74 protein-coding genes and 1 tRNA gene are annotated in these 81,461 nt (G+C 72.0%); 36 read left to right on the forward strand and 39 right to left on the reverse strand.

Annotation, left to right across the window (positions count from 1 at the left end; all coding sequences use genetic code 11):
- Positions 1 to 127: 127 nt before the first annotated feature.
- On the reverse strand, positions 128 to 2,719 hold the full coding sequence (gene clpB / locus AB3X52_RS11055) for an ATP-dependent chaperone ClpB (protein ID WP_367994126.1): 2,592 nt from the start codon (positions 2,717 to 2,719) through the stop codon (positions 128 to 130).
- Between the two features lie 219 nt (positions 2,720 to 2,938).
- Here clpB and AB3X52_RS11060 point away from each other — a divergent pair, with 219 nt between their 5' ends.
- Positions 2,939 to 3,250, forward strand: a complete 312-nt coding sequence (locus AB3X52_RS11060) for a GNAT family N-acetyltransferase (protein WP_367994127.1) — start codon at positions 2,939 to 2,941, stop codon at positions 3,248 to 3,250.
- 33 nt (positions 3,251 to 3,283) lie between these two features.
- Here the strand turns inward: AB3X52_RS11060 and AB3X52_RS11065 are convergent, their stop codons facing one another.
- From AB3X52_RS11065 to lepB, 5 genes are all read right to left on the reverse strand, one after another.
- Positions 3,284 to 4,162 (reverse strand): Abi-alpha family protein, encoded by an 879-nt coding sequence (locus tag AB3X52_RS11065; RefSeq protein WP_367994128.1) that lies wholly within the window; start codon positions 4,160 to 4,162, stop codon positions 3,284 to 3,286.
- A complete protein-coding gene (locus AB3X52_RS11070) occupies positions 4,159 to 5,466 on the reverse strand; it encodes a DUF445 domain-containing protein (RefSeq protein WP_367994129.1) in 1,308 nt (435 codons plus the stop codon). The genes AB3X52_RS11065 and AB3X52_RS11070 overlap by 4 nt, the downstream gene beginning before the upstream one ends.
- Positions 5,467 to 5,556: 90 nt before the next feature.
- Complete coding sequence (locus AB3X52_RS11075) at positions 5,557 to 6,519, reverse strand: Abi-alpha family protein (RefSeq protein ID WP_367994130.1); 963 nt, start codon at positions 6,517 to 6,519, stop codon at positions 5,557 to 5,559.
- Positions 6,519 to 7,793 carry a DUF445 domain-containing protein gene (locus AB3X52_RS11080; RefSeq protein WP_367994131.1) on the reverse strand — a complete coding sequence of 425 codons (1,275 nt, stop codon included), beginning with the start codon at positions 7,791 to 7,793 and terminating at the stop codon, positions 6,519 to 6,521. The genes AB3X52_RS11075 and AB3X52_RS11080 overlap by 1 nt, the downstream gene beginning before the upstream one ends.
- A gap of 160 nt (positions 7,794 to 7,953) precedes the next feature.
- Positions 7,954 to 8,598, reverse strand: coding sequence for a signal peptidase I (gene lepB / locus AB3X52_RS11085; RefSeq protein ID WP_367994132.1), 645 nt, complete (start codon positions 8,596 to 8,598; stop codon positions 7,954 to 7,956).
- Positions 8,599 to 8,892: 294 nt separating this feature from the next.
- On the opposite strand from lepB, the gene AB3X52_RS11090 reads away from it, so the two are divergent.
- The 7 genes from AB3X52_RS11090 to AB3X52_RS11120 all read left to right on the forward strand — a co-directional run bounded on the left by AB3X52_RS11090 (position 8,893) and on the right by AB3X52_RS11120 (position 13,851).
- Positions 8,893 to 9,516: a hypothetical protein gene (locus AB3X52_RS11090; RefSeq protein WP_367994133.1), complete on the forward strand. Its 624-nt coding sequence runs from the start codon at positions 8,893 to 8,895 to the stop codon at positions 9,514 to 9,516.
- A gap of 92 nt (positions 9,517 to 9,608) precedes the next feature.
- On the forward strand, positions 9,609 to 10,166 hold the full coding sequence (locus AB3X52_RS11095; RefSeq protein WP_367994134.1) for a DUF6114 domain-containing protein: 558 nt from the start codon (positions 9,609 to 9,611) through the stop codon (positions 10,164 to 10,166).
- Between the two features lie 59 nt (positions 10,167 to 10,225).
- On the forward strand, positions 10,226 to 11,167 hold the full coding sequence (locus tag AB3X52_RS11100; RefSeq protein WP_367994135.1) for a DUF6230 family protein: 942 nt from the start codon (positions 10,226 to 10,228) through the stop codon (positions 11,165 to 11,167).
- A gap of 11 nt (positions 11,168 to 11,178) precedes the next feature.
- Positions 11,179 to 11,643, forward strand: a complete 465-nt coding sequence (locus tag AB3X52_RS11105) for a DUF6114 domain-containing protein (RefSeq protein WP_367994136.1) — start codon at positions 11,179 to 11,181, stop codon at positions 11,641 to 11,643.
- A gap of 2 nt (positions 11,644 to 11,645) precedes the next feature.
- The gene (locus AB3X52_RS11110; RefSeq protein WP_367994137.1) at positions 11,646 to 12,494 is read left to right on the forward strand and encodes a hypothetical protein; all 849 of its coding nucleotides are present in this window, start codon (positions 11,646 to 11,648) and stop codon (positions 12,492 to 12,494) included.
- The gene (locus AB3X52_RS11115; RefSeq protein WP_367994138.1) at positions 12,491 to 13,225 is read left to right on the forward strand and encodes a DUF6230 family protein; all 735 of its coding nucleotides are present in this window, start codon (positions 12,491 to 12,493) and stop codon (positions 13,223 to 13,225) included. Before AB3X52_RS11110 ends, AB3X52_RS11115 begins: the two co-directional genes overlap by 4 nt.
- Positions 13,226 to 13,227: 2 nt before the next feature.
- Positions 13,228 to 13,851 carry a hypothetical protein gene (locus AB3X52_RS11120; RefSeq protein ID WP_367994139.1) on the forward strand — a complete coding sequence of 208 codons (624 nt, stop codon included), beginning with the start codon at positions 13,228 to 13,230 and terminating at the stop codon, positions 13,849 to 13,851.
- Positions 13,852 to 14,020: 169 nt separating this feature from the next.
- On the opposite strand, the gene AB3X52_RS11125 is transcribed toward AB3X52_RS11120, so the two are convergent.
- The 6 genes from AB3X52_RS11125 to AB3X52_RS11150 all read right to left on the reverse strand — a co-directional run bounded on the left by AB3X52_RS11125 (position 14,021) and on the right by AB3X52_RS11150 (position 19,938).
- Positions 14,021 to 14,473 (reverse strand): heat shock protein transcriptional repressor HspR, encoded by a 453-nt coding sequence (locus AB3X52_RS11125; RefSeq protein ID WP_367994140.1) that lies wholly within the window; start codon positions 14,471 to 14,473, stop codon positions 14,021 to 14,023.
- A 2-nt stretch (positions 14,474 to 14,475) separates the two neighbouring features.
- The gene (gene dnaJ, locus AB3X52_RS11130; RefSeq protein WP_367994141.1) at positions 14,476 to 15,666 is read right to left on the reverse strand and encodes a molecular chaperone DnaJ; all 1,191 of its coding nucleotides are present in this window, start codon (positions 15,664 to 15,666) and stop codon (positions 14,476 to 14,478) included.
- Positions 15,667 to 15,765: 99 nt separating this feature from the next.
- Positions 15,766 to 16,386, reverse strand: coding sequence for a nucleotide exchange factor GrpE (grpE, locus tag AB3X52_RS11135; RefSeq protein ID WP_367994142.1), 621 nt, complete (start codon positions 16,384 to 16,386; stop codon positions 15,766 to 15,768).
- A complete protein-coding gene (gene dnaK, locus AB3X52_RS11140; RefSeq protein WP_367994143.1) occupies positions 16,383 to 18,233 on the reverse strand; it encodes a molecular chaperone DnaK in 1,851 nt (616 codons plus the stop codon). The genes grpE and dnaK overlap by 4 nt, the downstream gene beginning before the upstream one ends.
- 232 nt (positions 18,234 to 18,465) lie before the next feature.
- The gene (locus tag AB3X52_RS11145; protein WP_367994144.1) at positions 18,466 to 19,404 is read right to left on the reverse strand and encodes an NADP-dependent oxidoreductase; all 939 of its coding nucleotides are present in this window, start codon (positions 19,402 to 19,404) and stop codon (positions 18,466 to 18,468) included.
- Between the two features lie 69 nt (positions 19,405 to 19,473).
- Entirely contained in the window at positions 19,474 to 19,938 is a 465-nt protein-coding gene (locus AB3X52_RS11150; protein WP_367994145.1) for an NUDIX hydrolase, read from the reverse strand.
- A 49-nt stretch (positions 19,939 to 19,987) separates the two neighbouring features.
- Here AB3X52_RS11150 and AB3X52_RS11155 point away from each other — a divergent pair, with 49 nt between their 5' ends.
- Positions 19,988 to 20,836, forward strand: coding sequence for an aldo/keto reductase (locus AB3X52_RS11155; protein WP_367994146.1), 849 nt, complete (start codon positions 19,988 to 19,990; stop codon positions 20,834 to 20,836).
- 152 nt (positions 20,837 to 20,988) lie between these two features.
- On the opposite strand, the gene AB3X52_RS11160 is transcribed toward AB3X52_RS11155, so the two are convergent.
- The 10 genes from AB3X52_RS11160 to AB3X52_RS11205 all read right to left on the reverse strand — a co-directional run bounded on the left by AB3X52_RS11160 (position 20,989) and on the right by AB3X52_RS11205 (position 32,951).
- Positions 20,989 to 21,564, reverse strand: coding sequence for a hypothetical protein (locus AB3X52_RS11160; RefSeq protein ID WP_367994147.1), 576 nt, complete (start codon positions 21,562 to 21,564; stop codon positions 20,989 to 20,991).
- A gap of 245 nt (positions 21,565 to 21,809) precedes the next feature.
- Positions 21,810 to 23,306 (reverse strand): MFS transporter, encoded by a 1,497-nt coding sequence (locus tag AB3X52_RS11165; protein WP_367994148.1) that lies wholly within the window; start codon positions 23,304 to 23,306, stop codon positions 21,810 to 21,812.
- Between the two features lie 81 nt (positions 23,307 to 23,387).
- A complete protein-coding gene (locus AB3X52_RS11170; protein ID WP_367994149.1) occupies positions 23,388 to 24,284 on the reverse strand; it encodes a ferredoxin family protein in 897 nt (298 codons plus the stop codon).
- Between the two features lie 2 nt (positions 24,285 to 24,286).
- Positions 24,287 to 25,303, reverse strand: coding sequence for a cupin domain-containing protein (locus AB3X52_RS11175; RefSeq protein ID WP_367994150.1), 1,017 nt, complete (start codon positions 25,301 to 25,303; stop codon positions 24,287 to 24,289).
- 101 nt (positions 25,304 to 25,404) lie between these two features.
- Positions 25,405 to 25,794 carry a hypothetical protein gene (locus AB3X52_RS11180; protein ID WP_367994151.1) on the reverse strand — a complete coding sequence of 130 codons (390 nt, stop codon included), beginning with the start codon at positions 25,792 to 25,794 and terminating at the stop codon, positions 25,405 to 25,407.
- A gap of 121 nt (positions 25,795 to 25,915) precedes the next feature.
- A complete protein-coding gene (locus AB3X52_RS11185; protein WP_367994152.1) occupies positions 25,916 to 28,852 on the reverse strand; it encodes a helix-turn-helix transcriptional regulator in 2,937 nt (978 codons plus the stop codon).
- A gap of 68 nt (positions 28,853 to 28,920) precedes the next feature.
- Positions 28,921 to 29,097 carry a hypothetical protein gene (locus tag AB3X52_RS11190; protein ID WP_367994153.1) on the reverse strand — a complete coding sequence of 59 codons (177 nt, stop codon included), beginning with the start codon at positions 29,095 to 29,097 and terminating at the stop codon, positions 28,921 to 28,923.
- Positions 29,098 to 29,137: 40 nt separating this feature from the next.
- Positions 29,138 to 30,322: an imidazolonepropionase gene (gene hutI, locus AB3X52_RS11195; RefSeq protein WP_367994154.1), complete on the reverse strand. Its 1,185-nt coding sequence runs from the start codon at positions 30,320 to 30,322 to the stop codon at positions 29,138 to 29,140.
- A complete protein-coding gene (locus tag AB3X52_RS11200; RefSeq protein ID WP_367994155.1) occupies positions 30,319 to 31,758 on the reverse strand; it encodes a formimidoylglutamate deiminase in 1,440 nt (479 codons plus the stop codon). Before AB3X52_RS11200 ends, hutI begins: the two co-directional genes overlap by 4 nt.
- On the reverse strand, positions 31,755 to 32,951 hold the full coding sequence (locus tag AB3X52_RS11205) for an allantoate amidohydrolase (RefSeq protein ID WP_367994156.1): 1,197 nt from the start codon (positions 32,949 to 32,951) through the stop codon (positions 31,755 to 31,757). The genes AB3X52_RS11200 and AB3X52_RS11205 overlap by 4 nt, the downstream gene beginning before the upstream one ends.
- A gap of 154 nt (positions 32,952 to 33,105) precedes the next feature.
- Here AB3X52_RS11205 and AB3X52_RS11210 point away from each other — a divergent pair, with 154 nt between their 5' ends.
- The 6 genes from AB3X52_RS11210 (at position 33,106) to AB3X52_RS11235 (ending at position 38,429) form a co-directional block, all read left to right on the forward strand.
- A complete protein-coding gene (locus AB3X52_RS11210; RefSeq protein ID WP_367994157.1) occupies positions 33,106 to 33,558 on the forward strand; it encodes an Lrp/AsnC family transcriptional regulator in 453 nt (150 codons plus the stop codon).
- A 152-nt stretch (positions 33,559 to 33,710) separates the two neighbouring features.
- The gene (locus tag AB3X52_RS11215) at positions 33,711 to 34,310 is read left to right on the forward strand and encodes a nitroreductase family protein (RefSeq protein ID WP_367994158.1); all 600 of its coding nucleotides are present in this window, start codon (positions 33,711 to 33,713) and stop codon (positions 34,308 to 34,310) included.
- A gap of 46 nt (positions 34,311 to 34,356) precedes the next feature.
- Entirely contained in the window at positions 34,357 to 35,694 is a 1,338-nt protein-coding gene (locus AB3X52_RS11220; RefSeq protein ID WP_367994159.1) for a M20/M25/M40 family metallo-hydrolase, read from the forward strand.
- 26 nt (positions 35,695 to 35,720) lie between these two features.
- Entirely contained in the window at positions 35,721 to 36,308 is a 588-nt protein-coding gene (locus AB3X52_RS11225; RefSeq protein ID WP_367994160.1) for a DnaJ family domain-containing protein, read from the forward strand.
- A gap of 146 nt (positions 36,309 to 36,454) precedes the next feature.
- Positions 36,455 to 37,558 carry an HpcH/HpaI aldolase/citrate lyase family protein gene (locus AB3X52_RS11230; protein ID WP_367994161.1) on the forward strand — a complete coding sequence of 368 codons (1,104 nt, stop codon included), beginning with the start codon at positions 36,455 to 36,457 and terminating at the stop codon, positions 37,556 to 37,558.
- A 1-nt stretch (position 37,559) separates the two neighbouring features.
- On the forward strand, positions 37,560 to 38,429 hold the full coding sequence (locus AB3X52_RS11235) for an HpcH/HpaI aldolase/citrate lyase family protein (RefSeq protein WP_367994162.1): 870 nt from the start codon (positions 37,560 to 37,562) through the stop codon (positions 38,427 to 38,429).
- 78 nt (positions 38,430 to 38,507) lie between these two features.
- Here AB3X52_RS11235 and AB3X52_RS11240 read toward each other — a convergent pair whose 3' ends face one another.
- Both AB3X52_RS11240 and AB3X52_RS11245 read right to left on the reverse strand, forming a co-directional pair.
- Positions 38,508 to 39,518, reverse strand: coding sequence for a M48 family metallopeptidase (locus AB3X52_RS11240; protein ID WP_367994163.1), 1,011 nt, complete (start codon positions 39,516 to 39,518; stop codon positions 38,508 to 38,510).
- A gap of 109 nt (positions 39,519 to 39,627) precedes the next feature.
- The gene (locus AB3X52_RS11245; RefSeq protein ID WP_367994164.1) at positions 39,628 to 41,439 is read right to left on the reverse strand and encodes a bifunctional sugar phosphate isomerase/epimerase/4-hydroxyphenylpyruvate dioxygenase family protein; all 1,812 of its coding nucleotides are present in this window, start codon (positions 41,437 to 41,439) and stop codon (positions 39,628 to 39,630) included.
- A 93-nt stretch (positions 41,440 to 41,532) separates the two neighbouring features.
- On the opposite strand from AB3X52_RS11245, the gene AB3X52_RS11250 reads away from it, so the two are divergent.
- The 7 genes from AB3X52_RS11250 (at position 41,533) to AB3X52_RS11280 (ending at position 48,161) form a co-directional block, all read left to right on the forward strand.
- The gene (locus AB3X52_RS11250; RefSeq protein ID WP_367994165.1) at positions 41,533 to 42,174 is read left to right on the forward strand and encodes a TetR/AcrR family transcriptional regulator; all 642 of its coding nucleotides are present in this window, start codon (positions 41,533 to 41,535) and stop codon (positions 42,172 to 42,174) included.
- A gap of 160 nt (positions 42,175 to 42,334) precedes the next feature.
- Positions 42,335 to 43,204 (forward strand): shikimate dehydrogenase, encoded by an 870-nt coding sequence (locus AB3X52_RS11255; RefSeq protein ID WP_367994166.1) that lies wholly within the window; start codon positions 42,335 to 42,337, stop codon positions 43,202 to 43,204.
- Positions 43,205 to 43,313: 109 nt separating this feature from the next.
- Positions 43,314 to 44,678, forward strand: coding sequence for an MFS transporter (locus AB3X52_RS11260; protein WP_367994167.1), 1,365 nt, complete (start codon positions 43,314 to 43,316; stop codon positions 44,676 to 44,678).
- A 125-nt stretch (positions 44,679 to 44,803) separates the two neighbouring features.
- Positions 44,804 to 45,238, forward strand: coding sequence for a MarR family winged helix-turn-helix transcriptional regulator (locus tag AB3X52_RS11265; protein ID WP_367994168.1), 435 nt, complete (start codon positions 44,804 to 44,806; stop codon positions 45,236 to 45,238).
- Positions 45,239 to 45,805: an isochorismatase family protein gene (locus AB3X52_RS11270; protein WP_367994169.1), complete on the forward strand. Its 567-nt coding sequence runs from the start codon at positions 45,239 to 45,241 to the stop codon at positions 45,803 to 45,805.
- On the forward strand, positions 45,802 to 47,199 hold the full coding sequence (locus tag AB3X52_RS11275) for an MFS transporter (protein ID WP_367994170.1): 1,398 nt from the start codon (positions 45,802 to 45,804) through the stop codon (positions 47,197 to 47,199). Before AB3X52_RS11270 ends, AB3X52_RS11275 begins: the two co-directional genes overlap by 4 nt.
- A 122-nt stretch (positions 47,200 to 47,321) precedes the next feature.
- Complete coding sequence (locus AB3X52_RS11280; RefSeq protein WP_367994171.1) at positions 47,322 to 48,161, forward strand: hypothetical protein; 840 nt, start codon at positions 47,322 to 47,324, stop codon at positions 48,159 to 48,161.
- 207 nt (positions 48,162 to 48,368) lie between these two features.
- Here AB3X52_RS11280 and hutU read toward each other — a convergent pair whose 3' ends face one another.
- Together hutU and hutH are read right to left on the reverse strand one after the other, a co-directional pair.
- Complete coding sequence (gene hutU / locus AB3X52_RS11285; RefSeq protein WP_367994172.1) at positions 48,369 to 50,057, reverse strand: urocanate hydratase; 1,689 nt, start codon at positions 50,055 to 50,057, stop codon at positions 48,369 to 48,371.
- A 20-nt stretch (positions 50,058 to 50,077) separates the two neighbouring features.
- The gene (hutH, locus tag AB3X52_RS11290) at positions 50,078 to 51,679 is read right to left on the reverse strand and encodes a histidine ammonia-lyase (protein ID WP_367994173.1); all 1,602 of its coding nucleotides are present in this window, start codon (positions 51,677 to 51,679) and stop codon (positions 50,078 to 50,080) included.
- 299 nt (positions 51,680 to 51,978) lie between these two features.
- Between hutH and AB3X52_RS11295 the strand changes: the two genes are divergently transcribed.
- The 3 genes from AB3X52_RS11295 to AB3X52_RS11305 all read left to right on the forward strand — a co-directional run bounded on the left by AB3X52_RS11295 (position 51,979) and on the right by AB3X52_RS11305 (position 58,490).
- A complete protein-coding gene (locus AB3X52_RS11295) occupies positions 51,979 to 53,265 on the forward strand; it encodes a choice-of-anchor P family protein (RefSeq protein ID WP_367994174.1) in 1,287 nt (428 codons plus the stop codon).
- A gap of 98 nt (positions 53,266 to 53,363) precedes the next feature.
- Entirely contained in the window at positions 53,364 to 54,563 is a 1,200-nt protein-coding gene (locus tag AB3X52_RS11300) for an MFS transporter (protein WP_367994175.1), read from the forward strand.
- 186 nt (positions 54,564 to 54,749) lie between these two features.
- Complete coding sequence (locus AB3X52_RS11305) at positions 54,750 to 58,490, forward strand: heterodisulfide reductase-related iron-sulfur binding cluster (protein ID WP_367994176.1); 3,741 nt, start codon at positions 54,750 to 54,752, stop codon at positions 58,488 to 58,490.
- 470 nt (positions 58,491 to 58,960) lie between these two features.
- Here AB3X52_RS11305 and AB3X52_RS11310 read toward each other — a convergent pair whose 3' ends face one another.
- Positions 58,961 to 59,236 (reverse strand): hypothetical protein, encoded by a 276-nt coding sequence (locus tag AB3X52_RS11310; RefSeq protein ID WP_367994177.1) that lies wholly within the window; start codon positions 59,234 to 59,236, stop codon positions 58,961 to 58,963.
- Positions 59,237 to 59,248: 12 nt separating this feature from the next.
- Positions 59,249 to 61,000 carry a sodium:solute symporter family protein gene (locus tag AB3X52_RS11315; protein ID WP_437440548.1) on the reverse strand — a complete coding sequence of 584 codons (1,752 nt, stop codon included), beginning with the start codon at positions 60,998 to 61,000 and terminating at the stop codon, positions 59,249 to 59,251.
- A 170-nt stretch (positions 61,001 to 61,170) separates the two neighbouring features.
- Between AB3X52_RS11315 and AB3X52_RS11320 the strand changes: the two genes are divergently transcribed.
- The 3 genes from AB3X52_RS11320 (at position 61,171) to AB3X52_RS11330 (ending at position 62,788) form a co-directional block, all read left to right on the forward strand.
- Positions 61,171 to 61,722, forward strand: coding sequence for a pilus assembly protein HicB (locus AB3X52_RS11320; RefSeq protein WP_367994178.1), 552 nt, complete (start codon positions 61,171 to 61,173; stop codon positions 61,720 to 61,722).
- Between the two features lie 73 nt (positions 61,723 to 61,795).
- The gene (locus tag AB3X52_RS11325) at positions 61,796 to 62,620 is read left to right on the forward strand and encodes a DUF4097 family beta strand repeat-containing protein (protein WP_367994179.1); all 825 of its coding nucleotides are present in this window, start codon (positions 61,796 to 61,798) and stop codon (positions 62,618 to 62,620) included.
- 9 nt (positions 62,621 to 62,629) lie between these two features.
- Positions 62,630 to 62,788: a hypothetical protein gene (locus AB3X52_RS11330; RefSeq protein ID WP_367994180.1), complete on the forward strand. Its 159-nt coding sequence runs from the start codon at positions 62,630 to 62,632 to the stop codon at positions 62,786 to 62,788.
- A 122-nt stretch (positions 62,789 to 62,910) separates the two neighbouring features.
- Here the strand turns inward: AB3X52_RS11330 and AB3X52_RS11335 are convergent, their stop codons facing one another.
- From AB3X52_RS11335 to dcd, 6 genes are all read right to left on the reverse strand, one after another.
- Entirely contained in the window at positions 62,911 to 63,822 is a 912-nt protein-coding gene (locus AB3X52_RS11335) for a siderophore-interacting protein (protein WP_367994181.1), read from the reverse strand.
- A 1-nt stretch (position 63,823) separates the two neighbouring features.
- Positions 63,824 to 64,669: an ABC transporter ATP-binding protein gene (locus AB3X52_RS11340; RefSeq protein ID WP_367994183.1), complete on the reverse strand. Its 846-nt coding sequence runs from the start codon at positions 64,667 to 64,669 to the stop codon at positions 63,824 to 63,826.
- Positions 64,666 to 65,724 (reverse strand): FecCD family ABC transporter permease, encoded by a 1,059-nt coding sequence (locus tag AB3X52_RS11345; protein WP_367994184.1) that lies wholly within the window; start codon positions 65,722 to 65,724, stop codon positions 64,666 to 64,668. Before AB3X52_RS11345 ends, AB3X52_RS11340 begins: the two co-directional genes overlap by 4 nt.
- A gap of 61 nt (positions 65,725 to 65,785) precedes the next feature.
- Positions 65,786 to 66,829 (reverse strand): FecCD family ABC transporter permease, encoded by a 1,044-nt coding sequence (locus tag AB3X52_RS11350; protein WP_367994185.1) that lies wholly within the window; start codon positions 66,827 to 66,829, stop codon positions 65,786 to 65,788.
- Positions 66,826 to 67,878: an iron-siderophore ABC transporter substrate-binding protein gene (locus tag AB3X52_RS11355; RefSeq protein WP_367994186.1), complete on the reverse strand. Its 1,053-nt coding sequence runs from the start codon at positions 67,876 to 67,878 to the stop codon at positions 66,826 to 66,828. The genes AB3X52_RS11350 and AB3X52_RS11355 overlap by 4 nt, the downstream gene beginning before the upstream one ends.
- 198 nt (positions 67,879 to 68,076) lie before the next feature.
- Positions 68,077 to 68,652 carry a dCTP deaminase gene (dcd, locus tag AB3X52_RS11360; RefSeq protein WP_367994187.1) on the reverse strand — a complete coding sequence of 192 codons (576 nt, stop codon included), beginning with the start codon at positions 68,650 to 68,652 and terminating at the stop codon, positions 68,077 to 68,079.
- 55 nt (positions 68,653 to 68,707) lie between these two features.
- Here dcd and AB3X52_RS11365 point away from each other — a divergent pair, with 55 nt between their 5' ends.
- The 3 genes from AB3X52_RS11365 (at position 68,708) to AB3X52_RS11375 (ending at position 70,336) form a co-directional block, all read left to right on the forward strand.
- Positions 68,708 to 69,508, forward strand: coding sequence for an SGNH/GDSL hydrolase family protein (locus tag AB3X52_RS11365; RefSeq protein ID WP_367994188.1), 801 nt, complete (start codon positions 68,708 to 68,710; stop codon positions 69,506 to 69,508).
- Positions 69,509 to 69,547: 39 nt separating this feature from the next.
- A tRNA-Gly gene (locus tag AB3X52_RS11370) sits at positions 69,548 to 69,620 on the forward strand.
- 74 nt (positions 69,621 to 69,694) lie between these two features.
- Positions 69,695 to 70,336, forward strand: a complete 642-nt coding sequence (locus AB3X52_RS11375) for a DUF2461 domain-containing protein (RefSeq protein WP_367994189.1) — start codon at positions 69,695 to 69,697, stop codon at positions 70,334 to 70,336.
- Between the two features lie 45 nt (positions 70,337 to 70,381).
- Here AB3X52_RS11375 and AB3X52_RS11380 read toward each other — a convergent pair whose 3' ends face one another.
- Complete coding sequence (locus AB3X52_RS11380; protein ID WP_367994190.1) at positions 70,382 to 71,050, reverse strand: hypothetical protein; 669 nt, start codon at positions 71,048 to 71,050, stop codon at positions 70,382 to 70,384.
- A 276-nt stretch (positions 71,051 to 71,326) separates the two neighbouring features.
- Between AB3X52_RS11380 and AB3X52_RS11385 the strand changes: the two genes are divergently transcribed.
- Together AB3X52_RS11385 and AB3X52_RS11390 are read left to right on the forward strand one after the other, a co-directional pair.
- Positions 71,327 to 73,195 carry an acyl-CoA dehydrogenase gene (locus AB3X52_RS11385; RefSeq protein ID WP_367994191.1) on the forward strand — a complete coding sequence of 623 codons (1,869 nt, stop codon included), beginning with the start codon at positions 71,327 to 71,329 and terminating at the stop codon, positions 73,193 to 73,195.
- Between the two features lie 115 nt (positions 73,196 to 73,310).
- Entirely contained in the window at positions 73,311 to 73,574 is a 264-nt protein-coding gene (locus tag AB3X52_RS11390; RefSeq protein ID WP_367994192.1) for a DUF6458 family protein, read from the forward strand.
- 34 nt (positions 73,575 to 73,608) lie between these two features.
- On the opposite strand, the gene AB3X52_RS11395 is transcribed toward AB3X52_RS11390, so the two are convergent.
- Positions 73,609 to 74,487, reverse strand: a complete 879-nt coding sequence (locus AB3X52_RS11395) for a LysR family transcriptional regulator ArgP (RefSeq protein WP_367994193.1) — start codon at positions 74,485 to 74,487, stop codon at positions 73,609 to 73,611.
- 80 nt (positions 74,488 to 74,567) lie between these two features.
- Between AB3X52_RS11395 and AB3X52_RS11400 the strand changes: the two genes are divergently transcribed.
- Entirely contained in the window at positions 74,568 to 75,182 is a 615-nt protein-coding gene (locus AB3X52_RS11400; RefSeq protein WP_367994194.1) for a LysE/ArgO family amino acid transporter, read from the forward strand.
- A 24-nt stretch (positions 75,183 to 75,206) separates the two neighbouring features.
- Here AB3X52_RS11400 and AB3X52_RS11405 read toward each other — a convergent pair whose 3' ends face one another.
- From AB3X52_RS11405 to AB3X52_RS11415, 3 genes are all read right to left on the reverse strand, one after another.
- Complete coding sequence (locus tag AB3X52_RS11405) at positions 75,207 to 76,616, reverse strand: MFS transporter (protein ID WP_367994195.1); 1,410 nt, start codon at positions 76,614 to 76,616, stop codon at positions 75,207 to 75,209.
- A 52-nt stretch (positions 76,617 to 76,668) separates the two neighbouring features.
- Positions 76,669 to 77,460 (reverse strand): 3-hydroxybutyrate dehydrogenase, encoded by a 792-nt coding sequence (locus AB3X52_RS11410; protein WP_367994196.1) that lies wholly within the window; start codon positions 77,458 to 77,460, stop codon positions 76,669 to 76,671.
- Positions 77,461 to 77,548: 88 nt separating this feature from the next.
- The gene (locus AB3X52_RS11415; RefSeq protein WP_367994197.1) at positions 77,549 to 79,501 is read right to left on the reverse strand and encodes a helix-turn-helix domain-containing protein; all 1,953 of its coding nucleotides are present in this window, start codon (positions 79,499 to 79,501) and stop codon (positions 77,549 to 77,551) included.
- 87 nt (positions 79,502 to 79,588) lie between these two features.
- Between AB3X52_RS11415 and AB3X52_RS11420 the strand changes: the two genes are divergently transcribed.
- Positions 79,589 to 80,410, forward strand: a complete 822-nt coding sequence (locus AB3X52_RS11420; RefSeq protein WP_367994198.1) for a maleylpyruvate isomerase family mycothiol-dependent enzyme — start codon at positions 79,589 to 79,591, stop codon at positions 80,408 to 80,410.
- Positions 80,407 to 81,342: an oxidoreductase gene (locus tag AB3X52_RS11425; RefSeq protein ID WP_367994199.1), complete on the forward strand. Its 936-nt coding sequence runs from the start codon at positions 80,407 to 80,409 to the stop codon at positions 81,340 to 81,342. The genes AB3X52_RS11420 and AB3X52_RS11425 overlap by 4 nt, the downstream gene beginning before the upstream one ends.
- Positions 81,343 to 81,461 lie beyond the last annotated feature (119 nt).

Below are 81,461 nucleotides of genomic sequence, written 5' to 3' on the forward strand. Positions count from 1 at the left end.
GAAGCTGTCGGCGAGCAGCGTCATCGTAGTGTAGAAGCTCAACTGAGCGAGGTACCAGTAGCCGTCAGCCCTCGACCTGGTCGGCGTACCTGCACGCCGACCCGGCCGACCATTCACGCAGACGCGGTCAGGCGGTGAGGACCAGCCCGTCGCCGCCCTTGTCGACGACGACCGTGCCGCCGTCGCTGATCTCGCCACCGATCAGCATCCGCGCGAGCGGGTCGCCGATGGAGGTCTGGATCAGCCGGCGCAGCGGACGGGCGCCGTACGCCGGGTCGTAGCCGGTCTCGGCGAGCCATTCCTTCGCCGCGGGGGTGACGTCGATCGTGATGCGGCGTACGGCGAGCCGCTTCTCGAGCAGGCCGAGCTGGATGTCGACGATCCTGGTCAGGTCGGCGAGCGAGAGCGCGTCGAACATGACGATCTCGTCGAGCCGGTTGAGGAACTCCGGCTTGAAGCTCGACCGGACGACCGCCATGACGTTCTCGCGCTTCGTGTGCTCGTCCATCAGGGGGTCGACGAGGAAGTTCGAGCCGAGGTTGGAGGTCAGGATCAGGATCGTGTTGCGGAAGTCGACGGTCCGGCCCTGGCCGTCGGTCAGCCGGCCGTCGTCGAGGACCTGCAGCAGGATGTCGAAGACCTCGGGGTGGGCCTTCTCGACCTCGTCGAGGAGGACCACCGAGTAGGGCCGGCGGCGGACCGCCTCGGTCAGCTGGCCACCCTCGTCGTACCCCACGTAGCCCGGAGGGGCCCCGACGAGGCGTGCGACGGAGTGCTTCTCGGCGTACTCCGACATGTCGATCCGGACGATCGCCCGCTCGTCGTCGAAGAGGAAGTCCGCGAGCGACTTGGCCAGCTCGGTCTTGCCCGTCCCGGTCGGACCGAGGAAGAGGAACGACCCGGTCGGCCGGTTGGGGTCGGCGATGCCGGCCCGGGAGCGGCGTACGGCATCGGAGACAGCCGTGACCGCGTCGGCCTGCCCGATCAGGCGCTCGCCGATGACGGTCTCCATCTCGAGCAGCTTGGCGGTCTCGCCCTGCAGCATCTTGCCGGTCGGGATGCCGGTCCAGGCCTCGACGACCTCGGCGATCTGCTCCGGTCCGACCTCCTCGCCGACCAGCTTCTCGACCGCGTCACCGCTCTCGGAGACCTTGGCGGCCGCCTCGATCTGCTCCTCGAGCGCGGGGATGCGACCGTAGAGGATCTCCGAGGCCCCGGCGAGGTTGCCCTCACGGGTCAGCCGGTCGGCCTCGATGCGGAGCGCGTCGAGCTGCTTGCGCAGCTCGCCCTCACCCTCGAGGGAGGCCTTCTCCTGCTCCCACCGGGCCTCGAGACCCCGCAGCTCCTCCTCCTTGTCGGCGAGCTCCTTCTTGAGCGCCGCGAGCCGCTCCCTGGTGGCCTCGTCGGTCTCCTTCTCGAGCGCGAACTCCTCCATCTTGAGCCGGTCGACCTGGCGGCGGAGCTGGTCGATCTCCTCCGGGGACGACTCGATCTCCATCCGCAGCCGCGAGGCGGCCTCGTCGATGAGGTCGATCGCCTTGTCGGGCAGCTGGCGACCGGTGATGTAGCGGTCGGAGAGGCTCGCCGCGGCCACGAGCGCGGCGTCGGTGATGCGGACACCGTGGTGGGCCTCGTACTTCTCCTGGATGCCGCGCAGGATCTGGATGGTGTCCTCGACCGACGGCTCGCCGACGAAGACCTGCTGGAAGCGGCGCTCCAGCGCCGGGTCCTTCTCGATCCGCTCGCGGTACTCGTCGAGCGTGGTCGCGCCGATCATGTGCAGCTCGCCGCGGGCGAGCATCGGCTTGAGCATGTTGCCCGCGTCCATGGCGGAGTCGCCCCCGGCGCCCGCGCCGACGACGGTGTGGAGCTCGTCGATGAAGGTGATGACCTGGCCCTCGGCCGCCTTGATCTCCTCGAGAACGGCCTTGAGCCGCTCCTCGAACTGGCCGCGGTACTGCGCGCCGGCGACCATGCCGGCCAGGTCGAGGCTGAGCACGCGGCGGCCCTTGAGGGAGTCCGGGACGTCGCCGGCGACGATGCGCTGGGCGAGGCCCTCGACGACGGCGGTCTTGCCGACGCCGGGCTCGCCGATGAGGACGGGGTTGTTCTTCGTACGCCGGCTGAGCACCTGGATCACCCGGCGGATCTCCTGGTCGCGGCCGATGACCGGGTCGAGCTTGCCCTCCTCCGCGGCCTTGGTGAGATCGACGGAGTACTTGTCGAGTGCCTCGTAGGTCGACTCGGCGTCCTGGCTCGTCACCCGGCGGTTGCCGCGGACGGCGGTCAGGCTCTCGCGCAGCCCCTTCTCGGTGAGGCCGGCGTCCGTGAGGACCTTCTGCGCGCTGGACTCGACGGTCGCCAGGCTGATCAGCAGGTGCTCCGTCGCGGCATAGTCGTCCTTGAGGGACGTGGCGAGGGTGAGAGCACCGGCGAGGACGCGCGTCAGCGCCGCCGACGCGGCGGGCTGCTGGACGGTCGAGCCGGTGGCGCGCGGGAGCGCGTCCTGCACCGCGACCGCCCGGCCGGTCAGCTCGTCGGGGTCGACGCCGGAGCGGGCCACCATCGAGCGGGCGGTCCCGTCCTGCTGCTGCAGCAGCGCGACGAGCAGGTGGATCGGCTCGGTCGTGGTGTTGCCGGCCGTGGTGGCCGCGAGCTGGGCAGCCTCGATCGCCTCGCGACTGCGGTTGGTGAACTTGTCGGCCGAGAACTGGCTCATAGGTGGCTACTCCTGAGGAAGAACGTCCGCGAGTGAAGTGTGCTCGCTGTCGATCTCAACGCGCCAGAAGTTGAGTCTGTTCCGCTCAACTTTGGGAATTTTCGAGGTGTCCCACCACTCCGTCGCACGACGGCCCGCGGTCGCCCGCTCGGGGCGCGCACCCGGAGCCGCCACCGAGCCTTCTTGACGAAGCGGCGCCCGGGCAGCAGAGTCGCGCCCATGAGCGAGGTCTCGGTCGTCGACGACCAGGAGAAGCACCGTTTCGAGGGCTGGGTGGGAAGTGAGTTGGCCGGATTCGCGGACTACCAACTGACCGACGAGCTCATCGTCTTCACCCACACCGAGGTGGACGAGGCCTACGAGGGCCAGGGCGTCGGCTCTGCCATCGCCGGTCACGCGCTTGCCGCCGTCCGTGACGACGGCTCCCGCAAGGTGCTGCCGCTATGCCCCTTCATCTCGGGCTACATCTCGCGCCACCGCGAGTTCGTGCCGCTGGTCTACGGCGCCCCACCGTCGACCGCGAAGGACTGACCGCGACCGGCGTCCTGCGACCGGCTCACCTGTTCACCCCTCGCGCGGCTCGACCTGGCTGGGCGCGTCATGCTCGGGGAAGTCGGCCGTGGCGACCTCCTCCGGCTCGATGAGGGTCATCCGGCAGAACCCCTCCCCGAACGGCGTGAGGTGGACCGACCTGCGCACGACCTTGGCGAACTTCACCGAGTGGAGCGCGGCGAGCACGTCGGGCTGAGCCTCGAGGACCTGATAGTCCTCCGGGTCGCGCAGCGGCTCCCGCGACAGCCAGATCAGGCCGAGGCGGAACAGGTTGTTGAGGTAGGCCGGGACGCGCTCGGGATAGCGCACCCCGGCGCGGGCGCCGATCATCGACAGTCCCGGCGCGACCAGCTGGCTGTTGACCAGCCCGGCCGGTCCGCCCGTGCGGATGTCGACGCTGGGCTGAGGGCCGCCCTGGAGGAGGAGCAGCAGGATCCGCGCCTCGTCCGGCGCCAGGTCGTCGAGGATCCGGGCGTACGCCGGATGCCCCTGCTCCTCGCTCCAGACGTCCCGAGAGCGCTCGAGGAGTGCGGCGCCGCGCTCACGCAGCGTCGCCGGCGATGCCTCGCGCACGGAGGGTGAGCGCTGTGCCGCGCCCCGCGGGTCGCTCGCCTCCGGCACGTCGATCGTCGCCGGCGTACCGGTCACGAGGGAGCGGGCGACGTCCGAGACGATCTCCACGGCGCCGACCGCCTCACGCGCGAGCTCGGCCCGGGCGTCGGGGTCGACGACGGCACGCGCGACCTTGAGGCTCGTGCGCAGGGAGGTACGCATCCCCCAGCCGGTGGTCTGCCACGCCGCGCCGGCGGCCACCCGCGCGAGCCCGGGCAGCGCCTCGACCGCCGGCGCCATCTGGGGGACAAGCCCCGGCCCGTCGTCGTCGGTCCTCAAGATCCGGGCGGGAACAGCAGCAAGTGCAGAAAGCCGCCGGCCAAACCCATGATCGCGCCGTGGGCGTAGAGCATCCACTCGTCCTCCTTGATCGCGGCCCGCATCATCTCAACGAAGTCGGCGGGCGGGAGTTCCTTGGTGCGCCGCGCGACCAGACGCTGGATGCGATCCGCCTGCTGCTTGCTGAACTGCGGGTCCTGGAAAGGCACGAGCGTACGGTCCGCGGCCTCCTCGGCCACCGAACGGCTGATCCGGTCGAAGCGCTCGGGGCCCAGCACGACCCGCACGGCGCCACGGTAGGGACCGGCGGCCCGGTCGACGGCCGGCTCGAGCGCGGTGGTGAGCAGCCGCCGGGTGGCGTCGCCGCGCGGCCCACTGAGGAGGAAGTCGCCGATCCGCTCGAGGGTGATGACGTCGGAGGCGATGATGTCGGCATACACCTCGGCGGCCTGGGCCTGGCGGCGCGGGAAGAGGCCGTGCACCTTCACCCCGAGGATGCGCTTGGGCGCGGGCGGCTCGAAGATCAGCCACATGCCGAGGAGGTTGGTCACCCAGCCGACCACGACGCCCATGACCGGGAGGAGCCAGGCCTGTTGGAGGATGGAGTCGACGACCGCGACCGGCACGCCGAGCAGGAACCCGAAGACGAATCCGAACGCGACCATGAGGTTCAGCTCGCGTTGGCCGAAGTCGCGGAAGATCTTGACGACGACGTCGGGGTTCTTCCGGAAGTGCTCGATGACCATGAGCTTGGGGTCGAGCAGCTGGTCGATGTGGGTGCCGATGTCGGTGGTGACCTGACCGACGATCGCGGGCAGCTGCTCCTGCACGCGTACGACGATGGCGTACCGCACCGACAACGGCAGGTCCCGCCACAGCCGCGGGTGCTCACGCGTCATGATCTCGTCGACCAGGGCCGGCACCTCGGGCCGGAAGACCTCGACGATGTGCTCGGCGATCTGCTCGGGCTGGAGCTGTTGATAGAACTCCCCCGGCGTCCCGAGCTTCGCGATCGCCTTGTCGACCGCGATCGAGCCCATCTTGGCGGCGCGTGCCGGGATGATCCCCTGCCAGCCGAGTCCGCCCTGCGCGATGCCGGGGACCTCCTGGAGCTTGCGCGGCAGGATCGACGCGAGCTCCCGCAGGCCCGGCACCCGGGCGCCACGGAAGCGCAGTGGGTAGAAGAGCATGTAGAGGCCGGACCAGTTGATCAGCCACCCGATGACCCCGGTGAACACCGGCACCGTCAGGAGGTGGAACCAGTTGACCCCTGCTGCCCAGTCACGTAGCCACTCAGGCCACACAGATACCCCTCTTCGCTCAGCCCTCCCCGGCCGACCCGGCAGAGACTAGCCGGAGGAGACGACCCTCACACCTCGTGTCCATCGTGACCGTCAGTCGTCGGGCCCCTCCGTGGCGGCCGCGTCCGGCGGCGCCTCGTGGGTCGGCAGGTCGGCGAGCTCGTCGGCGTCGGCGAAGCAGACTCGGGCGAAGTCCTGACCGAACGGGGTCAGGTGGATGCTGCGGCGGATGATCCGGGCCGAGCGCACCGAGTGGACGGCGTCCAGCACGTCGGGCTGGGCCTCGACGACCTGGTAGCGAAGCAGCTCCGCGACCGGCTCGGGCGACTGCCAGACAAGGCCGAGCCGGGTCAGGTTGTTGAGGTACTGCGGCACCGAGTCGGGGTAGCGCACGCTGGCCCGTGGCCCGATCATCGTCAGCCCGCGCGCGACGGCGCGGGCGCCGGTGAGCCGCCCGATGGCGCCACCCTCGCGGACGTCGACGCTCGGCTGCGGGCCGTCCCGCAGCAGCAGCACGAGCAGTCGCGCCTCGTCGGGCGCGAGATCACGCAGGATGGCGGCGTACGCCGGGTGCCGGCTGTCGTCGTCCCACACGTCGCGCGAGCGGCGCAGCAGCTGCTCGCCGTACCTCCGCAGCTTGTCGCTCTCGGACTCGCCGCCGGGGCGGGTGCCGCGGCTCTGGAGCGAGGTCTGCGCGGCCTCGAGCGCCGGCAGGCCCCACCGCTCCACCGCCTCGGAGATCGGCCCACCCTTGGCGACCGACCGCGCGAGCTCGGTGAGCTGGCCCGCGACCGCCCCGAGGTCGTCGCTGAGCCTGGCCGCCTCGCCGGGATCCACCACGGCGCGCGCGACGCGGCCCCAGGTCCGTGCGTAGGCCGCGATGCCCCAGCCGGCGGTGTGGGCGACCGTGACGGCGCTGATCCGGAGCAGGCCCGGCAGCGCCTGCAGCGTCGAGCCGACCGCGCCCGGAGCGGGCGCGGGATCGGGGACGGCGCGGAGCTCGGCGCGCTCGTCGGTGGCCGGCGCGCCACCGGTGTTGATGTGGGCGAGCGACATCAGCCGACCCCGAAGATCCAGAGGTGGAGCAGTCCGCCCGCGAAGCCCATGATCGCGCCGTGGGCGTAGAGCAGCCACTCGTCCTCCTTGATCGCGGCCCGCATCATCTCGACGAACATCGGCGCAGGCAGGGCCCGGCACCGCTCAGCGATCAGGGTACGGATGTGCTGCGACTGGCGCTCGCTGAACGCGGCGTCCTTGAGCGGCGTCAGCGTGTAGTCGACGGCGTGCTCGGCCACCGAGGCGCGGATCGAGTCGAACTTGCGGACGCCGACGGCGACGCGAACCGCGCCGTGGGCCGGCCCGATCGCAGCGTCGACGGCCGGCTGGAGCGCCTCGGCGAGCATCTGCCGGGTGCGGTCGCCCGAGGGGCCGTTGAGCAGGTGGTCGCCGATCCGCTCGAGCGTGATGACGTCCATGGCGATGTGCTTGCCGTAGACGTCGGAGGCCTCCCACTGGCGCCGCGCGAAGAGCGCCTGGATCGTGAACGGCCCGATCCGGACGGGGTTCGGAGGGCTGAAGATCAGCCACATGCCGAGCAGGTTGGTGACCCAGCCGACCGCGATGCCCATGATCGGCAGCAGCCACCACTGGCCGAAGAGCGCGTCGACGAACGCGACCGGGATCCCCAGCAGGAAGCCGAAGACGAAGCCGAAGACCACCATCATCCGCAGCTCGCGCGCACCGAAGTCCTTGAAGATCCGCACGACGATGTCGGGGTTCTTCTCGAAGTTGTCGATGACCATGATCTTCGGGTCGAGGAGCTGGTCGATGTGGTTGCCGATCTCCGCCGTCACCGCGCGTACGACGACGGGCAGTTGGCCCTGCACCCGCTCGATCACCGTGGCACGGAGCGGGCGCGGCAGGTCCCGCCAGAAGCGCGGGTGCTCGCGCCACATGATCTCGTCGACGAGCAGCGGGATCTCGGGCTTGAAGACGTCGACGATGTGCTCGGCGATCACGTCCGGCTCGAGCTGCTCGTAGAACTCGCGCGCCGTCGCCATCTTCGACAGCGCCCGGTCGACCGCGATGCTCCCCATCTTCGCCGCTCGCGCCGGCACGATCCCCTGCCAGCCGAGGCCGCCGCGCAGGATGCCCGGCACCTCCTGCAGCTTGCGCGGCAGCGAGCCGGCCACCTCCTTCAGGCCCGGTACCCGGAACCCGTGGAAGTGGATGGGTGCGAACAGCATCCACAGCCCGGTCCAGTTGATCAGCCAGCCGATGACCGCCGTGAAGACGGGCACCGACCAGAAATGGAGCCAGTTGATCTCCAACGCCCCACGTCCCTCCCAAGACGCCGCGTGCAGTGGCCGCGATGTGATCGCGGCCACTCTCCCTCGGCGGTCAGGGTAGACGTCGTTTGACAGTTTGGGGAGATTTGTCGAGGAACTTCTCTACCAGCGAGTAGCGGATTGCCGGACCGGCCCGGATGGGCTACTTCGCGTGCGCGAGGGTGGCCGGGTCGTCGAGGTGACCGAACCGGCCGAACGGCTGGATGCGGAAGGAGAGCTTGGCCTTGATGCTCTCCTCCGACACGAAGCCGAAGACCCGGGAGTCGGTCGAGCCGCCCCAGTTGTCGCCGATCAGCCAGTAGGACCCGTCGGGCACCGTCTGCCACCGCTTCGCCCTCACGTTGTGGAGGCGGTAGACGCCGTTGTCGCCGCAGCACCCGCCCTGCTTCGCACCGACCTGCCCCGACCAGGCCGGGTTATCGACGACGTACGTCGTCGTGGTGCCGGCGGGGCGGAGGTAGACGACCGGCTTCGCGCCGCCGGCGATGGCGACCCGGTCGCCCGGCAGGCCGATGACGCGCTTGACGATGTCCTTGCCGCCGGTGACGCCGGGGCTGGCCGGCTCGACCGCCTCGACGACGTCGAACCGGGCGATGTCGTGACGGTGGAGCAGGTCGACCTCGAGCCGGTCGCCGTCGTGCAGGGTCGGCTCCATGCTGTGGCCGCTCACCCGCACCGAGAACGCGAGGGAGACGATCACCACCAGGATCGCGAGGAAGAAGACCACCAGCGCGACGACGCCGACCACCATCGCGGCCGAGCCCGTCTCGTCCCTCCGCCGCGCCATCGGCGCATGCCTGCCTGTCACCACGACCCGCTCCCCGTTCGTCCGCAGACCGCCCGACGGCAGCCGCCCCACCCCCGTCCTCCGCGGGGCCGGCGGAACTCTAACCCGCGCCGCAACGAGTCACGACGCGGATCGTTATGGACAAATCGCAAGAAATTGTCCATTGATACTTGACGGTAACCTGTGACGCGAGACACAGTGACGCATGCCGCCGGGGGTATCAGGGTCCGGCAGCATTCCACGCCCGTTGAGGGACGGGCGTCTCACGAGGGAGCATTCATGAAGGAAAAGGGAATGGGTCGCACGCGCCTCGGGCGCTTCGCGGCCATCACCGTCCCGGCCGCTGTGGTCAGCGCCGGGCTCGGTGTCGCCATCGTGCAGGGCATGGTCTCGGCGACCATCGCGTCGGCCGATGACTTCAGCCTGAGCGCCAGCTCGATCTCTGCGTCCGGCCTGGCGGTGCGTCCCGGCTTCGCCGGCGCAGGTGCGTCGACGGATGACTCGAAGAGCAGCGTCGTCGCGGAGGTCTCCGGGGCGAAGGCGCCCGACCTCGGCCTCGAGCTCACCAAGTCGCTGCCCGTCTTGGGGAGCCTCGACCTGAACGTCTGCCTGGCCTCCGGCTCGACCAACTTCGATCTCGGGAGCGTCACGCTCAACGCCGCGGACCTGAACGCGACCGGCGCGGACTCCGCGATCGCGGACGTCAAGGTCGGCACCACCCAGTCCGCCGCAGGCATGACGGCCGACAGCGACACCGGATATGACGCCGACGGCTTCGCCCTGACCGGTGGCGCCGCGACGCTCAACGGGCTCAACGCGGCGGCCTACTCCGCGACCCTGCCTGACGGCCTCTCCGGCCTTTCCGGCCTGGGGATCCACACCGCCTTCGGCGCCAAGGGCTCGGCCCAGGCCTGCTGATCGCCCGCGGGTCCGCCCGCACCTCGTGTCCGGGCCGGTGATCCGGCCCGGACACGGCACCGCTCGACCTTTCGGATCCTGGAGGGGGACCCGTGACCAACCCGCTCACCACCGACAACACCGTGCTCGGCTCAGCCGCCGAGACCGACGCGGACGGCACGGCCGAGGCGCAGGGCGCCCCGCGGCCCGGCTTCCTGACCCGCGCCCGCCGGGGCCTACGCCGCTGGCGACGCTCGCGTCCGTTCTGGGGCGGCCTCGTGCTGATCGCGGGCGGCTACTTCGTCATGGACCCGATCCTGGGCGGCTCGTGGAAGTTCTTCGTCCAGACCGGCGTCAGCGCCTTCGTCCCGGCGCTGCTCGGCGGCGTGATGATCGCCGCCGCCGTGACCGCGATCGTCAAGCCGGCCCAGCGCCACTTCCCGGCGATCATCGCGATGATGTGCTCCGTCGCGTCGCTGCCGCTGGCCAACCTCGGCGGCTGGATCATCGGGATGCTGCTCGGGATCGTCGGCTCCGGCCTGGTCTTCGCGTGGACCCCCTACTCCGACAAGCAGCTCGCCAAGCTCGCCGACAAGGCCGAGCGCAAGCAGCAGCGCAAGGACGCCCGAGCGGCCCTGCGCACCGGCAAGCAGACCGCCACGGCGGCCTGACCTGCCACCGGGGCCGCAGGAGGGTGCGGCCCCCGTTCTTCGAGGGAGCAGAGCAGCACATGAAGCACACCAGGCGCCGCTTCGAGCGGCGCGAACGCGCATGGGGTCAGTCGTCATGGGGTCGGCTGATGTGGGCCAGGGCGACCCGAGCGGCCCAGCGGCGGACGCTCGACGCCGTCGATGCCGCCACGTCGCGGTCGCAGCAGATGATGGACAGCGCCACTGCGACCCGACGTGGCACCCGCCGCCGCGCCATCCCGATGATGGCCGGTGGCCTGGCCGCGCTCGCAGGGATGTACTCCCTCGTCAGCGCCAACGTGCTCGCGGTCAACTTCACGACCATGAACACCGCGATGCAGGTCAACACGAACTACATCACCGGCCTGTCGGGCGCGGGCTACCTCGACACCCAGACGAAGCAGGACGGCTCCGCCGGCGTGGCCGAGATCGGCTTCAAGACCGCGAAGCTCAGCGGGCTGTGCGCACTGGCCGACCAGCAGATGCTCGGTGTCGACTACACCGTGATGATCATGGCGGGCGCGCCGGTCGCCGACCCGCTCGCGACGCCCGGCGACAGCAACGTCACCACCGACGGCGCCGGCAACGCGATCAACCTCAAGGGCGGCGACGGTGCCGACGCGGGCGACCTGGCCGACAACCAGACGATCCCCAACGTCACCGCCTCCAACCTCTTCCTCTCGGCGGCGGGCCTGACCGGCTACGGCAACAAGATCTCCGGCCTCTACCTCGGCGAGAACGCCACCGCGGTCAAGAACCACGCCGGGTTCGACTCCTCGGTGACCGACCCGATCTTCGGCGGCACCGCGACCGCCGGCGCCTTCGGCCTGGAGGCGGACCACCTCAACGTGTCGGGCACGAGCGCGTCGTCGTACGGCATCAACCTGCAGGGCCAGATCACGCTGCCGCGCCTCAAGATCAAGGTGCTCAGCGGCACGGCCTCCAGCAACCGCTCCGCCTGCGACACCCAGGCCACCTCATGAGCGCCGGGCTGATGACGGAGACGACCCCGTCCCGCGTACGCCGCCTGGCCGGCGCCACCCGACGCGGGCTCGGCGGGGCCCGGACGTGGTTCCGCGCGTGGCGGCGTACCCGCCCCTTCTGGGGCGGGCTGCTGGCGATCGCCGGCGGCGCGTGGATCCTGCGGATGATGACCTTCAAGCTGGTCTTCCTCGTCGCCAGCGGCTGGGGCAACGCCTCCGGCTACGTGCTCGGCGGGGGGATGGTGCTCTTCGGCCTCGTCTCCTGGTTCGCCCCGCTCTACCGCGCGCTGTCCGGTCTGGCGGTCGTCGGCATCGCGCTCTACGCCTTCGTCGCCGCCAACCTCGGGGGCTATCTCGTCGGCACGCTCCTCGGCATCATCGGGGGCTCGATGATCTGGGCGTGGGGTGAGAAGAAACCGAGCCGCCGCGAGCGCCGCATGCTCGCCGGTGGTGGCGACTCCGCCGTGGAGGAGTAAGCATGGCCCTCCTCCACGCTCCGCGCCGCGGCGCGCAGCGGATGGTCGTGCTGGCCGCGGTCCTGCTCTTCGGCTGCGTGATGCTCGTCGGGCCCGGCGGCTCGGGCGAGCAGCAGGCGAAGGCGGCCGCCCCGAACTTCCCCTTCGCCTGCGGTGCCAGCGACGCCAACCGGCAGACCTTCGCCCTCTCCACGGGCTCGGGGACCAGCACCAGCGGCTCGATCACGCCGTGCCTCTCCGGGAGCGAGCTCGAGCTGACCCTCGGCAGCGGCAGCGCGAACGTCGCCTCGATCCAGGGGATGACGAAGGTGCAGAGCTCTGCCGTCACGGTCAAGGACGCGAACGGCACGGCGATCTCCAACATCTGGCACATCGCGTTCAAGAACTTCACCGTGACCAGCGACAGCGCAGGGACGGTCCTGAAGACGATCGCCGGCACGGCCGCCGCGGGCAGCCAGGGCGCCTACACCCTGACGCTCACGCCGGGTGGCAGCCCACGGCCGGTCTTCGGGGCCGGCTCCGACGTCATCACCGACATGTGGGTCACCGGCGACAGCGTGGTCAAGATCGACCTGTCGGGCTGGTCGATCCTGGCGGGCACCGCCTGCGGCCTCGCCGGCGGGAGCGGCCCGACCCTGCTCAACCCGAGCACGCCGTGCACGGTCACCGTCGCCAACCTCGGGGGCGACCTCATCGCCCTGCTGGCGGCGATCGGCGCGGACACCTACAACCTCAAGCAGGTCGACCTGAAGTTCTACTACCTCGTCACCCACAACAGCAGCGGCGGCGTTCCGAGCGGTGACGCGCTGCAGTTCCCCAACACGACAGTGGCGGTGAGCCCGAACCCATGACGACATCCGTGGCGACCAGGACGAGCCCGGCACCCGAGCCGCGGAACGGCACCCGGTGGGGCCGCGCCGGCATGCTTGCGACCGTGGCCGCGGCCGCCGTCGTGGGGATAGCGACGCTGGTCGACCAGCACGTCCTCGCCCTCTATCTCGACATCGACTCCGAGGCCTCCCCCGCCTCCTTCAACACCACCGCACTGGTGGGCCAGGACGTCGGGTTCGGGATGGTCCCGACGAGCGTGAACGGCACGCAGAAGTCGGTCCTGCGCGCCGGCTTCGCCTCGGCGACCCTCGACGGCTTCTGCCTCTCGCAGACGCAGAGCCTCGGCGCCCTCGGCTCCTTCACCCTGAAGGTCACCGCCGGCAACGGCACCTCGGCGACCGACATCTCCGCGAGCAACGCCAGCTTCGACCTGGTCAACTTCACGGCGGCCGACGCCGGCATTGTGCTCTCCGGTCAGGACCAGATCGGTCTTGCGACCTCCGACATCACGACCACCAAGACCGGCACATCCTACGACAGTAACCCCCTCGGTGGCCCGGAGACGAGCTACGGCAAGGGCTGGATCGGCATCGATGCCAGCAAGGGGAGCTTCACCAAGCTCAAGGGCAAGCTCTACAGCGCGCGGGTGCTCGGCAACATCAGCCTGCCGCGCCTGAGCATCAAGGCGTTCTCCGGCACGAGCGGCGACGCGTCGGCCTGCGACGCCGCCACGACGGCGTACCAGAACTAGCCATGCCCACCCCACCCCTCCGGCCCGGGCACGTCTCGCTGCGACGGTTCCTTGCGCTCGTCGTCCCGGGCGCGCTCGCCGCACTGCTCTTGGTTCCGGCGATCGTGCTCGGCTGGGTGTCGGTGACCATCGCAGCGGCACGGCCGATCGCGATCTCGGCGAGCCACGGCACGGCGCGGTCGCTGGTGCTCGGTACGTCGACGGACCAGGCCGTCACGGGCACCAGCCTGCCGGGTGAGAACGCCAGGGCGGCCGCGGTCGTCAACGTGACCTCCACCGAGCTGGACGACCTCTGCCTCCTCCCCCGCTTCGAGCTGCCGCTCCTCGGTCGCGTCATCGGACTGCGCCTGAGCACCTCCGACCCGGTGCACCTCGGGAGGATCACCCTGGCCGCCTCCGAGGGGGCCGCCGCGGGTCTGGACCTTCCCGAGACCGTCGTCGGCACGGCCTCGCTCGGTGGCAGCCAGGTGCCCGGCGTCGGCACGGGCGGCTTCGTCGTGCAGAGCAGCGGCGGCGAGGTGGACTTCGACGGTCTCGACATGCCGACGCTCGGGCTCGTCCTCAACGACGGACTGCGCCTCGACACCCTCAGCCTGCGGGCCGGGGTCGGCGACCAGCACTGCTGAGACGGGAGAGCCCCGGCGCGGCCGTCTCGGTTTCGACCGCGCCGGGGCGGGCCCGGGATGTTGAGAGCGCTCTTGGGGGTGGCTCGGACGTCGCGGGACGCCCTCACTATCCGCCGACCCGGACCGCGACGCACCAGAGGTCGAAAGAGAGTTTGCCGACGGCCACCGATCAGCGGCCTCGGCGCCAGACCACCACGGCCTGCCCGGGGTCGGGCTGCCGGAGAGCCGGCAGCCTGCTCTGCGGCGTACGCCGGGCGTCGGCGCTCGCGGCGGCAGCCTGGCGCAGGGCCTCACGGGTCGCCGCGAGCTCGCGCTGGAGCTCGTCGTTGCGGGCCTGCAGGGCGGCGACGCGGTTCTCGAGGTCGAGGATGCGGCGTACGCCCTCGATGCCGATGCCGGACGCGGTCAGCTCCGAGATGGAACGGAGCAGCTCGATGTCGCGGTGGGAATAGCGGCGGCCGCCGCCGCCCGTGCGGCCGGGGGTGATGAGCCCCATCCGCTCGTAGGTCCGCAGGGTCTGCGGGTGGAGCCCGGTGAGCTCCGCGGCGACGCTGATGACATACACAGCAGCGTCGGGACCGGGGTTGTAGGACCCCGCTCCCGACGGCTTCCGCGCGGCCATGCTCAGACCTCCGCCTGCTCGAAGAGGTTGCTGCGCAGCGGCTTGTGGGCGGTCGCGTCGCGGTAGGCCTCGACCGCCTGGCGGGCCGCGTCGTCGAGGTGGGCCGGGACCTGGACCTCGACGGTCGCGAGCAGGTCACCGACGGTGCCGTCGGAGCGGCGGGCACCCTTGCCGCGGACCCGGAAGGTCCGGCCGTTGGGAGTGCCGGCCGGGATCCGCAGCGTCACCGGAGCACCGGTCAGCGTCGGGATCTTCACCTCCGCGCCGAGCGCCAGCTCGTCGAAGGCGACGGGGACGTCGATGGTCAGGTTGTCGTCCTTGCGCCCGAAGACGCGGTGAGGCGTGACCCGCACCGTGACGTAGAGGTCGCCGTTGGGTCCGCCGTGCTCACCTGCGGCGCCCTTGCCCTTGAGCCGGATCCGCTGGCCGTCCTTGACGCCCGCGGGGATCCGCGCCGAGATGGTGCGCGCCGACGTCCCGCGACCGGTGCCGTGGCAGGTCGGGCAGGGCTCGTCGTAGATCAGCTGACGGCCACCGCAGCGCGGGCAGGTCTCGTTCATCGAGAAGCCGCCGCCGACCGACTGCACGACATAGCCCGCGCCCTCGCACTCCGGGCAGACCCGCGGCTTGGTGCCGGGCTTGCCGCCCGTGCCGTTGCAGTCCGGGCAGGCCGCGTCGCTGGTGAGGCGCAGCGAGATCGTGACGCCCTCGAGGGACTCGGTGAAGCCGATCGTGGCCGACGACTCGACGTCGGCGCCCTTGGTGGGGCGAGGGCGGGAGGTGGTACGACGCCCGCCGAAGCCTCCTCCGAAGAGGTCGCCGAACATGTCGCCGAAGCCCCCACCAGCACTGCCGCCGGCACCGCCGGCGTTGCCGAACAGGTCCTCGAAGTTGTAGCCACGTCCACCGGTGGTCGACCCGGCCCGGGGGAAGCCTCCACCCGCGTAGAGGTCGCGGACCTCGTCGTACTTCTTCCGCTTCTCGGAGTCCCCGACGACGTCGTAGGCCTCGGCGACCCGCTTGAACTTCTCGTGCTTCGCGGTGTCGTCGGGGTTGGAGTCGGGGTGGTTGGCGCGCGCCAGCTTGCGGTAGGCCTTCTTGATCTCGTCGGCCGTCGCGTCCTTCTTCACACCCAGCTCGGCGTAGAAGTCCTTGTTCACCCAGTCGGCCCGGATGCCGTCCTGGTCAGCCATGCGTGCGCCTCCCTTCTGTCTTCATCATTCCTCACCGATTCGCCTCGACAGGCTCGGCGCGTGGGCGCCGAGCCTGTCGAGGCCTTGTCTCGGTTCCCGTCACTCCGGGTCGACGACCAGCACCTGAGCGGCCCGGACGACCCGGTCGCCGATGCGGTAGCCGGCCTTGGCCAACACCTTGATGGTCGTCTCCTTGACCTCCGGGTCGGTGCCCATGTGGCTGAGCGCCTCGTGGAGGGTCGGGTCGAACGCCTCGCCGGGCTCGCCGAAGCGGGTCAGGCCGAGGTTGGCGACGATCCGCTCGAGCTGGTCGGCGACGGCCTTGAAGCCGCCTTCGACCTCGCCGTGCTCGCGTGCCCGGTCGATCGTGTCGAGCACGTCGATGATCGGGCTGAGCACCTTGAACGTCGCGTTCTGGCTGATCAGCTCGCGGTCCCGGTCGACCCGGCGCTTGTAGTTGACATACTCCGCCTGGAGACGCTGGAGGTCGGTCGTCAGCTCGGCGACCTTCTGCTGCGCGTCGGCCAGCGGGTCGCCCTCGGCCTCCACAGACTCCACCGACTCCTCGGGCTCACCGGTCCCCGCCGACTGCGGCGGCGCGGCCGTGCCCTCCGGCTCCGTGTCGGCCTGGGTGTCCGGTCGGCTGTCGGCCCGGGCCCCGGCCGAGGCCGCCGGGGCGGTCTCCTCGGCCGGGGTCTCGGTCGGACGCTCCTCGGTCACTTGCTCTCACCGTCGCCGGGCTCGTCGACGATCTCGGCGTCGACGACGTCGTCGTCGGCCTCACCGGTCGCGCCGGCCGAGCCACCCGCCGCAGACTGCTCCGCGTCGGCAGCGGCGTACATCGCGGCACCCATCTTCTGGCTGGACTCGCCGAGCTTGGTGATGGCGCCCTTGAGCGCGTCAGCGTCGGTGTCGTCCTTGCCGAGCAGCTCCTTGAGGGCGTCGAGGTCGGTCTGGACCTCGGTCTTGACGTCCTCCGGGATCTTCTCGCCGTTGTCGGTGAGGAACTTCTCGGTGGTGTAGACGAGGGTGTCGGCCTGGTTGCGGACCTCGACGGCCTCGCGACGCTTGGCGTCCTCCTCGGCGTACTGCTCCGCGTCACGGACCATCCGGTCGATCTCCTCCTTGGAGAGGGCCGAGCCGCCGGAGATGGTCATGGACTGCTCACGGCCGGAGGCCTGGTCCTTGGCGGAGACGTGGACGATGCCGTTGGCGTCGATGTCGAAGGTGACCTCGATCTTCGGCACGCCGCGCGGCGCCGGCGGGAGGCCGGTCAGCTCGAAGTTGCCGAGCGGCTGGTTCTCCGACCACATCGGGCGCTCGCCCTGGGCCACCTTGATCTCGACCGACGGCTGGTTGTCGTCCGCGGTCGTGAAGATCTCGGACCGCTTCGTCGGGATGGTGGTGTTGCGCTCGATCAGGGTGGTGAAGACACCGCCCTTGGTCTCGATGCCGAGGCTCAGCGGCGTGACGTCGAGCAGGAGGACGTCCTTGACCTCGCCCTTGAGGACACCGGCCTGCAGCGCGGCGCCGACGGCCACGACCTCGTCGGGGTTGACGCCCTTGTTGGGCTCCTTGCCGCCGAGCAGCTCCTTGACCAGGTCGGTCACGGCCGGCATCCGGGTCGAGCCACCGACGAGCACGACGTGGTCGATGTCGGCGACCTTGACCCCGGCGTCCTTGAGCACGTTCTGGAACGGCGTCTTGGTGCGCTCGAGCAGGTCGGCGGTGATCCGCTGGAACTCCGACCGCGACAGGCGCTCCTCGAAGTGGAGGGGGCCGTTCTCACCGTGGGTGATGTAGGGCAGGTGGATCGTCGTCTCGCTGCTGGAGGAGAGCTCGATCTTCGCCTTCTCCGCGGCCTCCTGGAGGCGCTGGGCGGCGATCTTGTCGGCGGCGAGGTCGACGCCGTTGGCGTCCTTGAACTTCTTCACCATCCACTCGACGATCCGGTTGTCCCAGTCGTCGCCACCGAGGTGGTTGTCACCGGAGGTCGCCTTGACCTCGACGACGCCCTCACCGATCTCGAGCAGGGAGACGTCGAACGTGCCACCACCGAGGTCGAAGACGAGGATGGTCTGGTCGTCGCCCTTGTCGAGGCCGTACGCCAGCGCGGCGGCGGTCGGCTCGTTGACGATGCGCGCCACGTTGAGACCCGCGATCTCGCCGGCCTCCTTCGTGGCCTGGCGCTGGGCGTCGGAGAAGTACGCCGGGACCGTGATCACCGCGTCGGTGACCGGCTCACCGAGGTAGGCCTCCGCGTCGCGCTTGAGCTTCTGGAGCACGAAGGCGCTGATCTGCTGGGGGGTGAACTTCTTGTCATCGATCTCGACGGTCCAGTCGGTGCCCATGTGGCGCTTGACCGACCGGATGGTCCGGTCGACGTTGGTGACCGCCTGACGCTTGGCCACCTCGCCGACGAGCACCTCGCCGGACTTGCTGAAGGCCACGACGGACGGGGTCGTACGCGCACCTTCCGCGTTTGCGATGACGGTGGGCTCGCCACCCTCGAGGACCGAGACGACGCTGTTCGTCGTACCGAGGTCGATACCGACCGCACGTGCCATGGTGTTGCTACCTCCGAAGTACGGGTTGTTGCCCCTCGCGGGGTCCTACGGCCCCGGTTCCCCGGGGTTGCTGCTGGATCTGTGGGCCATCCTGCGCCACTGCGACGAGTCTGGCAAACAACTTGAGTCTGTTCAACTCAACTTTGCTCACTGAGTGCAACGGAGGTCTGTGGCGGATCATTCCCGCTCTTCCCGACAAGATCCGCGCGGCCCGGCGGCCCGGCGCCTCAGGCTAGGAGAAGTCCAGGACCAAGCGCCCGCGGACACCGCCCGCCTCGAGACGGCGATGCGCCTCGGCCGCCCGAGTCGCGGGTACGACGTCGGCGACCCGCAACGTCAGCACGCCCTCCTCGACCTGCTGACGGAGCCGGTCGAGGAGGTCCCGCCGCTCGGCGACCTCGCGGACGAACACGGGAAGCACCCGCACCCGGGTCTCCCCCTCGCCGTCCCAGCCGCGGACAGTCGCCATCGCGCCGCCGTCCTTGACGGCGGGCACCACCTCGGCCTGCTGGACGGAGGCGTCGACGAGACCGTCGACCCCGTCGGGGAAGGCGTCCCGGATCGCCTCGACGACCTGGGCACCACGCGGGACGACGACGTCCGCACCGAGCCCACGCACGAGCTCGACGTCCTTGTCGGCGGCGTCGGCGACGACCCTCAGGCCGTCCGCCTTCGCCAGCTGGATGACGTAGCCGCCGAGCGCCCCGGCCGCGCCGGTGACCGCCACGACGTCACCCGGGGCGAGATCGAGCAGGTCGAGGGCGAGCCGCGCGGTCAGCCCGTTCATCGGGAGCGTCGCCGCCTCGGCCTCGGTCACGCCCGTCGGAGCGGCGACGACCGACCCGACCGGCAGCACGATCTCGTCACGGTAGGCGCCGTGCGCGCCCGCGGGGACCACGATCGCCATCACCGCGTCACCGACAGCAAGGTCCGTCACGCCGTCGCCGACCTCGGTCACCGTCCCCGCCACCTCCATGCCCGGCACGTCGCCGACGCCCTCCGCTCGGTCGCCCCGGGCCCTCATCCCGCTCCGGACGCCCGTGTCGGTGGGGTTCACCGTCGCTTTCCCCACGCGGACGCGGACCTGGCCCGCGCCGAGGGTCTCGGCCGGGACGTCCAGCTCACGCAGGACCTCGGGACCGCCGTACTCCGTCACTCCGATTGCTCGCATGGGTTCCGTTGTAGCGCGGCGGTCCGCACCGCAGGGCGCGTCTGGTCAGGGCCGTCGCGAAAGGGCGCGTCAGGACGCGTCCGCGCGCCCGGCCGCGAGCAGACGCAGGCCGGTGTCGACCATCGACACCCGCGGCAGGTCCGCCACCTCGGTGAGCGGGAACCAGCGCGCCTCGTCGGTGCTGCCGCCGACCTCCGCGGTGAGCTCGCCGCCGACGATGCGCGCTCCGTAGAACACGCGCACCGCCTTGAACGTCCGGTCCGTCGGTCGCTGGCGCCCCTCCGGCGGGATCACGTCGGTCTCGAGACCCAGCAGCCCGGTGAGCTCGACGTCGTACCCGGTCTCCTCGCGGACCTCGCGGACGGCGCCCTCCTCGGGTGTCTCGTACAGGTCGACGCCGCCGCCCGGGAGTGTCCAGCGCTTGCGGTCGGCCGCCTCGTTCCACAGCGCCAGCAGCACCTGCCCGTCGCGCACGATCACGGCGTACGCCGCCAGCCGGGTGTCGTACTCGGTGTAGTGGAGCTCCTCGGTCATCCCTCCATCATCTCGGAATACATCCCAGGCGGTGGGGTTCTGGACAGACATGAGCGTTCCTACGATCACTCTCAACGACCAGACGACCATCCCCCAGTTCGGCGTCGGCGTGTGGCAGGTGCCCGCCGATGTGACCGAGCGGGTCGTGAGCGAGGCCCTGGAGGTGGGCTACCGCCACATCGACACCGCGCAGATGTATGGCAACGAGGCCGGCGTCGGCGCCGCGATCAAGGCGAGCGGGCTCGCCCGCGACGAGCTCTACGTGACGACGAAGCTGAACAACAACAACCACGAGCCGGCGCGGGCCAAGGCGTCCCTCGCCGAGTCGCTCGACCGGCTCGGCCTCGACAAGGTCGACCTCTTCCTCATCCACTGGCCGCTCCCGACGCAGTACGACGGCGACTACACCGCCACCTGGCAGGCACTCGTCGAGCTGCAGGAGGAGGGGCTCGCGACCTCGATCGGCGTCTCCAACTTCCAGCCGGAGCACCTCGACACCATCGTGTCCCGCACCGGCGTGGTCCCGGCCGTCAACCAGATCGAGGTCCACCCCTACTTCGGCAACGAGGCCGCCCGGGCGGCGACGCTCACACACGGCGCCTTCGTGGAGAGCTGGTCACCGCTCGGTCAGGGCGGTGGCGAGCTGGAGGACCCGGCCCTCGTCAAGATCGCGGCCGACCACGGCAAGACCCCGGCCCAGGTCGCACTGCGCTGGCAGCTCGAGCGCGGCGACATCGTCTTCCCGAAGTCGGTCCGCCGGGAGCGCCTGGAGGAGAACTTCGCGGTCTTCGACTTCACCCTGACGCCGGAGGAGGTCGATGCCATCAGCGCGCTCGACAAGGGCGAGACCGGTCGGACGGGTCCCAACCCGGACACGTTCGACTACATCCCGGGCTGATCAGCACGGCGAGACCGCCGCGCGGGGGAACTCGTCAGGGAATGCGGCGGGTTGTCAGGTGTCTCGTCGCCTGACAAGCGCCCGTTTCCCCTGCCAGCCGGGGAAATGCGACCACCTGCCCGGTGCCGCGGGGACAGCCTCGCGGCGCCGGATCAGCCGATGGTGACGGTGACGACGTTGGACAGGGCGCCGGAGTCGATGTCCTTCATGCGGAACTTCTGGGCCCCCGCACGACCGGTCTGCACCTGGGTGCTGAACTGGCCGCCGGAGACGGCGACGTCGGGGATCCCGAAGTCCTCCCAGCCGGCGCCGGCGGTCTTGCGCTGGAGGCGGAGGATCTCGCCCTCACCACCGGGATAGATCCCGCTGAGGTCGAAGAGCTGCATCGGCGCGGCCGACACCTGGCTGGCCTGCAGGGTGATCTTCTTCTCCGGCGCCTTCGTCTTCTTCTTCGACGGCTTCGACGTCGGGGTGTCGGACGGCGCAGAGGTCTCGGACGGGTCGACCGACAGCGTCACGAGCGGGTCGCTCGGGGTGTCGGTCGGCGAGGGCGTCGGCAGGTAGAGCGACGCGCCGTTCCGCGAGGAACTGGTGCTGCTCTTCCCGCCGATGCCGAGCACGTGGGTCGCAGCGAGGGTCACCACGCCAAGCACGAGCCCGACCGCGACGGCGACCGCCACGAGCGCGGTCAGCCCGGCAAGGATCGGGTGCTTCTCGTCCTGGTCCACGATGGTCGTCCCCCTCGGTCATCAGGCCTGTCCGGCGGTATCAGCCGGCGTCCGCCATGGCTGCCGGTGTCAGCGCGCCCATTGTCGGGGACGGCACCAAGTCCGGCCAAACCACTCCGACTCGGCCGCCCCTTCTGCCACGTCGGCGGGCGCTTCCACCCACGCGCGCACGGCGGGTCAGGCGCTCGTCCCGGTCACTCGGTCCGGTCACTGAGCCCGGTCACTGAGCCCGGTCACTGGCCCGGTCACTGGGCCCGGTGCCGCCCGCGCCCACCGGGGAGCAGCGGCTCTGCCGCCTCGTCCGCCACCGAGGGCCGCGCGTGGGTCGCCGTGGTCGGCGACGGCAGCGCGGGGTCGCCGTCGAGCCACGCCTCGAGGTCGGGCACCCGCAGCCGGGCGCCCGACAGCGCCGGGATCGCCAGGGCCGCCGCCAGTCCCGCCGCCGCGACGATCGCCATGACGAGCAGGCCGGTGTCGATCGCGCCGCCGACCGACGAAGCCGCGGTCGCGAGTGCCACAGCGACCGGCGCGACGGCGTACGTCGCCACCGACCGCAGCAGCTGGACGAGGGCGAAGGCGCGCGCGAGGTCCGTGGAGGCCAGCCCGAAGCCGGTGAGGAAGAGGCCCGGCGAGACCGTGGCCGCCGCGCCGAAGCCGAGCAGCAGCATCGCGACCACCGGCGCGCCGGAGCCGCCCAGCGGCAGGGCTGCCGCGCCGGCCAGGGCCACGAGGCCGACGTCGACGAGGACCGGCACCCAGCGCGTCCGGAAGAGCCGCCAGAAGACCACCGCGCCCACGGCGGCGCCGACCGGCATCGGCCAGCACGCGGCCGCCAGGTCGGTCGGCGCGCGACCCGCGACCTCGGTCAGCCGGGTCTCCAGCAGTTCCAGGACGGTCACGAAGACCGCGCCGCCCACCATGGCGGCCAGCATCCCGGTGACCGGCAGCTGGGTGGCGAGCGCCCCGACGGGCACGAGCGAGTCGTTCTGCCGCGACTCCACCGCCAGCAGCGCGACCAGCGTCGCCAGCCCGGCGACGAGCGGCAGCAGCACCTCCCACGAGCTCAGCGGACGGCCGGCCACGAGGGAGGTGCCGACGAAGATGGCGGTGGTGCTCAGGACGACCAGCACGAGCGCCGGCCGGTCGATCGGGGCCTCCGGCTCGACGGGCTCCCAGACGTCGTACCCGAGCAGGGCGATGACCCAGCCGAGCGCGCCGAGCACCGCGCACGCACCGAGCAGCCAGCGCCACCCGTCCCCGGCGGCGACCAGGCCACCGGCGATGGGGCCGAGCGTGCTCGCGCCGAAGAGACCGACGTTGACGATCGCCGCACTGACCGGCACACGGGCCGCACCGAAGCGGGTCACCAGCGGAGGCAGCGAGGTGATGAGCATGGATCCCGCCCCCAGCCCCTGGAGCACGTGGCCGACGAGGAAGAGGGGGACGTCCGGGGCGAGGGCGGCGAGCGCCGAGGCCACGACGAAGACGGCCTCCGCGACGAGGAAGATCCGACGCTGCACGATTCGCAGCGCCAGCTGGGCCGCGAGCACCGCGCCGACGGCGTACGCCGCCCCGCTCAGGCCGAGCGCGAGCGAGACCCCCGTCGTGGAGCCGCCGAGGGCGCGGGTGAGCACGTCCTGGAGCGGAAGGAACGCGGTCGAGAGCACGACGTTGGGGACGAGGCCGAGCAGCGCGATGCCCACCGCCAGCGAATAGCGCCCGCGGAGCCGCTCTCCGGCCACCGTCGTCTCCTCCCGGTCCGCACGTCCGGGGTGGGGTACCCGGCCGGCGTGGGACGGATGCGACCGGCTCGGTAAGCCCCGTCAGGCGCCCGGGCGGATCTCGAGCACCTCGTGGCCGACGGCCGCGTTGTCGCGGGCGGCGCGGCAGGTGAGCGTGACGGGCTCGCTCCGCGTCGTGCGTACGACGACGACGTACGGCCTTCCGGCGACCTCGAAGGTCACCGTGGTGAGGTCACCGGTGACGTGGCGGCTGCGTGCCCGGACGGTGGCGAGCCCCGACTCGTCGAGGTGACGGCGCAGCGCAACCTCGGCGGCCTGGACGGCCATCGGCCAGCCGGTGCGGCCGCGCAGGTGGTCGAGCTCGAGCCGGCCGTCGAGCCGCGCGCGGGCGACGTCGACGGCGGCCTCGGGCGTCAGCCGGCCGTAGTAGAGCCCGTCGGGCGCGACGAGCATGTTGCCGGCGAACCGGTCACCACCCAGGTGGGAGACCTCCCAGGTCTGCTCCGGGTAGACCGCGGCGAGCGCCGCCGCCACCGGACGCCCCCGCTCGGCGCAGCAGGCGTCGTGGCGGCCGTGGGTGCAGACCGCGAAGATCGGCTCGTCATGGTGGGTGAGGCCCAGCGAGCGCCCAGCGCGCAGGTCGGCGAGGTCGAGGCGGAGCAGATCGGCCGGGTGGTCGACCACCGATGTCTCGACCCACGCCGAGCCCGGCCGGGCCGACACCGCGAAGATGCGGTGGCCCTCCGGGTGGGACCGGCCGGGGCGTCGTACGAGCAGGACGCGGACGCCCGTCTCGGCGGCCGCCGCGCGCAGCGCCGCACCGGTCTCCCCCGGCAGTCGGGCATCGCGCAGTGCGTCGACACCCCAGGGACCGGGGTGTTCGAGCAGCAGGAACGCGCGGACGGTCGAGGCGGTGCCGGCGAGCGGCTCGGCGCGCGCCTCCGCCGCGGCGGCACACCGGAAGTCAGGGTCGGGCACGCTCAGCGAGCCACCTCGAGCAGCCCCTCCCGGACCAGGCGTCGGCACAGCACCACCCGGCTCTGCGGATCGAGCGGCAGGTCGGCGGGGCGCAGGGAGTCGCGGCTGCGGATCTCGGCGAACGCGTCCCGCAGCCGACCCGGCACGTCCATCGCACGGTCGCCGAGGAGCACCTCGAGCCGGTCGCCGTGGTCGCGGACGACGCAGGCGCTGCCCGGGCGGCGGCACAGCAGTGTGTCGTCCTCCACCGGACCGGCGAGCTGGTCCAGCAGTCCACCGGCGAGCCTCGGCTGTCGCGAGGTGAGGAAGCGCCGGACCTCGGCCTCGGCAGCCGCGTCGGTGTCGGTCGCGACGAGCGCGTCCGCGAGCTCACGCAGGCGCGCGGCCAGGCCGCGGCTGAGGACGGACGGGTCGTCGAGGTAGCCGGCCGGAAGGTGGTCGCCGGCCGGCAGGAGGCGCTCGAGGGTACGGCGCACGAGGCCGCGCCAGGTCAGCTGGTTGATGCCGATCGTGACGTGGAGCGACACGGTCTCCTGCGCTCGCGCGGCGTGCGGCGTGCCGGTCGGGAGATAGAGGCTGAGCCCCGGCTCCATCGTGATGTCGTCAACGTGCCGGTCGGGGCCGTCACCGGTGTGGACCTCCCACTGCTTGGCGCCCGCGGTCTGGAAGACGAACACGTCGTGGGTGTCGGAGTGGACCGCGAACCCCTGGCTCCCGGCCGGCGTGAGATAGGCATTCGCCTGGCAGGGGTGACCGAGCTCCAGCTCGAGCTCGGCGACCAGCCGGGTCAGCGGCGGGTGGTAGCGGTGCAGGCCCTGGAACACGACGGTCGCCCCGTCCCGGAAGGCGTCGAGCGCCTTCCGGCCGTCGACGAGGCCGCTCAGCGCCTTTCCGGCGAGCGTCGCATGACGGGTGTAGGACGACTCCGGGAGCACCGACCCGTCGCGCGCGAGCCTGATCGACGGCGTCCGGATCGCGGTCTCGGTGAGGAGCCGGTCGGCGTCCTCGAGCGAGAGCATCCCCACCAGCCTCGACGGCTCGGTGCGGTGGAGGTGGGTGCGCGACGCCCAGACCTTCTCGAGGAAGAGCTGGGCGTCGCCGCTGAGCAGGTCGAGCGCGCTCAGAGCGTGCTCCCGTCCGTGCCGTCGCCGTCGACGGTGTCGGTGGCGTCGCCGTCGCTCGCGTCGCCGTCGACCGTGTCGGTCGCGTCGCCGTCGGTGCCGTCACCGTCCCGCCCGTCACCGTCCACCGTGTCCGTGGCGTCACCGTCGGTGCCGTCACCGTCCACGCCCGCACCGTCCGTACCGTCGCCGTCCACCGTGTCGGTCGCGTCGCCGTCGCTCGCGTCACCGTCCACCGTGTCGGTCGCGTCGCCGTCGGTGCCGTCACCGTCGGCACCGAGGCTGTCCGTGCCGTCGGTGTCGCCGGCCGGCGCGGCGTAGCCACCGCCGGTCGACGTGGTCGTGGTCATGTCGTCGTCGGTCAGGGGCTCGTCGGGCTGGTCGGTCATGGCGTCCTCCACGGTGAGAGTCGGTTGGGCCCTGCTGGGCGGGAACGAGGTAACCCGCCTGGGTCCGTCGTACACCGCGCGCGGGGGCGCCACAAGGGCGCGTCTCCCACGTCGGCGCCGGTCACGGCCCGACCGCACCGTCGAGCAGGCCGCGCCGCCGCGCGATGGCGGCGGCCTCGGTCCGGCCGGCAGCGCCGAGCTTGCCGAGGATGTTGGAGACGTGGACCGAGACCGTCTTGGTGCTGATGAAGAGCTGCTTCGCGATCTCGCCGTTGGAGCGGCCGTCGGCGACGAGCGCGAGGATCTCGCGCTCGCGCGGCGTCAGCGCCGAGGGCTCGGCGACCACCCTGACCGGCGTGGCCCCGAGCGCTCGCAGCTCGTCGGCCAGCGGTCGCGCCCCCAGCGCGGTCGCGGTCTCGCGCGCCAACGCGGCGACCTCGCGGGAGGCGCCGAGGTCGCCGCAGGCGCGCAGGATGACCGCCAGCACCGTCCGGACGCGGGCGAGCTCATAGACGTGGCCGAGCTCGACGAACCGGCGCTCACACTCACGCCACGCCTCCAGGAGCACCTCCGCGCTGGGGGCGTCCCGGGCCGCCAACCAGCGGACCCGCAGGTCCTCCGCACGCAGCCGCGCGGCCCAGGCGCGCCCCTCGGGGCCCCACTGCTGCTCGGCATACTGTCCGACCACCTTCTCGCCCTCCTCGGCGAGCCGGCGCACCCGCGTGACCAGCTCCTCGCGGTCGGCGGCGGGCACCGCCGGCAGGACGCGCGCGATGGCACCGGCGGCCTGCGCCGCCAGCCGGACCCGCGCGCCGAACCAGGGCTGCCAGATCTCGGTCAACGCCGCGACGGCGTCGTCGTAGACCTGCAGCGCCGCGGTCGCGTCGCCCGCCCGCGCCGCGACCTCCATCTCGAGGGTGGCCGCGTTGATCGTGATCCCGCCCTCCTCGCGCCAGAACCGCCGCAGCGCGGTCGCCTCACGGGAGACGTCGGCCCCGCGGGCCTGATCGACCAGGAGCCGGACGGAGTCGAGCAGCCCCCGGAGCAGACGCGGCGCCCGGGCGGCACGGCCGAGCCGGATCGCCTCGTCCCACTCGCCCCGCAGGACGTGGATCCAGAGCAGCTGCCACCGGGCTTCGAAGGCGTACGGCGCCCAGGGGGTCCCGGCCGCCTGCCCCACCTCGATGGCGGTCCGGAACCACTCCGCGGCCTCGGCGTAGTCGCCGTGGTCCTCATAGCTGCGCCCGAGGTGGAAGCGGCCACGGAGCTCGCTGTGGCGCGCGCCCGTCTCGTGGGCCCGCTCGACGGCCTGCCGCAGGGCCGCGCGCAGCGCCTCGACCGGCCCGGCGCGATGGAGCTCGGAGAGCGTCGTCATCGCCTCGGAGGCGATCTTGTGGAACGCATGACGCTCGGCGATCGCCAGCGCGTCCAGACCGACGGCCTCGGCCTCGTCCGCCTTCCAATAGGCCGCCAACACCCGGGCGCGGACGGCCAGCACCACCGCGCGGGCGGCCGCCGGCGCATCGTCCGGGAGGGCTGCGACCGCCTGCTCCGACAGGCCCAGCGGCTCCTCCCCCGACTCCATGACGAGCCGGATCTCCGCGTCGGTCGCGAGCAGTCGGGCCCGCCCGACCGAGGGGCCGGCGGGCAGCCGGGCGAGCTGCTCGGTGACCAGGGCGTCGGCACGTGCGGCCTGGCCGGCCATGAGGAGCGCGTCGGCGGCACGCTCACCGATCTGGGCGACGTCGACCGCCACCACCTCCCGGGTCGCGGGATCGGCGGCGAGGGCGAGCGCGGTCTCGAAGTGTTGGGCGGCCTCGTCGGGGCCGCCGACCGCCATCGCCTCCTCGCCGGCACGGATGCTCGCCACCAGCGCCTCGGGCAGGTCGTGGGCCTCGCGGGCGTGCCACGCCAGTTCGGCCGCCGTCCCGAGGCCGGGCGACTCGCGGAGCGCGGCCGCGTAGCGCGCATGGAGCCGCACCCGCTCACCGGGCAGCAGATCGTCGTAGACCGCCTCGGCGAGGAGCGCATGACGGAAGGAGAAGCGGCCGGCGGGCGTCACCAGGATGTTGGTCTCGACCGCTGCGCGCAACGCCTCCTCCAGCGCCGCGGACGGCAGGTCGACGACCGCCTCGAGGAGCACATGACCGACCCGGCGACCCGCCACGCTCGCCGTACGCACCACCTGACGGGCGGTGTCGTCGAGCCGGTCGAGCCGGACCAGCAGCACGTCGGCGAGGTCGTCGGGCAGGTCGGTGCCACAGCTCGCGCCGACCAGCTCCTCGACGAAGAACGCGTTGCCCTCGGCCCGCTCGACGATCTTCTCCCGCTCGCTCTCGCCGAGGGTCGAGGAGAGCTCGTGGACCAGCGCCCGGACGGAGTCGTCGTCGAGCGGCGAGAGCGGGAGCCGGTCGACGCCGGTCACCCGCGCCCACTCGGCCACCTGGCGACGCAGCGGATGGCGCCGGTGGAGGTCGTCGGAGCGGTAGGACGCCACGATCGCCACGGGCCCGTCGAAGGGGCGTGTGAACAGGAAGGTCAGCAGGTCACGGGTCGACCGGTCGGCCCAGTGGACGTCCTCGACGACGAGGAGGACCGGCGCCTTCTCCGCGGTCGCCTCGAGCAGGGTGTGGACGCCGTCGAAGAGGGTCGACCGGTCGGGACCGGCCTCCTCCGCCCCGCCCCAGCCGAGCATCCGGCGCACCGGCCGGAGCCGCCCCAGCGCAGGGAAGTCGCCGGCGACTCGCTCCACGACGTCGGGGAGCGCCCCGACCATCCGGTCGAGGACCTCCGAGAACGGCATGTAGGAGAGCGCGGCGTCGCCGAAGTCGACGCAATGGCCGGCATAGACCTGCCAGCCCGCCCCGACCGCGCGGTCGCGCAGCTCGGTGAGCAGCCGCGTCTTGCCGACCCCGGCATCGCCGGAGAGCAGGACATGGGCCCGGCCCGCGGGCGCCGCGCCGAGGGCATGCCCGGACATGGCGGTGACGCCGAGCAGCGAGACCAGGGTCTCCAGCTCGGCGTCACGTCCGACGAGTGTCCGGGCGCTCTGGGCCATGACACCCATCATGGCCGCCGGCGCCGACATTTCTGCCGTCACTTTCGCGAAGGCTCCCGCTGACCGGGTCAGGACTCGGTCGTGGAGTCCATCCGCCTGTTCCGGCGTGACCGGAACCGCTGCCGCTGGCGGCGTACGGCGATGTCCTTGCGCAGTTGGTCGCGGCGATAGGCCAACTCGGCCTCGTACTGCTGGTCGACATGTCCGAACATCTCTGACTCCTCGGTGGTGATCGTGAGGTCCACGTTCGCCGCCTGAGGTAGGCCGGCACATCGGGAGAGTGCCTTAGATCGGCACCCCGCCCTGCCAGACCTGCCTCACGAGGGGTACGCCGGGCCGGTAGGCGAGGTGCAGGTGGCTGGGCGCCTCGAGGACCACGAGGTCGGCCCGCGACCCCGGGGTGAGCCGGCCGAGCCCGCCTCTCGAGGCTGTGTTGCCGGCGCGGTCTCCGGCGCGCGCGAGCGCGTGCGCGCCGGTCTCCGTCGCCGCGCGCAGCGCCTCGGTCGGGGTCATCCCCATCTCCCGCACCGCGAGCGCGAGGCAGAACGGCATCGAGGACGTGTACGACGACCCCGGGTTGCAGTCGCTCGCCAGCGCCACCCGCACCCCGGCGTCGAGGAGCCGCCGGGCGTCGGGATAGGGCTGACGGGTGGAGAACTCCACTCCCGGCAGCAGGGTCGCGACCGTCCCCGAGTCGGCGAGCGCGCCGACGTCGGCGTCGGTGAGGAAGGTGCAGTGGTCGACCGCGGCGAGCCCCAGCTCGCAGGCGAGGCGCACCCCGGCGCCGTAGGTGAGCTGGTTGGCGTGCAGCCGGCCGCGCAGCCCGTGTGCGGCCCCCGCGGCCAGGACCGTGCGCGCCTGGTCGACGTCGAACGCGCCGTCCTCGCAGAACACGTCGATCCAGCGGGCGTACGGCGCCGCCGCCTCCAGCATCGGGCCGGTCACCAGCGCGACGTAGGCCTCCGGGTCGTCGGCGTACTCCGCCGGGACGACGTGGGCGCCGAGGAACGTCGTCTCCTCGGTGAGCTGGCGCGCGATCGCCAGTGACCGGGCCTCGTCGTGGACAGTCAGCCCGTAGCCGCTCTTGATCTCGACCGTCGTGGTCCCCTGCCGCGCGAGCTCCGCCACGAGCGCCGCGGTGTGGGCGAGGAGCTGCTCATCGCTCGCGCCCCGGGTGGCGGCCACGGTCGTCCGGATCCCGCCGGCGGCGTACGCCTCACCCTTCATCCGGGCGGCGAACTCCTCGGCCCGGTCGCCGGCGAAGACGAGGTGCGTGTGGCTGTCGACGAAGCCCGGGACGACCGCCCGGCCGCCGACGTCGACGGCGGTGTCAGCAGCGGGTGCCTCGGCGGCGAGGCCGGTCCAGGCGACCCGGCCGCTCTCGACGACCAGCGCGGCGCCGGTGAGGACGGGCTGCTGCGCGTCCCAGGTGGTCAGCTCACCGATGCCGGTGAGCAGCGTCGACGTCATCCGACCTCCTTCCCGCGCGCGAGCGCCGCGATCGCCGCGATCGCCGTGTCGAGCTCGCGGCCGATCGCCGCCTCGTCCCCACGCCGGAAGACGGTGCGGCCGTCGACGACGGTGCGCGTGACGTCGGCCGCGGTGGCCGCGAAGACGGCCGTGTGCTCATCCGCGCCGGTGCCGGCGGTACGGACGCTCCTGGTGTCCACGGTGACCAGGTCGGCGCGCTGCCCGACGGCGATCGCGCCGGCGTCGGGGAAGCCGAGCGTGGCATGCGCGGTCGCGGCGTCGAGCAGCGCGGCGGCGCTCCAGTGCCCACGCCGCTCGGTGGCGAGCCGCTCGTCGAGCTCGACCGCGCGCATCTCCTCGAAGAGGTCGACCACGGCGTGGCTGTCGCTGCCGAGGGTCAGCCGGGCGCCGGCGTCGTGCAGCGCCCGGGCCGGACCGATGCCGTCGCCGAGGTCACGCTCGGTGGTGGGGCACAGGCAGACCGCCGTACTCGTCCCGCCCAGGCGGTCCCGGTCATCCTCGGTGAGGTGGGTGGCGTGCACCGCCGTCGTCATCGGCCCCAGCGCACCCTGGTCGTGGAGGAGCTGCGTCGGCGTGAGGGCGTACGCCGCCCGGCAGTCGTCGTTCTCCCGGCGCTGCTCGCTGAGGTGGACGTGGAGGGGTCGCCCCTGCGCCGCCGCCACGATCGTGGGGATCTGGTCCGCGGGGACGGCGCGGACGGAGTGGATCGCCGCACCGACCACGGTGCGGTCGTCACGGGCGGTCCGGGCGGCGAGGGCGTCGACCCGCGCCGCCCACGTCTCCGCGTCGCCGTCGCTGAAGCGGCGCTGGACGCCCTCGACGGGCCGCACCGTCCGGTCCGCCCCGAGCCCGGCGGAGAGGTAGCAGGTGTCGAGCAGCGCCAGCCGGACCCCGGCCCGCCGCGCGGCCTCCACGAGTGCGAGCCCCATCTCGTTCGGGTCGGCGTAGGGCCGACCCTCCGGGTCGTGGTGGAGGTAGTGGAACTCCCCCACTGTCGCGATCCCGGCCGCCGCCATCTCCCGGTAGACCCCGGTCGCCAGCGCGAGGAGCGAGTCGGGGTCGAGCCGGCCGGCGACGGCGTACATCTGATCCCGCCAGGTCCAGAACGACCCGGGCCCCTCGCAGCCGGCCGCCTGCGTCCGGCCGCGGAGCGCGCGGTGGAACGCGTGGCTGTGCGCGTTCGCCAGGCCGGGCAGGGTGAGGCCGGGGAGGATCTCGATCTCCCCGGCTGGCCGGGGAGATCGGGGGTTGCCAGGCGTCTCGTCCCCTGACAACCCGCCACTTTCCCTGGCAACCTCGACCCGAGTGAACCGTCCGTCCTCGATCTCGACGAGCACGTCGTCGCGTACGACGCCGTCGACCCAGGCGCGCTCGAGCAGGTAGCGCACCGGCGCCGAGCCCGTTCCGGCGCTCATCCGACCAGCTCCTGGAGTACGTCGGCGAGCGCGTCGACGCCGGCCAGGCAGTCGGGCATCTCGGCGTGCTCGTCCGGCGAGTGCGACACCCCGGTGGGGTTGCGGACGAAGAGCATCGCGGACGGGATCCCCGCGGTCTGGAGCACGCCGGCATCGTGGCCCGCCTGGGTCGGCAGGACGGGCCTCCCCGTGGCGAGGCGACCGCGGAGCGCCGCGTCGAACTCGACCGCTTTGCTGACCGACTCGGCGGTGACGGCGACGGTGGTGCCGTCACGCTCGGCGCGGGCGCTCGCCTGGGAGGTGATGGCGCCGACCAACGTGTCGAGCGCCTCCGCCGACTCGGCGCGGGCGTCGAGCCAGGCGGCCACCCGGGACGGCACCGCGTTCGTTCCGTTGGGCGTCACCTCGACCCGGCCGAACGTCGCCCGTGCCCCGCGGCCGGCCCCCTCGGCCAGGCGGGCCTGCTTGTTGGCCGCAAGCGCGGTCATCGCATAGGTGAGCATCGGGTCGCGCCGGTCCGCCATCCGGGTCGTGCCGGCGTGGTCGGCGACCCCGCCCACGTCGAAGCGCCACCGGCCGTGCGGCCAGATCCCGCTCGCGACCCCGACCGGGGCGTCCAGGTCCATCAGGCCGCGGCCCTGCTCGACGTGGAGCTCGACGTAGGCGTCGATCCCGGACAGCAGCGATGGACCGCCTCCGGCGAGCACGTCCCCGAGGCGGACCCCGTCCCGGTCGGTCAGCGCCCGCGCCTGCGCCCAGGTGGTGAGGCCCGTCGCGAGCCGGGAGCCGAGGCAGGCCAGCCCGAAGCGGGACCCCTCCTCCTCCGCGAACACCGCCACCCCGAGCGGCCGACGCGGCGCGAACCCGCGCCCGCGCAGCCGGTCGATCGCCGCCAGCGCGGAGACGACACCCAGGGGGCCGTCGTACGCGCCACCGTCGGGGACGCTGTCGAGGTGGCTGCCCGTCAAGACGCCGCCCGCGAGCGAGGAGGGCGCGTCCCACCAAGCGACGACGTTGCCGAAGCCGTCCTCCTCCAGCCGGAGGCCGCGCGCCGTCGCCTGGGCCCGGAACCAGTGCTCCATCTCGCGCGTCGCGGAGGTCCACGGCCGGCGGACGTACCCGCCCGACCTCGTCGACCGGCCGATCGGCCGCAGTTCGGCCCACATCTCCTCGAACGACGGTGGCGATGTCATGGGGCCACGCTATAGACCCGCGACGCCGCCCGGTCCGTGCCGGCGGCGTGCCGGAGTGGGGACGGCCGGGGGCTGAGGGAAGATCCGCCAGGCGGACGCCTGCGGGCTTCCCTGTTCTTCTCCTCGTCGACCGGCCCATGAAAGACTTCCGGCCATGGACGCCATCGACCGGAAGATCCTTGTGGAGCTGCAGCGCGACGGCCGACAGACCATCACGGAGCTCGCCGACAAGGTGGATCTGACCGTCTCGCCGGCCCACCGGCGGCTGCGCGAGCTCGAGCGGACCGGCGCCGTCCGCGGCTATCGCGCCGTCATCGACCCGCACGCGCTCGGGCTCACCTTCGAGGCGCTCCTCTTCGTCGTCATGGGCCAGGAGGACCGCGACACGCTCGCCGCGTTCGAGGAGGCCGTCGAGGCCATCCCCAACGTCGTGCTCGCCCAGCGGCTCTTCGGCGACCCGGACTACCTGCTCTGGGTGGTCGCCGAGGACATCGCGGCCTACCAGCAGCTGTACGACGACGTCCTCTCCGGCCTTCCCGGCGTCCTCCGGCTCACCTCGACCCTCGTCATGAAGCGGGTCGTCGAGCAGCGACCGCTGCCGGCCTGACGCCCGCCGCGGCCTCCCCCACGACCGCGGGGTGGCAGAACCCCGCCATGGCACTCGGATGCCGCCGCTGAGCGGCCTCGGAGCCCGCACATCCCCGCCATGGCAGGTTGCTGGCCGCGCCGCCGGCGCGGTGGGTGCGGCATGCTGCGCACATGGACTTCCAGGACGTCGTACGCCGCCGGCGGATGATCCGCAGCTACCGTCCCGACCCGGTCGACCCGGCGGTGGTCGACCGGGCGCTGCGCAACGCCGTCACGGCGCCGAACGCGGGCTTCAGCCAGGGGTGGGCGTTCCTCGTGCTGGACACCCCTGAGGACGTCCGGCGCTTCTGGGAGGCCAGCACCGACGACGTCGACGACCCCGACGACTGGCTCACCGGCATGATGCGCGCGCCGGTCGTCGTCCTGCCGTGCAGCAGCAAGGCGGCGTACCTCGCCCGCTACGCCGAACGCGACAAGGGCTGGACCGACCGGGACGAGGCCCGCTGGCCGAAGCCGTTCTGGGACATGGACGCCGCGATGGCGAGCCTGCTGATCCTCCAGACCGTGGTCGACGAGGGCCTCGGCAGCTGCTTCTTCGGCGTTGTGCCCGCGCGCGAGCGGCAGGTGCGGGACGCGTTCGGGATCCCCGACGACTACGACCCCGTCGGCGTCATCACGATCGGCCACCCGGCCGAGGGCGGCGCCGCCGGCTCACCCACCCGTCGGCGCCGCAAGCCGATGACGGACGTCGTGCACCGCGGGCGCTGGTGAGCGCCGGCCGCGACGCTGGGCCCGTCGCGCCCGCTAGCGTGCGTTCATGACCGACCCCGTGGCCGCGCTGCAGGCGCTGGTCCGCATCCCGACCGTCAGCAGCCGGGACGCCGCGGCGGTGGACCACGACGCGTTCGAGCGGCTGGCCGCCGAGCTGCGCCGGTGGTTCCCGCTGCTCCACGAGCGGCTCGAGCTCACCCCGATCGCCGACCACGCCTTCCTCGCCCGCTGGCGCGGCGCGAGCGATGCCCGGCCCGTCATCCTCATGGCCCACCTCGACGTCGTGCCTCCGGCCGGCGCCTGGACGCGGGACCCGTTCGGCGGCGAGCTCGCCGACGGCGCGGTCCACGGTCGCGGCGCCCTCGACGACAAGGGCTGCGTCGTGGCGATCTGCGCCGCCGTCGAGTCGCTGCTGGCGCGGGGCGTCACGCCGGCGTACGACGTCTGGCTGTCCTTCGGCTGCGACGAGGAGGTCTCGGGCGGTGCGGCGCAGGCGGCCGTCGAGGAGCTGCGCCGCCGTGGCGTACGTCCCTGGTTCGTGCTCGACGAGGGCGGCGCCGTGGCGACCGAGGCCTTCCCCGGCGTCTTCGTCCCGGTGGCCGTCGTCGGCGTGGCCGAGAAGGGCACCACGTCGCTCGAGCTGTCCGTGACCGGCGACGGCGGCCATGCTTCGACGCCCCGTCGACGTGGACCGACCGTGCGGCTCGCGCGGGCGATCCGGAGGCTCGACCGGGCGCCGATGCCCGTGCGTCTGCCGGAGCCGACGGTCGAGCTGTTCCGACGGATGGCTCCGCACGCGCCCGCGCCGCTCCGCCCGGTGCTTCGCCACGCGGACCGGCTGGCCCCGGCGCTCGCGCGCGTCCTGACCCGGCTCGGCCCGGAGCCGGCCGCGCTGGTGCGCACCACCGTTGCCATCACCACCCTCTCCGGCAGCCCCGCGCTCAACGTCATCGCCTCGACCGCCACGGCCGGCGTCAACGTCCGGGTGATGGTCGGCGAGACCGCCGCCGACGTGGTCGCTCGTCTGCGCGACGCCATCGCCGACGACCGGGTCCGAATCCGGCTGGTCGAGGAGGGCGAGCCGTCGCCGGTGAGCCCGCGGGACGACGCCTTCGCGCACCTCGAGGACGTGATCGGCGCGGTCTTCCCGGACGCGGTCGTGGCGCCGTACGTCGTTCTCGCAGCGACCGACGCCCGCTTCTTCCACGCGATCTGCGAGCGGGTCTACCGCTTCGCGCCGTTCCGCATGACCCCGGCACAGCGGCGCTCGATCCACGCCGCCGACGAACACCTTCGCGTCGACGATCTGATCGACGGCGTCGGCTTCTACGAACGCCTCATCGAGGGGCTCGGACGACCCCGCGCTCGACGTGGCGCGGGTTAGGCTGGACCCTGCCAGGAGGTGATCGCATGCCCGAGAGCGAGGACTGGCCGCAGGGCCGACCGACGACGCCCGAGCCTGCCCACCGCGGCCCCGACGTCGACCGCCGCACCGGGAGCCCCGCCGCCGCGTCGCGCATCCGCCAGCAGGTCACGTGGGTCGACCTCCAGGTCAAGCAGGCGATCGAGCGGGGCGAGTTCGACGACCTGCCCGGCGCGGGCCGGCCGATCGAGGACCTGGACAAGGAGCACGACCCCGACTGGTGGCTCAAGAGGCTCGTCGAGCGTGAGCAGATCACCGGCGTCCTCCCTCCCAGCCTCCAGCTCCGGAAGGACGACGCCGCCCTCGACGACCTGCTCGACCAGCAGCGGACCGAGGAGGCCGCGCGCACGCTCGTGGAGGAGTTCAACGAGCGCGTGATCGCGGCGCGCTACAGCCTGCCGCAGGGGCCGCCGCTCATCACCATGCCCCGCGACGTCGCGGAGACCCTCGCCGCCTGGCGGACGCGCCGTGAGGCCCGAGCGGCCCGGGCCGCCGCGGACGCCACCGACGCCGTACGCCGCCGGCCGACTGCCTCCGGTGAACGCCGCCGCCGCTGGTGGCGCCGCTCCCGTTGACTCCCACTCCACCCGTCCTTCGGACGCCCTACCAGCGGGTAACCAGGGCTCGCTAGGCTCGCGCGCATGAGCGAGCGCAGCGAGCGAACCATTCAAGACAGTGTCACGTGCGCCTCATGCGCGCACGGAGCGAAGCGAGTACGCGCATGAGCCACAAGAGCCCGAAGGACTTCTTCGCGCCCCTCGCGGTGGGCGCGCCCGCACCGGTGCGGGAGATCCCGTTCCGGCCCAGCCGTGCGATCCACTTCTTCGACCCGAGCAACCCGAAGATGGTCGACAAGATCCCCCAGATGGTCGGCACGGTCGACGTGCTGCTCGGCAACCTCGAGGACGCGATCAAGGCCGACAACAAGCTGGCCGCACGCGAGGGTCTCGTGCAGATCGCCCAGGCCACGGCCGGTCTCGGTGGGCAGAGCGGGCCGACCCAGCTCTGGACCCGCATCAACGCGCTCGACAGTCCCTGGGCGCTCGACGATCTGACCACGCTGGTGCCGGCGATCGGCGACAAGCTCGACGTGATCATGGTGCCGAAGGTGCAGGGCGCCGAGGACATCCACTACGTCGACCGTCTCCTCGCCCAGCTCGAGGCGAAGGCCGGCCTCACCCGCCCGATCCTCATCCACGCGATCCTCGAGACCGCCCGCGGCGTCGCCAACGTGGAGGAGATCTGCGGCGCCTCCCCGCGCATGCAGGGGCTCAGCCTCGGGCCGGCCGACCTCGCGGCCGACCGCAAGATGAAGACCACGCGCGTCGGCGGCGGCCACCCCGGCTACCTCGTGCGCGAGGACGCGCCCCGGGACGCGGAGGGCGCCTACGCGTACGACGCCGACCGGTTCCGCTTCCAGCAGGACCTGTGGCACTACACGATCGCGAAGATGGTCGACGCCTGCGCGACCCACGGGATCTACCCCTACTGGGGCCCCTTCGGAGACATCAAGGACACCGTCGCCTGCGAGGACCAGTTCCGCAACGCCTTCCTGCTCGGCTGCGTCGGCGCCTGGAGCCTCCACCCGGTCCAGATCGAGATCGCCAACAGGGTCTTCTCGCCCAGCGTGGAGGACATCAGGCACGCCCGCCGCGTCGTCGCGGCGATGGGCGACGGCACCGGCGCCGTCATGCTCGACGGCAAGATGGAGGACGACGCCTCCCTCAAGCAGTGCCTCGTGCTCGTCGAATTGGCCGACCAGCTGGCCGCGATCGACCCGAAGCTCAAGGAGCTCTACGACGGCATCGAGATCGAGGAGGCCTGAGGTGGCCGAGACCACGACGTTCCGACCCCGCCGCTCGGTGCTCTACATGCCGAGCTCCAACGAGCGTGCCCTGGAGAAGGCCAAGACCCTGCCGGTCGATGCGCTCATCCTCGACCTCGAGGACGCGGTCGCCCCCGACGCCAAGGCGCAGGCGCGGGAGAACGCCGCGGCCGCCGTCACCAGCGGTGAGTACGGCGCGAAGGAGCTCACCATCCGGATCAACGGCGCCGACACGGAGTGGCACGCCGACGACCTGAAGGCGGCCGCCGCCGCGGGGCCCGCGGCGATCGTCGTACCCAAGGTCAACAGCGCCGACGCCGTGCGGACCCTCGTCGACGCGTTCGACGCTGCCGGCGTCCCGGAGACGACCGCCCTGTGGGCGATGATCGAGTCGCCGTACGCCATCCTCCACGCCGAGGAGATCGCCGCCGCCTCCGACCGCCTCACCGTGCTCGTGCTCGGCACGAACGACCTGGTCAAGGAGCTGTACGTCGACCACGTCCCCGGCCGCACCAACCTGGTCGCCAGCCTGCAGCTGGCCGTGCTCGCCGCCCGTGCGACCGGCAAGGTGGTCCTGGACGGGGTCTACAACGACGTCAAGGACGTCGACGGCTACCTCGCCGAGGTGGCGCAGGGCCGCGACTTCGGCTTCGACGGCAAGACGATCATCCACCCCGGTCAGATCGAGGGGGCCAACGCGGGCTTCGCGCCGAGCCCCGAAGCGGTCGAGAAGGCCCAGGGCCTCATCGCCGCCTGGGAGGAGGGCGCCGGGAAGGGCGTGGTCACCTACCAGGGCAAGATGGTGGAGAACCTCCACGTCGAGTCAGCGAAGCGCACCCTGTCGATCGCGGAGGCCATCGCCGCCCTCTGACCGCGAGTCGGCGCAGATGGCCGGCTCCTCCACAGCGTGGACACCCATCTGCGCCGACTCGGCGTCAGTCGAGACGGCTCAGCTGGCGCCGCGGCCGAACCGCTCCTCCCACCAGGTCCGCGCGCCGGCGACGAGCCCGCCGAGGTCACGGATCGCCTTGCTGAGTGCGTCCTGGGCGCGGGCGAAGCTGTCGGCGTAGTGGTCGGCGGCCTCCTTGGCGGCGTCGCTCATAGTCGCGGCGTCGTCACCGTCGCGGCGCGGGTAGGCACCGCCGAGGATGGCGGTGTAGTCCCCGGAGTCGACCCAGCGCCGCGACTCGGTCGCGCGTACGACGGCGAACGGGTGGCTCGCCTGCTCGACCAGCATCAGCTTGAGCAGCGAGTCACGCAGGTCGCCGCCCTCGGAATACTCCGCGCCCTGTGCCAGGAAGGACGCCGGGTCGAGGTCGGCGAGGTGACCGCCTCCGGCCGTCTTCATGTGGACCCGCAGGGCGGTCGCGGGGTCCTGCGTCGCGAGCAGTCCGGCCCGGTCGGCGGAGAGCTCCGACTTCCGCGACCACTCCATCAGGGCGGCGAGGATGAGCCGCACGCCGAGCCCGCCGAACGGCAGCGCGTTGAGCACGCCGCTGAACTGCAGCAGCCGCAGCAGCAGCGTGCGGTAGACCGCGTGGCCCGAGAGCGCGTGACCGAGCTCGTGGCCGACGACGAAGCGCAGCTCCTCCTCGTCCATCAGCTCGACGAGCCCGGAGTTGAGGACGATGACCGGCTTCTCCATGCCGATCGTCATGGCGTTGACGGTGGGGTCGTTGACGACGTACAGCTCCGGCAGCTCGGCGACGTCGAGCACCCTCCCCACGTCGGCGAGCAGGCGGTGGATGACGGGGAACTGCCGCTCGTCGACGCGCACGGCGTTCCCGAGCAGCATCAGACGGGTCGCTCGCTCGCTGATGAGCCCGTTGAGCGCCTTGACGACGGTGTCGAAGCCCTTGAGCTTGCGGAGCGCGACGAGCGCGCCGCGGTCGGCGGGATGCTCCCAGGCCCGAGAGCTGATGTCGGGGAGGGTCACGCGGGACCGCATCGGCGAGGCCATGGGCGCAGTCTGCCCCGGTCAGGCGACGGCACACCACGCTTTCCATGCTTTCCACGGTTTCCGCCGATCCGACGTTCACCGGCCTACGCCGGCGCAGCGGTGAGAACGGTCAGGCGCACGTCCCGCACCGCGAGGAGACGTGCGCGGCCTGCGAGGAGAGCCGCACCGGCGCGTCGCCGGCGCCGTACCCGTCATAGCCACCGCGGCGCTCGACGACCTCGAAGAAGACCCCACCGACGGTCTGGGTGTAGAGGTGGAGGTACTCCCCCGTGCTGTCCCGGTCGTAGAGCAGGTCGAGGGACCGCAGGGTGGCGAGCAGCTCGTCGTCGACGTCGAGGCGGGCGGCGAGGTCGTCGTAGTAGTTCCCGGGGATCCGCAGCGGTCGCAGGCCGCGCTCCCGGGCCGCACGGGCGAGCCCGACGATGTCACGGCACGCGAGCGCGACGTGCTGCGCGTGGCCGTGCTGCTCCGCGGGGAGCAGGTTGAGCGGGAGGCGTACGGCGCCGTCCGCGGAGCGCATCACCTGGCTGCGGACCAGCCCCGACGGGCCGGCGACGTCGAGCGCCGGCTGCGGCTCGAGCGAGAGCACGCTGCCGTAGAACAGCACGGCCTCGTCGAAGAACTGCCAGGGCTGCACGAGGTTGACGTGGTCCACGTGGGTGATCGCCGGATCGGGATCGGGCCGTACGCCGTGCTCGAACTCCTCCTCCCAGGCGCCGCCTCCGGAGAGGAAGACCTCGGTCCCGTCGGGGGCCGCGAAGGCGCGGAGGTCCTGGTCGCCGGCGTACGTCTGCCGGTGGACGGGCGGCGCCATGAGCCGCCCGGCGCGGAGCGCCGCGCCCTCGGGGTCGGCGACGTTGAAGCCGACGGCGGCGACGACGGGACGCGCGCCGGCCGCGGGACGCTCGTGGCACACGATGCGGGCGGCGCCCTGGGTCCAGAGCCGGACGTTCTTGCTGCGGTGACGGCCACGGAAGTCGAAGCCGAGCTGCTCCAGGATGGTCTCCACCGGCGTGGTGTCCTCGGCCCTCACCTCGACGAAGTCCACGCCGCGCGGTGCCGGCGCGTCCGGCAGCCGACCGAGCGTCGCGGTGGTCGTCGCGCCGAGGTCGCGGGCGGCACGGTCCTCGAGCCAGCGCAGCGAGCGGAGCGCCTGGCGCGCGGTGCGCGCGGGGTCCGTCCGACGGAAGGTGTCGTTGAAGACCTCGAGCGAGAGCGGACCGTCATAGCCGGCCCGCAGGACGTGACCGAGGAAGGTCGGCAGGTCGAAGCTGCCCTCGCCCGGGAAGAGCCGGTGGTGGCGGCTCCAGGACAGGACGTCCATCGTGAGGGCGGGGGCGTCGGCGAGCTGGAGGAAGAAGATCCGGTCCCCCGGGATCTTCTCGATCTCCGCGGGGTCGTGGCCGCGGGAGAGGATGTGGAAGCTGTCGAGGCACACCCCGACGTGCGGGTGGTCGGCGCGCTCGACGATGCGCCAGGCCCGTCGGTAGTCGTCGACGAACCGGCCCCACGCCAGCGCCTCGTAGGCGAGCCGGATGTCGTACGCCGCCGCGAGGTCGCCCAGCCGACGCAGCTGCGACGCGGAGACCTCGTCGTCGTCCACCGTCGCGGTGGCGACGTTGCTGCAGACCAGCATGGTCTCCGTGCCGAGCCGCCGCATCAGCGCGAGCTTCGCCTCCGCGCGCCTCAGGACGTCCCCGAACGCCGCCTCATCGACGCCCTCGGCGTCGCGGAACGGCTGGTAGAGGTCGAGGGTGAGGCCGAGCCGGTCGGCGAGCGCGCGGATCTCCTCCGGGCTCTGCGGCGCGGCGACGAGGTCGGGCTCGAAGACCTCCACCCCGTCGAAGCCGGCCTCGGCGCAGGCGTGCAGCTTCTCCACCAGCGCGCCGCTGAGGCAGACCGTCGCGATCGAGGTGCGCATCGGAGTCCTCCCGTGGGTGAGTTAATGAACCAAACGGTACATAATTCGCCGGCCCAAGGGAAGCGCTCGCCACGAGGCACTACCCTCGTCGCCATGGCCCGCCTCGCCCCCTCCGAGCGCATCCGAGACGCCGACCGGACCCGCGCCGAGCTGCTCGCCGTGGCGACCGAGGTCTTCGCGACCCACGGCTACTCCGGCGCGCGGGTCGACGAGATCGCCGAGCGCACCAGCACGACGAAGCGGATGATCTACTACTACTTCGGCGGCAAGGAGCAGCTCTACCTCGCCGTGCTCGAGGCCGCCTACCGCAACATCCGCGAGGCCGAGCAGTCGATCAACGCCGGTGACCTGCCCCCGGCCGACGCCGTACGCCGCATCGCGGAGCTCACCTTCGACCACCACCATGCCCACCCGGAGTTCATCCGGCTGGTCTCGGTCGAGAACATCCACCAGGCGGAGCACCTGCAGCAGGTGGAACACCTCCGAGACCTGGGCGCGCCCGCGGCATCCCTCCTCGAGGACGTCCTGGCCCGGGGTCGCGAGGCGGGCGCCTTCCGCACCGACGTCGACGCGATCGACGTGCACATGCTCATCAGCGCCTACTGCGTCTTCCAGGTCGCCAACAGCGCGACGTTCGGCTTCCTCTTCGGCCGGGACATGCTCGCCGACGACGTACGCCGCCGGCACCGCGCCATCCTCGGCGACGCCGTCGTCGCCTGGCTCACCGCGCGCTGACCGCACCGCGTGACCTCACCGCGCCGGCCCACCGCGCACTGACGCGCGCGCCGCCGACGTACGCCACGGGCCATTTTCCTCGCCACACCCTTGACGTCCTCGGGTGTCCTGTGATGTCGTTCACAGCGAACGTACTAGATAGTTCATTAAGGACGACCTCATGCAGAGCCACCCTCCCTATCTCGTCGGCCTCATCGGCGCGGGCGTCGGTCCGTCGCTGACCCCCGCACTCCACATGCGAGAGGCCCGCGCGCAGGGACTCACCTACGTCTACCGGACGCTCGACCTCGGCCGGCTGGGCATCGGCCCGAGCGAGGTCGGCGGGCTCCTGCGCAGCGCGCGCACACTGGGGTACGACGCACTGAACATCACCCACCCATGCAAGCAGTTGGTCCTCGCCGACCTCGACCGGGTCGACGCGACCGCGTCGCGCCTGGGCGCGGTCAACACGGTCGTCTTCGGCCCCGAGGGCGCGGTCGGCCACAACACCGACACCACCGGCTTCGCGGCGGCGCTGCGCACCGGTCTCCCCGGCGCCGAGCTGCGCCAGGTCGTCCAGTTGGGTGCCGGCGGGGCGGGTGCCGCGGTCGCCGACGCGCTGCTCACCGCCGGTGCGGAGCGGCTCGTCGTCGTCGACGTGGACGGCACCCGCGCCGAGCGGCTGACGCAGGGCCTCGCCCACCGGTTCCCTGGAGCCACCGTCGAGGCCGCCCACCCGGACAAGCTGTCCGCCCTCCTTCCCGAGGCGGACGGGCTGGTCAACTGCACCCCCGTCGGCATGGCCGCCCACCCCGGCCTGCCCCTCGACGCCACCCTGCTCCACGCCGACCTGTGGGTCGCCGACATCGTCTACCGCCCCCTCGACACCGCTCTCCTCCAGGCGGCGCGCGCGGCCGGGTGCCGCACGCTCCACGGCGGCCACATGGCCGTTCACCAGGCCGTCGACGCCTTCCGGTTGATCACCGGCATCGAGCCCGAGGCCGACCGCATGCTCGCCCACCTGCGCGAGCTCGCCGCCGCCGGCGACTGAGCCCGTCCGGGCTCGCCCGGACACCACCACCCCCACGACACCCCGGGCGGCTCTCCGGCCGCTCGACCGCGGGCGCCTGCCCGCGGGAGAATCACTCCAGGAGGACCCGATGGCGGGACCGACCGAACCCGGCATGATCACGACACCCAGAACACCGGGCAAGACGCCCGGCAAGGCAGCGCTGGCCAGCTTCATGGGCAGCGCGGTGGAGTACTACGACTTCTTCGTCTTCGGCTCCGCGGCCGCGCTGATCTTCCCGCACGTCTTCTTCCCCGACGACGACGCCTCGGCGCTGGTGATGTCGTTCGCCACCTTCGCCTTCGCCTACGTCGCCCGCCCCGTGGGCGCCGTCTTCGTCGGCCACTTCGGCGACCGCATCGGACGCCAGCGCGTCCTGCTCTTCACGCTCGCCCTGATGGGCGGCTCGACGTTCCTGGTCGGCTGCCTGCCGTCGTACGGCGCCATCGGGTGGGCCGCACCCGTGCTGCTGGTCGCGTGCCGGCTGCTGCAGGGGCTCTCCGCCGCCGGCGAGCAGGCGGGCGCGAGCTCGCTGACGCTCGAGCACGCGCCGGACGGCCGGCGTTCGTTCTTCACCTCCTGGACCCTGACCGGCACCCAAGGCGGCCAGATCCTGGCCGCGCTCGTCTTCATCCCGGTCGTGAGCCTGCCCGACCACGTGAAGTACTCCGTCGGCTGGCGCATCCCGTTCTGGTGCAGCGCGCTCGTCGTGGTCGTCGCCTACTTCATCCGCCGCGGTCTGCACGAGACGCCGGAGTTCGAGGAGGCCAAGGCGAGCCACCGGATCGCGCGGCTGCCGGTGGCGGTCCTGCTCCGCGACCACTGGGCCGATGTGCTGCGCGTCGTCTGCTGCGCCTTCATCGCGGCCGTCTCAACGGTCTTCGGCAACCTCGCTATCGCCTACGGCAAGGAGGTCGGCGTCAACGAGTCGATCACCCTCTGGCTGGTCGTCGTCGCCAACGCCGTCGCGCTGCTGACGCAGCCCGCGTTCGGTCGCCTCGCCGACCGGATCGGCCGCAAGCCGGTCTTCATCTACGGCGCCCTCTCGAGCGCGGCCTTCATGCCGCTCTACCTGTTGTCGATGGGCCAGGACAACGAGCTGCTCACCTTCGCGCTCGCGATCCTGACGTTCTCGGGCGGCTACGCCGCCGCCAACGCCGTCTGGCCGTCGTTCTACGGCGAGATGTTCAGCACGCAGGTGCGGTTCTCGGGGATGGCGATCGGCACCCAGGTCGGCTTCCTGATGGCCGGCTTCGCCCCCACGATCGTCACCGGGCTCGGTGGTGTCGAGAAGGGCGGCTGGACCGTCACCGCCGGCTTCACCGCGGTCATCGCCGTGATCGCAGCGATCTCGGCCGCGACGGCACGCGAGACGCGCTCGGTGCCGACCGCCGAGCTCGGTCTCCGGCCGGTGGCCGTCCCGGCCGCGCCGCGGACCGCGCTCGTGGACCACTGAAGGGTCCGCCACAGCCACACGGGGTGGCCTCCGCCGCGCGCGGAGGCCACCCCGTCGTCGTACCCCTCGCGAAGATGCACAGCCAAACTTTGAAGTTATCCTTCATAGTGTCTAGGCTCGACGACATGACCGGGACCGACCGCGCGACGCTCGCCCAGGACCTGCGTACGACGCTGGGTCGCGCCACCCGCAGCCTGCGGGAGACCGGCGGCCGGATGGGCCTGACGCCGAGCCAGTCCGAGGCGCTGGGCTACGTCCACCGGGACGGCCCGCTCACCATCACCGCACTGGCCAGGCAGGTCGGCGTCCGCTCGCAGTCGATGGGCGCCACCGTCGGCGTGCTGCTCGAGCGCGGTCTCGTGACCGTCACCCCCGATCCCCGTGACGGTCGGCAGAAGGTCGTCGCGACCACCGAGGAGGCCACCCGCCTCGTCGGTGAGAGCCGCAGTCTGCGCGAGGACTGGCTCGTGCAGCGGCTCGCCACCCTCACCCCCGCGGAACAGCAGACGCTCGCCGATGCGACCGCGCTGCTCGACCGCCTCTTCACCGAAGGACGCTGAATGCCGCTCACCACGCTCGACCCGAAGACCGCCCTCGTCGTCATCGACCTGCAGGCCGGCATCATGGGGATCGAGGGTCAGCCCTACTCCACGGCCGACGTCGTCGCCCGCAGCGCCGAGCTCGCCGACGCGTTCCGGACGCGGGGGCTGCCCGTGGTTCTCGTCAACGTCGCCGGGGCGCCCGGCGTCCGCACCGACCAGAACCCCTCCGGTGCCGGTCGTGAGCTGCCCGAGGCGGCCACCACGCTCGTCCCCGAGCTGGGCGAGGCCGACAAGGTGGTCACCAAGCGCACCCCGGGCGCATTCACCGGCACCGACCTGGAGGCCTACCTGCGCGCCCAGGGCGTGACCCAGGTGGTCGTGACCGGCGTCGCGACCGGCAACGGTGTGGCGGCCACGGTGCAGCAGGCGTTCGAGCTCGGCTTCCACGTCACCACGCCGCTCGACGCGATGACCGACTCGGACCTCGCCTGGCACGAGTTCTCCGTCGCCCACCTCTTCCCCAAGCGTGCCGAGACCGGTACGACGGCCGACCTGCTCGCCCTGCTGGAGGCGACCCCCGCGTGACGACGGTCGGCGACCGGACCACCGCTCCCGTCAAGGGCGTCTACGGCGCCCGCTTCCTGGCGCCGCTCTTCCTCGGCCCACTGCTCAACCCGATCAACACCACGATGATCTCGGTCGCGCTGGTGCCGATCAGCCGTGACCTCGGGGTGCCGAGCAGCACGGTGGTGTGGCTGGTGGCGGGGCTCTATCTCACCAGCGCGATCGCCCAGCCGACCCTCGGCCGGGTCGGGGACGTCCTCGGCCCGCGCCGGGTCTACCTCGCCGGGCTCGTGCTCGTGGGCCTGGCGGGGCTCCTGCCGACGCTGTTCGGCGGGTTCGGTCCGGTCGTCGCCTCGCGGGTCCTCCTCGGCGTGGGTACGTCGGCGGCGTACCCCTCCGTCATGGCGATGATCCGCACCCGGTCCGCTCGTGCGGGCGTCGCGACGCCGCCCGCCGTCCTCTCCGGGATCTCCATCTCCACGCTGACCAGCTCCGCGGTCGGCCCCGTGCTGGGCGGGACGCTCATCAGTCTCGCCGGGTGGCGCTCGATCTTCCTCGTCAACGTGCCGCTCGCGCTCGCCGCGCTGGTGATGACGCTGATCTGGATCCCCCGCGACGAGTCCCGCCCCGCCGAGGCGGACCGACCGTCGCTGCGCGACCTCGATCCGGTCGGCATCGTGCTCTTCGCCGCCACCGTCTCGTCGCTGCTGGTCTTCGCGCTCCGGCTCGACACCCCGCACTGGTGGCTCCTCGGCGTGACCGCCGTGGCGCTCGCCGGGCTGGTCGGGTGGGAGCTGCGGCGTCGGGGACCCTTCATCGACTTCCGCATGCTCGCGAGCAACGGGCCGCTGACGCGCACCTACCTGCGGATGTTCCTGCTCTACCTCGGCTTCTACTCGATGACCTACGGCTACAGCCAGTGGGTGCAGGACGACGCCGGCTACACCAGCTCCCAGGCCGGCTTCGTGCAGCTCCCGACCGCGATCCTGGCCGGGATCATGTCCCTCGCGATCGCCCGGACCGCGCGGGTCCGCGGGCCGATCCTGGTCGCCTGCACCGCGCCGATCCTCGGCGGCGCGCTGATGCTGGGGCTCCACTCCAGCAGCCCGCTCGTCTACCTGCTCGTCATCGCCGCGGTCTTCGGCGTCGCCCAGGGCCTGGCGAGCGTCTCCAACCAGCAGGTGCTCTACCGCCAGTCCCCGCCGGACCGCATCGGTACGGCGTCCGGGCTGTCCCGCACCTTCGTCTACCTCGGCGCCATCCTCTCCAGCGGGGTGCTCGGCGCGACCTTCGGCGACGCGCCCGCGGACGGCGACATGCACGTGCTCGGCGTGATCGTCGTCGCCTGCGCCATCCTCGCCGCCGGCCTGGCCGTCACCGACCGCAGCCTGCGGGGCACTGCCGACCGGGACTGATCCAGGGTCGATCCCCCGTGCAACTCGAAGTTGCACTCGAGATGACATGACCCGGGTGGATCTGGTGATATAGCCCGAACGGGCTATCCCCCTCCCTAGAGCCCGGCCAGGAGCAGACCCCCGTGACGATCACTCTCGAGCGCGCCCATGCGGACGTCACCTACCTCGACAGCCGCCGCCCGCGCCACCACGCCACCGAGGCCACCGTCGTGCCGCTGCCCCGCGGCGTCCGGATCGTGCAGCCGCGCGCGGCGGTGCCGACTCCGACCCTGACCCTGGGCCGCAAGCTGGCCATGCTGGCCCCCGCTGCGCTGCTCGCGTCGGTCGCGGCCGGCACCGTGGCACTCCTCCCCCACCTCCAGGACCTGCTCGACCAGGACGGGCAGGATGCTGCGCAGAGCGGCACGGCCGCCCAGGCCGACGACACTGCGCCCGCCCCCACCGGCGTCGCCAAGCACCGTGCCGCCACCCCGGCGCACCACGGCGCCGGCACGCTCACCCCGTCCCGCGCGCCCAAGCACCGCGCGGCCGGCGCCCACGCGGCGACCACCGCCGCCGGCACCGGCGCCGCGGCCGTCAGCCCCCACGCCGCGACCGGCGGCAAGCACGCGGCGACCGTCGGGCACAGCGGCGGTGCGAGCGGCGGTGCGAGCGGCAGCGCCGGCTCGAACGGCGTCGCCGGAGGCAGCGGTGCCGGTGGCGGATCGACCGCCAGCGGCGCCGGCTCGACCGGTGGCGGGTCGTCGGACGGCGCCTCGAGCGGCGGCTCGACCGGCGGCTCCGACGCCGGCGGCACCTCGAACGGCGGCAGCACCTCGAGCGACGGCTCCGGCGCCACGGGCAGCGGCTCCGGCGGCAGCACGAACGACCCCGTCACCGGCCTGGTCAACGGCGTGGGCGACACCGTCGACGGCGTGGTCGATGGCGCGACCGGTCTCGTCGGCGGCCTGCTCGGCGGCTGACGCCGCCGAGCAGCGACGCGCGCATCCTCGGCGGGATGCCTGTGCATTGACCGATCGATCGGTCAATGCACAGGCTGCGACAACAGCCACCCCGCGGCAGCCAACGACGGGGCGTCACCTCGACGGGGACGCCCCTTCGCCGTTGCGCCCGCCGGAGGGACACGGCCAGATGCACCGATCCCTCGGCATCACCGAGAGTCCCGGCCGTCAGCCCTCGCCCATGGGGATCCTCACCCCGGTCCGCGCCGCGACATCGGCGGCCAGTTCGTAGCCCGCGTCGACGTGCCGGATGACGCCCATGCCGGGGTCGTTGGTGAGCACACGCTCGATCTTCTGCGCCGCGAGGTCGGTCCCGTCGGCGACGACCACCTGCCCGGCATGGATCGACCGGCCCATGCCGACCCCGCCGCCGTGGTGGATGGACACCCAGGTCGCGCCCGAGGCGGTGTTGACCAGGGCGTTGAGCAGCGGCCAGTCGGCGATGGCGTCGGAGCCGTCGAGCATCGCCTCGGTCTCGCGGTAGGGCGAGGCGACCGACCCGCAGTCGAGGTGGTCGCGGCCGATGACGATCGGCGCCGTCAGCTCGCCCGAGGCGACCATCTCGTTGAAGCGCAGTCCGGCGCGATGGCGCTCGCCGTACCCCAACCAGCAGATCCGCGCCGGCAGGCCCTGGAAGCGGACCCGCTCGCCGGCCATCGTGATCCACCGGCGCAGCCGCTCGTACTCCGCGGACTCCTCGGCGGGGAAGAGCTCGAGGATCGCCCGGTCCGTGGCGGCGATGTCCGCAGGGTCGCCGGACAGCGCAGCCCAGCGGAACGGCCCCTTGCCCTCGCAGAAGAGCGGGCGGATGTAGGCCGGCACGAACCCGGGGATATCGAAAGCACGGCAGGCGCGGGCCTTCTCTGCCTCGGCACGGATGGAGTTGCCGTAGTCGAAGACCTCGGCGCCCCGGTCGAGGAAGCCGACCATCGCGGCGACGTGCGCGGCCATCGAGTCCCGCGCCCGCTGGGTGAATCCGACCGGGTCGGCCTCGCGCTGTGCCTGCCAGTCCTCGAAGCGCACGCCGACAGGCAGGTAGGCGAGCGGGTCGTGCGCCGACGTCTGGTCGGTGATGACGTCGATCGGGGCGTCCCGTTCGAGCAGGGCGGGGACGATCTCGGCGGCGTTGCCGCGCACCCCGATGGAGAGCGGCGTCCGCGCGTCGCGTGCCTCGATCGCCAGCGCGAGCGCGTGGTCGAGGGAGTCGGCCCAGACGTCGAGGTAGCGGTGCTCGATGCGGCGCTGGATCCGACTCGGATCACACTCGACGCAGATGACCACGCCGTCGTTCATGGTCACCGCCAGCGGCTGGGCGCCGCCCATCCCGCCGAGCCCGGCGGTGAGCGTGATGGTCCCGGCGAGCGACCCGTCGAACCTCTTGTCCGCCACCGACGCGAACGTCTCGAACGTGCCCTGCAGGATGCCCTGCGTGCCGATGTAGATCCACGAGCCCGCGGTCATCTGGCCATACATCGTCAGCCCGAGCTCCTCGAGCCGGCGGAACTCCTCCCAGTTGGCCCAGTCGCCGACCAGGTTGGAGTTCGCGATCAGCACGCGCGGCGCCCACTCGTGGGTCCTCATCACCCCGACCGGCTTGCCCGACTGCACCAGCATCGTCTCGTCGGGGCCGAGGGTCGTGAGCGTCCGCACGAGGGCGTCGTACGCCGGCCACGACCGCGCCGCCCTGCCCGTGCCGCCGTAGACGACCAGCTCCTCCGGCCGCTCGGCGACCGCCGGGTCGAGGTTGTTCATCAGCATCCGCAGGGGCGCCTCGGTCTGCCACGACCGCGCCGTCAACTCGGTCCCGCGCGGTGCGCGGATCGGCAGCCTCGGGTTCTCGTTCCTCGGCTCGCTCATCGGGTGAATCATCGGTTGAGTCATCGCAGCTCTCCGATCACGTGCTCGACCGCGCGGACGACCGCACCTGAGGCCACCAAGCCAACCACGTCCTCGACCTCGGGCGACAGGAACCGGTCGGGCCCCGGGCCGGGGACGCCGGCCTCCCGCAGCAGGCGTACGACGGCCGCCGTGCCCGGCGCCGGCGAGACCCCCGTGGTAGAGCCGGTCGAGACGCGCAGGTCGAGCGCCCGGGCGGCGGTGAGGAGCTCGATCGCTACCACCCGGGTGAGCCCGTCGACGGACCGGCGCAGCTTGCGCGCCGCCGACCAGCCCATCGAGACGTGGTCCTCCTGCATCGCGCTCGACGGGATCGAGTCGACCGACGCGGGAACGGCGAGCCGCTTGAGCTCCGAGACGATCGCCGCCTGGGTGTACTGGGCGATCATGTGTCCCGAGTCGACCCCCGGGTCGTGCGCGAGGAACGCCGGGAGGCCGTGGTTGCGGGCCACGTCGAGGAAGCGGTCCGTGCGCCGCTCCGAGATCGACGCGACGTCAGCGGCCACGATCGCCAGGAAGTCCAGCACATAGGCCACCGGCGCCCCGTGGAAGTTGCCGTTCGACTCCACCCGGCTCTCCTCAGCGAGCACGACCGGGTTGTCCACGGCCGAGTCGAGCTCGCGGGCCGCCACGGTGGCGGCGTACTCGACCGTGTCGCGGGCGGCGCCGTGGACCTGCGGCGAACAGCGCAGCGAGTAGGCGTCCTGGACCCGGTTGCAGTCCGGCCCGCGATGGGACGCGACGACGCCGGAGTTCGCGAGCAGCGCGACGAGGTTGGCGGCGGAGAGGGCCTGGCCGGGATGCGGCCGCAGCGCCTGCAGTTCGGGCGCGAAGACCCGATCGGTGGCCAGCTGCGCCTCGACCGACATCGCCGCCGCCACGTCGGCGGTCCGGAGCAGCCGCCGCAGGTCGGCGATCGCCAGCGCGAGCATGCCGAGCATGCCGTCGGTGCCGTTGATGAGCGCGAGTCCCTCCTTCTCCGCCAGCTCGACGGGCGCGAGGCCGGCCGCCAGGAGCGCGTCCGCCGCAGGCATGAGGGTGCCGGCGGCGTCCCGCACCTCCCCCTCCCCCATCAGCACAAGCGCGCAGTGCGCCAGCGGAGCGAGGTCGCCGGAGCAGCCGAGGGAGCCGTACTCGCGCACCACCGGCGTGATGCCTCGGGAGAGAAGCGCGGCCAGGAGCGACGCGGTCTCGCGTCGTACGCCGGTATGCCCGGTCGCCAGCGTCGAGAGCCGCAGCAGCATGAGAGCGCGGACGACCTCCCGCTCCACCTCGGGCCCGGAGCCGGCGGCGTGCGAGCGGACGAGCGAGCGCTGCAGCTGGGCGCGGAGGTCCGGGAGGATGTGGCGGGTCGCGAGCGCACCGAACCCGGTCGAGATGCCGTACGCCGGCGTGGCCGCCGTCGCGAGGGAGTCGACCACCGCACGGGCCCGGTCGATCGCGGCGAGCGCCTCCTGGGTGAGGGCGACCGGCGCACCGTCACGGGCGACGGCGACCACGTCGTCGATCGAGACGGGTCCGACACCGATCGCGACGGTGCCGCGGGTGGCCGTCGAGGGCGTGGCGAGCGGGTTGCTGGTCATCAGCCCATCCAACTCCGCGCCGTCGCGGCCGTCCATGGGCCGCTCCCGATGCCGGGCCGGCGGGCCGGCCGGCCAGGCTCCGATCGGGTCATTGCCGGCCAGACCACATGACCAGACGAAATGACTAGATGGGGTGACGTCGCACCCGTCACATTTCCGGAAGTCTCTCGTTGCACATCTGTCACATCCCGCTCGCTGGGCGGGAGCGGCGCGAGATCACCCCCGGTTCGCGCTCGGTGACACCGCGTTCAGACCCCGCTATTGGAGGGATGGGGGTCCCTCGCATCCAGGAGATTCGCATGCCCCGCCTTCTCGCTCTCGGCACGGCAGCCGCCGTCGCCGCCACCGGACTCACGTTCGCCGCGCCCGGCTCCGCCGACGCCGCGACCGTCGTGTCGACTCCCTACGTCCTGCGTGGCTTCGGCTACGGCCTGCGTGTCGTCGGCGGCTCGCTGCCGGCCGCGTCCGGCGACCTCGGCTACACCACCTCCGGCTGCACCAACAAGGCCGGCGTCACCCACGAGAACCACACCGCCGGCGTCTCGCTGCCGGGCGGCCTCGGGTCGATCGGCGCGGTCGCGAGCAAGACCTGGTCGACCAAGGTCGGCAACACGGTCAACCGCTACACCCAGTCCAAGGTCGCCAGCATCACCATCGGCAACTCGCTGGGCTCGCTCAACATCAAGGGCCTGACCATGACGACCCACGTCTGGCACAACGCCGCGGGCTTCCACTCCAAGGCCACCGCCAACGCGGGAAGCATCACCGGCAAGATCGGTCCGCTGGCTCTGCCCGGCAAGCTGCCCACGCCCGGCAACCCGATCACCATCCCCGGCCTCCTCAAGCTCTCCATCGGCGCCAAGAAGGAGAACGTCGGTCCCAACTGGGCGGGCGCCAACATCGACGGCCTCCGGCTCCAGCTGCTCCCCACGAAGACCACGATCAACCTGGCCCACTCCTGGGCCTACATGTCGAAGGGCATCGCCTCGGGCGTCTTCGGCGGCAACGCCGTGGCGACCAAGGTCAGCGCGCTCGGCGGCATGGTCTCGTCCAGCGGCCAGCCGTTCCGCCAGATGCCGTGCAAGAGCCCGCAGGGCAAGACGCTGACCAAGGCCATCGCCAGCGTCCCGCTGAAGGTCCCCGGCTTCCCGATCTCGGTGGGTGCCGCCACCTCGACGGTGCAGGGCAACCAGTCGAAGACCAAGGCCTGGGGCCGCGGCATCTCGAAGGTCGCCTCGATCTCCCTCGGCAGCGGCAGCACGAAGCTGGTCGTGAAGGGCCTCGTCGCGCAGGCCAACGTCAGCCGCACCGGCAAGGGCCTCTCGAAGCTCACCCGCAACAGCAACGGCACCCACGTCGCCTCGATCACGCTGGGCGGCAAGAGCTACACCCTCTCCCAGCTCGACGGGAAGTCGCTCGACATCCCCGGCCTCGACCAGGTGGTCAAGATCCAGACCAACGTCGTGAGCAACGAGTGGCAGGGCATCCAGGTCGTCGGTCTGCGTCTCACGCTGCTCGGCGCGAGCGACGCCTCCAAGACGGTCATCGACCTGGCCCGCACCCGCATCAAGATCGTCAAGCCCTGACCGGCTGACCTCGGCGATCCGTCCCGGACCCCGCCGCGCTCGTCCTGAAGGACGGACGCGGCGGGGTCCGTCGTCTCTCCGGCGTCTTTACTGAGAGGGTGACGACCCTTGCCCCTCCCTCCCCCGCGGTGGGGGTCGTACGCCGCTGGGCGATGCTCGGAGCCAGCACGCTCGCCCAGGCCGCGGCGGCGACGATGATGCACGGCGCGGCGTTCCTCATCCCGACGCTCCACCAGCGCGACGGGCTCAGCCTGGCCCACGCCGGTCTGATCGCCGCCGCGCCGACGCTCGGCGTGATGCTGGCGCTCGTGCCGTGGGGCTGGGTCACCGACCGGCGCGGTGAGCGGCTGGTGCTGGTCGCAGGCCTCGGCGGTACGACGCTGGTCGGGCTCCTCGCCGCGCTGACCCATGGACTCGCCCTGCTCGGCGTGATGCTCGTGGTCGGCGGCGCGTGTGCCGCGAGCACCAATGCCGCGAGCGGCCGTGTGGTGGTCGGCTGGTTCCCGCCTCACCGGCGCGGGCTCGCGATGGGGATCCGCCAGATGGCGCAGCCCGTCGGGGTCGGCATCGCCGCGATCACGGTGGCCGTCGTGGCCGCACACCACGGCGTCCACGCCGCCATGTGGATCCCGACGATCGCCTGTGCGGCCGCGCTCGTCCTGGTCGCCGCCGTCGTGCTCGATCCGCCGCGGCCCGACCGCAGCGCCGCCCCTGCGCCCAACCCCTACCGCGAGGACGGCTACCTCGCCCGGATCCACGGTGTCTCGGTGCTGCTCGTCGTGCCCCAGTTCGCCGTCTGGACCTTCGCGCTCGTCTGGCTCGTCCAGGACCGGCACTGGGATGCGGCGCCCGCGGGCGTCCTCGTCGCCGTCGCCCAGGTCTTCGGCGCCCTCGGCCGGATCGCCGCGGGGCAGCTCTCCGACGTCGTACGCAGCCGGATGCGGCCACTGCGCTGGGTCGCGTGGGCCGCGGCGGGGACGATGCTGCTGCTCGGCCTCACCGCAGGGCTCGGCTGGTTCGTCGCCGTACCCCTCGTCGTGGTGGCGACCGTGCTCACCGTCGCCGACAACGGACTGGCGTTCACGGCGGTGGCCGAGCGCGCGGGGCCGTTCTGGTCCGGTCGGGCGCTGGGGCTGCAGAACACCGCGCAGTTCCTCGCGAGCAGCATCGTGCCGCCCGTCGGCGGCCTCGCCGTCAGCCATCTGGGGTACGCCGGGACGTTCGCCCTCGCGGCGCTCTTCCCGATCCTCGCGATCGGCCTCGTGCCCGTGTCGGCCGAGCGGCCGCTCGCCCACTGACCGGCGCCTCAACGCACGGCCGACGTGTGACGAGCCGCACCGGTGGACCCTGCACATCGAAGTTACCAACGGGTAGGATCCCGTGCACGCCCGAGGGCACCGCCCTGCGTGCCGGCCGATTGTCAGTAGAGTCGCCACGCTCGGCCTTCGCCGTACGAGCACAACTCATCGAGGAGCCCAACCCGCATGTTGCAGACGATCGTCATCGCCGTCTCACTCGCGCTGGCCGTGGTCACCGTCTATCTGGTGGTCCAGGCCGTGCGCAGCATGGTCGGTGTCCTCCGGATCGGGCAGCCGGCATCCCGCGCCGATGCCCCCGGGAAGCGGACCCTGACGATGCTGAAGGAGACCTTCCTCCACACTCGGATGTTCCAGTGGCGCTGGGTCGGCGTCATGCACTGGTTCGTGTACTTCGGCTTCCTGATCCTCAGCACAGCCGTGCTCCAGGGCATCTTCCAACTCTTCGACCCATCGTTCGCGCTGCCGCTGATCGGCCGCTGGTTCGTCTATGAGTGGGTCTGCGAGGCCATCGGCGTCCTCTCGACGATCGGCATCGTCTTCCTCATCGTCTACCGCCAGATGCACCTGCCCAAGCGGGAGGGCCGCCGGAGCCGGTTCTTCGGCTCGACGTTCTGGCAGGCCTACTTCGTCGAGGCGATGGCGCTGCTCGAGGGTGCCGCGATCATCTTCATCCGCGGCGCGGAGTACGGCCTGGACAAGGCCGAGGGCCACACCGATTCGGCCACGCGCTTCCACTTCCCGATCTCGTCGTACGTCGGCGAGTGGCTCCACTACCCGCTCGGCAAGGACGGCCTCGAGACCCTCGTCCTGGTCATCGCGTTCATCAAGGTGGTCTCCGCGCTCGCCTGGCTCGACGTGGTCGCGCTCAACCTCACCATGGGCATCGCCTGGCACCGCTTCACCGCCTGGTTCAACATCTGGTTCAAGCGCGAGGCGAATGGCCGCGACACCGATGGGGCGACCACGGCGCTGGGCTCGATCAAGCCGCTGACCAGCAACGGCAAGGCGATCACGCTCGACGACATCGACGACCTCGACGAGGACGCCAAGCTCGGGGTCGGCTCGATCGAGGACTTCTCCTGGAAGGGCATCCTCGACTTCACCACCTGCACCGAGTGCGGCCGCTGCCAGTCGCAGTGCCCCGCATGGAACACCGAGAAGCCGCTCTCCCCCAAGCACCTCGTCATGAGCCTGCGCGAGCACGCGTACGCCGCCGCGCCGTACCTTCAGAGCGGCCGGACCGAGGGCACCGTCGCGGAGAAGCCGCTCATCGGCCACACCGACCAGGACAGCGCGGCCGGCGCGGGCGAGGAGGTCCTCGACTGGTTCTACAACCCAGCCGACGGCGGCTTCGTGATCGACGAGGACGTGCTCTGGTCCTGCACCTCCTGCGGCGCCTGCGTCCAGCAGTGCCCCGTCGACATCGAGCACGTCGACCACATCATGGACATGCGCCGCTACCAGGTGCTCGTGGAGTCCAACTTCCCGACCGAGCTCAACGGCCTCTTCCGCGGCCTGGAGAACAACGGCAACCCGTGGAACATGTCCTCCCGCGCGCGGATGGACTGGGCCAAGGACCTGCCGTTCGACGTCAAGGTCGTCGGGGAGGACATCGAGTCGCTCGACGAGGTGGACTGGCTCTTCTGGGTCGGCTGCGCCGGCGCCTACGAGGACCGCGCCAAGAAGACGACCCGTGCCGTGGCCGAGCTGCTCGACCTGGCCGGCATCTCCTTCGGCGTCCTCGGCAACGGCGAGACCTGCACCGGCGACTCGGCTCGCCGGGCCGGGAACGAGTTCGTCTTCCAGGGCCTGGCCCAGCAGAACGTCGAGACGTTCAAGGAGTTCAAGGTCAAGAAGGCCGTCACCACCTGTGCTCACTGCTTCAACACCCTGAAGAACGAGTACAAGGAGTTCGGCATCGAGCTCAAGGTCGTCCACCACACCCAGCTGCTCAACCGCCTCGTGCGCGAGGGCAAGCTGACGCCGGTCGCCTCGGGCGCGGGCGCCCACAAGCGCTCGATCACCTACCACGACCCCTGCTACATCGGCCGCCACAACGGCGTCTACACCCCGCCGCGCGAGCTCCTGCAGGTGCTGCCCGGCGCCTCGGTGGTCGAGATGCCCCGCAACTCCGAGCGCTCCTTCTGCTGCGGTGCCGGTGGCGCCCGGATGTGGATGGAGGAGAACCTCGGCTCCCGCATCAACCGCAACCGCACCGACGAGGCCGTCGCCACGGGCGCGGACCAGATCGCGGTCGGCTGCCCGTTCTGCCGGGTGATGCTCTCCGACGGTCTCACCGCGGCCCAGTCCGACGGCACCGCCCGCGAGGAGGTCGAGGTCCTCGACGTCGCGCAGATGCTGCTGGCCTCGGTCAAGGGCGAGATGGCCACCAAGCTGGCGCCGGGCTCCGGCACGGAGACCGCGGCGAAGGTCGCGACCGCCGCCGAGCCGTCCGCCGGTGACGTCACCGCCTCCGCCGCCACGGTCACCGAGACCGCCGACGCGGGCCCGGCCGCCAAGGCGTCCCAGGAGGCCGGAGGGTCGTCGCTCTTCGACACCCCGGCCCAGGGGACCACCTCGGCTCCCGATGACGCCTCCTCGCTGTTCGACACCCCGGCCCCGGCTGAGCCCGCGGCTCCGGAGTCCAAGGCCACGCCGTCCTCCGGTGGCTCGCTGTTCGACGAGGGCGGCTCCCTCTTCGACACCCCCGCCGAGCAGGCTCCCGCGGCGGAGGAGAAGCCGGCCACGGCCCCCGAGCCTGAGGCCGACCAGGGCACCGGTGCCGCGTCCGGCTCCGACGCCGGTCTCGGTGGTGGCTCCCTCTTCGACATCCCCGCCACCCCGGCCACCCCGGCCGCGGAGGCCGCCGCACCGACCGCGGAGCCCACGCCCACCGAACCCGCGGCTCCGGCCGAGCCCGCAGCCGAGGAGCCGCAACTGGGTGCCGGCGGATCGCTGTTCGACATCCCGGCCACCCCGGCCGCGGAGGCCGCTGCTCCGGTCACCCCGGAGGCCACCGACGTCGAGCAGCCGTCGGCTTCCGCCACCGCACCTGTCTCGACGGAGAAGGCCTCCGAACCGGAGGCCACCGAGACCGCGAAGACGGCTCCGCCGGCCGGCTCGGGTGCGACGTCGGCGCCGCGCAGCGACGTCGACATCGAGGGCGCTTCCTCGCTGTTCGACATCGAAGCGCCCGACGGCGCTGTCGCCGCTGCTCCGGCTGCTCCGACTCCGGCTGGTCCGGCTCCGGCTTCGGCTGCTCAGCAGGCGGGTGCGGCACAGACAGCCGACGCATCAGCGCCCGTCGAGGCTCCGGTCACCGACGCGACCGCCGCCGGCGCCCAGCAGGACGAGGCCGAGCAGTCGTCCGCGTCGCCCGCTGCACCCACGTCGACGGAGACGGCACCGACCGCCCCGGCAACGCCCGTCGTCAGCACGACGGCCGTGGCGAGCTCGGGCGTCGCCTCCGCGCCGCGCAGCGACGTGGAGATCGACAGCGTCTCGTCGCTGTTCGACATCGAGGCGCCCGAAGGCACGGTCGTCGCCGGTGCACCGGCTGCGGCCGCCGCCGAGGTCCCGGCCGCGGAGGTCGCTGCGGAGGCGGCTCCGGAAGCGTCCGCCGCCGAGACTGCCGCCGAAGAGCAGGCCGCCGTAGTTGAGGCGTCCCAGCCCGAGGCGTCCCAGCCCGAGGCATCCCAGCCCGAGGCATCCGAGCACGCAACGGAGACCTCCCCCGCGGCCCCGACGGAGGCGGAGACCGAGGACAGTTCCGAGGCCCCGGCTGTGGAGCAGCCGGAATTGGCCGATGACCAGGCGGCCCCGCAATCGACGACGAGCAGCGGCGAGTCGCACGCGCCCCGCACGGACGTCGACATCCACGAGGTCGAGTCGCTCTTCGACCTCTGATCCTCACCCGGCGTACGAGGCCCCCGGCAGTCACCTCCGACTGCCGGGGGCCTCCTTCTTGCGGGCGCCGGTGCTTCTGCGCGGCCGCGCCTGGCACGCTGGCGAGAAAGTGCGGGGCCGCGGCGCCGCCCTACGCGCACTTCCCCACCACGGGGGCATGTGCCCGCTGTGTCACTGCACCAGACGTCCGGCGGGTGGAGGCGTCGCGTCTCCCAGGGGCCGCGAGCCTACGTGGCGACGGGCAGCGACCCGAGGAGAGGGGCGGCCGAGCGTTGACCGATCGATCGGTCAACCCGCGCTTGACCAATGCCACCGCACCCCGGCTGCCGCAGGCGGCCACCACCCATGGCCGCCCCACCCCGGCGGCGGCTTCCCGACCGCCCACGACAAGCCCACCACGCGCCGCGGGCGGGGACGATCCGACGATCATCCCCGCCCGCAGCGCGACGGCGCCCGAGGCGCCCGACATGTCACTGCACGGGCGGCGTCTTCTCGCTCTCGGGGACCTCCTTGACGACGACGGGGCGCAGCCACGCCCAGGCGAGGAACACCAGCCCGACGACGAGCATGACGAGTCCCGCCCAGAGGTTGTCGTGCTTGTCCCCCTTCGCGTCGTTGCCGACGAAGGCGAACACGAGGATCAGGATGATGCCGTAGACACTCAGCAGAGCGCCGATCACGTTGCGGATGTCGAAGGCACCCGCGGTCTTCTTGCGTGCCGACTTGCCGGCCGACTCTCGCGCCATGGGTGGCTCCTCTCAGGCGAAGACGATGTTGAGGACGATGACAAGGACGAGGCCGACGCCGGCGAGCGGCACCGGGCGCCGCCACCATGGGAAGCCTGTGGCGTCCTTGTCGACGAGGTCGGACTTCGGGGTCTCGGAGTAGACCAGTCCCTTGAGCTCGGCGACCGGCTTGGGCCGGGTGACGAGCGAGACCAGGACGCTCAGGACGACGTCGACGACGAACGCGGCCCCCGCGGCGACGAACGACGCGCCCTGGCCGCTCAGGTTGAGCACCCCGATGCTGGCGGAGCCGAAGGCGTCCTTGCTGAGGAAGGCGACGACGACCGCGGACAGCGTGCCGGAGACAAGCCCGATCCAGCCCGCGGTGGCGGTCATCCGCTTCCAGAACATCCCGAGGATGAAGGTCGCGAAGAGCGGCGCGTTGAAGAACCCGAAGAGCGTCTGCAGGTAGTTCATGATGTTGCTGAAGTTGGAGGCCAGCGACGCGGTGAAGATCGCCACGATCGTCGCCGCCACGGTCGCCACGCGCCCCACCCGCAGGTAGTAGTCGTCGGAACGATCCTTCTTGAGGTAGCGCTCCCAGATGTCGTACGACAGCACGGTGTTGAACGCCGAGATGTTGGCCGCCATGCCCGCCATGAACGCGGCGAGGAGACCGGTGATCGCGACGCCGAGCAGTCCGTTCGGCAGGAGGTCGCGCATCATGTAGATGAGCGCGTCGTTGTAGGTGACGCCGTCGCCGGATGCTCCCCCGGCGACGGACATGCCCTGCTTGACCTTGACGATCTCGGGCACGAGCACGGCGGCGATCATCCCCGGCAGGATCGTGACGAACGGGATGAACATCTTCGGGAACGCACCGATGATCGGCGTGGTCCGCGCCGACGTGATCGAGTCCGACGCCATCGCGCGCTGGACCTCGACGAAGTTCGTGGTCCAGTAGCCGAACGAGAGCACGAAGCCGAGGCCGAACACGATGCCGATCACCGACAGCGCGCTGGAGCCGAAGCCGGTCAGGTCGTTGCCCGGCCACGAGTGCAGCTGGTCGGAGGCCGCCGGCACCTTGTCGGAGTGCTGGACGGCCAACTGGGTGATCTTGTCCTTGAGGCCGCCCCAGCCGCCGATCCGGTGGAGACCGATGATGGTCAGCGGCGCGAGGGCGCCCACGATGACGAAGAACTGCAGGACCTCGTTGTAGATCGCCGCCTTGAGACCACCGAGCGTGATGTAGGACAGCACGATGGCCGCGGCCACGAGCAGTGCGACCCAGAGCGGCCACCCGAGCAGCGCGTGCACGATGGCCCCGAGCAGGTAGAGGTTGATGCCCGCGATCAGCAGCTGTGCGATCGCGAAGGAGACCGCGTTGACCAGGTGGGCGCCGGGCCCGAACCGGCGGAGCATGAACTCCGGCACCGATCGGACCTTCGAGCCGTAGTAGAACGGCATCATCACGACGCCCAGGAAGAGCATCGCGGGGATCGCGCCGATCCAGAAGTAGTGGACGGCGGGAAGGCCGTACTGCGCGCCGTTCGCGGACATGCCCATGATCTCGACGGCACCCAGGTTGGCCGAGATGAAGGCGAGCCCGGTGACCCACGCCGGCAGCGAGCGGCCGGAGAGGAAGAAGTCGACCGAGTCCGAGACGCCGCGGCTGGCCAGGAAGCCGATGCCGAGCACGAAGACGAAGTAGACCGCGATGATCAGATAGTCCACCGCGTTGGCCTGGATCAAGGTCTCCAGGACCGGGATGCCAGTTCCGGGCATGCCACGACCTTTCTGTTGTCGTCGAGTCGCGGTACCCCACTAAACCATCCGGCGACCCCGGGACGGCCGACGCGGCGCGGGGCACGCCGTCGTACGTCGCGAACCGCGCCGCACCACCATGACATCACTTTTCCTTGACGTGACGTCATTATGGCGTCATCGTGGTGCACATGGACATCACCCCGTACGTCGAGAGCCTGCGCCGCGATCTGCTCGCGGCGGCCGAGGCAGCCGGCCCGGAGGCGCGCGCCACCGCCGAGCGCCTCTCCTACGCCCTCGACCCGGCGGCGCGGCTCGCCCTCATGGAGGCCGTCTCCCAGGCGGCCGCCGAGATCACTGCTGAGCTGCCCGCCGGAAGCGTCGACGTCCGGCTCAACGGACGCGAGCTCGAGTTCGGCGTCCATCTCCCCCCACCACCTCAACCTGCGGCCCCGGCTCCTGCGCCCGAGGAGGAGGACGAGGACGAGGGCGCCATCGCCCGCATCACGCTCCGGATCCCGGAGTCGGTCAAGGCCCGCGCCGAGGAGTTCGCCGCCAGGTCGGGCAGCTCGCTCAACACCTGGCTGGTCAACGTCATCCGTGCCGCCACCCGCGAGGGCGGCATCAACGTCGACGTCGACCTGAGCTCCCTCCCCCAGTTCATCAACGACGCCATGGGCGGGTTCGACCCGTTCCGCACCGGCACCAACAAGTCCCAGCGACGCATGACCGGCTGGCTCTGACCCCTTCTCACCCTCATCGGGACCGGCGACCCGCGCCGGCCCCGTGGCTCCGCACTCCCTCAGGAGACCTTCGATGACCGTCTACACCTTCGGCACGCCCGGCGCGATCCGGCTCTACGTCGAGCTCGGCAAGGGCCGTCTCGACGTCACCGCCAACGACACCGACACCACGACCGTCACCGTCGAGGGCGACGACCCCGACGAGGTCCGCGTCACCCGGGAAGGTGACCTCGTCAGCGTGGTCGCACCCCGCGACCGCGGCCTCTTCGGCCTCGGCGGCAAAGGCCACAGCGTCGCCGTCACCCTGCCCGAGGGGTCCGCGATGCGGGCCCAGACGGGCAGCGCCGACGTGGCCGCCGTCGGCGCTCTCGGCACCGCCCAGGTGAAGACCGGCTCCGGGGAGCTCGACCTCGACCGGGTCACCGGCGCCGCCGAGCTCGCCACCGGTTCCGGCGACATCGCGGTCGGCCGGGTCGGAGGTCGGCTCGGGGTCAAGACCGGCTCGGGGGACATCCGGATCGTCGAGGCGGACGGTACCGTCCGCGTCTCCACCGGCTCCGGTGACGTCCAGCTCGACCACACGACCGACGCTGTCGAGGTCAAGACCGGCAGCGGCGACCTGCGGATCGGCACCGCGAGCGGCGAGATCGCCATGGCCACCGGCAGCGGCGACCTCGAGATCCGAGCGCTGACCCGTGGCCGCCTCGTCGGGAAGGGCGCCTCCGGTGACATCCGGATCGGCGTCCCGGCCGGGACACCGGTCTGGACGGACCTCAGCACGGTGAGCGGTCAGATCCGCTCCGGCCTCAAGGGCGCTGGTCAGCCGGCCGAGGGCCAGGACCACGTCGAGCTGCGCGCCCGCACCGTCAGCGGCGACATCACCCTCATCGAAGCGTGAGGAGCCGTCATGTGGGATCCCCTCGTCGAGACTCGCGCCCGCCGCGAGGTCCAGGATCGGATCGAGCGCGGCGCCCGTGACCGTCGGGCCGCCGCCGTACGCCCCAAGCGCACGCGCCACACCCTCGCCGCCTCGCTCCGCCGGTTCGCCGACCGCCTCGACAGCTGACGTCAACGCCGCCAGCGTCCGCGCGGTGCGTGAGCGGCGCCAACGCTTTGCCGGGGTCCCCGCCGCCCGCAGCGAAGCGAGGACGGCATGGGGTGGACTGGCGGACGCTCCGTCGGAGGCGTTCAGCCGCGCATGGCGACGCCTTGGCGCCAATAACCCATGAAGGCGACCTGCCGCCGCGGCAGGGCCAGCTCGTTGACGAGGTGCCTGCGCAGGGCCGTGACCATGCGGGACTCGCCGGCGATCCAGGCGTAGCGGCCGTCGGTGGGTGCCGGCTCGTCGGCGATGACCTCGCCCGAGGAGGAGTACGTCGGGGTCTCCCACAGATCCAGATCGCCCAGCTCCGCCTCGTCCGGGGAGGGGTCGTCGGCGGAGAAGCCCAGCAGGCCGCCGACCGCCTCGAGAGCGAGCGCGCCGACGGGGGCGCCCTCGCGCGGCAGCCAGCGGACGTCGATGCCGGTCGGCGCGTCGATCTTCTGGACGTCGTCCTGGGTGGGCACCTCGAGGACCGCGGTCCCGGCGGCGTGGTCGGGGAGCGATCCGAGGATGGAGCAGATGGCGGGTACGGCGGTCTCGTCGCCGACCAGCAGGAGCCGCTCGGCGTCGCCCGGATCCCACTCGATCCCGCCGAAGAACTCGCCCCGGCGCGGCACCACGATGAGGAGCTCGTCGCCGACGCGGGCGCCACCGGCCCAGTCGGAGCCGGGGCCGTGGGCGCCGTCTCCGTCGGCGCCGTGGAGCACGAAGTCGACGACGATCCCGACCTCGGCTCCCTCGCCCCGCACCTCGCGGATCGTGTAGGTCCGCATGGCGCCGCGCTCCCCCTCCGGCAGCGCCGAGAACTCCTGCCACCAGGTGTCGCCGTTGAGCACGGGCAGACCGGCCGGTCCGGGGAAGAGCAGTTTGATCCGCTGGTCGAGCGTCGGGCCGTCGACCCCGAAGTCGGCGAGATCGGGGCCGGCCAGCTCGACCCTGACGTACGACGGCGAGAGCCGCTCGACGGAACGGGCGGCGACTCGGGCGAGCAGGGGCATGTCAGGCTTCCGATCCGTCGAGGGCGAGCTGAGGCTCGGGGGTGTCGGACGGCACCCTGTGGTGGCGGCCCATCGGGACGACGAGCGGTGTGCCGGCGACCGGGTCGGGCACGACCCGGCAGTCGAGCCCGAAGACCTCGCGGACGCGCTCCTCGGTGACGACCTCCGCGGGCGTCCCCTCGGCGACGACCCGGCCGTCGCGGAGGGCGACGAGGCGGTCGGCGTACCGCGCCGCGAGGTTGAGGTCGTGCAGCACCATCACGACGGTGGTGCCGCGGCTCTGGCGCAGGGAATGGAGCAGGTCGAGCAGGTCGAGCTGGTGGGCGACGTCGAGGAAGGTCGTGGGCTCGTCCAGCAGCAGCAGGTCGGTCTGCTGGGCGAGCGCCATCGCGACCCAGACCCGCTGCCGCTGGCCGCCGGAGAGCTCGTCGACGACGCGGTCGGCGAGCTCGAGCGTGCTGGTGAGCGCAAGCGCCTCCGCCACGGCCTCGTCGTCGGCCGTGCTCCAGCGCGAGAGCGGCCCGCGGTGGGGCGCTCGGCCACGGCCGACGAGGTCGACGACGGTGATGCCCTCGGGTGCGATCGGCGACTGTGGCATCAGACCGAGCACCTTGGCGACCTCCTTCGTCGGCTGCTGGTGGACGGCCTTGCCGTCGAGCAGCACCGCACCGTGGGTGGGGTGGAGCAGGCGGGCCATGCCGCGCAGCAGCGTCGACTTGCCGCAGCCGTTGGGTCCGACGATGACGGTCGTCGCCCGGTCGGGGATCTCCAGGCTGACCGCGTCGACGACGGCGCGCTGGTCCTTCCCGCCGTAGCCGAGGGTCACCCCGTCCGCCACGAGCCTCATGACGATCTCCTTCCGGCTCGCCCGGAGGCGAGCAACCACAGCAGGAACGGCGCCCCGAACGCGCCGGTGACGACCCCGACGGGGAAGTTCACGTCGGGGATGGCGTACGCCGCCAGGTGGTCCGCGCCGACCATGACGATCGCGCCGACGAGGGCGGCGCCCAGCAGGGTCGTGCGCCCGCCGTTGAGGGCCCGGGCGATCGGCCCGGAGACGAACGCCACGAACGCGACCGGCCCCGCGGCGGCGACGCCGAGCGCGGTGAGCAGGACGGCGAGGAGCAGCAGGCCGTCGGCGTACGCCCTCGTGACGCCGAGGCCGGACGCGACGTCGGGGCCGAGCTCGAGGACGCGCTGGGAGCGGGCGACCCAGGCCACGAGCGGCAGGAGCACGAGGAGGCAGAGCGCGAGGACGCGGATGGTCGGCCAGTCGGCGGCGTTGAGACTGCCGGTGAGCCAGCGCAGGGCGGCGTGCGCGTCGTACTCGTCGGCGCGGGTGAAGAGGTACTGCACGACGGCGAGCAGCGCCGCCGCCGCGGTGACGCCGACGAGCACCAGGCGGTAACCGCTCTCGGGGCCGGCCACCAGCCGGATCGCCGCGGCGACGACGACCGCACCCAGGATCGCGACCGCCGAGAGCGAGGTCCCGGAGAGACCGAGGACGACGATCCCGAAGACCGCCGCCGCGCTCGCCCCCATGCTGACGCCGACCATGTCGGGGCTGGCGAGCGGGTTGCGCAGGGTGCTCTGGAAGATGGCGCCGGCCGTGCCGAACGCGAGCCCGACGAGGACGGCCATGACCGCGCGCGGAAGCTTGCTCTCCATCAGGATGAAGCTCGCGCCGGGGATGTCCTTGCCGCCGAGGATCCGCACGAAGTCGGGCACGGTGATGATGTAGTCGCCGCCCAGCACGCGCAGGAGGAAGAGCGCGACCAGCACCGCCGTCAGGCCGCCGGCCAGGAGGGCGAGCCGCCGCCGCGGTCCACGCCGCGCCCGTCGTACGACGGCGACCGGCGGCGCCGCGGCAGGCGTCCGCTCGAGAAGGCTCCGCGGGGTCATGCGCGGTCCCCGTTCCAGGCGGGACGCCGGGCTCGGTCGTGCGCGACGGCGCGTCGGGTGCTCACAGGCCGGCCATCCGTCCGCGCCGCAGGAACCAGCAGAAGACCGGGACGCCCACGACGGCGGTCATGATGCCCACCTGCACCTCGGTGGGCGGCAGCACGACGCGTCCGACGACGTCGGCGAGGACGACGAGCACGGCGCCGTACCCCATCGAGAGCGGGAGGACACGGGTGTAGGCGCTGCCGACCAGCGCGCGGACCGCGTGAGGCACGACCAGGCCGACGAACGCGATCGGGCCGGCGAGGGCGGTCGAGGTGCCGGCCAGGAGGACCGCGGCGAGGCCGATGGCGACCCGGTCGAGCGCGGTGCGCCGACCGAGGCCCTTGGCGAGGTCGTCGCCGAGCGCGAGCGTGTCGAGGGTGCGGGCGCCGGCGAGCGCGAGCACGGCACCGACCGCGAGGAACGGGAGCCCCGTCCCGACGACGTCCCAACCGCGGCCGCCGAGGGTGCCGACCTGCCAGCGGCGCATGACGTCGAAGGTCTGCTTGTCGGTCAGGAGCACCGCGCTGGTCCAGCTCGCGACGCCGGCGGAGAGCGCCGCACCGGCGAGGACGAGCTTGGCGGGGGTCGCGCCGTCGCGCCCGAACGACGCGACCGCGTGGACGGCCACCGCCGCGACGGCGGCGCCGAGGAAGGCGAACCACAGGTAGGAGTGCAGCGAGCTGACGCCGAAGGCCGAGACGGCGAGGACCATCGCGAAGGAGGCGCCTGCGTTGACACCGAGGAGGCCGGAGTCGGCCAGCGGGTTGCGGGTGAGCCCCTGCAGGCAGCCGCCGGCCAGGGCGAGCGCGGCGCCGACGAGCAGGCCGAGCACGGTGCGCGGCAGCCGGGTCTCGATGATCGCCTGCCCCACGCTGCCGTGGTGGAGGAGATCCGTCGGCGCGACCATCTTCGAGCCGACGAGCACCGAGGCCGCGGACGCCACCACCAGCAGGCCGAGGAGCAGCCCACCGGCGGCGTACGTCCGCGACGCCGGTCCACGGCTCCGGCCGGGTGTGGCCGGCCCGGCCGGAGCAAGCGTGGGAGCGGCGGTGCCGGTCACTTCCCGGCGACCGCCTCCGCGACCTTGGGCACGAAGTGCTCCAGGGCGTACGGGACCGACAGCGGCGTCGGGACGCCGGCCGCGAGCGAGGACACGTTGTCCGTCGAGGCCAGCATGTGACCGCTCTTGATCGCCGGGATCTGGCCGATCAGCTTGTCGTCGGCGAAGGTCTTCGCGTCGGAGTCCTTGACCGCGTAGGTGAAGAGGAAGTCCGACTTCAGCTCGGAGGCGCGTTCGGCCGAGATGGTGCCGTAGAACGCGTTCTTCGGCGAGATCTTCTCGATGACCGGGGCGTTCTTCATGCCGATCGCGGTGAGGAAGGCCGGGCGGGCGTCGGTCGGCGTGTAGTAGGAGATCTGCGAGAGGTCGGAGGTCGCGAGCGCCGCCCAGATGAAGGTCTTGCCCTGGATCTGCGGGTAGTCCTTCCGGGCCTGGGCGAACGCCGCCTCGGTCTCCTTCTCGACCTGGGCGGCCAGCGTGGAGCGGCCCACGGCCTTGCCGTCCATCTCGAGCGACTGCTGCCAGCTGGTCGCCCACGGCTTGTCCGGGTAGGCGACGACCGGCGCGATCTTCGAGAGCTTGGTGTATTGCGCCTTGGTGATCCCTGAGTAGGTGGCGAGGATCAGGTCGGGGTCGAGCTTGGCGACCTCGTCGGCCGGGATGTCGTCGGTCTCGTCGATGACCGCCGGCATGGTGCCGCCGAGCTCCTTCAGCTTGGCTTCGAACCACGGGGTGCTGCCCTTGGCGTCGCCGCCCCAGGTCTCCTTCTCGATCCCGACCGGCACGACGCCGAGCGCGAGCAGCATGTCCTGGTCGTTGACGCCGACCGAGACGATCCGCTTCGGCTCGCTGGTGATCGTGGTCTCGCCGAAGGCGTGCTTGATCGTCACCGGGAACGCATGCGGGTCCACGGAGCTGGACGCGGACGCCGCGGGGGCGTCGTCGGCGCTGGTCGAGCCGGTGCTGCATGCGGTGAGCACGCCGCCCCCGAGAAGGAGCGCGGCCGTGGCGGCAGCGGTGCCGACCACGGTCTTCGTACGACGGATCACGGGTCCGCCTCTCTACTTAGGCCTGACTTACTTAGGCCAGCCTAACCGAATCACCGGGTCATCCGGCAAGGGGTCGGCGCTCGCCCGGCCGTCGTACGCAGGCCAGAACGAGATAGTCCGGGACGTTTCCGTCGGTTACCGACGAGTAGGGCGACCGGTGCGTCCCGGACTACACCGGCCGGGCCGGCGGGTCGCTCCTCAGATCGTGGTGCGGTGGAAGTTCTGGAACGAGCGCGACGGCGTCGGGCCGCGCTGGCCCTGGTAGCGCGAGCCGTACTTCTGTGAGCCGTAGGGATGCTGGCTGGGCGAGGAGAGCCGGAAGAAGCAGAACTGTCCGATCTTCATCCCGGGGTAGAGCTTGATCGGCAGCGTCGCGACGTTGGCCAGCTCCAGGGTCACGTGGCCGGAGAAGCCCGGGTCCACGAACCCGGCGGTCGCGTGGGTGAGGAGCCCCAGGCGCCCCAGCGACGACTTGCCCTCGACCCGCGCGGCGACGTCGTCGGGCAGGCTCACCACCTCGTAGGTCGACCCCAGCACGAACTCGCCCGGGTGCAGGATGAACGGGTCGTCGCCGTCGGGCTCGACGAGCCGGGTCAGGTCGGACTGGTCCGCGGCCGGGTCGATGTCGGGGTACTTGTGGTTCTCGAACACCCGGAAGAAGCGGTCGAGACGCACGTCGATCGACGACGGCTGCAGCATGGACTCCTCCCACGGGTCCATGACGATCCGCCGGGCCTCGATCTCGGCCACGATGTCCTTGTCGCTCAGCAGCACGCGGACAACCTACCCGGCGCATGCCGCGCCCGGGTCCCTCCGCACAATGGATGACATGGTCCTCGACGCGCTCATCCCCGGCCGGTTCACCCGCTACGTCGCGCTCGGGGACTCCTTCACCGAGGGGGTCGGCGACCCCGACCCGACCCGTCCGAACGGCGTCCGCGGCTGGGCGGACCGGATGGCGGAGACGGTCGCCACCGTCAACGCGGACTTCCGCTACGCCAACCTCGCCATCCGCGGTCGGAAGCTCCACGCGATCGTCGCCGAGCAGCTCGAGCCGGCGATCGCGCTGAAGCCCGACCTCGTCACGCTCTATGCCGGCGCGAACGACATCCTGCGCCCGCGGGTCGACCTCGACGCCCTCATGAAGGAGTACGACGCCGCTGTGGCGCGCCTCGCCGACACCGGCGCCCGAGTGGTGCTCTTCACCGCCTTCGGTGCCCGCGCGTCCCGCTTCTACAAGCCACTGCGGGGTCGCTTCGCCTACTACAACGAGCTGGTCCGCGAGGTTGTCGACCGCCGCGGGGCGACGCTCGTCGACTACTGGCGGATGAGCGAGTACGACGATTGGGGCTACTGGGACGTCGACCGGCTGCACATGTCGAGCGCCGGCCACGCGCTCATGGCGCGCAAGGTCCTCGACGTCCTCGGCGTCCGCCACGACCTGCCGGTGCCGCCGCCGCTGGCCCGCCCGCTGCTGACTCGCGCGGAGCAGCGCCGCGCCAACTGGGAGTGGACCCGCGAGCACGCCGGCCCCTGGGTCAAGCGGCGCGTCACCGGCCGGAGCTCGGGCGACGGGCTGGCCCCGAAGTATCCGGATCTGACGCCCTTTCCGACCTCCGCCGCCTCGTGAGGTAGCATCGCGTCGCGCTTCCCCACACGGGGAGCGCATGCGGATGTAGCTCAGTTGGTAGAGCGCAACCTTCCCAAGGTTGATGTCGCGAGTTCGAGTCTCGTCATCCGCTCCGCACACGGCCGGGTCCCCATCGGGACCCGGCCGTCGTCGTACGCCCCACCTGCCGGCTCGTAGGCTGACCCCGTGGGTTTCGATGGCTTCCCGGTCGCGGCGCTGGACTTCTACGACGACCTCGAGGTCGACAACACCCGGTCCTTCTGGGAGGCGCACAAGGCGGTCTACACCGAGTCGGTGCTGGCGCCCATGAAGGCGCTGACCGCCGCGCTCGAGGAGGAGTTCGGGGCGGCGAAGATCTTCCGGCCCTACCGTGACGTGCGGTTCGCGAAGGACAAGACGCCGTACAAGACCCATCAGGGCGCCTTCGTCCGCGTCGCCGACGCGACGGGCTACTACGTGGAGGTCTCGCCGCGCGGTGTCCGTACGGGTGGCGGCTCCTACCACCTCGAGTCGCCCCGCCTGGCCGCCTTCCGCGCCGCCGTCGCCCACGACACCTACGGCGCCGAGTTGGAGCGGCGCCTCGGGGTCTTGGAGAAGAAGGGGTACGACGTCGGCGGCGACCGCCTCAAGACCAGCCCGCGAGGGTACGACGCCGACCACCCCCGCATCGAGCTGCTCCGCCACCGGTCGCTCGTCGTCGGGCGGTCGCTCGGCTTCGAGCCCGTCATCCACACGAGCGACCTGCTCGACGAGGTGCGCCGCGACTGGCGCGCCGTACGCCCCCTCGTGGAGTGGATCGCCGAGCACACTGACGCACGTCTGGGGTGATCGGTGGAGCGTGAGACGCACCAGGCACGTCTGACGCTCCGCCGATCACGAGAGCAGCCGCTTCTTCGGCGTCAGCGGCAGCACCCGCGTCCAAGGCCCCACGTCGTCGGTCTCCCAGTCCTCCGAGCCGTCGTACGGCGGCCGGGTCGCGTCGAGTTGCGAGAACGGCCGCAGACGGACGCTGCGCAGGTTGCCCGCGTTGAGGCAGGCCAGCGGGACCACCGCATGCACCTCGTCGTACTTCGGCCACACCGCCAGCGTCGCCGCCGGGCACTTCTGGAGCCACCAGTGGGCACCCCACACCTGGATCTTCGGCTTCGTGCCCTCGAGGTTGAGTTCGATGGACCCGCCGCCCTGGGCATCGAGGGAGAACTTCTCGCCTCGCCGGGCGGTCGCCGGCCAGATCACCGTCCGTGACCTGATCGTGAACGCGAGCGTCGGCGTCCTTCCGGTGCGGGTGATCCTCAGGCGGAGGTGAAGCATGTCGTTGGGCGCCTTGCGCCAGTGCGACGTCGGCCCGCCGTGCACGTTGTAGTGAATTGCATCCCCTGCGGGGAGCGCCCGGTTGACGCGCACGACGGCGGCACGCTGGTCCTTCTTGGACGGCGTCGCGGCGTCGGCAGGCGCCGCGACGAGGACAGACACGAGGGCACCAAGCGGGAGCATGGCAGCGGCAGCGAGGACCGCCTTGCGGACGAACGGTCGGTTGATCACGAGCAACCCCTGGGGACATTGACATGGTCTGACCTCTCTGGGATGCCCGCCGGGCCCGATCGGTTGCCGGCCGATCGGCATAGCCGGCGCGCGGCCCTGCCGCCGGCGTACCGAAGTCTCGGGAATCACGACTGCGTCCAGGGCCACACCGGGGGCGCCTTGCGACGCTCTGAGTGCCTCTTTATGATTGAAGTTACTGACCAGTAGCGCGCTCCGTGGCGCACCCCGATGCTGCGACGCGGGTCAGTCACCCGATCCGACACAGAAGGTGGAGCAGTGAGCCACTACAAGAGCAACCTGCGCGACGTGGAGTTCAACCTCTTCGAGGTCTTCGGCCGCGACAAGATCCTGGGCACCGGCCCCTACGAGGACCTGGACGTCGACACCGCCAAGGAGATCCTCGCCGAGATCGAGCGCGTGTGCCGCGAGGACCTCGCCGCGTCGTACGAGGACAGCGACCGCAACCCGCCGGTCTTCGACCCCACGACGCACACCGCTCCCGTCCCGGCGGCGTTCAAGAAGTCCTACGACACCTGGATGGAGGCGGGCTTCTGGAGCCTTCAGACGCCGGCGGCGATCGGTGGCACCACCGCCCCGCAGTCGCTGGTCTGGTCGTCGGCCGAGTTCGTCCTCGGCGCCAACGCGCCGATCTGGATGTACGGCGCCGGCCCGTTCTTCGCGCGGGTGGTCTACAACAACGGCACCGACCGCGACAAGCGCATCGCCGAGATCATGGTCGAGCGGCTGTGGGGCGCCACGATGGTGCTCACCGAGCCCGACGCCGGCTCCGACGTCGGCGCGGGCCGCGCCAAGGCGACGCTCAACGAGGACGGCACCTGGAACATCACCGGCGTGAAGCGCTTCATCACGAGCGCCGAGTCGGACCTCCAGGAGAACATCATGCACCTGGTGCTCGCGCGCCCCGAGGGCATCGAGGGCGTCGGCGGCCCCGGCACGAAGGGTCTCTCCCTGTTCCTCGTCCCGAAGCACCACTTCGACCCGGAGACCGGCGACCTGACCGGCGAGCGCAACGGCGTCTACGTCACGAACGTCGAGCACAAGATGGGCATCAAGGTCTCCAACACCTGCGAGCTCACCTTCGGCGACCCGCAGGTCGGCGGCGGCGAGCCCGCGCGCGGCTGGCTGCTCGGCGAGGTCCACAACGGCATCGCCCAGATGTTCGACGTCATCGAGAACGCCCGCATGATGGTCGGCTCCAAGGCGATTGCGACCCTCTCGACGGGCTACCTCAACGCGCTGGAGTACGCCAAGGAGCGCGTCCAGGGCGCCGACCTCACCAACGCCGCGAAGACCGCCCCGCGCGTGACGATCACCCACCACCCCGACGTACGCCGCTCGCTGCTTGTGCAGAAGTCGTTCGCCGAGGCCATGCGCGCGCTGGTGATCTACACCGCGTGCTGGCAGGACGACGTCGCGATCGCCGGGTTCGCCGGCGAGAAGAACGAGCTCGCGGAGGCGGTCAACGACCTGCTGCTCCCGATCGTCAAGGGCTACGGCTCCGAGCGCTCATGGACGATCCTCGGCACCGAGTCGCTCCAGACCTTCGGCGGCTCGGGCTTCCTCCAGGAATACCCGCTCGAGCAGTACGTCCGCGACGCCAAGATCGACTCGATCTACGAGGGCACCACCGCGATCCAGGGCCAGGACTTCTTCTTCCGCAAGATCGTGAAGAACCAGGGTCAGGCGCTCGGCCACCTCGCGGGCGAGATCAAGTCGTTCCTCGAGGCCGAGGGCAACGGCGAGCTCAAGGAGAGCCGCGCGCTCCTCGCGACCGCGCTCGAGGACGTCAACGCGATCGTCGGCCACATGTTCAACGACCTGATGGCCTCGCAGGAGGACATCAGCAACATCTACAAGGTCGCCCAGAACACCTCGCGCCTCCTCATGGCCGTCGGCGACGTCGTCTGCGCCTGGCTCCTGCTGCGCCAGGCCGAGGTCGCCCTCGACAAGCTGGCGGGTGCTGCGCCTGATTCCGGGGCGAGCAAGGACAAGGACTTCTACGAGGGCAAGGTCGCCGCCGCGAAGTTCTTCGCCGCCTACAACCTGCCGAAGATCAGCGCCGAGCGTGCCATCGCCGAGGCGATCGACAACGCGATCATGGAGCTGCCCGAGTCGGCGTTCTGACCCACTGCCTCCGCGGCCCGTCCGGTCTCCACCGGGCGGGCCGCGGTGTCGTTCGCGGGCATGCCCGGCGCCGGCACCGGGTATCGGTGGCCGAGCCGCACGGAAGGAGTACCCCATGGTCATCGGTGTCGGCATCGTCCTGATCGTCCTCGGTCTCATCCTGGTGACAGGTGCCGTGGACCTTCCCACGAGCTGGGAGAACCACATCGCGAGCGACACGCTCGGCTGGATCCTGTTCGCCGTCGGCGTCCTCGCGATCCTGCTCGGCCTCGTGGTCAACCACCAGCGCAGCCGGGTGACGAGCACGCACGTCGAGGAGCGCCGGGGCTACGGCGAACCCCGTCGCGAGACGCGGTACGACGACGAGGGCCGGATCTGACCGTCCGCTCCCCCATGACTGCAGATCTACCCGCTCAGCGCGGTCGCCGCAGCGCGGCGGCAGCGCTGCGGCGTACGTCCTCGGTGAGCGCCACCAGCGCCGGCGAGTCGAGCCGCCAGCGCTGCCAGAAGAGCGGGACGTCGACGGGCCGTCCGCCCGGAAGGCGGACCAGCCGCCCCGCGGCGAGGTCGGGCTCCAGTTGGGGTGCGGGGACCGCGCCCCAGCCGAGTCCCCGGCGGACCGCCTCGTGGAAGTCGGTCGAGGTCGGCACCCGGTGGACGACCGGCGGACGGGTCGCGCCGTGGGCCGCGAGGACGTCGTCTTGCACGTGGTCCTTCTCGTTGAAGACGACGACCGGCATCGCCGTCCAGTCGACGCCCCGGCCGTGCCGGTAGCGCTCGATCAGGGCCGAGGTCGCCGCGGGCGTGTAGCGCAGGCTCCCGAGCGCCTCCACGACGCAGCCCTGGACCGCCTCCGGCTCGCTGGTCACTGCGGCCAGCACCTCGCCGCGGCGGAGCAGGTCGTGGGAGTAGGCCTGGTCCTCCACGGCGAGCCGGAGGACCGTGCCCGGGCGCTGCGCCACGGCGTCCAGCACCGGCCGGAACCAGGTCGCGAGGGAGTCCGCGTTCACCGCCACCGCCAGTTCGACCACGCCGTCCTCGTCGAGCTCGGCCGCGGCCTCGTCCGCGAGCAGCCTGAGCTGCCGGCCCAGCCGCACGAGCGGCAGCCCTGCCGGCGTCGCAGCGCAGGGCGTCGTACGCCTGACCAGGACCTGGCCCGCCGCCCGCTCCAGGGCGCGCACCCGCTGGCTGACCGCACTCGGGGTGAGGTGGAGGCGGCGGGCGGCGGCCTCGAAGGTGCCCTCCTCGGTGATCGTCACGAGGGTCTCGAGTTGGGCAGGATCGAACCGCACGGCGCAATGGTAAGTGCTGCTTCACTTCAGGAAGGAACATTCGTTGGTCTTCACAGCCTCCGGCGCCGTACGTTCGGGGCGTGATCGACGCCGGCACCGCCGGGCTCCTGACCGGGCTCTCCCTCATCGTCGCCATCGGCGCGCAGAACGCCTTCGTCCTCCGACAGGGGCTCCTGCGCTCCCATGTCGGCGCGGTGGTGGTCCTGTGCGCGCTCTCCGATCTCGTCCTCATCGCCGCCGGCGTCAGCGGGATCGGCGCCGTCGTCGATCATGCCCGCTGGGTGCTCACCGTGGTCCGGTGGCTCGGCGTCGCCTTCCTGGTCTGGTACGCCGCCGGCTCGCTGCGCCGGGCCGGGCGGCCCGAGCGACTGGCGGCCGAGGCCGGCGGCGCCGCGCCGCGGTCGCGCGTCCTCGGACGGGCCGCCGCACTGACCTGGCTCAATCCGCACGTCTATCTCGACACCGTGCTGCTGCTCGGCTCGATCGCCGCAGCACACGACACCGGCCACGGCATAGGAGGACAGTGGTGGTTCGCGGCGGGCGCCGGCCTCGCCAGCATCGTGTGGTTCTGCGCGCTCGGCTTCGGTGCGCGGCTGCTCGCGCCACTGCTCGCCAAGCCGCGGGCGTGGCAGGTCCTCGACGTCGTCGTCGCCCTCGTGATGCTGGTCGTCGCCGCCCGGCTCGCGCTCGGGTGAGCCGGGCGGCGGTCGAGCGTCGGCTCAGGCCCGGTCGAGGGCCTGGTCGACGGCCTGGTCGAGCGGCTCGGCCACGGTCGCGCCGTCGTGCGCCTGCAGCACGCGGTCGTGGCGGAGCGAGGTGTGACGCGTCTCCGTGGCAACGAGGACCGCGGCAACCGTGATGACCGCCGTGATGCCGACGTAGATCGCGACCGCGGTGGTGTTCTTCTCCGACACCTCGCCGAGCAGCGCGACCGCGATGATCGGGGCCAGCGCACCGGCCAGGATGGAGCCGAGCTGATAGCCGACTGACGCGCCGGTGTAGCGCACGGAGGTGCCGAAGAGCTCGGAGAAGAACGCCGCCTGCGGGGCGTACATGAAGGTGTGGAAGAGCAGGCCGACCACGACCGCGAGCAGGACCTTGGGCTCGCTGAGCGAGTCGACCAGACCGAAGAAGAACCACACCCAGACGCCGACGCCGATCGCGCCGACGAGGTAGAGCGGGCGTCGACCGACCTTGTCCGAGAGCGCCCCGACGAGCGGGACCGCCACGAACTGGATCGCCGCGCCGATGAGGAGCGCCTCGAGGATCACGCCGGTGTCCGCGTCGAGGTAGGTCTTGACGTAGGTCAGAACGACGGTGACGAAGATGTAGTACGACGTGTTCTCCGCCAGGCGCATGCCCATGGCGACGAGGACCTCGCGCGGGTAGCTCCGGATCACCGAGAGGAGCGGCAGGTGCCGCTCGGCCGTCTCCTCCATCGCCGCCTTGGCCTCGGCGAAGACCGGCGACTCGACGAGGCTGAGTCGCACCCAGAGGCCGATGACGACGAGGACCGCCGAGAGGATGAACGGGATGCGCCAGCCCCAGGACTCGAACGTGTCGTCGGACTGGACCGCCTGGAGCACCCAGAGCACGCCGGTGGCGAGCAGGTTGCCGAGCGGCACGCCACCCTGCGGCCACGAGGCCCAGAAGCCACGGTGCTGGTCGGCACCGTTCTCCGAGGCCATGAGCACGGCACCGCCCCACTCGCCACCGACGGCGAAGCCCTGCACGAGCCGGCAGACAAGGAGCAGGATCGGCGCCGCGACGCCGATGGTGGCGTGCGTCGGCAGGAGGCCGATCGCGATCGTCGCGACGCCCATCATCAGCAGGGCGATGACCAACATGTTCTTGCGGCCGACCCGGTCACCGAAGTGGCCGAAGACGATGCCCCCGAGCGGGCGGGCGACGAAGCCGAGGGCATAGGTGCCGAAGGAGAGCAGCGTGGCGGTGACCGGGTCGGAGTCGGGGAAGAAGAGCTTGCCGAAGACCAGGGCGGCCGCCGAGCCGTAGAGGAAGAAGTCATACCACTCGACGGAGGTGCCGATGAGGCTGGCGAACACCACCTTGACGATGGAGTTGCCTCGGGTGGGCGCGTTGGCGCCCACCGGCGTCTTGTCGACGGTCATGGGGGATCGTGTTCCTTTCGAACCTGATGACGATGAAGCGGGCGGTCGGCGCTCAGGCCGCCGTCCATCCGCCGTCGAGGCGGTAGCAGGTGCCGGTCACCGCGTCCGCGTACGAGCCGCAGAGGAACGCGACCACGGCGGCCACGTCCTCCGGCTCGACGAGTCGCCCGACGGGGGTTCGGGCGAGCAGGACGCGGCTGAGCACCTCGTCCTCCGCGATGCCGTGCGCCTGCGCCTGGGCCGCGATCTGGCCCTCGACCAGCGGCGTACGGACGTAGCCCGGAGCCACGGTGTTGCTGGTGACGCCCCGGCCTGCGGCCTCGAGGGCGATCACCTTGGAGAGCCCCTCCAGGCCGTGCTTGGCGGCGACGTACGCCGACTTGTACGGCGACGCACGGTGACCGTGCACGGAGGAGACGTGGACGATCCGGCCCCAGCCGCGCTCGTACATGCCGGGCAGGACGGCCCGGGCGAGCCGGAAGGGAGCCTCGACCATGAGCCGTTGGATCAGCGCGAACCGGTCCGGCTCGAACTCCTCCACCGGGGCGACGTGCTGGACGCCGGCGTTGTTGACCAGGATGTCGGTCGCGAGCCGGCCGGCCGCGGCGGCCTCGTCGATCGCCGTACCGTCGCTGAGGTCGAGCGCGAGGTGGTCGCCTCCGACCTCGTCGGCGACGGCCCGCGCCGCCGCCTCGTCGATGTCGACGACGCACACGCGCGCGCCGTCGGCCGCGAGTCGCTGGGCGACCGCACGACCGATGCCGCTGCCACCACCGGTGACGAGTCCGCGGCGGCCGGCGAGGAACGGAGACGGCACGGACGGTGTGACGCTCGTCTCACTCATGGCCGGGAACGCTACGCATCCGGCTGTGGCTGCGGACATGTGGCGTCCCCACACATTCGCGCGCACAAGATGTGGGGACCCGACGGTGTCAACGCGGGACGCTGCGCAGCCGCCAGAGTCGGAGCGCGAGCTGCAGATCGAGCATCCGGTCCGGCTCGCGCCAGCGCGGTCCGAGCAGTCGGCTGATCCGCTCGAGCCGCTGCGACACGGTGTTGGCGTGCAGGTGCAGGGACTGGGCCGTCGCCGCCAGACGGCCTCCGGCAGCGAACCACGCGTCGAGCGTCCCGACGAGGTCGGTGCCGCGCCGCTCGTCGTACGCGACCAGGGGGCCGAGTGTGTCATCGAGGAAGCCGCCGAGGTCATCAGGACCGTTGTGCCCGAGCAGCAGGCGCGCCAGACCCAGACCGGTCGGATCGCTCACCTCGCCCGACCGGCCGAGCGCGTGCAGCGCCTCGAGGCAGCCGCGCGCCTCCCGCCACGCCGCGCGTACGCCGGCCGGGCCGGTGCGCCGCTGGGGGTCTGTCGCCACCCCGACGGTGACGGCCTGGCTTCCCAGGCGCGCGGCCAGGCGGCGCGAGAGCGTCTCCCCCACCGGACGTGGTGCCTGCCCCGGGGCCACCAGCACCACGGTGCCCTCGTACTCACCGCCGAGCCCGCCGAGCTCGCTCGCCAGCCGCGCCGCGGCCCGGGCCGCACTGTGCCGGTCGTCTCCGGCGACGTCCGCGACGGCCACCACGCCGAGCCGGTCGAGGTCGGCACCCTGTCGGCGCGCCCGCGCCCGGAGCGCCTCCACGCTGTGCTCTGCCTCGCTCAGCAGGTCCGTCAGCAGCTCGCCGCGCACCCGGTCCTCCGCGTCTGCGGCTGCCCGGGCGAAGAGCAGGACGAGCGCGCTCACCACGGCGCCGCGCTCGAGCGTCCGGCGGGCACCCGGCGTGAGCGGCTCCGCACCGCTGTGGAGCACCAGCGTCCCGAGGTGCTCGGCGCCGGCGAGCGCGGCGGCGACGTATACCGGCCGTCCCTGCCGTCCCTGCCGGTCCAGCTCGACGGAGCGCCCCTTCGTCCGTGACTCCTCCGCCGCGGCCGCCAGGTCGGCGGGTGAGAGGTCAGGGGCACCCTGGGTCGCCTCGTCATCGTCGACGGTCGCGACGAGATGACCGTCGGCGTCGTACACCGCCAAGGACGCCTGGAGGAGGTCGCCCAGGATCGCGGCGACGTCACCGACGCCGCCACCACGGAGCAGGATCTCGGTGAGCCGGTCATGCGCCCCGGCCGCGAGCTCGAGGGCGTGAGCCTGCTCGCTGATCCGCTGGTTGGCGGCATCCAGCTCGGCCAGCGCGGCCTGGGTCTCCTGGAACAACCGCGCGTTCTCGAGCGCGACCGCGGCGTGCGCGGCGAAGGACGTCAGCAGGCTGACCTCGCCGCGCGGGAAGGCGCGGACCGACCGGTGCCCGGCGAGCAGCGCCCCGATCACCCGGCCCTCGACGGTCAGCGGTACGCCGAGGATCGCCCGGATCCCCTCGTCCCCGACGGCATGGTCGATGTAGTCGCGGTGGATGAAGCGCGCATCGTGCTGGTAGTCGTCGGTGTAGTACGGCGCCCCGCGCTGCGCCACCAGTCCGAGCAGCCCCGTGCCGAGCGGCAGCCGCAGGGCGCGGAACTCCGCGGAGACGGAGCCGTCGGTGACGCGCATGTAGGACGCCCCCTCCGCCTCGTCGTTGAGCGAGAGGTAGGCCAGGTCGGCGCCCAGCAGCTGGCGGGCGCGGCGGACGATCGCCGCCAGGATCGCGTCCACGTCGCGGATCGCGATCAGGTCGTTCGCGGTGTCGAAGAGCGCGGTCAGCTCGGCTTCACGCTTCTGGTGACGCTGCAGCCGCTCCCTGATCTGCCGAGCGATGGCCCGCCGCTCACGGAGCCGGTCCAGCTCCTCCGCGGTCGCGCCGCGCGCCCGGGCCACCTCGGCGACGTCGTCGAACGCCGCGTCGAACGCCTCCTCGGACGCCCCGTGGCGGAGCAGGTCCAAGAACACATCCGAGATGTCCATGCCGGTCACCTTAAGGTGACCGGCACCGTCGGGGCGGTCGTCGTGGACGGCTGTCGCCGTACGCTCGCTCTCTCCTAGGGTGTGGGCATGGACGACCTTCAGCGCGGAGGACTCGGGGCGCTCACCGAGCTGTGGTGGCGAGCGGTCACCGACCTGGCCGACTTCCTGGCCGACCTGCCCGAGGCCGCGTGGGACCTCCCGACCGACCTGCCCGGCTGGGACGTGCGGGCGGTTGCCGCGCACGTCGCCCACCTCGAGTCGGTGCTCGCCGGCGGCCCGCACGAGACTGCCGAGGTGCCGGACCTGCCGCACGTGCGCGGCCCGATGGGGCAGTTCACCGAGATCGGGGTGCTCACCCGCAGCGACCGGACCGGCGCCGAGATCGTCGCCGAGATCCGCGCGACCACCGCGCGCCGCCGCGAAGCCCTCCTCGCCACACCACCGAGGGACCCGGACGAGCCCGCGCCCGGCGTGTTCGGCGCCATCGGCTGGTCGACGCGGACCCTGTTCCGCAACCGGCCGCTCGACGTGTGGATGCACGAGCAGGACGTCCGCCGGGCGACGGGCCGCCCGGGGAACCTCGACTCCCCCGCGGGCGACCACACGACGTCGTACCTGATGGAGAGCCTGGGGTTCGTCCTCGCCAAGCAGGTCGGCGCACTGCCCGGCACGACCGCCGTCCTCGAGGTCGAGGGGAGCGCGCCGGTCGCCGCGGAGGTCGGTGACGACGGCCGCGGCCGGCTGCTCGACGCGCCGCCCGCACAGCCGAGCGTGCGGATCGCGACCGACCGCGAGTCGTTCCTGCTGCGCGCCGGCGGACGCCGCGAGGTGCCGTCCGAGCGGTTCGAGGTCGGCGGCGATCCCGACCTCGGCGCCCGCGTCATCGCGTCCCTGGCGGTGACCCCGTGACCTGGTCGACCGCCTCGATACCGGACCTCAGCGGCACGATCGCCGTCGTCACAGGACCCACGGCGGGCGGCATCGGCTGGCACACCGCGCGTGGGCTCGCGAGCCACGGCGCCGCGGTCATCCTCGCCGGCCGCTCGTGGGAGCGCCTCGACGCCGCGGACAAGGCGCTGCACGACGCCGTCCCGACCGCGCGGACGGAGAAGGTCGCCCTCGACCTCGCCGACCTGCGCTCCGTGCGGGCCGGTGCCGAGGCGATCGCCGACGCGGCGTACGAGCTCGGTGGGCCGCTCCGGCTGCTGGTCAACAACGCCGGCGTGATGGCGACGCCCCCGCAGCGGACCGTCGACGGGCTCGACCTGCAGCTGGCGACCAACCACTTCGGCCCGTTCCTGCTCACCGGGCTGCTGCTGGAGTCGCTGGTCGCGAGCGGCTCCGGCCGGGTCGTCACGGTCGCGAGCCTCATGCACAAGATGGCCCGGCGCGCGCCGCTCTCCTATCCGACCGTGCCGGTCGGCCGCTACTCGGCATGGGGCACCTACGCGCAGTCCAAGCTCGCGAACCTGCTCTTCACCTACGAGCTCGACCGGCGCGTCCGCGCGGCCGGACTGCCGATCACCGCCGTGGCCGCGCACCCGGGCTACGCCGACACGCATCTCGTCGCGAACGGGCCCATGGCCCGCTGGGGACGCTTCTCGAGCATCGGTCAGGCCGCCTCCTCCGCGGTCGCCCAGACCCCCGAGGCCGGCTCCTGGCCGACGCTCATGGCTGCCACCGCCGACCTCCCGCGCGCGTCGTACGTCGGCCCCGGCGGTCCCTTCGAGCTCGCCGGTCCGCCCCGACCGGTCTCCGCCTCCCGGCTCGCCCGCGACCCCGACGCCGCCCGCGCGCTCTGGGAGCTCTCCGAGCAGACGACGGGGATCGCCTACCCCTGAGGGTCGCGGGTCGAGTTGCCGGTTGTGACGGGTCGAGACGTCAGTCGTGACGGGTCGAGATGCTAGTTGTAACCGCACGAGATGCGCGTTGTGGTTCGTGTGGGAGCGCCACAACCGAC

This window comes from Nocardioides eburneus, from assembly GCF_040838215.1.
GTDB classification, from domain to species: domain Bacteria; phylum Actinomycetota; class Actinomycetes; order Propionibacteriales; family Nocardioidaceae; genus Nocardioides; species Nocardioides eburneus.

Bases quoted from the DNA above. Each gene is read 5' to 3' on its own strand.
- clpB (WP_367994126.1), bottom strand. From the start codon at position 2,719: ATGAGCCAGTTCTCGGCCGACAAGTTCACCAACCGCAGTCGCGAGGCG.
- AB3X52_RS11060 (WP_367994127.1), top strand. From the start codon at position 2,939: ATGAGCGAGGTCTCGGTCGTCGACGACCAGGAGAAGCACCGTTTCGAG.
- AB3X52_RS11075 (WP_367994130.1), bottom strand. From the start codon at position 6,519: ATGTCGCTCGCCCACATCAACACCGGTGGCGCGCCGGCCACCGACGAG.
- lepB (WP_367994132.1), bottom strand. From the start codon at position 8,598: ATGGCGCGGCGGAGGGACGAGACGGGCTCGGCCGCGATGGTGGTCGGC.
- AB3X52_RS11090 (WP_367994133.1), top strand. From the start codon at position 8,893: ATGGGTCGCACGCGCCTCGGGCGCTTCGCGGCCATCACCGTCCCGGCC.
- AB3X52_RS11100 (WP_367994135.1), top strand. From the start codon at position 10,226: ATGAAGCACACCAGGCGCCGCTTCGAGCGGCGCGAACGCGCATGGGGT.
- AB3X52_RS11105 (WP_367994136.1), top strand. From the start codon at position 11,179: ATGACGGAGACGACCCCGTCCCGCGTACGCCGCCTGGCCGGCGCCACC.
- AB3X52_RS11110 (WP_367994137.1), top strand. From the start codon at position 11,646: ATGGCCCTCCTCCACGCTCCGCGCCGCGGCGCGCAGCGGATGGTCGTG.
- AB3X52_RS11115 (WP_367994138.1), top strand. From the start codon at position 12,491: ATGACGACATCCGTGGCGACCAGGACGAGCCCGGCACCCGAGCCGCGG.
- AB3X52_RS11120 (WP_367994139.1), top strand. From the start codon at position 13,228: ATGCCCACCCCACCCCTCCGGCCCGGGCACGTCTCGCTGCGACGGTTC.
- AB3X52_RS11125 (WP_367994140.1), bottom strand. From the start codon at position 14,473: ATGGCCGCGCGGAAGCCGTCGGGAGCGGGGTCCTACAACCCCGGTCCC.
- dnaJ (WP_367994141.1), bottom strand. From the start codon at position 15,666: ATGGCTGACCAGGACGGCATCCGGGCCGACTGGGTGAACAAGGACTTC.
- dnaK (WP_367994143.1), bottom strand. From the start codon at position 18,233: ATGGCACGTGCGGTCGGTATCGACCTCGGTACGACGAACAGCGTCGTC.
- AB3X52_RS11145 (WP_367994144.1), bottom strand. From the start codon at position 19,404: ATGCGAGCAATCGGAGTGACGGAGTACGGCGGTCCCGAGGTCCTGCGT.
- AB3X52_RS11150 (WP_367994145.1), bottom strand. From the start codon at position 19,938: ATGACCGAGGAGCTCCACTACACCGAGTACGACACCCGGCTGGCGGCG.
- AB3X52_RS11155 (WP_367994146.1), top strand. From the start codon at position 19,988: ATGAGCGTTCCTACGATCACTCTCAACGACCAGACGACCATCCCCCAG.
- AB3X52_RS11175 (WP_367994150.1), bottom strand. From the start codon at position 25,303: ATGCTCTCGCTCGAGGACGCCGACCGGCTCCTCACCGAGACCGCGATC.
- AB3X52_RS11180 (WP_367994151.1), bottom strand. From the start codon at position 25,794: ATGACCGACCAGCCCGACGAGCCCCTGACCGACGACGACATGACCACG.
- AB3X52_RS11185 (WP_367994152.1), bottom strand. From the start codon at position 28,852: ATGGCCCAGAGCGCCCGGACACTCGTCGGACGTGACGCCGAGCTGGAG.
- hutI (WP_367994154.1), bottom strand. From the start codon at position 30,322: ATGACGTCGACGCTGCTCACCGGCATCGGTGAGCTGACCACCTGGGAC.
- AB3X52_RS11200 (WP_367994155.1), bottom strand. From the start codon at position 31,758: ATGAGCGCCGGAACGGGCTCGGCGCCGGTGCGCTACCTGCTCGAGCGC.
- AB3X52_RS11205 (WP_367994156.1), bottom strand. From the start codon at position 32,951: ATGACATCGCCACCGTCGTTCGAGGAGATGTGGGCCGAACTGCGGCCG.
- AB3X52_RS11210 (WP_367994157.1), top strand. From the start codon at position 33,106: ATGGACGCCATCGACCGGAAGATCCTTGTGGAGCTGCAGCGCGACGGC.
- AB3X52_RS11215 (WP_367994158.1), top strand. From the start codon at position 33,711: ATGGACTTCCAGGACGTCGTACGCCGCCGGCGGATGATCCGCAGCTAC.
- AB3X52_RS11220 (WP_367994159.1), top strand. From the start codon at position 34,357: ATGACCGACCCCGTGGCCGCGCTGCAGGCGCTGGTCCGCATCCCGACC.
- AB3X52_RS11225 (WP_367994160.1), top strand. From the start codon at position 35,721: ATGCCCGAGAGCGAGGACTGGCCGCAGGGCCGACCGACGACGCCCGAG.
- AB3X52_RS11230 (WP_367994161.1), top strand. From the start codon at position 36,455: ATGAGCCACAAGAGCCCGAAGGACTTCTTCGCGCCCCTCGCGGTGGGC.
- AB3X52_RS11240 (WP_367994163.1), bottom strand. From the start codon at position 39,518: ATGGCCTCGCCGATGCGGTCCCGCGTGACCCTCCCCGACATCAGCTCT.
- AB3X52_RS11245 (WP_367994164.1), bottom strand. From the start codon at position 41,439: ATGCGCACCTCGATCGCGACGGTCTGCCTCAGCGGCGCGCTGGTGGAG.
- AB3X52_RS11250 (WP_367994165.1), top strand. From the start codon at position 41,533: ATGGCCCGCCTCGCCCCCTCCGAGCGCATCCGAGACGCCGACCGGACC.
- AB3X52_RS11255 (WP_367994166.1), top strand. From the start codon at position 42,335: ATGCAGAGCCACCCTCCCTATCTCGTCGGCCTCATCGGCGCGGGCGTC.
- AB3X52_RS11260 (WP_367994167.1), top strand. From the start codon at position 43,314: ATGGCGGGACCGACCGAACCCGGCATGATCACGACACCCAGAACACCG.
- AB3X52_RS11265 (WP_367994168.1), top strand. From the start codon at position 44,804: ATGACCGGGACCGACCGCGCGACGCTCGCCCAGGACCTGCGTACGACG.
- AB3X52_RS11270 (WP_367994169.1), top strand. From the start codon at position 45,239: ATGCCGCTCACCACGCTCGACCCGAAGACCGCCCTCGTCGTCATCGAC.
- hutU (WP_367994172.1), bottom strand. From the start codon at position 50,057: ATGAGCGAGCCGAGGAACGAGAACCCGAGGCTGCCGATCCGCGCACCG.
- hutH (WP_367994173.1), bottom strand. From the start codon at position 51,679: ATGACCAGCAACCCGCTCGCCACGCCCTCGACGGCCACCCGCGGCACC.
- AB3X52_RS11295 (WP_367994174.1), top strand. From the start codon at position 51,979: ATGCCCCGCCTTCTCGCTCTCGGCACGGCAGCCGCCGTCGCCGCCACC.
- AB3X52_RS11305 (WP_367994176.1), top strand. From the start codon at position 54,750: ATGTTGCAGACGATCGTCATCGCCGTCTCACTCGCGCTGGCCGTGGTC.
- AB3X52_RS11310 (WP_367994177.1), bottom strand. From the start codon at position 59,236: ATGGCGCGAGAGTCGGCCGGCAAGTCGGCACGCAAGAAGACCGCGGGT.
- AB3X52_RS11315 (WP_437440548.1), bottom strand. From the start codon at position 61,000: ATGCCCGGAACTGGCATCCCGGTCCTGGAGACCTTGATCCAGGCCAAC.
- AB3X52_RS11320 (WP_367994178.1), top strand. From the start codon at position 61,171: ATGGACATCACCCCGTACGTCGAGAGCCTGCGCCGCGATCTGCTCGCG.
- AB3X52_RS11325 (WP_367994179.1), top strand. From the start codon at position 61,796: ATGACCGTCTACACCTTCGGCACGCCCGGCGCGATCCGGCTCTACGTC.
- AB3X52_RS11330 (WP_367994180.1), top strand. From the start codon at position 62,630: ATGTGGGATCCCCTCGTCGAGACTCGCGCCCGCCGCGAGGTCCAGGAT.
- AB3X52_RS11335 (WP_367994181.1), bottom strand. From the start codon at position 63,822: ATGCCCCTGCTCGCCCGAGTCGCCGCCCGTTCCGTCGAGCGGCTCTCG.
- AB3X52_RS11340 (WP_367994183.1), bottom strand. From the start codon at position 64,669: ATGAGGCTCGTGGCGGACGGGGTGACCCTCGGCTACGGCGGGAAGGAC.
- AB3X52_RS11345 (WP_367994184.1), bottom strand. From the start codon at position 65,724: ATGACCCCGCGGAGCCTTCTCGAGCGGACGCCTGCCGCGGCGCCGCCG.
- AB3X52_RS11365 (WP_367994188.1), top strand. From the start codon at position 68,708: ATGGTCCTCGACGCGCTCATCCCCGGCCGGTTCACCCGCTACGTCGCG.
- AB3X52_RS11390 (WP_367994192.1), top strand. From the start codon at position 73,311: ATGGTCATCGGTGTCGGCATCGTCCTGATCGTCCTCGGTCTCATCCTG.
- AB3X52_RS11405 (WP_367994195.1), bottom strand. From the start codon at position 76,616: ATGACCGTCGACAAGACGCCGGTGGGCGCCAACGCGCCCACCCGAGGC.
- AB3X52_RS11410 (WP_367994196.1), bottom strand. From the start codon at position 77,460: ATGAGTGAGACGAGCGTCACACCGTCCGTGCCGTCTCCGTTCCTCGCC.
- AB3X52_RS11415 (WP_367994197.1), bottom strand. From the start codon at position 79,501: ATGGACATCTCGGATGTGTTCTTGGACCTGCTCCGCCACGGGGCGTCC.
- AB3X52_RS11420 (WP_367994198.1), top strand. From the start codon at position 79,589: ATGGACGACCTTCAGCGCGGAGGACTCGGGGCGCTCACCGAGCTGTGG.